Source organism: Rhodoferax sp. GW821-FHT07G04 (genome assembly GCF_059418585.1).
In genome coordinates, this window is record NZ_JBWKQD010000001.1 from 859,957 (window position 1) to 970,680 (window position 110,724).

General features: G+C 60.6%; 115 protein-coding genes, 2 tRNA genes and 2 pseudogenes (2 of these 119 cut by a window edge). 39 read left to right on the plus strand and 80 right to left on the minus strand.

The window, feature by feature from the left end:
- The 4 genes from AC07OO_RS03910 to AC07OO_RS03925 all read right to left on the minus strand — a co-directional run.
- Positions 1-1,062, minus strand: the 5' portion of a protein-coding gene (locus AC07OO_RS03910) for an arylsulfatase (RefSeq protein WP_495080743.1). Its footprint begins 666 nt before the window's first position; the window shows 1,062 of its 1,728 coding nt (coding positions 1-1,062); it begins with the start codon at positions 1,060-1,062; the stop codon falls past the left edge of the window.
- A 65-nt stretch (positions 1,063-1,127) separates the two neighbouring features.
- Positions 1,128-2,459, minus strand: coding sequence for a DsbA family protein (locus AC07OO_RS03915; protein ID WP_495080744.1), 1,332 nt, complete (start codon positions 2,457-2,459; stop codon positions 1,128-1,130).
- A 23-nt stretch (positions 2,460-2,482) separates the two neighbouring features.
- Positions 2,483-3,661, minus strand: coding sequence for a SphA family protein (locus tag AC07OO_RS03920; RefSeq protein ID WP_495080745.1), 1,179 nt, complete (start codon positions 3,659-3,661; stop codon positions 2,483-2,485).
- A 230-nt stretch (positions 3,662-3,891) separates the two neighbouring features.
- On the minus strand, positions 3,892-4,164 hold the full coding sequence (locus AC07OO_RS03925; RefSeq protein WP_495080746.1) for a hypothetical protein: 273 nt from the start codon (positions 4,162-4,164) through the stop codon (positions 3,892-3,894).
- 126 nt (positions 4,165-4,290) lie between these two features.
- Between AC07OO_RS03925 and hemA the strand changes: the two genes are divergently transcribed.
- The 5 genes from hemA to grxD all read left to right on the plus strand — a co-directional run bounded on the left by hemA (position 4,291) and on the right by grxD (position 8,434).
- Entirely contained in the window at positions 4,291-5,550 is a 1,260-nt protein-coding gene (hemA, locus tag AC07OO_RS03930; protein WP_495080747.1) for a glutamyl-tRNA reductase, read from the plus strand.
- Between the two features lie 75 nt (positions 5,551-5,625).
- Positions 5,626-6,735 (plus strand): peptide chain release factor 1, encoded by a 1,110-nt coding sequence (gene prfA / locus AC07OO_RS03935; protein WP_495080748.1) that lies wholly within the window; start codon positions 5,626-5,628, stop codon positions 6,733-6,735.
- Positions 6,736-6,793: 58 nt separating this feature from the next.
- Entirely contained in the window at positions 6,794-7,639 is an 846-nt protein-coding gene (gene prmC, locus AC07OO_RS03940) for a peptide chain release factor N(5)-glutamine methyltransferase (protein WP_495080749.1), read from the plus strand.
- Between the two features lie 100 nt (positions 7,640-7,739).
- Complete coding sequence (locus AC07OO_RS03945; protein ID WP_495080750.1) at positions 7,740-8,054, plus strand: hypothetical protein; 315 nt, start codon at positions 7,740-7,742, stop codon at positions 8,052-8,054.
- Positions 8,055-8,107: 53 nt separating this feature from the next.
- The gene (gene grxD / locus AC07OO_RS03950; protein WP_495080751.1) at positions 8,108-8,434 is read left to right on the plus strand and encodes a Grx4 family monothiol glutaredoxin; all 327 of its coding nucleotides are present in this window, start codon (positions 8,108-8,110) and stop codon (positions 8,432-8,434) included.
- A 320-nt stretch (positions 8,435-8,754) separates the two neighbouring features.
- On the opposite strand, the gene AC07OO_RS03955 is transcribed toward grxD, so the two are convergent.
- Both AC07OO_RS03955 and AC07OO_RS03960 read right to left on the minus strand, forming a co-directional pair.
- Positions 8,755-9,363: a lytic transglycosylase domain-containing protein gene (locus AC07OO_RS03955; protein WP_495080752.1), complete on the minus strand. Its 609-nt coding sequence runs from the start codon at positions 9,361-9,363 to the stop codon at positions 8,755-8,757.
- Positions 9,364-9,434: 71 nt separating this feature from the next.
- Positions 9,435-11,189 carry a proline--tRNA ligase gene (locus AC07OO_RS03960; protein ID WP_495080753.1) on the minus strand — a complete coding sequence of 585 codons (1,755 nt, stop codon included), beginning with the start codon at positions 11,187-11,189 and terminating at the stop codon, positions 9,435-9,437.
- Between the two features lie 91 nt (positions 11,190-11,280).
- Between AC07OO_RS03960 and AC07OO_RS03965 the strand changes: the two are divergent.
- Both AC07OO_RS03965 and AC07OO_RS03970 read left to right on the plus strand, forming a co-directional pair.
- Positions 11,281-11,835: pseudogene (locus AC07OO_RS03965) on the plus strand (RNA pyrophosphohydrolase); the annotation flags it as partial.
- A gap of 103 nt (positions 11,836-11,938) precedes the next feature.
- Entirely contained in the window at positions 11,939-12,442 is a 504-nt protein-coding gene (locus AC07OO_RS03970) for a CNP1-like family protein (RefSeq protein ID WP_495080754.1), read from the plus strand.
- Between the two features lie 48 nt (positions 12,443-12,490).
- On the opposite strand, the gene proB is transcribed toward AC07OO_RS03970, so the two are convergent.
- The 4 genes from proB to rplU form a co-directional block, all read right to left on the minus strand.
- Positions 12,491-13,618 (minus strand): glutamate 5-kinase, encoded by a 1,128-nt coding sequence (proB, locus tag AC07OO_RS03975; protein ID WP_495080755.1) that lies wholly within the window; start codon positions 13,616-13,618, stop codon positions 12,491-12,493.
- A gap of 65 nt (positions 13,619-13,683) precedes the next feature.
- Entirely contained in the window at positions 13,684-14,754 is a 1,071-nt protein-coding gene (gene cgtA / locus AC07OO_RS03980) for an Obg family GTPase CgtA (protein ID WP_495080756.1), read from the minus strand.
- A gap of 140 nt (positions 14,755-14,894) precedes the next feature.
- On the minus strand, positions 14,895-15,152 hold the full coding sequence (gene rpmA, locus AC07OO_RS03985) for a 50S ribosomal protein L27 (protein ID WP_495080757.1): 258 nt from the start codon (positions 15,150-15,152) through the stop codon (positions 14,895-14,897).
- A 12-nt stretch (positions 15,153-15,164) separates the two neighbouring features.
- Positions 15,165-15,476, minus strand: a complete 312-nt coding sequence (gene rplU, locus AC07OO_RS03990; protein ID WP_495080758.1) for a 50S ribosomal protein L21 — start codon at positions 15,474-15,476, stop codon at positions 15,165-15,167.
- A gap of 207 nt (positions 15,477-15,683) precedes the next feature.
- On the opposite strand from rplU, the gene AC07OO_RS03995 reads away from it, so the two are divergent.
- Together AC07OO_RS03995 and AC07OO_RS04000 are read left to right on the plus strand one after the other, a co-directional pair.
- Positions 15,684-16,613: a polyprenyl synthetase family protein gene (locus tag AC07OO_RS03995; protein ID WP_495081770.1), complete on the plus strand. Its 930-nt coding sequence runs from the start codon at positions 15,684-15,686 to the stop codon at positions 16,611-16,613.
- A gap of 27 nt (positions 16,614-16,640) precedes the next feature.
- A tRNA-Pro gene (locus AC07OO_RS04000) sits at positions 16,641-16,717 on the plus strand.
- Positions 16,718-16,881: 164 nt separating this feature from the next.
- On the opposite strand, the gene AC07OO_RS04005 is transcribed toward AC07OO_RS04000, so the two are convergent.
- Positions 16,882-18,324: a mannose-1-phosphate guanylyltransferase/mannose-6-phosphate isomerase gene (locus AC07OO_RS04005; RefSeq protein WP_495080759.1), complete on the minus strand. Its 1,443-nt coding sequence runs from the start codon at positions 18,322-18,324 to the stop codon at positions 16,882-16,884.
- 156 nt (positions 18,325-18,480) lie between these two features.
- Between AC07OO_RS04005 and pilB the strand changes: the two genes are divergently transcribed.
- The 6 genes from pilB to AC07OO_RS04035 are packed head-to-tail and all read left to right on the plus strand — an operon-like array spanning position 18,481 to position 23,951.
- A complete protein-coding gene (gene pilB, locus AC07OO_RS04010) occupies positions 18,481-20,214 on the plus strand; it encodes a type IV-A pilus assembly ATPase PilB (RefSeq protein ID WP_495080760.1) in 1,734 nt (577 codons plus the stop codon).
- 26 nt (positions 20,215-20,240) lie between these two features.
- Positions 20,241-21,458 (plus strand): type II secretion system F family protein, encoded by a 1,218-nt coding sequence (locus tag AC07OO_RS04015; protein WP_495080761.1) that lies wholly within the window; start codon positions 20,241-20,243, stop codon positions 21,456-21,458.
- The gene (locus tag AC07OO_RS04020; protein ID WP_495080762.1) at positions 21,458-22,306 is read left to right on the plus strand and encodes a prepilin peptidase; all 849 of its coding nucleotides are present in this window, start codon (positions 21,458-21,460) and stop codon (positions 22,304-22,306) included. The genes AC07OO_RS04015 and AC07OO_RS04020 overlap by 1 nt, the downstream gene beginning before the upstream one ends.
- Positions 22,307-22,329: 23 nt before the next feature.
- Positions 22,330-22,920 carry a dephospho-CoA kinase gene (gene coaE / locus AC07OO_RS04025; protein WP_495080763.1) on the plus strand — a complete coding sequence of 197 codons (591 nt, stop codon included), beginning with the start codon at positions 22,330-22,332 and terminating at the stop codon, positions 22,918-22,920.
- Positions 22,921-22,942: 22 nt separating this feature from the next.
- On the plus strand, positions 22,943-23,698 hold the full coding sequence (gene zapD / locus AC07OO_RS04030) for a cell division protein ZapD (protein WP_495080764.1): 756 nt from the start codon (positions 22,943-22,945) through the stop codon (positions 23,696-23,698).
- Between the two features lie 25 nt (positions 23,699-23,723).
- Complete coding sequence (locus tag AC07OO_RS04035; protein ID WP_495080765.1) at positions 23,724-23,951, plus strand: DNA gyrase inhibitor YacG; 228 nt, start codon at positions 23,724-23,726, stop codon at positions 23,949-23,951.
- Positions 23,952-23,995: 44 nt separating this feature from the next.
- On the opposite strand, the gene AC07OO_RS04040 is transcribed toward AC07OO_RS04035, so the two are convergent.
- The 5 genes from AC07OO_RS04040 to AC07OO_RS04060 all read right to left on the minus strand — a co-directional run bounded on the left by AC07OO_RS04040 (position 23,996) and on the right by AC07OO_RS04060 (position 30,533).
- Positions 23,996-24,496: an NUDIX domain-containing protein gene (locus tag AC07OO_RS04040; RefSeq protein WP_495080766.1), complete on the minus strand. Its 501-nt coding sequence runs from the start codon at positions 24,494-24,496 to the stop codon at positions 23,996-23,998.
- Positions 24,493-25,371 carry an ATP-binding protein gene (locus AC07OO_RS04045; RefSeq protein WP_495080767.1) on the minus strand — a complete coding sequence of 293 codons (879 nt, stop codon included), beginning with the start codon at positions 25,369-25,371 and terminating at the stop codon, positions 24,493-24,495. The genes AC07OO_RS04040 and AC07OO_RS04045 overlap by 4 nt, the downstream gene beginning before the upstream one ends.
- 3 nt (positions 25,372-25,374) lie before the next feature.
- Complete coding sequence (gene argJ, locus AC07OO_RS04050; protein WP_495080768.1) at positions 25,375-26,604, minus strand: bifunctional glutamate N-acetyltransferase/amino-acid acetyltransferase ArgJ; 1,230 nt, start codon at positions 26,602-26,604, stop codon at positions 25,375-25,377.
- A gap of 19 nt (positions 26,605-26,623) precedes the next feature.
- Positions 26,624-29,386: a preprotein translocase subunit SecA gene (gene secA / locus AC07OO_RS04055; RefSeq protein WP_495080769.1), complete on the minus strand. Its 2,763-nt coding sequence runs from the start codon at positions 29,384-29,386 to the stop codon at positions 26,624-26,626.
- Between the two features lie 142 nt (positions 29,387-29,528).
- Positions 29,529-30,533, minus strand: a complete 1,005-nt coding sequence (locus AC07OO_RS04060) for a M23 family metallopeptidase (RefSeq protein ID WP_495080770.1) — start codon at positions 30,531-30,533, stop codon at positions 29,529-29,531.
- 32 nt (positions 30,534-30,565) lie between these two features.
- On the opposite strand from AC07OO_RS04060, the gene AC07OO_RS04065 reads away from it, so the two are divergent.
- On the plus strand, positions 30,566-30,874 hold the full coding sequence (locus tag AC07OO_RS04065; protein ID WP_495080771.1) for a hypothetical protein: 309 nt from the start codon (positions 30,566-30,568) through the stop codon (positions 30,872-30,874).
- 31 nt (positions 30,875-30,905) lie between these two features.
- On the opposite strand, the gene AC07OO_RS04070 is transcribed toward AC07OO_RS04065, so the two are convergent.
- The 6 genes from AC07OO_RS04070 to petA form a co-directional block, all read right to left on the minus strand.
- Positions 30,906-30,981, minus strand: a tRNA-Thr gene (locus AC07OO_RS04070).
- A gap of 58 nt (positions 30,982-31,039) precedes the next feature.
- Positions 31,040-31,525, minus strand: coding sequence for a ClpXP protease specificity-enhancing factor (locus tag AC07OO_RS04075; protein WP_495080772.1), 486 nt, complete (start codon positions 31,523-31,525; stop codon positions 31,040-31,042).
- Positions 31,526-31,543: 18 nt separating this feature from the next.
- Complete coding sequence (locus AC07OO_RS04080) at positions 31,544-32,155, minus strand: glutathione S-transferase N-terminal domain-containing protein (RefSeq protein ID WP_209394657.1); 612 nt, start codon at positions 32,153-32,155, stop codon at positions 31,544-31,546.
- Between the two features lie 107 nt (positions 32,156-32,262).
- Positions 32,263-33,024, minus strand: a complete 762-nt coding sequence (locus AC07OO_RS04085) for a cytochrome c1 (protein WP_495080773.1) — start codon at positions 33,022-33,024, stop codon at positions 32,263-32,265.
- A 21-nt stretch (positions 33,025-33,045) separates the two neighbouring features.
- A complete protein-coding gene (locus AC07OO_RS04090; protein ID WP_495080774.1) occupies positions 33,046-34,449 on the minus strand; it encodes a cytochrome b in 1,404 nt (467 codons plus the stop codon).
- 11 nt (positions 34,450-34,460) lie between these two features.
- On the minus strand, positions 34,461-35,075 hold the full coding sequence (petA, locus tag AC07OO_RS04095) for a ubiquinol-cytochrome c reductase iron-sulfur subunit (RefSeq protein WP_495080775.1): 615 nt from the start codon (positions 35,073-35,075) through the stop codon (positions 34,461-34,463).
- A 155-nt stretch (positions 35,076-35,230) separates the two neighbouring features.
- Here petA and mscL point away from each other — a divergent pair, with 155 nt between their 5' ends.
- Positions 35,231-35,665: a large conductance mechanosensitive channel protein MscL gene (gene mscL / locus AC07OO_RS04100; RefSeq protein WP_495080776.1), complete on the plus strand. Its 435-nt coding sequence runs from the start codon at positions 35,231-35,233 to the stop codon at positions 35,663-35,665.
- Positions 35,666-35,776: 111 nt separating this feature from the next.
- Here mscL and pdxA read toward each other — a convergent pair whose 3' ends face one another.
- The 3 genes from pdxA to AC07OO_RS04115 are packed head-to-tail and all read right to left on the minus strand — an operon-like array spanning position 35,777 to position 38,050.
- Positions 35,777-36,832 (minus strand): 4-hydroxythreonine-4-phosphate dehydrogenase PdxA, encoded by a 1,056-nt coding sequence (gene pdxA, locus AC07OO_RS04105; protein ID WP_495080777.1) that lies wholly within the window; start codon positions 36,830-36,832, stop codon positions 35,777-35,779.
- Between the two features lie 12 nt (positions 36,833-36,844).
- Entirely contained in the window at positions 36,845-37,591 is a 747-nt protein-coding gene (locus AC07OO_RS04110) for a Nif3-like dinuclear metal center hexameric protein (protein WP_495080778.1), read from the minus strand.
- Between the two features lie 45 nt (positions 37,592-37,636).
- Positions 37,637-38,050, minus strand: coding sequence for a hypothetical protein (locus tag AC07OO_RS04115; RefSeq protein ID WP_495080779.1), 414 nt, complete (start codon positions 38,048-38,050; stop codon positions 37,637-37,639).
- A gap of 132 nt (positions 38,051-38,182) precedes the next feature.
- Here AC07OO_RS04115 and AC07OO_RS04120 point away from each other — a divergent pair, with 132 nt between their 5' ends.
- Positions 38,183-39,319 carry a trypsin-like peptidase domain-containing protein gene (locus tag AC07OO_RS04120; protein ID WP_495080780.1) on the plus strand — a complete coding sequence of 379 codons (1,137 nt, stop codon included), beginning with the start codon at positions 38,183-38,185 and terminating at the stop codon, positions 39,317-39,319.
- 72 nt (positions 39,320-39,391) lie between these two features.
- On the opposite strand, the gene tatC is transcribed toward AC07OO_RS04120, so the two are convergent.
- From tatC to AC07OO_RS04205, 17 genes are all read right to left on the minus strand, one after another.
- The gene (tatC, locus tag AC07OO_RS04125; RefSeq protein ID WP_495080781.1) at positions 39,392-40,195 is read right to left on the minus strand and encodes a twin-arginine translocase subunit TatC; all 804 of its coding nucleotides are present in this window, start codon (positions 40,193-40,195) and stop codon (positions 39,392-39,394) included.
- On the minus strand, positions 40,195-40,662 hold the full coding sequence (gene tatB / locus AC07OO_RS04130) for a Sec-independent protein translocase protein TatB (protein ID WP_495080782.1): 468 nt from the start codon (positions 40,660-40,662) through the stop codon (positions 40,195-40,197). The genes tatC and tatB overlap by 1 nt, the downstream gene beginning before the upstream one ends.
- Before the next feature lie 50 nt (positions 40,663-40,712).
- Positions 40,713-40,946, minus strand: a complete 234-nt coding sequence (tatA, locus tag AC07OO_RS04135; RefSeq protein ID WP_495080783.1) for a Sec-independent protein translocase subunit TatA — start codon at positions 40,944-40,946, stop codon at positions 40,713-40,715.
- A 92-nt stretch (positions 40,947-41,038) separates the two neighbouring features.
- Positions 41,039-41,413, minus strand: a complete 375-nt coding sequence (locus AC07OO_RS04140) for a histidine triad nucleotide-binding protein (protein ID WP_495080784.1) — start codon at positions 41,411-41,413, stop codon at positions 41,039-41,041.
- On the minus strand, positions 41,410-41,784 hold the full coding sequence (locus AC07OO_RS04145; protein ID WP_495080785.1) for a DUF4870 family protein: 375 nt from the start codon (positions 41,782-41,784) through the stop codon (positions 41,410-41,412). The genes AC07OO_RS04140 and AC07OO_RS04145 overlap by 4 nt, the downstream gene beginning before the upstream one ends.
- A complete protein-coding gene (locus AC07OO_RS04150) occupies positions 41,781-42,158 on the minus strand; it encodes a phosphoribosyl-ATP diphosphatase (protein ID WP_495080786.1) in 378 nt (125 codons plus the stop codon). The genes AC07OO_RS04145 and AC07OO_RS04150 overlap by 4 nt, the downstream gene beginning before the upstream one ends.
- 45 nt (positions 42,159-42,203) lie before the next feature.
- Positions 42,204-42,617 (minus strand): phosphoribosyl-AMP cyclohydrolase, encoded by a 414-nt coding sequence (gene hisI / locus AC07OO_RS04155; RefSeq protein WP_495080787.1) that lies wholly within the window; start codon positions 42,615-42,617, stop codon positions 42,204-42,206.
- 67 nt (positions 42,618-42,684) lie between these two features.
- Positions 42,685-43,464 (minus strand): imidazole glycerol phosphate synthase subunit HisF, encoded by a 780-nt coding sequence (gene hisF / locus AC07OO_RS04160; RefSeq protein WP_495080788.1) that lies wholly within the window; start codon positions 43,462-43,464, stop codon positions 42,685-42,687.
- A gap of 11 nt (positions 43,465-43,475) precedes the next feature.
- On the minus strand, positions 43,476-43,820 hold the full coding sequence (locus AC07OO_RS04165; RefSeq protein ID WP_495080789.1) for a carboxymuconolactone decarboxylase family protein: 345 nt from the start codon (positions 43,818-43,820) through the stop codon (positions 43,476-43,478).
- A 19-nt stretch (positions 43,821-43,839) separates the two neighbouring features.
- Positions 43,840-44,580, minus strand: coding sequence for a 1-(5-phosphoribosyl)-5-[(5-phosphoribosylamino)methylideneamino]imidazole-4-carboxamide isomerase (gene hisA, locus AC07OO_RS04170; RefSeq protein WP_495080790.1), 741 nt, complete (start codon positions 44,578-44,580; stop codon positions 43,840-43,842).
- A 60-nt stretch (positions 44,581-44,640) separates the two neighbouring features.
- Positions 44,641-45,303, minus strand: coding sequence for an imidazole glycerol phosphate synthase subunit HisH (gene hisH, locus AC07OO_RS04175; protein ID WP_495080791.1), 663 nt, complete (start codon positions 45,301-45,303; stop codon positions 44,641-44,643).
- Between the two features lie 65 nt (positions 45,304-45,368).
- A complete protein-coding gene (gene hisB, locus AC07OO_RS04180) occupies positions 45,369-45,998 on the minus strand; it encodes an imidazoleglycerol-phosphate dehydratase HisB (RefSeq protein ID WP_495080792.1) in 630 nt (209 codons plus the stop codon).
- Positions 45,995-47,137: a histidinol-phosphate transaminase gene (gene hisC, locus AC07OO_RS04185; RefSeq protein ID WP_495080793.1), complete on the minus strand. Its 1,143-nt coding sequence runs from the start codon at positions 47,135-47,137 to the stop codon at positions 45,995-45,997. The genes hisB and hisC overlap by 4 nt, the downstream gene beginning before the upstream one ends.
- A gap of 23 nt (positions 47,138-47,160) precedes the next feature.
- Complete coding sequence (locus AC07OO_RS04190) at positions 47,161-47,631, minus strand: PIN domain-containing protein (RefSeq protein WP_495080794.1); 471 nt, start codon at positions 47,629-47,631, stop codon at positions 47,161-47,163.
- The gene (locus AC07OO_RS04195; protein WP_495080795.1) at positions 47,621-47,848 is read right to left on the minus strand and encodes a CopG family transcriptional regulator; all 228 of its coding nucleotides are present in this window, start codon (positions 47,846-47,848) and stop codon (positions 47,621-47,623) included. Before AC07OO_RS04195 ends, AC07OO_RS04190 begins: the two co-directional genes overlap by 11 nt.
- 214 nt (positions 47,849-48,062) lie before the next feature.
- The gene (locus AC07OO_RS04200) at positions 48,063-49,580 is read right to left on the minus strand and encodes a J domain-containing protein (RefSeq protein ID WP_495080796.1); all 1,518 of its coding nucleotides are present in this window, start codon (positions 49,578-49,580) and stop codon (positions 48,063-48,065) included.
- Entirely contained in the window at positions 49,574-51,268 is a 1,695-nt protein-coding gene (locus tag AC07OO_RS04205) for an Hsp70 family protein (protein WP_495080797.1), read from the minus strand. The genes AC07OO_RS04200 and AC07OO_RS04205 overlap by 7 nt, the downstream gene beginning before the upstream one ends.
- Positions 51,269-51,782: 514 nt before the next feature.
- On the opposite strand from AC07OO_RS04205, the gene AC07OO_RS04210 reads away from it, so the two are divergent.
- Positions 51,783-52,058 carry a DUF2798 domain-containing protein gene (locus tag AC07OO_RS04210; RefSeq protein ID WP_495080798.1) on the plus strand — a complete coding sequence of 92 codons (276 nt, stop codon included), beginning with the start codon at positions 51,783-51,785 and terminating at the stop codon, positions 52,056-52,058.
- Positions 52,059-52,100: 42 nt separating this feature from the next.
- On the opposite strand, the gene AC07OO_RS04215 is transcribed toward AC07OO_RS04210, so the two are convergent.
- The 29 genes and pseudogenes from AC07OO_RS04215 to AC07OO_RS04355 all read right to left on the minus strand — a co-directional run bounded on the left by AC07OO_RS04215 (position 52,101) and on the right by AC07OO_RS04355 (position 82,053).
- Positions 52,101-52,475: a hypothetical protein gene (locus AC07OO_RS04215; RefSeq protein ID WP_495080799.1), complete on the minus strand. Its 375-nt coding sequence runs from the start codon at positions 52,473-52,475 to the stop codon at positions 52,101-52,103.
- Positions 52,476-52,534: 59 nt separating this feature from the next.
- Positions 52,535-53,860, minus strand: coding sequence for a histidinol dehydrogenase (gene hisD / locus AC07OO_RS04220; RefSeq protein WP_495080800.1), 1,326 nt, complete (start codon positions 53,858-53,860; stop codon positions 52,535-52,537).
- Positions 53,861-53,915: 55 nt separating this feature from the next.
- Positions 53,916-54,917, minus strand: coding sequence for a hypothetical protein (locus tag AC07OO_RS04225; RefSeq protein WP_495080801.1), 1,002 nt, complete (start codon positions 54,915-54,917; stop codon positions 53,916-53,918).
- Positions 54,918-55,105: 188 nt separating this feature from the next.
- Entirely contained in the window at positions 55,106-55,738 is a 633-nt protein-coding gene (gene hisG, locus AC07OO_RS04230; protein WP_495080802.1) for an ATP phosphoribosyltransferase, read from the minus strand.
- A complete protein-coding gene (gene murA / locus AC07OO_RS04235) occupies positions 55,735-57,000 on the minus strand; it encodes a UDP-N-acetylglucosamine 1-carboxyvinyltransferase (protein ID WP_495080803.1) in 1,266 nt (421 codons plus the stop codon). Before murA ends, hisG begins: the two co-directional genes overlap by 4 nt.
- 5 nt (positions 57,001-57,005) lie before the next feature.
- Positions 57,006-57,251, minus strand: a complete 246-nt coding sequence (locus tag AC07OO_RS04240) for a BolA family protein (RefSeq protein ID WP_495080804.1) — start codon at positions 57,249-57,251, stop codon at positions 57,006-57,008.
- A 23-nt stretch (positions 57,252-57,274) separates the two neighbouring features.
- Positions 57,275-58,030, minus strand: coding sequence for an ABC transporter permease (locus AC07OO_RS04245; RefSeq protein ID WP_495080805.1), 756 nt, complete (start codon positions 58,028-58,030; stop codon positions 57,275-57,277).
- Positions 58,030-59,064 (minus strand): ABC transporter ATP-binding protein, encoded by a 1,035-nt coding sequence (locus tag AC07OO_RS04250; protein WP_495080806.1) that lies wholly within the window; start codon positions 59,062-59,064, stop codon positions 58,030-58,032. Before AC07OO_RS04250 ends, AC07OO_RS04245 begins: the two co-directional genes overlap by 1 nt.
- A 44-nt stretch (positions 59,065-59,108) precedes the next feature.
- Positions 59,109-59,402 (minus strand): STAS domain-containing protein, encoded by a 294-nt coding sequence (locus tag AC07OO_RS04255; RefSeq protein ID WP_495080807.1) that lies wholly within the window; start codon positions 59,400-59,402, stop codon positions 59,109-59,111.
- Positions 59,380-60,000: an MlaC/ttg2D family ABC transporter substrate-binding protein gene (locus tag AC07OO_RS04260; protein ID WP_495081771.1), complete on the minus strand. Its 621-nt coding sequence runs from the start codon at positions 59,998-60,000 to the stop codon at positions 59,380-59,382. The genes AC07OO_RS04255 and AC07OO_RS04260 overlap by 23 nt, the downstream gene beginning before the upstream one ends.
- 109 nt (positions 60,001-60,109) lie before the next feature.
- Positions 60,110-60,793, minus strand: coding sequence for an MlaA family lipoprotein (locus AC07OO_RS04265; RefSeq protein WP_495080808.1), 684 nt, complete (start codon positions 60,791-60,793; stop codon positions 60,110-60,112).
- A 140-nt stretch (positions 60,794-60,933) separates the two neighbouring features.
- A complete protein-coding gene (gene mlaD / locus AC07OO_RS04270; RefSeq protein ID WP_495080809.1) occupies positions 60,934-61,416 on the minus strand; it encodes an outer membrane lipid asymmetry maintenance protein MlaD in 483 nt (160 codons plus the stop codon).
- A gap of 12 nt (positions 61,417-61,428) precedes the next feature.
- Entirely contained in the window at positions 61,429-62,211 is a 783-nt protein-coding gene (mlaE, locus tag AC07OO_RS04275; RefSeq protein WP_495080810.1) for a lipid asymmetry maintenance ABC transporter permease subunit MlaE, read from the minus strand.
- Complete coding sequence (locus AC07OO_RS04280) at positions 62,208-63,062, minus strand: ABC transporter ATP-binding protein (protein WP_495080811.1); 855 nt, start codon at positions 63,060-63,062, stop codon at positions 62,208-62,210. The genes mlaE and AC07OO_RS04280 overlap by 4 nt, the downstream gene beginning before the upstream one ends.
- Before the next feature lie 181 nt (positions 63,063-63,243).
- A complete protein-coding gene (locus AC07OO_RS04285) occupies positions 63,244-64,710 on the minus strand; it encodes a glutamate synthase subunit beta (RefSeq protein ID WP_495080812.1) in 1,467 nt (488 codons plus the stop codon).
- Positions 64,711-64,782: 72 nt separating this feature from the next.
- Positions 64,783-69,561 carry a glutamate synthase-related protein gene (locus AC07OO_RS04290; RefSeq protein ID WP_495080813.1) on the minus strand — a complete coding sequence of 1,593 codons (4,779 nt, stop codon included), beginning with the start codon at positions 69,559-69,561 and terminating at the stop codon, positions 64,783-64,785.
- A gap of 173 nt (positions 69,562-69,734) precedes the next feature.
- Positions 69,735-70,439, minus strand: a complete 705-nt coding sequence (locus AC07OO_RS04295) for an REP-associated tyrosine transposase (RefSeq protein WP_495080814.1) — start codon at positions 70,437-70,439, stop codon at positions 69,735-69,737.
- 50 nt (positions 70,440-70,489) lie between these two features.
- Positions 70,490-71,365, minus strand: coding sequence for a class I SAM-dependent methyltransferase (locus AC07OO_RS04300; protein ID WP_495080815.1), 876 nt, complete (start codon positions 71,363-71,365; stop codon positions 70,490-70,492).
- Between the two features lie 50 nt (positions 71,366-71,415).
- Positions 71,416-72,006, minus strand: coding sequence for a DUF1415 domain-containing protein (locus tag AC07OO_RS04305; RefSeq protein ID WP_495080816.1), 591 nt, complete (start codon positions 72,004-72,006; stop codon positions 71,416-71,418).
- Positions 72,003-72,650 carry a hypothetical protein gene (locus AC07OO_RS04310; protein WP_495080817.1) on the minus strand — a complete coding sequence of 216 codons (648 nt, stop codon included), beginning with the start codon at positions 72,648-72,650 and terminating at the stop codon, positions 72,003-72,005. The genes AC07OO_RS04305 and AC07OO_RS04310 overlap by 4 nt, the downstream gene beginning before the upstream one ends.
- A gap of 57 nt (positions 72,651-72,707) precedes the next feature.
- Positions 72,708-73,883 carry a deoxyguanosinetriphosphate triphosphohydrolase gene (locus AC07OO_RS04315; RefSeq protein ID WP_495080818.1) on the minus strand — a complete coding sequence of 392 codons (1,176 nt, stop codon included), beginning with the start codon at positions 73,881-73,883 and terminating at the stop codon, positions 72,708-72,710.
- A 64-nt stretch (positions 73,884-73,947) separates the two neighbouring features.
- Entirely contained in the window at positions 73,948-75,057 is a 1,110-nt protein-coding gene (gene aroB / locus AC07OO_RS04320; RefSeq protein WP_495080819.1) for a 3-dehydroquinate synthase, read from the minus strand.
- A gap of 89 nt (positions 75,058-75,146) precedes the next feature.
- Positions 75,147-75,674, minus strand: coding sequence for a shikimate kinase (locus AC07OO_RS04325; RefSeq protein ID WP_495080820.1), 528 nt, complete (start codon positions 75,672-75,674; stop codon positions 75,147-75,149).
- 24 nt (positions 75,675-75,698) lie between these two features.
- Positions 75,699-76,874 (minus strand): hypothetical protein, encoded by a 1,176-nt coding sequence (locus AC07OO_RS04330; RefSeq protein ID WP_495080821.1) that lies wholly within the window; start codon positions 76,872-76,874, stop codon positions 75,699-75,701.
- 32 nt (positions 76,875-76,906) lie between these two features.
- Entirely contained in the window at positions 76,907-79,048 is a 2,142-nt protein-coding gene (locus AC07OO_RS04335) for a type IV pilus secretin PilQ (RefSeq protein ID WP_495080822.1), read from the minus strand.
- Entirely contained in the window at positions 79,045-79,587 is a 543-nt protein-coding gene (locus tag AC07OO_RS04340; RefSeq protein WP_495080823.1) for a pilus assembly protein PilP, read from the minus strand. Before AC07OO_RS04340 ends, AC07OO_RS04335 begins: the two co-directional genes overlap by 4 nt.
- A complete protein-coding gene (locus AC07OO_RS04345; protein ID WP_495080824.1) occupies positions 79,584-80,252 on the minus strand; it encodes a type IV pilus inner membrane component PilO in 669 nt (222 codons plus the stop codon). The genes AC07OO_RS04340 and AC07OO_RS04345 overlap by 4 nt, the downstream gene beginning before the upstream one ends.
- A gap of 119 nt (positions 80,253-80,371) precedes the next feature.
- Positions 80,372-80,977, minus strand: a pseudogene (locus tag AC07OO_RS04350) (PilN domain-containing protein); the annotation flags it as partial.
- Positions 80,974-82,053: a pilus assembly protein PilM gene (locus AC07OO_RS04355; protein ID WP_495081772.1), complete on the minus strand. Its 1,080-nt coding sequence runs from the start codon at positions 82,051-82,053 to the stop codon at positions 80,974-80,976. The gene AC07OO_RS04355 and the pseudogene AC07OO_RS04350, both read right to left, overlap by 4 nt.
- Positions 82,054-82,319: 266 nt before the next feature.
- Here AC07OO_RS04355 and AC07OO_RS04360 point away from each other — a divergent pair, with 266 nt between their 5' ends.
- Positions 82,320-84,704: a penicillin-binding protein 1A gene (locus AC07OO_RS04360; protein WP_495080825.1), complete on the plus strand. Its 2,385-nt coding sequence runs from the start codon at positions 82,320-82,322 to the stop codon at positions 84,702-84,704.
- Positions 84,705-84,714: 10 nt separating this feature from the next.
- Here AC07OO_RS04360 and cyaY read toward each other — a convergent pair whose 3' ends face one another.
- Positions 84,715-85,044 carry an iron donor protein CyaY gene (cyaY, locus tag AC07OO_RS04365; protein ID WP_495080826.1) on the minus strand — a complete coding sequence of 110 codons (330 nt, stop codon included), beginning with the start codon at positions 85,042-85,044 and terminating at the stop codon, positions 84,715-84,717.
- A 12-nt stretch (positions 85,045-85,056) separates the two neighbouring features.
- On the opposite strand from cyaY, the gene lptM reads away from it, so the two are divergent.
- The gene (gene lptM / locus AC07OO_RS04370; RefSeq protein WP_495080827.1) at positions 85,057-85,236 is read left to right on the plus strand and encodes an LPS translocon maturation chaperone LptM; all 180 of its coding nucleotides are present in this window, start codon (positions 85,057-85,059) and stop codon (positions 85,234-85,236) included.
- Here the strand turns inward: lptM and msrQ are convergent.
- The 3 genes from msrQ to AC07OO_RS04385 all read right to left on the minus strand — a co-directional run bounded on the left by msrQ (position 85,227) and on the right by AC07OO_RS04385 (position 87,722).
- The gene (gene msrQ / locus AC07OO_RS04375; RefSeq protein ID WP_495081773.1) at positions 85,227-85,862 is read right to left on the minus strand and encodes a protein-methionine-sulfoxide reductase heme-binding subunit MsrQ; all 636 of its coding nucleotides are present in this window, start codon (positions 85,860-85,862) and stop codon (positions 85,227-85,229) included. The two genes, lptM and msrQ, sit on opposite strands and share 10 nt — an antisense overlap.
- A 26-nt stretch (positions 85,863-85,888) precedes the next feature.
- Complete coding sequence (gene msrP / locus AC07OO_RS04380) at positions 85,889-86,896, minus strand: protein-methionine-sulfoxide reductase catalytic subunit MsrP (RefSeq protein ID WP_495080828.1); 1,008 nt, start codon at positions 86,894-86,896, stop codon at positions 85,889-85,891.
- Positions 86,897-87,071: 175 nt separating this feature from the next.
- The gene (locus AC07OO_RS04385; RefSeq protein ID WP_495080829.1) at positions 87,072-87,722 is read right to left on the minus strand and encodes a c-type cytochrome; all 651 of its coding nucleotides are present in this window, start codon (positions 87,720-87,722) and stop codon (positions 87,072-87,074) included.
- A 72-nt stretch (positions 87,723-87,794) separates the two neighbouring features.
- On the opposite strand from AC07OO_RS04385, the gene yihA reads away from it, so the two are divergent.
- Both yihA and AC07OO_RS04395 read left to right on the plus strand, forming a co-directional pair.
- Positions 87,795-88,550: a ribosome biogenesis GTP-binding protein YihA/YsxC gene (gene yihA, locus AC07OO_RS04390; RefSeq protein WP_495080830.1), complete on the plus strand. Its 756-nt coding sequence runs from the start codon at positions 87,795-87,797 to the stop codon at positions 88,548-88,550.
- Positions 88,547-89,455 carry an alpha/beta fold hydrolase gene (locus tag AC07OO_RS04395; RefSeq protein WP_495080831.1) on the plus strand — a complete coding sequence of 303 codons (909 nt, stop codon included), beginning with the start codon at positions 88,547-88,549 and terminating at the stop codon, positions 89,453-89,455. The genes yihA and AC07OO_RS04395 overlap by 4 nt, the downstream gene beginning before the upstream one ends.
- Positions 89,456-89,521: 66 nt before the next feature.
- On the opposite strand, the gene AC07OO_RS04400 is transcribed toward AC07OO_RS04395, so the two are convergent.
- Complete coding sequence (locus tag AC07OO_RS04400; protein ID WP_495081774.1) at positions 89,522-90,388, minus strand: LpxL/LpxP family acyltransferase; 867 nt, start codon at positions 90,386-90,388, stop codon at positions 89,522-89,524.
- 260 nt (positions 90,389-90,648) lie between these two features.
- On the opposite strand from AC07OO_RS04400, the gene metK reads away from it, so the two are divergent.
- The 5 genes from metK (at position 90,649) to AC07OO_RS04425 (ending at position 96,366) form a co-directional block, all read left to right on the plus strand.
- Entirely contained in the window at positions 90,649-91,827 is a 1,179-nt protein-coding gene (metK, locus tag AC07OO_RS04405) for a methionine adenosyltransferase (RefSeq protein ID WP_495080832.1), read from the plus strand.
- 127 nt (positions 91,828-91,954) lie between these two features.
- Entirely contained in the window at positions 91,955-93,196 is a 1,242-nt protein-coding gene (locus tag AC07OO_RS04410; protein ID WP_495080833.1) for a glycosyltransferase family 9 protein, read from the plus strand.
- Positions 93,193-93,696 carry a GtrA family protein gene (locus tag AC07OO_RS04415; RefSeq protein WP_495080834.1) on the plus strand — a complete coding sequence of 168 codons (504 nt, stop codon included), beginning with the start codon at positions 93,193-93,195 and terminating at the stop codon, positions 93,694-93,696. Before AC07OO_RS04410 ends, AC07OO_RS04415 begins: the two co-directional genes overlap by 4 nt.
- A 62-nt stretch (positions 93,697-93,758) precedes the next feature.
- On the plus strand, positions 93,759-94,538 hold the full coding sequence (locus AC07OO_RS04420) for an SAM-dependent methyltransferase (RefSeq protein WP_495080835.1): 780 nt from the start codon (positions 93,759-93,761) through the stop codon (positions 94,536-94,538).
- A 52-nt stretch (positions 94,539-94,590) separates the two neighbouring features.
- On the plus strand, positions 94,591-96,366 hold the full coding sequence (locus tag AC07OO_RS04425) for an ArnT family glycosyltransferase (protein ID WP_495080836.1): 1,776 nt from the start codon (positions 94,591-94,593) through the stop codon (positions 96,364-96,366).
- Between the two features lie 7 nt (positions 96,367-96,373).
- On the opposite strand, the gene AC07OO_RS04430 is transcribed toward AC07OO_RS04425, so the two are convergent.
- On the minus strand, positions 96,374-97,291 hold the full coding sequence (locus tag AC07OO_RS04430) for a LytTR family DNA-binding domain-containing protein (protein ID WP_495080837.1): 918 nt from the start codon (positions 97,289-97,291) through the stop codon (positions 96,374-96,376).
- A gap of 160 nt (positions 97,292-97,451) precedes the next feature.
- On the opposite strand from AC07OO_RS04430, the gene AC07OO_RS04435 reads away from it, so the two are divergent.
- From AC07OO_RS04435 to AC07OO_RS04445, 3 genes are all read left to right on the plus strand, one after another.
- Entirely contained in the window at positions 97,452-98,627 is a 1,176-nt protein-coding gene (locus AC07OO_RS04435) for an acyltransferase family protein (RefSeq protein WP_495080838.1), read from the plus strand.
- A gap of 67 nt (positions 98,628-98,694) precedes the next feature.
- Entirely contained in the window at positions 98,695-99,042 is a 348-nt protein-coding gene (locus AC07OO_RS04440) for a YciI family protein (protein WP_495080839.1), read from the plus strand.
- Entirely contained in the window at positions 99,030-100,292 is a 1,263-nt protein-coding gene (locus AC07OO_RS04445) for an RNA polymerase sigma factor (protein ID WP_495080840.1), read from the plus strand. Before AC07OO_RS04440 ends, AC07OO_RS04445 begins: the two co-directional genes overlap by 13 nt.
- A gap of 61 nt (positions 100,293-100,353) precedes the next feature.
- On the opposite strand, the gene AC07OO_RS04450 is transcribed toward AC07OO_RS04445, so the two are convergent.
- Positions 100,354-101,100, minus strand: a complete 747-nt coding sequence (locus tag AC07OO_RS04450) for an MBL fold metallo-hydrolase (protein WP_495080841.1) — start codon at positions 101,098-101,100, stop codon at positions 100,354-100,356.
- A gap of 58 nt (positions 101,101-101,158) precedes the next feature.
- On the opposite strand from AC07OO_RS04450, the gene AC07OO_RS04455 reads away from it, so the two are divergent.
- The 8 genes from AC07OO_RS04455 to AC07OO_RS04490 all read left to right on the plus strand — a co-directional run bounded on the left by AC07OO_RS04455 (position 101,159) and on the right by AC07OO_RS04490 (position 107,492).
- Complete coding sequence (locus tag AC07OO_RS04455; RefSeq protein WP_495080842.1) at positions 101,159-102,184, plus strand: GlxA family transcriptional regulator; 1,026 nt, start codon at positions 101,159-101,161, stop codon at positions 102,182-102,184.
- Positions 102,185-102,240: 56 nt separating this feature from the next.
- Entirely contained in the window at positions 102,241-102,381 is a 141-nt protein-coding gene (locus AC07OO_RS04460) for a GNAT family N-acetyltransferase (RefSeq protein WP_495080843.1), read from the plus strand.
- A gap of 138 nt (positions 102,382-102,519) precedes the next feature.
- Positions 102,520-103,821 (plus strand): kynureninase, encoded by a 1,302-nt coding sequence (kynU, locus tag AC07OO_RS04465; protein ID WP_495080844.1) that lies wholly within the window; start codon positions 102,520-102,522, stop codon positions 103,819-103,821.
- 37 nt (positions 103,822-103,858) lie between these two features.
- A complete protein-coding gene (gene kynA, locus AC07OO_RS04470; RefSeq protein WP_495081775.1) occupies positions 103,859-104,713 on the plus strand; it encodes a tryptophan 2,3-dioxygenase in 855 nt (284 codons plus the stop codon).
- Between the two features lie 91 nt (positions 104,714-104,804).
- Positions 104,805-105,035, plus strand: coding sequence for a hypothetical protein (locus AC07OO_RS04475; RefSeq protein WP_495080845.1), 231 nt, complete (start codon positions 104,805-104,807; stop codon positions 105,033-105,035).
- A complete protein-coding gene (locus tag AC07OO_RS04480; protein WP_495080846.1) occupies positions 105,028-105,468 on the plus strand; it encodes a diguanylate cyclase domain-containing protein in 441 nt (146 codons plus the stop codon). The genes AC07OO_RS04475 and AC07OO_RS04480 overlap by 8 nt, the downstream gene beginning before the upstream one ends.
- Positions 105,469-105,547: 79 nt before the next feature.
- A complete protein-coding gene (locus tag AC07OO_RS04485) occupies positions 105,548-106,252 on the plus strand; it encodes a M15 family metallopeptidase (protein ID WP_495080847.1) in 705 nt (234 codons plus the stop codon).
- A gap of 13 nt (positions 106,253-106,265) precedes the next feature.
- Positions 106,266-107,492 carry a DUF1444 domain-containing protein gene (locus AC07OO_RS04490; protein ID WP_495080848.1) on the plus strand — a complete coding sequence of 409 codons (1,227 nt, stop codon included), beginning with the start codon at positions 106,266-106,268 and terminating at the stop codon, positions 107,490-107,492.
- A gap of 10 nt (positions 107,493-107,502) precedes the next feature.
- On the opposite strand, the gene AC07OO_RS04495 is transcribed toward AC07OO_RS04490, so the two are convergent.
- Together AC07OO_RS04495 and AC07OO_RS04500 are read right to left on the minus strand one after the other, a co-directional pair.
- The gene (locus AC07OO_RS04495) at positions 107,503-109,668 is read right to left on the minus strand and encodes an AAA family ATPase (protein ID WP_495080849.1); all 2,166 of its coding nucleotides are present in this window, start codon (positions 109,666-109,668) and stop codon (positions 107,503-107,505) included.
- A protein-coding gene (locus AC07OO_RS04500; protein WP_495080850.1) for a hypothetical protein crosses the window boundary here: on the minus strand, positions 109,653-110,724 show its 3' portion. Its footprint extends 158 nt past the window's final position; only the last 1,072 of its 1,230 coding nucleotides appear in the window; the start codon falls outside the window, past its right edge; its stop codon occupies positions 109,653-109,655. The genes AC07OO_RS04495 and AC07OO_RS04500 overlap by 16 nt, the downstream gene beginning before the upstream one ends.

The following is a 110,724-nucleotide window of genomic DNA, read 5'->3' on the forward strand; positions in this document are numbered from 1 at the left end:
GTCGTAGGCACCCTTGTCGCCCAGCTTGTCCATGTCATTGGTGTATTCGTGGGACAGCCACAGCCGGGCCGTCAGGATGGCATAGGGGTCAGAGGCCTCGGCACCGTTGTCGGACAAGAAGACAAACACCGTGTTGTCGTACTGGCCTGATGCCTTCAGGTAATCAATCAAGCGCCCGACGTGGAAGTCCATGGCCTCGGCCATGGCGGCATAGACCTCCATGCGGCGCGCCTCGTACTGCTGCTGCGCCGGCGTCATCGCGTCCCAGTCGGTGGTGGTGGGCATGGTCACCATGGGCGTGTTGGGCGGCACCAGGCCCAGCGCCGCCGCACGGTCGCGCCGCGCCTTGCGCAAGGCGGTCCAGCCGTCCTTGTAGACACCCTTGTATTTGTCGATGTAAGCGCGCGGGGCCTGCACCGGAATGTGGTTGGCCTGGAAGGCCAGGTAGGTGTAGAAGGGCCGGTCGGATTTTTCGTCGCGGCGCAGGTAGTCAATGGCCTTGTCGACATAGAAGGCCGACGAGTAATACTCCTGGGGCATGACCGCCTCTTTGCCGTCTTCAAACCAGTAGACCTTGTCAGACAGCGCCATATAGCGCTTGCCGGTCTCCCAGTTGTCCGAGCCGCTGTCGCCCTGGATCAGCGAGTGGTCAAAACCGCGGGCCGGCGGCAGGTTGTGTGCCTCCTTGCCCACGTGCCATTTGCCCACCGCATAGGTGCGGTAGCCACTGTCTTGCAGCAGCGTGCTGACGGTGACCACGTTCTGGTTCAGTACCGTCAAGTAGCCGGGCTTGCCCAGGTGCTCTCGCGGCACGCTCTCGCGCATGGCACCCACGCCGGTGCGGTGGCTGTCCACGCCGGTCATCAGCATGGCGCGGGTGGGAGAACATTCCGCCGCCACATGGAAGTTGGAGAAGCGCATGCCCCGGCGGGCCAGCGCGTCCAGATTGGGCGTGGCGATCTCGCTGCCAAAGGCGCCCACGTCGGTGAAGCCCCAATCGTCGGCGACGATGACCACCATGTTGGGACGCGGCTGCCCGGCGGCGAAGGCGGTGGGGGGCATGCTGACAAGCCCCCACAAGAGGACCGAGGCGGCTGCGTGTATCGCTCTGTGCATCGTCAAGAACTTCACAAATGGGCCTCGGTGTGGATGGCAGCGCCCAGCAGGGCATCTTGCACGGCCCACAACCGGTCCTGGCCCCAGACGGCGGTATGGCCCACGCGGAACGTCGGCACACCCCAGAGGCCCAGACCGAACATCTCCTGGCGATTGGCCTCGGCCCGTTCGCGCCAAGACGCATCCTGCAAGGCCTCTCGGGCCTGCGCCCAAGACAGCCCGCTGCGCTCCACAATCCTGCGCAGACCGCTGTCGCTGCCGGCGTTGATGCCCTCGGCCCACACGCCCTGCATGAACGAGAGTACAAACGCCTGGCCCTTGCCCGCGCGCTCGGCATAGGGGATCAGCGCCAAACCGCGCTCCGTGGGCCGGCCCACGGGATCGTTGATGCGGCCAAAGGCAATGCCGCGGGCGCGGGCCTCGCGGGCTGCGTCCAGCGCGATGTAGCCGCGCTTGGCCTTGGGCACCGGCAGGCCGCGCATGACCATGGGCAATAAAAACCGCAGCCGCACCTCGGCACCGGTCAAGCGGCCCAACTCAAAGATGCGAGGGGCCACAATGGCCGAATACGGGCTGCGCAAAGAGAAAAAGAAGTCGATGGGGGCTGGGCGCCCCAGTTGCACGGCCTGCGCCCAATCCTGCGAGGGCGGGTAGAGGCAGCCCACCGTGCCCGGCTTGCTGGCACCCAGGGCTTGCAAGCGCTGCTCCAGGTGGTAGAGCCTGTCTATGCCCCAGTACCACTCGCCGCCGTAGTAGAACGTGGCACCCAGGTAGTGGCCCAGTTTCTGGCGCAAGGCCTCGGCCGTCTGCTGGTGCGTGGCCACGGCCTCCAAGCTGGCCAAGGCTCGGCCCTGGGCCACGGTGTCGGCCCGCGTGCCGGCCGGGTTCTTCCACAACCAGGTGGAGACGGCGCTCAGCACATCTGCGGTTGGCTGCCCATCGCTGGAGGCTGCCGCAGCCACCAGCAAGCGGCGGGCCCATTCCACGGCGCGCTCCATAGGCTGCACGCCCGGGTCGGTGAAGGCCAGACCGTGGTGCTGGGCCAGCAATTGCGCGTCCTTGCGGCTGTAGGCGGTGAGCTTGTCCCGCTCGGGCGCGGCCGCTGCATCGGGCGGCCCCACGATGTGCAGCGCCAGCCGGACGTCATAGCGCGCCAGCAACGGAGCCAGGCTGTGGGCGGCCAGCGCGCTGTAGGGGTCGTCGACCTGGTGGAAGTAGTGCAGTACATGGCCCTGCCCCGCGCGCAGGCGCGTGCGCTCGGCGTGTGCGCGCTGCCGGTGCAGCCGCCGCTCCGACAGCAAACGCTGGCTGAGCATGGGCATCAACAGGGTCTTCAACGACATAGGGGCTGCCCTGCCAGTGGCAATTACCAGGCCTTGATGAAGCGGATCTGCAAAGACTCCGACACCAGCGCATTCTGGCTGCCAAAGTTGCGGCTGAAGTGCACATTGAAACCGGCATCCTTGCCCGGCAATTTATACGAGAGGAAGGGGCCGAAACCATAGTTTCTATACCGCCCCGCACCCACCGGCACACCCGTTCCCGAGTCATCGGTCACCTGCTGGATGGCCAGCAGATTGGCGCCAAAGGCCCAGTTGCCGCTGACCTTGACGATGCCCAGCTCGGTGTAGACGAAATCGCCGCTGCGGTAGTCGGTGTCCAAGTTGGTGCTGTTGGTGCCATAGGACAGGCGCCCGGCTATGGTCACCCCCGAATCCCAGGTGGGGTCGGTGTGCTTGGGGTTGAGCGCATAGGTCACGGCCACACCGGGGCGCAGCGTATAGAAGTTGCCAAAGCCGGGGTTGGGGCCACGGTTCTTGTCATAGGCCCCGGTGGGCACAAACAGGGAGACTCCGGCGGCGATCTTGAGCCGGTCTTCGGAGCGCACCCACACGGCCGAGAGTTCGGCATCGCCCAGGCCGGTGACGTTGACGTTCTCGCTGGTATTGCGCGCAATCAGGCCGGTCTGCACCGCGTAATTGGCCGCATTGGCCATCGTGGTGATGGCGCCCAGCACCTGGGGCGGCAGCGCCGCGGTGGCCGCTGGGGACACGGTGCCGCTGGGTTGCGTAGCAAAAAAGCTGCGGTTGATGGTGACCAAGGGCACATTGACGGCAAAGGCCAGGCGCCCGTCGCCATAGGTGCCCTCGGTCATATAGCCGGCCAGGATGTTGACCTGGGTCTGGGTCTGGTCGAACTTGATGGTGCCGGCCGGCACGCTCAGGCTGTAGGTGCCGTCGGGAATGGGCAGCCCGGCCTTGGAATTGGTCGGCAGCGGAATGACACGCGCCGCCACGCCCACGTCATTGCCGGCATCGTCGGCCACCTTGTAGATGTGGGTGTAGGTAGCAATGGCTGTGGCGAAGAGGCCGGGGTTGTCCACCATCGCGGCAATCTCGCCGCCAAAGGCGCCCACCGGGGCCTGGCGCAGCTTGTAGCCCTCGCTGGCCTGGGCGGCGGGGTGGAGTGACAAGGCAAAAGTCAGGCAGGCGGCCGTTTGCAGGGCGCGCGTCAGGGGCTTGGCAAGAGGGGCGGCGTTTCGCATGCAGGTAACTCCAAGAGGTGATGGGCAGGGCGCAAGGGTGAAAGTTAAGGCAATCGACGAACAATACACTAGTGCATGTTTTGCAGTTTAACCATTTCCATACACCACTGTCTTTCAGGGTTTACGCTAGGAATGGGATTCACCGGGCCGTGGCACCGCAGGCAACCCGAAAAAGGGTCGGTGTTGGCGAAGAAACGAGGAGGTAAGCCCGAGGCGGGGCCAGCCGGGCCTTAGCGGCGCAGGGAGAAGAGGCCCTGGCTCAGGCTGGCGCACACCAGCATGGCGGCGTAGCTGGCCATCTTGCCGTCACGGCCGAAAAACCAAAGACCCAGGCCCAGAGCCAGCACACCCGCTACGCAATTAATAGCAGTCTGCACAAGCAATCCGGGGGCTGAGGGGGTTTTTGGACCAAGCCAGGGGCCAACCAGGGCCAATACCGCACCCACTGCCAGAGCCGGGGCGCAGAAGTTGAACAGGTGCAGGAAGGTGTCCAGGGGGCCCATGGAAGGCGGCCATTGACGGCCGTCAAGAAAGAGAAGTGGTGGCGATTTTATAATCAGGCATTCTTCCCACCACCCCGCTCCGTTGGATACCGGCTTGCACCGCAAGCGGCTCCCTACCAAAACAATATGGCCGTCTGGACCCTAGGCATCAACCACACCACCGCCCCGCTGGATTTGCGTGGCCGGTTTGCGTTCGCCATGGACCAGATCGCCCCCCATCTGCACGGCCTGCGCCAAACGTTGCAGCGCATGCCGGAGGCGGCCATCGTCTCCACCTGCAACCGCACCGAGATCTATTGCGCCGGCGAACAATCCGAGCTGGAGCCCACGCTGGGCTGGCTGGCCCAGTCGGCCGGCATCTCGCCAGACGCGCTGCGCTCCCACACCTATAGCCTGCAAGACGGCCAGGCCGCACGCCATGCCTTCCGCGTAGCCAGCGGGCTGGACTCCATGGTGCTGGGCGAGCCGCAGATCCTGGGCCAGTTGAAAGACGCGGTGCGTGCCGCCGACGCGGCTGGCGCCCTGGGCACCACCCTCTCGCAGATGTTCCAGCGTTCGTTCGCCGTAGCCAAGGAGGTGCGCACCTCGACCGAGATCGGTGCCCACAGCATCAGCATGGCGGCAGCCGCCGTGCGCCTGGCCGGCAACCTATTTGAAGACCTGGGCAAAGTGCGCGTGCTGTTTGTCGGCGCGGGCGAGATGATCGAGCTGTGCGCCACGCACTTTGCGGCCAAATCGCCCAAGTCCATCGCCATTGCCAACCGCACGCTGGAGCGCGGCGAAAAGCTGGCCAGCCGCTTTGGCGGCGAGGTCATGCGCCTGGCCGACCTGCCCGACCGCCTGCACGAGTTTGACGCCGTCATCAGTTGCACCGCCAGCACGCTGCCCATCATCGGCCTGGGCGCCGTAGAGCGGGCACTGAAGAAGCGTCGCCGCCGCCCCATGTTCATGGTCGACTTGGCCGTGCCGCGCGACATCGAGGTCGAGGTCAAGGCACTCGAAGACGTCTACCTCTACACCGTGGACGACCTGGCCGGCGTGGTGCAGACTGCCCAGGCCAGCCGCCAAGCCGCCGTGGCCCAGGCCGAGGCGATTGTGGATGCCGGTGTGCAAAGCTTCATGCATTGGGTGGACCAGCGCGGATCGGTCCCGTTGATCCAGCAGCTCAACGCCCAGGCGGACGAGTGGCGTGCCCTGGAACTGGCCCGCGCCCGCAAGCTGCTGGCCAAGGGCGAGGACATCGACACCGTGCTCGAAGCATTGTCCAAGGGACTGACCCAAAAAATGCTGCACGGCGCGATGGCTGAACTGCATGCCGGTGATGCCGCCGCCCGCGAGCGTGCCAGCTCCGCCATTTCGCACTTTTTCCTGCGCAACACGCGTTAGCGACGCTGCCCCGCTGCAGCCCGCCCTTTGCCGACGACGCAAAGGACTACCCCGATTTCCTGTTTGAGTGATCCGATGAAACCCTTTCTCCGCCAACAATTAGCCCGCTACACCGACCGCCAGGGCGAGCTGGAATTCCTGCTGTCCCGCGAGGACATCATGAAAGACATGGAGCAGTTCCTCAAACTCTCGCGCGAGCACACCGACGTGGCGGCGGTGGCCAGCCGCTGGGCGCGCTACCAGCAGCGCGAGGCCGACCTGGCAAGCGCCGAAGAGATGAAGGCCGACCCCGACATGGCGGAAATGGCCGCGGAAGAAATCGCCAGCGCCACCGCCGAGATCGAGCAACTGGAAGCCGAACTGCAACGCATGCTGCTGCCCAAGGACCCCGACGACGCCCGCCCCGCCTTTGTCGAAATCCGCGCCGGCACTGGCGGCGATGAATCCGCGCTGTTCGCCGCCGATCTGGCCCGCATGTACACCCGCTACTGCGACAGCATTGGGCTCAAGACCGAGATCATGAGCGAGTCGCAGAGTGAGCTGGGCGGCTACAAGGAAGTGGTGCTGCGCATAGAAGGCAATGCCACCACCAGCGCCGGGTCGTGCGGCGCCTACGGCATGCTCAAGTTCGAGAGCGGCGGCCACCGCGTGCAGCGCGTGCCCGCCACCGAGACGCAGGGCCGCATCCACACCAGTGCTTGCACCATCGCCGTACTGGCCGAGCAGGACGAGGTCGAAGCCGCCAAGATCAACCCCTCGGACCTGCGCATCGACACCTACCGCGCCAGCGGCGCCGGCGGCCAGCACATCAACAAGACCGACTCGGCCGTGCGCATCACCCACATCCCCACCGGCATCGTGGCCGAATGCCAGGACGGCCGCAGCCAGCACAGCAACAAGGCCCAGGCCCTGAAGGTGCTGACCGCCCGCATCCACGAGAAAGAGCGCAGCGAGCGCGCCGCCAAGGACGCTGCCGAGCGCAAGAGCCTGGTGGGAAGTGGCGATAGAAGCGACCGCATCCGCACCTACAACTTCCCGCAGGGCCGCCTGACCGACCACCGCATCAACCTGACGCTGTACAAGCTGGACCGCGCCATGGAGGGCGACTTGGGCGACGTGGTGGAAGCCCTGCAAGCCTATGAAGCGGCCGAGCAACTGGCGGCGCTGGAAGTCGGACTCGTCTAAGAAAAAAGGCCTGTAGCCCCTGTCGAATCTCATCCATACGCTACCAAATCCATAGCACATGGGAACCCCGCAAACACCCACTACCGTGGCCGAGGCCCTGCGCTGGGCGCTGGCCCAGTCCCTGGACCGGCTGGATGCCCAGCTGCTGGTATTGCACGCACTGGGCCGTGACGACCAAGACCGCGCCTGGCTGCTGGCGCACGACACCGACGCCTTGCCCGAGGCCACCCATGCGGCCCTGCAGGCTGCCGTGCTGCGCCGCGCCGCTGGTGAGCCCTTGGCCTATATCACTGGGCACAAGGAGTTCTTCGGCCTGGATTTGCAGGTAGACGCCCGGGTGCTGGTGCCCCGGCCGGATACCGAGACCCTAGTCGAGTGGGCACTGGAGGTCTTGCCCGCTGCATCTGCCCGCGTCGTCGACCTGGGCACGGGCAGCGGCGCCATCGCGCTGGCGCTGCAACACAGCCGCCCCGGCTGGGACGTGCTGGCGGTGGACTACAGCGCGGACGCACTGGCCGTGGCCCAGGGCAATGCCCAGCGGCTGCAATTGCCCGTGCGGTTTTCCCAGGGCAGTTGGCTTAGCGGTTTGTCGGGTCAGCAGTTTGATTTGATCGTGTCCAACCCCCCCTATATCGCCAGCGCGGACCACCATTTGGCGGCCTTGAAGCACGAACCCCTGCAGGCCCTGGCCAGTGGGCCGGACGGCCTGGATGACATCCGCACCATCATCGCCCAAGCGGGTGCGCATTTGCTGCCCGGCGGCTGGTTGCTGCTGGAACACGGCTACGACCAGGCCGCCGCCGTGCGCGCCCTGTTGGCCGACGCGGGCCTGCAACATGCCCAGTCGCGCCGCGACCTGGCGGGCATAGAGCGCTGCAGCGGTGCCCAGTTGCTGCAGACCTGATACGGCCAAGTCGCTTTTAACAAACTGGGCCCTAGCCCTCGTAGAATATACCTAGGTCGCTAGCAAATACGTAGCAATTCATTTCAAGCCCATCGCCACCATGAATGCCAACAGCGCACACTGGTTCATCCTCGTTCTCGTCAACATCCCTGTTTATCTGGGGCTCGGCAAGCTGATATTCCGAGATTGGGGCACATTCCTGGAAGCGCTGCGCCTGTGGTCCAGCGCCGACTGGTGGTATTCGCTGGAAAAGCAATGGCGCGAGGACCGCTGGGGCACGGGGCAGTTGCCGCTGTTCCTGGCGCTGTGCGTGCTGCTGGTCGTCGTGGAGCACCTGATGTTCGGCAAGAGCACGCTGGTCAAGCCAGCATCCCAAATAGCCTGTCTGTGCAGAGGCGCAGTGGGTCTGGGATAATGCTTGGCTACGGCCAATCGGGCCATACAGACAGATTTTTTGGAGTGATAGCCATGAGCGACGTACATCAACGCATCGATGAACTGGTCAAGAACAACGACGTTCTGCTGTTCATGAAGGGCAGCGCCAGCTTCCCCCAGTGCGGTTTCTCGGGCCGCGCCATCCAGATCCTGAAGGCCTGCGGTGTGGACGCCAAGGCCATCAAGACGGTCAATGTGCTGGAGGACGACGAGATCCGCTCCGGCATCAAGGATTACAGCAACTGGCCCACCATTCCCCAGCTCTACGTCAAGGGCGAATTCATCGGCGGCTCGGACATCATGATGGAGATGTACGAAAACGGTGAATTGCAACAGGCTTTGGGTTCTACACCGGCCTGAGTTTTCTAGACACTTCTCTCTCGGAAACAGCAGACACCGCGCTCGCCCGCAACAGGCACTGCGCGGCTGTTCTGCTCCGTGTCCCCCGGCCTTCGGCCTCCTCCTTTACCTGCGCAGAACAGCCGCGCAGTGCCTGCCGCTAGAGTGATTGGCGTGAGGGGGCTGTGTCTTTGAATTTCCGTAAGCGCCGCGACACGCTGCCCAGATCAGTTGGGCTGTGCGTTTTGCGGAGGTAAAGGAGGAGGACCTGCTTGCAGGTCCGGGGGACACGTAGCAAAACGTGCAGCCCAACTGATCCCCCACCAAAGCAGCACCAAAAGCTACTTAGCAGGCACAAACTCCCACAATCGCTTATTGGCAAACACCGCGTCCGGGTACTGCGGTTTCCCCCGCGACCCGTTGTAGCGCCCCAGCGCCATGAACAAGTCGCCATTCTCACGGTCCAGATAGTGCCGCAGAATCACGCAGCCAAAACGCAAATTGGTTTGCATATGGAACAGCTTGCCCGCGTCGCCATCCCCCAACGCACGTGTCCAGAACGGCATCACCTGCATATAGCCCCGCGCACCGACCACCGACACCGCGTACTTGCGGAAATTGCTCTCCACCTGGATCAAGCCGAGCACCAAGGCCGTGTCCAGCCCCGCACGCTTGCTCTCGTACCAGACGGTTTGCAGGAATTCCTTGCGGGTCTCGAGGTCGGGCTTCTTTTTCTTCAGCCGCTCGCTCATCGCGACCAGCCAGCGCACATAGTGCAGCCGGGCTTCGGTGCTGTGGAACTCGGGGATAGGCGGCGCAGCATTCAACACCGCACTGGTCAAGGCGGTGCGCACCGAGTCGATCAGCGGCTCCTCAACCTGCCCACCTGCCCAGGATTGCTCCGAAATAGATAGCATCCCAAGCCCAACCAACGGGGGCAGAATGCACATTCGCCGAGAGACGTTGACATCCAACGGCGCTTGGAAGCCGGCAAGCCTGGTCGGGCGATTCACCCCATTCGTCATGCCACCAGTTTGGAGCGGATCAAGGCAGCCACCTCGCCCACGGCGACCTTGGTGGCCTCGCTGTCGCGGCGGTGCTGGTACTCGACCACACCTTCCTTCAGCGCGCGGTCGCCAATCGTGACGCGGTGCGGCACGCCGATCAGCTCCCAGTCGGCAAACATGGCGCCAGGGCGCTCATTGCGGTCGTCCAGCAGCACATCCACGCCAGCGGCCAGCAGCTCGGCATACAACGCATCGGCGGCCGTCTTGACCTCGGGGAAGCGGTCCGGGTTGATGGGGCACAGCACCACAGTAAAAGGCGCTAGCGCGTCGGGCCAGATGATGCCCTTGTCATCGTGGTTCTGCTCGATGGCGGCGGCGGGCAGACGGGTGATGCCGATGCCGTAGCAACCCATCTCCATCAGCTGGGGCTTGCCGTTCACATCCAGGAAGGTGGCGTTCATGGCCTTGCTGTACTTGGTGCCCAGGTAGAACACGTGGCCCACCTCGATACCGCGCTCAATGGCCAGCACGCCCTTGCCGTCCGGCGACAGGTCGCCAGCCACCACGTTGCGGATGTCGGCCACCAGGTCGGGCTCGGGCAGGTCGCGGCCCCAGTTGGCGCCGGTCATGTGGAAGTCTTCGGCATTGGCGCCGCAAATCCAGTCGGCCATGACGGCTACGTCGCGGTCGGCGACGATCTTCAAAGGCTTCTTCAGGCCCGAATTTTGGAATATCGGCCCCAGGTAGCCGGGCTTGCAACCAAAATACGCGTCAATTTCGTCCGTGGTGGCAAAGCGGAAGGCCTCCAGGCCCGGCAGTTTGCCAACCTTGATCTCATTCATCTCATGGTCACCCCGCAGCAGCAGCAGCCAGACCTGGGTTTTGGTAATAGCGCCTTTGTCGTCCAGGGTGTCCGTGGCCAGCACCAGGGATTTGACGGTGGTGGACAGCGGCACATTCAGCAGGGCCGCCACATCCTCGCAGGTGGCCTTGCCTGGCGTGGGGGTCTTGGTCAGTGCCTGGGTGGCCGCGCCGCGCGGCGCGGTGGGGGCCAGGGCCTCGGCCTTTTCGATATTGGCGGCGTAGTCGCTGGTGGGGCAGTAGATGATGGCGTCTTCACCGGTGGCTGCGATCACCTGGAATTCCTCGCTCAGGTCGCCACCAATCGCGCCACTGTCGGCCGCCACGGCGCGGTAGCGCAAGCCAAAGCGGTCAAAAATCTTGCGGTAGGCACCAGCCATGACTTGGTAGCTGGCCTTGGCCGAGTCCTGGTCGCGGTCGAAGCTGTAGGCATCCTTCATGATGAACTCACGGCCCCGCATCAGGCCAAAGCGGGGGCGGCGCTCGTCGCGGAACTTGGTCTGGATCTGGTACAGGTTCTTGGGCAACTGCTTGTAGCTCTTGATCTCCTGGCGTGCAATGTCAGTGATCACTTCTTCGCTGGTCGGCTGCACGACGAAATCGCGGTCGTGGCGGTCTTTGATACGCAGCAACTCCGGTCCATTGGTCGTGAAACGGCCGGTTTCCTGCCACAACTCAGCCGGCTGGATGACCGGCATGGTCAGTTCCACCGAGCCGGCGCGGTTCATTTCTTCCCGCACAATGGCCTCGACCTTGCGGATGACGCGCAGGCCCATGGGCATGTAGGTGTAGATGCCGGCTCCCAGTTTCTTGATCATGCCGGCGCGCATCATCAGCTTGTGGCTGGCGACTTCGGCGTCGGCAGGCGCCTCTTTGAGGGTGGAAATGAAAAATTGGGATGCTTTCATGGGGTGACTCGCAAAACTACCTAGACCCTCGCGCTTGATACACAGCGCTTGCTGTGCATAATGAACGAAGTTTAAAAATTGGGGTTTGATTATGCTTGACCGGGACGGCTTTCGGCCCAACGTCGGCATCGTCCTGCTCAACCAGAAAAATCAGGTATTTTGGGGCAAACGCATACGAACCCATTCGTGGCAGTTCCCGCAGGGTGGCATTGACCGGGGCGAAACCCCTGAGCAGGCCATGATGCGTGAATTGCATGAAGAAGTGGGGCTCCTGCCGGAGCACGTCAGCATTGTTGCCCGTACCCGAGACTGGTTGCGCTACGAGGTGCCGGACCGCTACATCCGCCGAGATGCGCGCGGCCACTACAAAGGCCAGAAACAAATCTGGTTTTTACTCAAACTACTAGGGCACGACTGGGATTTGAACCTGCGCGCCACCGACCATCCCGAGTTCGATGCTTGGCGTTGGAACGATTATTGGGTGCCGCTGGACGCGGTCGTCGAGTTCAAACGGGGGGTTTACGAGACCGCCCTGACGGAGCTCGCCCGTTATCTGCCGCGCACGGAGCCCCGCAACCGCTATTTGCGCCAAGGGCATAGGCCCCATGAGCCCAGTAGCAGCGAGGGCTCTGCAGGCGGACACCACCACCAGCCGGTTGCTGGCGGTAATGGCCCACGCCCTGACGTGGTACCTGTGGCTCCTACCTCCAATGACAGCAACCCCGACAACCCGCCGGACAAAGACAAGCATGGGATTTAGACAAACTGCAGGGCTTTTGTGTCTTGCGCTCGCGGCTTCTTCAAACGTTTGGAGCCAAACCCCGGTCGAGGTACCGGAATGGGCCGAAGAGGCCACTCCGCCGCCGCCCGCGTTCTCCACGGACAAGCTGATTCCCATCGCAATGCCGTCCTATGTGACGATGCAAATCGGCGTGGATCCCGAGACCCTGAGCGTGGGCGCCCGCGACGGCGTCGTGCGCTACGTGGTGGTTATGCGAAATGCCTCGGGCTCCACAAGTGCTGCTTACGAGGGAATTCTGTGCACCAATGGCGAGGTCAAGACCTATGCCCGGGCCGGCACCAATGGCCAGTGGGTTACTGTGCAGAAGCCGGAGTGGCGGGCCATGACCGACAACCTGCCATCCCGCCACGCCTATGCCATCGCCCGCCAAGGCGGCTGCGACGGCCGCACCGCCAGCAAGCGCGAAGACACGATACGGGCACTGAAACGGAAGCAGCAGCCCTACGATTGATACCCCTCCGGCGGCCCGTGCACTTGTGCAGGGCCAGCCTGACCAGGTTTATCGGGTCAGCACCAGGTTGTCCCGGTGCAGCATCTCGGGCTCGGCGGCGTAGCCCAGTAATTTTTCGATGTCGGCTGATGGCTTGCGGCACAGCAAACGCGCCTCGGAGCTGGAGTAATTAGCCAGTCCGCGGGCCAGTTCGGCGCCCGTGCCATCGCGCACGGCGATGACGTCACCACGGGAAAAGTCACCCTCCACTTGCACCATGCCGATGGGCAGCAGGCTCTTGCCTTCGGTGCGCACCTTGGCAGCCGCACCATCGTCCACCACCACGGCACCGCGCATTTGCAGATGGTCGGCCATCCACTGCTTGCGGGCCTGATTCTTTTGGGTTTGTGCCACCAGCAGCGTGCCAATGGCGTGGCCCTGGGTCAGGCGGATCAAAGCGTCGGGCTCCCGGCCCCAGGCGATGACGGTGGAAGCACCTGATCCGGCGGCGCGCTTGGCGGCCAGAATCTTGGTGATCATGCCGCCGCGGCCAATGCTCGACCCTGCGCCACCGGCCATGGCTTCCAATGCAGGATCGCCAGCGCGGGCTTCGTGCACAAACTCAGCGGCTGGGTCCTTGCGGGGGTCGGCGGTGAACAGGCCTTTTTGGTCGGTCAGGATCACCAGGGCATCGGCTTCCACCAGGTTGGCCACCAGGGCACCCAGCGTGTCGTTGTCGCCAAACTTGATTTCATCGTTGACGACGGTGTCGTTCTCGTTGATGACCGGCACCACACCCAGCTTGAGCAGCGTCAGCAGCGTGGAGCGGGCGTTGAGGTAACGCTCGCGGTCGGCCAGGTCGGCGTGGGTCAGCAGCACCTGGGCGCTGCCCAGTCCGTTGAGCTTGAGCTTGGTCTCGTACATCTGGGCCAGACCCATCTGTCCGACGGCGGCGGCGGCCTGCAATTCCTGGATGGCATGGGGCCGCACCGACCAGCCCAAGCGCTTCATGCCCTCGGCAATGGCGCCGCTGGAGACCATGATGACCTCGCGCCCATCGCGCATCAGATGGGCCATCTGGCGGCACCATTCGCCGATGGCGACTTCATCCAGACCCTGACCGTCATTGGTCACCAGACTGGAACCGACCTTGACCACTACGCGCTTGGCGTCACGCAACACCGCAGAACTAGACATGTTTAGCATTTAGGGCTGTAGCCCTCGTCCAAATTACGTGGGCCGCTATTATTTTGAGAGTAAGCTTAAGCGTCCGGGGTTTGTACAAAGCGCGGATCAATGACCTCGGGCGTTTGCTCCGCCACCTGTTCGGACTTGACGTGCTTGTAGATGGCTTTGATCAGCGGCTCGCAACCTTCGCGGGTCAAAGCCGAGATTTCAAACACCGGCCCCTTGAACTTGAAGCGCTTCACAAAATCCTTGATCAGCGCGGCGCGGGCGTCTACGTCCACCATGTCGAGCTTGTTCAGTACCAGCCAACGCGGTTTCTTGTACAGATCGGTGTCGTACTTCTTCAGCTCGTTGACGATGGCTTTGGCCTGCGCAACCGTGTCCACACCTTCGTCAAAGGGGGCCACGTCCACGATGTGCAGCAACAGGCGGGTACGGCTCAGGTGGCGCAGGAACAGATGGCCCAGGCCGGCGCCTTCAGACGCGCCTTCGATCAGGCCAGGCAGATCGGCCACGACGAAGCTCTGCTCCGGGCCGACACGCACCACACCCAGATTGGGGTGCAACGTGGTGAAGGGGTAATCCGCGATGCGGGGGCGCGCATTGGAAACGGCCGTAATGAAAGTCGATTTGCCGGCATTGGGCATGCCCAACAGGCCCACGTCGGCCAGCACCTTCAGTTCGAGCTTGAGGTTCTTCTTCTCGCCGGGCCAGCCGGGTGTCTTCTGGCGGGGTGCGCGGTTGATGGCGCTCTTGAAGCGCAGGTTGCCGAAACCGCCGTCGCCGCCCTTGGCGATGGTGATGACCTCGCCCGGCTTCAGCAGCTCGTACAGCACCTCGCCGGTCTCGGCGTCGGAGATGATGGTACCGACCGGCATCTTGAGCGTGATGTCATCGCCAGCAGCGCCGAACATGTCGGAGCCCATGCCGTGCTCACCGCGCTTGGCATCGTGGCGGCGCGAAAAACGGTAGTCGACCAGGGTGTTGAGGTTGGGGTCCGCCACCGCGAACACGTGGCCGCCACGGCCGCCGTCGCCGCCATTGGGGCCGCCAAACTCCTTGTATTTTTCATGCCGGAACGAGACGCAGCCCGCCCCGCCGTCTCCAGCAGAGATATCGATATAGGCTTCGTCGACGAACTTCATGGTGCTATTTTCGCAGATGACAACCCGCTTGCGGGTTGCGTTGCAGGCTAACTTCGCACAGCGAAGTTAAATGTAGTGGGCCGAAAACAAAAACCCCGCGCTGGTCGAGCGCAGGGTTTTCAGGGGAGGGTCACCGCAGATCAGGCTGCAGTCACGCTCACAGTGTGCTTGTTCAGTGCACCCTTGACGCCGAACGACACGTGGCCGTCAACCAGGGCAAACAGAGTGTGGTCCACGCCGATACCGACGTTGCTGCCGGGATGGAACTTGGTACCACGCTGGCGCACGATGATGGAGCCGGCTGTGATCAATTCACCGCCGAAAGCCTTCACGCCGAGCATCTTGGGCTTGGAATCGCGCCCGTTTCGCGTAGAGCCGCCGCCTTTTTTTTGTGCCATGACCTACGCTCCTTAAGCCTTGATCGCACCGATTTGCAGCTCGGTGAACTGCTGGCGGTGGCCTTGACGTTTCTGATAGTGCTTACGACGACGCATCTTGAAAATGCGCACTTTGTCGTGCTTGCCGTGGGACAGTACTGTGACTGTGACAGTCGCGCCGGACACCAAGGGTGTGCCAACCTTCAATTCAGCGCCGTTGCCGACTGCCAGAACCTGGTCGATCACAATCTCTTGGCCTACATCCGCAGCAATCTGTTCTACTTTAATTTTTTCGCCAGCAGCAACACGATATTGCTTACCGCCGGTTTTTATGACCGCGTACATATTGACCTCTTCAATGTGAGATTCTGCAAACGAATTTTCGCAGAGCCCATGAGTATACCATTGCTGGCCTAAATCGTCAAATCACCCGCATGCGCGACAAAGCGTCTGGCCGGCCTCTATACAATTAGACAACTAACAAACTGCCCTACTGCCTTGCAAGCCACTACCACCGGCGCATCCAACGGTCTATCCATCGTCGAGCAGGACATGCTCCAGGTCGACCAAGTGATCGCTCGCAGACTTGACTCCGGCGTGCCCCTGGTGGGCAGCGTCTCCCGCTACATCATCTCCGCCGGCGGCAAACGCTTGCGCCCGGCGCTACTGCTGCTGTGCTGCGGGGCTTTGGGCTTCAAGGGCGACCAGCGCTTCAATATGGCGGCCGTCGTGGAATTCATCCACACCGCCACATTGCTGCACGACGATGTGGTGGACGATTCCGCCTTGCGCCGCGGCAACCCCACGGCCAACGCCAAGTTCGGTAACCCGGCCAGCGTGCTGGTGGGCGATTTCTTGTATTCCCGCGCCTTTCAGATGATGGTGGATACGCAAAGCATGCGCATCATGGAAGTGCTGGCCGATGCCACCAACATCATCGCCGAAGGCGAAGTCATGCAGTTGATGAACATGCACAACGCCGGGCTGGATGAAGCCGGTTACTTGCAGGTCATACGCTCCAAAACCGCCAAGCTGTTTGAGGCCAGCGGTCGCGTCGGCGCCATTCTGGCCGGCGCGGATGCGTCTCAGGAGGAGGTCTGCGCCGCCTATGGACAGGCCTTGGGAACCGCCTTCCAGGTGATTGACGACGTGCTGGACTACACCGGTGACGCCGCCATCATGGGCAAAAACCTGGGGGATGACCTGCGTGAGGGCAAGGCAACCCTGCCGTTGATTGCAGCCATGCAACGTGGCACGCCCAGCCAACGCGAAACCATTCAGCAAGCCATAGAAACCGGCGATGTTGGTATGCTGGATGCAGTTGTCACCATCGTTAAACAGACCGGAGCCCTGGACATCGCACGCCGCGCCGCGCAGCAGGAAGCCCAGCGCGCCATTGATGCGGCGCAATGCCTGCCCGAGGGCCCGCACAAGGACTGTTTGGTACAATTGGCGTCGCAGTTGCTGGACCGAAACCACTGATTTTTCAGCTGGGCATCGGTATGCAAACGGGGTGTAGCTCAGCCTGGTGGAGCGCTACGTTCGGGACGTAGAGGCCGGAGGTTCGAATCCTCTCACCCCGACCAATTCCCTCTCTTTTTTGCCTCCCTTTCTTCCCCAAGCTTTGGCGATGCCTAGGGCTTGCGCCCGCACCAACACCGCAGAGATTCGACCAAATGTCGCCGTCAAGCAACACTTAGTCGAATGGATCAACGGCATCCGCTGCTATGAGTGCAGCAGCGGGTTTTGCCTATTTCGTGGGGACAACCGTTCTGCCGTAGGTGTCCTCCAAACGCACGATATCGTCTTCACCCAAATACGATCCAGACTGAACCTCAATAATCTCCAACGGCACCTTGCCGGGATTGGCCAAGCGGTGGACCTGACCCAGAGGGATATAGGTACTTTGGTTCTCACTCAGCAGCATGACCTTGTCGCCATTCGTGACCTCGGCTGTGCCGCTGACCACAACCCAGTGCTCCGCTCGATGGTGGTGCATCTGCAAGCTGAGTGAGGATCCCGGCTTCACGACGATGCGCTTGACTTGGAAGCGTTCCCCCGAATCCACGCTATCGTACATACCCCAGGGACGTGCCACATGGCGGTGGTGCAGCGCTTGCGGCACGCCCTTGGCCTCGAGTTGGGCGACCACGGTTTTGACCTGCTCGGCTTGGTCCACATGCGCGACCAAAACGGCGTCAGCCGTATCCACGATCAGCAGATTTTGCGTACCCAATGCCACCACGGGGCGGTGCGGGGCATGGATAAATGTGTCCCTGGAATCCACGACATGGCCTGATCCGTGGATGCGGTTGCCCTGCTCGTCTGGGGGCGTCAACTCCGCCACGGCGTTCCAGCTGCCCACGTCGCTCCAGGCTGCTGCAAAGGGCAGCACGGCCACGTTGCCGGCCTTTTCCATGACCGCGTAATCAATGCTGTCCGAGCGGCATGCGGCGAAAGCTGGCGCGTCCAGGCGTACAAATTCGCCGTCAAGAGTCTGCGTCGCAACGGCTTGCTTGCAAGCAGTCAAGATGTCGGGTGCGTGCATCTGCAATGCCGTCAGCAGGACGCTGGCTCGCACCAAAAAAATACCCGCATTCCAGAAGTGACCGCCTGCCAGCAACAATTCTTGTGCACGTGCGGCATTGGGCTTCTCAACAAAGCGCTGCACGGCATGCGCGCCACCTTGTCCCGCGAGGCCCCGACCTTGCTGGATATAGCCGTAAGCAGTACTGGGGAAACTAGGCTGCACGCCGAAGGTCACAATGGACCCAGCACTCGCCGCAGGTACACCGGCACGAATCGTGACAGCAAATGCAGCGGCATCGGGGATATGGTGATCTGCAGGTAAGAACAACAGCAAAGCATCGGCTGGCGCATTGAGTGCAGCGGCGGCCATGGCGGCCGCGGTATTGCGTGCGGTAGGCTCTAGCACGATGCGGCGACGCACACCTGCCGCATCGGCGCAATCCTGCACCAGGAACCGATGGTCCTCACTGGCCACGACGATCTGGTCGGCCGATAACAATGCGGCACGCTCCAGCGTCAATTGCAACAAACTCTTGCCTTGCACCAAAGGCACAAACTGCTTGGGTAAAGCTTTGCGCGATAGGGGCCACAGACGGGTGCCACTGCCTCCACACAGGATGACGGGAACGATGTTATCTGGCGTAGTACGCTCGGTTGAATTCATGCACGGCTTGCTCTAGGATAGATAGCGCAAAGGTTAGCACAGGCCAACAACGGCACGACATTCAGCAAGGTAACATTGTTCCTATTTGATTTACATTGGTCGTGCAATCAGCGATGATGCGCGAGCCCCTCCTGCAACGTCTATTCTTACCGGTTCATGGCCACTGTCGACCCCCTACAACGTGACAATCAAACCATAGCCCTTCCAGGTCTGGGACGGGCTCTGATCGCCGCGGGCAAGCTGGGCCAGAAGTCTGCAGAAGACATCTACCGCAAGGCCCTGTCCGGCAAAAACAGCTTCATTGCTGAATTGGTGGGATCCGGTGCCGTATCCGCATCCGATCTGGCCCACACCTTGTCGGCCGCCTTTGCGGCCCCCCTGTTGGATCTGGATGCCATAGACACCAACCGGCTCCCCAAGGGCCTACTGGATACCAAAATCTGCATTGCCTACCGGGTTGTGGTGCTCAGCAAGCGCAGCAACCGCCTGATTGTTGCAACGGCCGACCCTTCCGACCAGGCTGCGGCCGAGAAAATCAAGTTTTCAACCCAAATGGGGGTTGATTGGGTTATTGCCGAGTACGACAAGCTCTCCAAGTTGGTGGATGCCAACGCCACCACGGCCACGGAGGCCATGGAAGACATCATCGGCGGTGACTTCGAGTTTGATGAGGCTGCCGCCGAAGCGGTTATAGACAACGGCCAGGCCAACACTTCCGAAGTGGAAGACGCACCCGTGGTGCGCTTTTTGCACAAGATGCTGATGGATGCCTTCAGCATGCGAGCCTCGGACTTGCATTTTGAGCCTTACGAACATACCTACCGCGTGCGTTTCCGCATCGACGGGGAACTGCGTGAGATTGCGTCGCCACCCATTGCCATCAAGGAAAAATTGGCATCGCGTATCAAGGTGATCTCGCGCATGGATATCTCCGAGAAGCGCGTCCCCCAGGATGGTCGCATGAAACTCAAGGTCGGCCCGGACCGTGTCATCGACTTCCGCGTTAGCACCTTGCCGACGCTATTTGGCGAAAAAATCGTGATCCGTATTCTGGATCCCAGCAGTGCGAAGCTGGGTATCGATGCACTGGGTTATGACCCAGAAGAAAAGGAACGCCTGCTGACGGCCATTGGCCGACCCTACGGAATGATTCTGGTCACTGGGCCTACTGGCTCTGGTAAGACAGTTTCGCTGTATACCTGCCTGAATCTGCTGAATCAGGCAGGCGTCAACATTGCCACTGCCGAAGACCCCTCGGAAATCAACTTGCCCGGTGTCAACCAGGTCAACGTCAACGAGAAGGCGGGGCTGACGTTTGCGGCGGCTTTGAAGTCCTTTCTGCGCCAGGATCCCGACATCATCATGGTCGGTGAAATTCGTGACCTGGAAACAGCCGACATTTCCATCAAGGCCGCTCAGACAGGGCACCTAGTGCTGTCCACGCTGCATACCAACGATGCGCCAGCCACATTGACCCGTATGCGCAATATGGGCATCGCCGCGTTCAATATCGCGTCCAGCGTGATCCTGATTACAGCGCAGCGCCTGGCCCGGCGCCTGTGCGCTAATTGCAAGGCCCATGTCGATATACCGCGTGCTGCACTATTGGATGCAGGCTTCACCGAAGCCCAGTTGGACGGCAGTTGGAAGCCCTACAAGCCTGTGGGCTGCTCGGCCTGCAATAACGGTTACAAGGGGCGTGTCGGTATTTATCAAGTGATGCCCATCAGCGAAGAAATTCAGCGCATCATCTTGCGCGACGGCAGTTCGCTGGACATTGCCCGGCAATCCGAATTGGAGGGTGTGCGCTCCTTGCGACAATCGGGATTGAATAAAGTCAAACTGGGAATGACTTCACTGGAAGAAGTTCTCGGGGTCACCAACGAATAACAAGAAATCAAATCCAGAGGAATCCAATGGCAACAGCAAAGACCGATACCAGCAAAGAGGCTGTTTTTGAATGGGAAGGCAAAGACCGCAACGGTAAGCAGGTGCGTGGTGAGATTCGGGCCGCTGGTGAAAACCAGGTCAAGGCTTCACTGCGGCGGCAAGGGGTGACACCCACCAAGATCAAGAAACGCCGCATGAGTGCGGGCAAGTCGATCAAGCCCAAAGATTTAGCCATCTTCACCCGCCAGCTTGCGACGATGATGAAAGCTGGTGTCCCATTGCTTCAGGCCTTCGACATCGTTGGCCGCGGCAATCCCAACCCCAGGGTGACGAAATTGCTGAATGACATCCGCACGGATGTGGAAACCGGTACGTCGCTGAACGTGGCCTTCCGCAAGTTCCCGCTGTACTTTGATGCACTCTATTGCAACCTGGTGGAAGCCGGGGAATCGGCCGGTATCCTGGACCAGCTGCTGGACCGTCTGGCCGTCTATATGGAAAAGACCGAGGCCATCAAGTCCAAGATCAAGTCGGCCCTGATGTATCCCATTTCCGTGCTGATTGTGGCCTTCGTCGTGGTCTCCGTCATCATGATTTTCGTGATTCCATCGTTCAAGGAGGTCTTCAAATCCTTCGGTGGCGAATTGCCTGCACCTACGCTCATTGTGATTGCCATGAGTGAGTATTTCATCAAGTACTGGTACCTGATTTTTGGCGGTCTGGGCGGCGGCACCTACTTCTTCATGCAATCGTGGAAACGCAATAAAAAGATGCAGATGGTGATGGACAGGGTCATGCTGAAGTTGCCGATATTTGGTGTATTGGTTGAAAAGTCCTGCATCGCCCGGTGGACCCGCACGTTGTCCACGATGTTTGCAGCCGGCGTGCCTCTTGTCGAGGCTCTGGACTCCGTCGGTGGCGCTTCGGGCAATAGTGTTTTCGAATCCGGGACGATGAAAATCCAGCAAGAGGTGTCCACCGGCACGGCGCTGACCGTGGCCATGACCAACGCCAATCTGTTTCCGTCCATGGTGTTGCAAATGTGCGCCATTGGCGAGGAGTCCGGCTCCATTGACCACATGCTGGGCAAAGCGGCCGATTTCTATGAGGCCGAAGTTGATGACATGGTGGCCGGTATTTCCAGCCTGATGGAGCCCATCATCATCGTGATTCTGGGTTCTGTCATCGGCAGCATTGTGGTGGCCATGTACCTGCCTATCTTCAAACTGGGTCAGGTGGTTTGATGGTGGTTGTGGACCTGCAGTGGTTCGAGGCTTGCTTGGTAGCTCTGCTGGGTCTGTTAATTGGCAGCTTCTTGAATGTAGTCATTTACCGCCTGCCCAAAATGCTGGAGCGGCAGTGGGCGGCTGAGTGCGCGGAAATCTCCGGTACGCCCCCCCCGGCACAAGAAGCTTTCGATCTGGTTCAGCCCCGTTCGCGTTGCCCCCATTGCGGTCACGCCATTCGTTGGTATGAAAACATTCCCGTTTTCAGCTACCTGTTTTTGCGTGGCCGCTGCTCCGCCTGCAAAACACCGATCAGTCTGCGCTACCCGGTGGTTGAGATCACCTGCAGTGCATTGTTTTTTCTCTGTGCCTGGCGCTGGGGTGCGACTACTCAGGGCTTGGTATGGTGCACATACTCCGCTGTCCTATTGGCATTGGCGCTGATCGACTGGGATACCACTTTGCTGCCCGATGACCTGACACTGCCCCTGCTGTGGCTGGGTTTGATCGCTGCCGCCATGCGATGGACACCGGTGGGATTGAACGCGGCTCTATGGGGCGCTGTAGCGGGTTATCTGTCGCTGTGGTCGGTGTACTGGGCCTTCAAGCTGGTGACCGGCAAGGAAGGAATGGGCTATGGCGATTTCAAGCTCTTTGCGGCCCTTGGCGCGTGGTTTGGCTGGCAGGCTCTGATACCGATGATTTTGTTGGCATCGGTGATTGGTGCCGCCGTGGGTATCGCTATGAAGTTCACAACAGGGCTACGAGAGGGCGGCTATGTTCCCTTCGGCCCTTTCTTGGCCGGTGCGGGTTTCACCGCTCTGTTTCTCGGGACCCATACGCTGCGGCTTGCGGTTGGCCTCTAGCCGTGGGTGCAGTGGCATATCGCTTGGGCCTGACAGGTGGCATCGGCAGCGGAAAGAGCACGGTTGCGAGCCTGCTGGCAGAGATGGGGGCTACAGTCATTGATGCAGATGCAATTTCCAGGGCGACAACAGCATCGGGCGGATCGGCCATCCCGGCTTTGCAGTCAGCCTTTGGCGTCGGACTCATTGGTGCTGATGGCGCGCTAGACCGGGACCAAATGCGCCGCCTAATCTATTCGGATACAGGTGCGAAAGCAAAATTGGAAGCTATTGTTCACCCGCTGGTTGGGCAAGCCATCGCCGAACGCGCACGCCAAGCGGTGGCGACCGGGGTGCGCTGTATCGTGTTTGACATCCCGCTATTGGTCGAATCTTCACACTGGCGTACGCAACTCCACCGCATACTGGTTGTGGACTGCAGGACGGAGACACAAATAGCCCGTGTCATGACCCGCAACAACCTGCCAGAACAGGAAGTACGAACGATCATTGCCGCCCAGGCCTCCCGTACACAACGCCGCGCAGCCGCCGATATGCTGCTCTTCAACGATGGCATCTCCCTCGACAATCTTAGGCAGCTGACACGGGAAATTGGAAGCCAGTTCGGGCTATGATTCGGGCACCGGAAAAATCAGCGTGATCCTATACGAATACCCCTTCAACGAGCGCATTCGCACGTATCTGCGTTTGGAGCATCTATTCCTGCGTCTGTCTGAATTGATGTCCCGCGAGGACCCACTGGACCACCATTTCGCCATCGCAACCATGTTTGAAGTCATGGATGTTGGCGCCCGTGCAGATCTGAAGTCCGACGTACTCAAAGACCTGGACAAGCAGAAGCAAACATTGAACGCCTACCGCGGCAACCCCGCCATTGCCGAAGGCGTATTGGACGGCGTCATCCAGCAAATAGAGCGCTGCTTCAGCGCGCTCAATGTACAGCCCGGCAAAGCCGGCCAGGCTTTGACAGAGAACGACTGGCTGATGAGCATACGCAGCCGCGTGGGCATTCCCGGCGGGACCTGCGAGTTTGACTTGCCAGCCTACTACGCGTGGCAGCACCGGGACACAGCATCCCGGCAAGCCGATTTACAACGCTGGGCCGCAAGCTTGGCGCCGCTGGCAGAACCCATACACCTCTTGCTCAAATTACTGCGAGACTCGGGATCGCCACAGAAGGTAATCGCTGTGGGAGGCCAGTTCCAGCAAAACCTGCCCCAGGGCAGGACGTTCCAATTGCTACGCCTGTCGCTACAGGACGAATTGCGCCTGATCCCCGAAATCAGCGGAAACCGACTGATGGTATCCATTCGCCTGATGCGCCACGAAGCAGACGATAGGCTACATCTCTGCGGCGATGACCGCGCCTTTGAACTAACACTCTGTTCGTGAGCCACAAAGACTCGCGATAGGCAACATGGTATCCGGCGGAAACGACAAGACATCCGATGCAACGGCGCTGCGCATCGTGCGCTGCCCAGCTTGTGGTGGTGACAGCGTTTATGCGCCATCCAATCCGGCGCGACCCTTTTGCAGCGCACGCTGCAAGAATATGGACTTTGGGGCCTGGGCCAGTGAAAGTTTTCGCGTGGCGACGCATCCCAGTGCCGATGATCCAGATGTCGGCGACAACACTCTGCAGTAGCATGACCTACGCCAATCCACTTAAGCGGAATTGGCGCTAGCCCTCTAGTTTTCTATATAAGTAGCTACAAAATGTGTAGCACCCTCAAACTGCCGCTCGTCCGCCAGCCACTGCAACACAGGCACGGTCCCCGGTAGGACCGGTTGCATTTGAACCGGTAACCGCTCCCAGGAAAACGACTGTCCTTCCCGCATTTCCAGCGCACCAGACCAAGCAAACACTTTGCAGAAGTGCAGGCGCACCAAGGCATGGGGATAGTCCACCACTTCGACTTTCCATGGGGTGACCGCACCGATCTGGATGCCCAACTCTTCATACAGTTCCCGGCTCAAGGCCTGCTCAACCGTTTCTCCGACTTCCAATTTCCCCCCCGGGAACTCCCAATAGCCTGGGTAGGGTTTGCCTTCTGGCCGCGAGGTCAACAAAAACGCGCCATCGGGTTGGAACAACACGCCAACAGCCACGTCCACGTGCTTGCGGTCCGAAGCGCCCTGCCTCGCGGTCAGCGGATCGGCCACCAAAGGCTTTTTCTGTTGCTGCGTCATGGTGTTAAAGGATGGCGCCCGGCAAAGTCCCGCGCAAATTGCCAAGCCACACGACCGCTGCGCGAGCCACGCTCCAGCGCCCAGACCAGGGCTTCGGGGCGTGCTTGGGCAATACGCGAGGGCTCTACGCCCAGTGCAGACAGCCACTGCGCAACAATTTGCAAGTACTCTTCCTGGTTGAATGGGTAGAAACTCACCCACAAACCAAAGCGCTCGGACAAAGAAATTTTCTCTTCAACCACTTCCCCGGGATGGACTTCACCATCCGCCGTGTGGGTGTAGCTCAGGTTCTCCGCCATGTACTCGGGCAATAGATGGCGGCGGTTGCTGGTGGCGTAGACCAGCACATTCGGCGTTGCAGCGGCCACCGACCCATCCAGAACGGACTTCAACGCTTTGTAGCCGGGTTCGCCTTCATCAAAGCTCAGATCGTCACAAAAGACGATGAATTTTTCCGGACGGGTAGACACCAGTTCAACTATATCGGGCAAATCCACCAGCTCGGCCTTGTCCACTTCGATCAGGCGCAGGCCCTGGGCCGCATAGGCATGCAGGCAGGCCCGGATCAGCGAAGACTTGCCGGTGCCGCGAGAACCCGTCAACAACACATTGTTGGCCGGCAGGCCCCTGACAAACTGCTCCGTATTGCGTTGGATTTTTTCCTTCTGGGGATCGATTTCCTTAAGGTCAGCCAAGGCTATAGCACCAATGTGGCCAATAGGTGCGATCACACCCTGGCCCGTGCTTCGCCTGCGGTACCGGAAAGCAATGGACGCACTCCAGTCGGGCTGCTGCAAGCGATGGGGCAGAGCCGCCTCAATCCGCTCCATCAACTGCTCGGCGCGGGCTAGAAACGCGGTCAGCTGTGGCTCCATCGCCTAGGACCGGTAATCGGCGTTGATGGTGACGTAGTCGTGGCTGAAATCGCAGGTCCATACCGTCTGACTGGCCGCTCCACGCCCCAGGTCCACCCGGATGGTGATTTCACTTTGTCGCATGACACGCTGGCCATCTTCTTCGCGGTAGCTGGGATTGCGGCCACCTCGGGTCACCACGTGCACATCATCCAGGAACAGTTCGATACCGCCTTGGTCCAGGTCCGAAATACCGGCATAACCCACCGCTGCCAGAATGCGACCCAGATTGGGATCACTGGCAAAGAAAGCCGTCTTGACCAACGGTGAGTGGGCAATGGCATAGGCGGCCAAACGGCATTCTGCTTCGTCACGCCCACCATCCACTTGCACGGTGATGAACTTGGTGGCGCCCTCGCCGTCGCGCACAATGGCTTGGGCCAAATTTCGGGCCACATTCAGCATTGCCTGCTTGAGTGCCTGGCCATCCGCACTGGCCAACGAGTCGATCACCGCATGGCCTGCTTGGTTGGAAGCGATGACCACCAAAGAATCATTGGTCGATGTATCACCGTCCACCGTAACACGGTTGAATGAGCCCTCGGCCAACTCCAATGCGAGCTGCTGCATGACGCCCTGGCTCACACAGGCATCGGTGGCGATGAAACCCAGCATCGTTGCCATATTGGGGCGGATCATGCCCGCCCCCTTGCTGACGCCGGTGATGTGCACCGTCTTACCGCCCACGACAGCCTTGGCGCCAAATGCCTTGGGCGCAGTATCCGTGGTCATGATGCCTTCGGCAGCACGCAGCCAATTGCCCGGCTTGGCATCGGCAATGGCTGCCGCCAGCCCGGCCTCGATACGGTCATGGGGCAGCGGCTCCATGATGACGCCTGTAGAAAACGGCAGGATCTGCTCCGCCGCCACGCCCAAGTGCTGAGCCAGCGCGGCACAGGTGCTGTGCGCGCGGGCCAGGCCATCGGCGCCGGTGCCGGCGTTGGCATTGCCGGTGTTGATCAACATGGCCCGAATGCCCTGCGCCCCATCCAGATGCTGGCGGCAAATTTGAACCGGCGCCGCGCAGAAGCGGTTCGAAGTAAAGACGCCACCTACGGATGCACCATCGTCCAACAGCACCACGGTCAGGTCTTTGCGGCCCACTTTGCGGATTCCCGCTTCGGTGACGCCGATGCGAACGCCGGCGATAGGGAACAGTGTGTCAGGGTTCGGTGCGGGCAGATTGACGGGCATCGCTATCTTTCGGGTCGAATCAGGCTAGTTTTCCGTGGCACTGCTTGAATTTTTTACCACTGCCGCAAGGACAAGGATCGTTGCGCCCAACGCGCATCAAATCGATGCCCGCCATATCGGCTACACGCAAGGTACCGGGGTCCACCGTGGTGGCCACCTCCCCGGTTTCGGTGGGTGCGCTATAGGTCACATTGGCAATGCTTTCACCACGGGTTTCCATGGCGTCGGCGGCTTGCTCCAGTTGTTCGGAAGATTGCACCTTGACCGTCATCAAAATCTTCGTGACTTCGTTTTTAACGGAATCCAGCAACTGACCAAACAACTCAAACGCTTCGCGCTTGTACTCCTGCTTGGGCTGTTTTTGTGCATACCCGCGCAAATGGATACCCTGACGCAGATAGTCCAATGAACTCAGATGGTCGCGCCAGTGGGTGTCAATGCTTTGCAACAGCACCATGCGCTCGAACTGCGTGAAGTTCTCCGCCCCCACCTGCTCTACCTTGTCTTTGAACAAAGCATCCGCGGCTTGGGTCACGGTTGTGACCAAGTCTTCATCGACGATGGCCGTCGCATCCTGCACCTGCTTTTGCAGGTTCAAATGGATTTGCCATTCCTCGGCCAGCACCTTTTGAAGACCGGCGACATCCCATTGCTCTTCGACCGATTCTGCTGGGATGTATTGGCGCGACAAATCCTGGAAGCAGCCTTCACGCAGCGAAGCGATCTGCGCCGTCAAATCCTTGGCATCCAGGATGGCGTTGCGCTGCTGGTAGATGACCTTGCGCTGGTCGTTGGAGACATCATCGTATTCCAGCAGTTGCTTGCGCATGTCGAAGTTGCGGGCCTCAACCTTGCGCTGCGCGCTCTCGATACTGCGTGTGACGATACCGGCTTCGATGGCTTCACCGTCCGGCATCTTCAGGCGGTCCATGATGGCCTTGACGCGGTCACCGGCAAAAATGCGCATCAGCGCATCGTCCAGGCTCAGGTAGAAGCGCGAAGAGCCGGGGTCACCCTGGCGGCCCGAACGGCCACGCAGCTGGTTGTCGATACGGCGGGACTCATGGCGCTCTGTGGCAATGATGCGCAAGCCACCCAATGCCTTGACCTGCTCGTGGTCCACGGACCACTGCTTGCGCACGGCCTCAATTTGCTGCTGCTTTGCCGCTGCGTCGAGTGTCTCATCCGCTTCGATGGCCTCGACAGCCTTGCCGATGCTGCCACCCAATACGATGTCGGTACCTCGGCCAGCCATATTGGTGGCAATGGTGATCATCTTCGCCCGGCCCGCTTGCGCGACGATATCGGCTTCGCGGGCGTGCTGCTTGGCATTGAGCACCTGGTGCGGCAGCTTTTCCTTCTCTAGCAACTGCGCAATGATTTCGGAGTTTTCGATGGAGGTGGTACCCACCAGCACGGGCTGGCCGCGCTCATGGCACTCACGGATATCCTGGATGGCCGCCGCGTACTTTTCGCGCGTGGTCTTGTAGATGCGGTCCAGCTGGTCTTCGCGGCGGCTGACGCGGTTGGGCGGGATGATGACGGTTTCAAGGCCGTAGATTTCCTGGAACTCGTAGGCCTCGGTATCGGCCGTACCGGTCATGCCGGACAGCTTGGCGTACAGACGGAAATAGTTCTGGAAGGTGATGGATGCCAGTGTTTGGTTCTCGGCCTGGATGGCAACGCCTTCCTTGGCCTCGACCGCCTGGTGCAAACCATCACTCCAACGGCGACCGGTCATCAGGCGTCCGGTGAACTCGTCGACGATGATGATCTCGCCCTGCTGCACCACATAGTGCTGGTCGCGGTGGTACAGGTTGTTGGCCCGCAACGCCGCATACAGGTGGTGCATCAGCGTGATGTTGGCCGGGTCATACAGCGACGCACCGGCGGGTATCAATCCCATCTCGGCAAAAATGCGCTCGGCGCTCTCGTGCCCTTGCTCGGTCAGGAAGACCTGGTGGCTCTTCTCGTCCAGCGTGAAATCACCCGGCTTGGTGACACCCTCGCCTGTACGGGGGTCGGCTTCACCTTCCTGGCGCACCAGTTGTGGAGCGGCCTTGTTGATGGCCAAGTACATGTCGGTGTGGTCTTCGGCCTGTCCGCTGATGATCAGTGGTGTACGGGCTTCATCGATCAGGATGGAGTCCACCTCGTCAACAATGGCGTAGTTCAGGCCACGCTGAACGCGGTCCGCCACTTCGTAGACCATGTTGTCACGCAAGTAGTCAAAACCGTATTCGTTGTTCGTGCCGTACGTGATGTCGGCACGGTAGGCGGCCTGCTTTTCTTCGCGTGGCATTTGCGGCAGGTTGACACCTACGGTCAGCCCCAGGAAGTTGTACAGGCGTCCCATCCATTGCGCATCGCGGCTGGCGAGGTAGTCATTCACCGTCACCACGTGAACACCTTTGCCCGTCAGCGCATTCAGGTAGACCGGCAAGGTAGCGGTGAGCGTCTTGCCCTCGCCGGTTCCCATTTCGGAAATCTTCCCATAGTGCAAAGACATGCCACCCAATAGCTGCACATCGAAGTGCCGCATCTTCATCACCCGCTTGGAACCCTCTCGCACTACCGCAAAGGCTTCCGGCAGCAGATCGTCCAGCGTGGCGCCCTTCTGGATGCGCTCCTTGAACTCTTGCGTCTTGGCTTTGAGCGCATCGTCACTCAATTGCTCATACTGCGCCTCCAAGGCATTGATGCGCGCTACACCGGTGCGGTATTGCTTGAGCAAGCGGTCATTACGACTGCCGAAGATTTTGGTGAGAATATTGATGGCCATGAATGCAAGACTGGCCTGGACCCACTATGGGTTCGCAGCGCAGCACAGTCCTTTTTCTAATCTGGGTGAAGTGGGGATGTTCTGGCGAAATGCAACCGCTGACGCGGCGGAATGAACACCGTTGAAAATCAAACCGGCGATTTTAGCGCTGACTGGCGGGCGCCTCGGCCAAACTGCCCTTGGAGACCGATACGGCAGTAGTTGCCTGCCCATTCCCCCGGGCTACTGGCAGGGACGTGAGGTCGCGCCCGGCATTGAGGAATTTTTGGGGATCTTGCGGAATGCCCTGTACCAGGACCTCGAAATGCAAATGCGGTCCCGTCGAGCGGCCAGTATTGCCGACCTCGGCAATTTTCTGACCGCGCTTGATCAAATCACCCTTTTTGACATAGACCTTGGAAGTATGGGCATAGCGGGAAATCAGATCATTCCCGTGGTCGACCTCAATCATATTGCCGTATTCCGACTGAAACTCCTGTGTCACCACGACACCGCCGGCGGCGGCAAATATGGTAGTGCCAGGTGTCGCCGGAAAATCAAGTCCCGTATGCAAGGCAGAGCGACCCGTAATGGGGTCTATGCGCCAGCCAAACATCGACCCCAGATTGGCGTTGGGCACCGGTGTCTGCGTGGGGATCATCATTTTTTTGATCTTTTGCTCAAACAAGCGGGATTCGAGCACGGTCATCAGATCCGCCCGCTCACCGGCCACGTTGTCGAGCTCCTGCAAGGTGGCTTGCAACTCCAGCATGGACAGATCGCGCCCCGCAACCAGACGACCACCTTGGCCTGGTTTGATCTTGATGTCTGCAGGATTGACGCCCGCCAGGCCCGATACCCGCTCGCCCAGGGACTCCAATTGCAGCATCTTGGCCTGCATCTCGCCCAGCTTCTTGGCCATGACCTCGATGTTTTCGCGCATGAAGCGGTCTTGCTGCGCAACCTCGTCTTTGACCACCAAGCGAACCAGGGTCCCGATCACGGGCCAACCTTCGCGTGCACCCTTCAGAAACACCCAATGGTATAAGCCTGCCGAAACCAGCATCAGTGCCAACGCGGCTGCAACCACCGCCATCAGAAGTTTGGAGCCGCTGAGGTGAAAGGCGCGACTTTTAATGAGCCAGGCATCCGTGATAATCAATTGCATTCAGAATCCCTTCGCACTCTAAACTTAAGGCCATGAACCGTCGCAACCACACCTTCACGCTGCTGGAAGCAACGCAGGACTCACCTACCTTGGCGCGCTTGACGGGGCTTGCAATGGAATCGACAGCTCGGCTGAAAGCTGTTGAAGCGCTGATTCCTGCTGCTTTGCGTTCAGCCGTGCGGGCTGGTCCGATCGAGGGCACCGCTTGGTGCTTGATCCTGGACAACAACGCTATTGCCGCGAAAATTCGCCAATTGCTGCCTTCCCTGGAGTCGCATTTGCGCACAAAAGGTTGGGAGGTCAGCACTATCCGCTTAAAGGTTCAGGCGCCACGCACCTGAACACCTGAGAAGACCTAGCAATGTAAATAAATGGTGCCGATTATCGGATTCGAACTGATGACCTACCGCTTACAAGGCGGTTGCTCTACCAACTGAGCTAAATCGGCACGTCTTCTATTCTAACTCACCAAAAGGGCCAAAAAAGCCCCGGTGTGTATCGCAATGTTATTTAATGCGCGTCAGCGAGGGCTTTCCGCCACTCGGCGGACGGGGGGGCGTGCCAGCTCCCTCTTCTGCGGAAACGCTGGTCACACTGGTCAATACCGTAGTCGTCTTGGTCTCTGCGGCGGGCACAGCACTTTCGGGTGCCGGTGTGGCCGTGGACCGGGCCAGCATGGGGAATGCCATGCCCTGCCCATTTTCTCTGGCGTAGATGGCAACCACCCGGTCTACAGGTACAAAGATGTCGCGCGCCACACCACCGAAACGCCCTTTGAATTCGATGAACTCATTGCCCATGCTCAGTGCACTGGTGGCATCGAAACTGATATTCAGCACGATCTCACCATCCTTCACATACTCGTTGGGCACACGCACCGTTTCATCAACCAGAACGGCGATGAACGGTGTCAGCCCATTGTCCGTACACCATTCGTACAAAGCACGAATCAAATAGGGGCGTGTGGAGCTGGAGTCTGCTGCGTCTAGCATGGTGCAGGGCCAATCTTCTTATTTGCGCATCACTTTTTCAGAGGGCGTCAGTGCCTCGATGTAGGCCGGGCGCGAGAAAATGCGCTCAGCGTACTTCAGCAAAGGCGCCGCGTTCTTGCTCAAATCGATGCCATAGAAGTCCAGGCGCCACAACAGCGGAGCAATGGCTACGTCCAGCATGGAGAAGTTGTCGCCCAGCATGTACTTGTTCTTCAGGAACACGGGGGCCAATTGGGTCAGGCGGTCGCGGATGTGGGCGCGGGCCTTCTCCAAAGCTTTGTCATTGCCCTTGGAGCTACGGGCTTCCAAGGTCGACACGTGCACAAACAATTCCTTCTCGAAATTGAGCAAGAACAGACGGACGCGGGCGCGGTCAACCGGGTCGCCGGGCATCAGCTGGGGATGCGGAAAGCGCTCGTCGATGTATTCGTTGATGATGTTGGATTCGTACAGGATCAGGTCGCGCTCGACCAGAATCGGCACTTGCCCATAGGGGTTCATGACGCTGATGTCTTCGGGCTTGTTGTACAAGTCCACATCGCGGATTTCGAAGTCCATGCCCTTTTCGAACAACACGAAACGGCAACGGTGAGAAAAGGGGCAGGTTGTTCCTGAATACAGCACCATCATGGCAAAAGACTCCTAAAAATTAAAAAGAGTGGGTTGCCATTGCTAACCCACTCTGCAGCCATCGCCATGCGTCCGAAAGCGCTGGGCGATTGGCAAAAAAGACCGTATTACTTGACGTCTTTCCAATACGCGGCGTTCAGACGCCAGGCAAAGAAGGTCATGAACAACAGGAACAACATCACACCAAAGCCGACGCGAAACCGTGTGTTCTTGGCGGGTTCCGCCATCCACGACATATAGCTCACCAAGTCGCCGATCGCTTCGTCATACTGCTCGGGCGACAAGGTGCCGGGAGTCAATTGCTTCCAACCCTTGGCCACATGCACTTCGTGCCCATGCTCTTCAATCGTGGTGTACTCCGGCTCACGCTTACCTTGGAGTTCCCACAAAGCATGGGGCATACCCACATTGGGGAAAGCCAGGTTGTTCCAGCCCGTAGGCTTGGTTTCATCCACATAGTAGCTGCGCAGATAGGTGTACAGATAGTCTGCACCCGTACCCTTGCCCTGTGCCGAACGCGAACGTGCAATCACCGACAAGTCAGGAGGATTGCCACCAAACCATTCCTTGGCCTGGATTGGGTCGATGGCCGACTTCATTGTGTCGCCGACTTTCTCGGTCGTAAACAACAGGTTGTCTTTGATCTGCTGGTCGGTCAGACCGATGTCCTTCAGGCGGTTGAAACGCATGAAAGCTGCAGAGTGGCAGTTCAGGCAGTAATTGACAAACAGCTTGGCACCGTTTTGCAGAGCTGCCAAATCATTGGAGCGATCTGGCGCCTTGTCCCACTCGATGCCACCGGTGTTGGCCTGGGCGGTTCCCGCTACCAAGCCGAGTGCCGCGATCAACGTCAACAATAGTTTTTTCATTTTGCGTAATCTCCGGCTCGGTCAGTGGGCAGCGTAATTGACACGGGTTGGCACAGGCTTAGCCTCACCCAAACGACTCCACCACGGCATCAGCAGGAAAAAGCCGAAATAGAACAAGGTGCCCACCTGGGAAACGCGCTCACCGACTGGCGACGGTGGCTGGGTACCCAGATAAGCCAAGATCAGGAAATTGATCACAAAAACACCGTACAGGTACTTGTGCCAATCGGGGCGGTAGCGGACGGACTTGACAGGCGAATAGTCCAACCAGGGGAGGAAGAACAGAATCACCACGGCGCCGCCCATGGCGACCACGCCCCAGAACTTGGCGTCAATGGACAGCATCATGGCGACAACCACAGCCGCGGCGCCCAGGATCACACCCTTGAAGATCGTGGGCATCTTGAACTTGGTAATACCCAGCACGGCACCACCGACTACGCACAAGATCAGCACATAGACCATTTCGGTCGTGATGGCGCGCAGCATGGAGTAGAACGGTGTGAAGTACCAGACCGGTGCAATGTGCAACGGTGTCTTCAGTGGGTCGGCTGGAATGAAGTTGTTGTATTCCAGGAAATAGCCACCGAATTCGGGCGCAAAGAAGATCACGGCCGAGAACACCATCAGGAACATGCAGACGGCAAAAATGTCGTGTACGGTGTAGTAGGGGTGGAAGGGGATGCCATCCAGCGGGATGCCCTTGGCGTCCTTGGTTGCCTTGATTTCAATGCCATCAGGATTGTTGGAGCCCACATCGTGCAGCGCCATCAAGTGCGCAACCACCAGGCCCAGCAGCACCAGCGGTACGGCGATGACGTGGAAGCTGAAGAAGCGGTTCAGCGTAGCGTCGCCCACCACATAGTCGCCGCGGATCAGCAGCGCCAGATCAGGACCGACGAAAGGCACGGCAGCAAACAGGTTCACGATCACCTGGGCGCCCCAGTAGCTCATCTGACCCCAAGGCAGCAGGTAGCCCATGAAGGCTTCGGCCATCAGGCACAGGAAGATCGCGCAGCCGAAGACCCAAACCAGCTCACGGGGTTTGCGGTAGCTGCCGTACAGCAGACCGCGGAACATGTGCAGGTAGACGACGACGAAGAAAGCCGATGCACCAGTGGAGTGCATGTAGCGGATCAACCAACCCCATGGCACGTCGCGCATGATGTATTCAACCGAGCCAAACGCCAAAGCGGCATCGGGCTTGTAGTGCATCACCAGGAAAATGCCGGTCACGATCTGGATAACCAGCACCAGCATGGCCAGCGAGCCAAAGATGTACCAGAAGTTGAAGTTCTTCGGAGCGTAGTACTCCGACATGTGAACCTTGTAGGCGTCAAACGCGGTGGGCAGGCGGTTCTCGAACCAGTTGGTCAGCTTGGCACCTGCCGAGGCGTTGGGGGAAATTTCCTTGAAATCAGCCATGTCTCAATTCCTCAGGCTTTCTTGTCTTCACCGATCAACAGCTTGCTGTCGGAGAGGTACATGTGGGGAGGGATTTCAAGATTGTCCGGAGCCGGCTTATTCTTGAAAACACGGCCGGCCAGGTCGAATGTGGAGCCATGGCAGGGACACAGGAATCCGCCCTTCCAGTCGTCCGGCAGCGAGGCCTGGGGACCGGGTTGGAACTTTTCCGATGGCGAGCAGCCCAAATGGGTGCAAATGCCAACCGCCACAAAAATCTCGGGCTTGATGGAACGCGCTTCGTTGCGGGCGTATTGGGGCGTCAGTTCATCGGGCTTGCGGGCCGAAGTGGGGTCTGCCAATTGCCCGTTGATGGTCGGCAAGCTTGCCAATTGTTCGGGTGTGCGCCGAATGATCCAAACCGGCTTGCCGCGCCATTCGACGGTCTTTTTCTCGCCGGGCTTGATGTCGGCGATATCCACTTCGACAGCCGCACCGGCGGCTTTGGCGCGCTCGGAGGGTTGAAAAGTGCTGACAAATGGGACGGCGGCGGCGACAGCGCCTACGGCGCCAGCGCAGCTGGAGGTGATCAGCCAGGTTCGCTTACTGGAGTCGATCTGTTGGCTGCCGACAAGGGTTTCACTCATGAGTATCCTCAATGAACATGACTACTAGGGGGTAATCTCCGATTGTAGCTGACGCCCACCCCCCAAAATCCAGTGCCTGAGCCGGTCAAACCGTCCTTGACAGGGCCTGTTTATCAGCAATACTGGCGTTTTTGACGCACCGGGAGCTTGCAACAATGGGAATGGTTCAAGAATTCAAGGATTTCGCCATCAAGGGCAACGTCATCGACTTGGCCGTGGGCGTCATCATCGGCGGGGCTTTTGGCAAGATTGTCGACTCGGTCGTCGGTGACCTGATCATGCCGGTTGTCGGTGCCGCGTTCGGGAAATTGGACTTTTCCAACTTATTTGTGGTCTTGGGCGCCATTCCACCGGGCACTGCCAGCACGCTGGACGCGCTCAAAAAGGCGGGTGTACCGGTTTTTGCCTACGGCAGCTTCATCACGGTTGCGGTCAATTTCGCGATTTTGGCCTTCATCATCTTTTTGATGGTCAAACAAATCAACCGCCTGAAGCGCGAAGCCCCGGCGCCCGCTGTCGAGCCCACCCCGGCCGCAACACCCGAAGATGTGTTGCTTTTGCGCGAAATTCGTGACAGCCTAAAGAAGTAGAGCCCCCACGCTCCGCCGCTTTGCGGCTCGCTGCCCCCCGAGGGGGCTAAATCCGCTTGGGGCGGCCCGGCGCGGATTTGTTGCCCTCACGGTCCACCGCTGCGCGGGTCGCTACCTCGCCAGCGCCCGCGCCATCCGAACTGCTTCCACCAAGCTGGAGGCGTCCGCGCGACCCGTGCCGGCGATGTCGAACGCGGTGCCGTGGTCCGGGCTGGTGCGCACCAGCGGCAGACCCAGGGTCACATTGACGCCCTGCTCCACCCCCAAGTATTTGACCGGGATCAAGCCCTGGTCGTGGTACATGGCCACCACCACATCAAACTCACCGTCCGTGCCCGGGCGCTTGCGGGCCCGCATGAACACCGTGTCCGGTGCCCACGGGCCGCTGGCATCCAGCCCCTGAGCGCGGGCAGCGGCGATGGCGGGCTGTATCACCTCCAGTTCCTCGCGGCCAAACAAACCGCCCTCGCCCGCATGCGGATTGAGGCCAGCCACTGCGATACGCGGCGCGCGACCCAATATCGGCAGCAACGCAGCATGCGTGATCTGCAAGGTCTGCAACACGTTGTTGTAGGTGACAGCGGCGATGGCATCGCGCAGCGACACATGGATGCTGACCAGCACCGTGCGCAGTTCGTCGTTGGCCAGCATCATGCGCACCGGCACCTCGGACACCGATTTGCCCAGGAAACGTGCGGCGCGGTCCTGCAGCAGCTCGGTATGGCCAGGGAATGCATCAAAAGGCGCACCGGCCGCGGACAAGGCCTCCTTGTGCAGGGGCGCGGTCACCAGGGCGCTGACCTCGCCCCGCAGCGCGGCGTCAGCCGCCCACTCCACACAGCGCCCTGCCAGCCTGCCGGCCACAGCGCTCACTGCGCCCCAGGGCGCCGGTGGTTCCATCGGCGCGCCGATCTGCAACACGGGCATGCAGTGTGGTGGCACTTCGGCTACCTGATTGACGACCGTGATGGCGGCCACCGGCAAGACCGGACGGCCGCCAGACGCCATCAACTGGTTGGCGCGCCGCATCGTCGCCAGGTCACCCACGACGAAGCTGTGCTGCACCAGCGCAGGCTGGTCACGCCAGGTCTTGGCGATGATCTCCGGCCCAATGCCGGCGGCGTCGCCCATCGTGATGGCCAGTGGCTTGGAGACTCTATTTGCCATGTGCACGCCACCTCAGGCAGGGTTATCAATGTCAATGAACTGGTGCTCCAAGCCCAACTGGGCCGCGATGTGCCCCGCCACCGCCGGCGCGCCATAGCGTTCGGTGGCGTGGTGGCCACAGGCCAAGTAAGCCACGCCGGTTTCTCGCGCCAGATGGGTCTGGGGCTCCGATATTTCCCCCGTGATGAAGGCATCGGCCCCGGCAGCGATGGCAGCCTCAAAATAGTTTTGAGCACCGCCCGTACACCAGGCAATGCGCCGCAAGGGACCACCACGCCCTGGTACCAGTGTGGTCGGCCGCCCCAGCACCGATTCCACCCGGTGGGCCAAGGCCTGGGCATTGGCAAATTCGGCCGTGGCCAGGCACCCCAGTTGCTGCTCACCAAACCGGGCGGCGGCTTCCAACCCCAGTTTCACACCGAGCTGCGCGTTATTGCCCAGCTCCGGCAAAGCATCCAGCGGTAGGTGGTAGGCAAAGAGGTTGATGTTGTGCTCCAACAAGCGACCCAGGCGTTGGCGCATCCAGCCCGTTACGCGCCCGTCCTGGCCTCTCCAAAACAGCCCGTGGTGCACCAGCAGTGTGTCGGCGCCCTGGGCGATGGCCGCTTCGATGAAAGCCAGACTGGCGGTCACCCCGGACACGATTTTGCGCACGGTCTGCGCGCCCTCCACCTGCAGTCCATTTGGGCAGTAGTCTTTGAAACGCTCTGGCTGCAGCAAGCTGTCCAGCGTGGTTTGAAGTTCGTGGCGATCGGTCATCGTGAAGGGGCTGCACACGGGTGCGCCTAGCTTGATTTGGAAGTATCAATCGGATGCGGGCATTGTCGTTGATGCGGCATGCCCGTCAGTTGGCTGCCCTGCTACCTTGGCAATTGCCGCCATCTCCAGATCGCTATCGCAGCCCCGACCCGCTGCGATCCAGCGCCGCGCCAAACGTCGCAATGGCGGGGCCAACACCGGTGACAACCACCGCAGGCCGTGGGGCAGGGACTGGTCCAAGACTTCGTGCGGTGCAATCACCGCGCCACACCGGTACTGGGCCAAAGCCTCATCCCAGCGCAGCGCACTGCAAGCGCCACTGCGGCGGTGTGACAACACCATGCCCAAGGGACAAGGCGCATAGAGACAACATATGCCACAGCCATTGCAGGGAGCGCCCACAGGCACCTTGGCCGGGGCCAGGGGCTGAATGTAGATGGTGTGCTCGGTGTGCGCCATGTCAGACCTGCAATGTACTGCGCCCCGACCTTGAATGTGCGATAGGTCACGCCGGAGCCTGGCCCTCGCTCTACAATTTGGCAGCACGCGGCCTGCCCTTTGATGTCCCTACAACGGCCCTGGAACCACCCCATGAAACGACTCTGGCTTCTTTTTGCGCAAACCACCACGATTCTGCTGGCGGCGTATTTCGTCGTGGCCACGCTCAAGCCCCAATGGATTGGCCGCGGCGCAGGCACCGTGGCCATGCTGGAAGCCTCGCCATCGCTCTCGGGCGCGGCACCGTCCGGCAGCTTCCGCGGAGCAGCACAAAAGGCCTCGGCCGCCGTAGTCAGCATCAACACCAGCAAGGCCGCGCGCAAGAACCCCAATGCCAATGACCCCTGGTTCCGATTCTTCTATGGCGACCAGGGCAATGAAGCCCAAACCGGGCTGGGCAGCGGCGTCATCGTCAGCGCCAGCGGCTACATCCTGACCAACAACCACGTCGTCGAAGGCGCGGACGAAATCGAAGTGGTGCTCAATGACAGCCGCAGCGCCCGCGCCAAGGTGGTCGGCACCGACCCCGAGACCGATCTGGCCATTCTGAAGATCGAACTCGACAAGCTGCCCGTCATCGTGCTGGGCAACTCCGACAGCGCCCAGGTGGGCGACCAGGTGCTGGCCATTGGCAACCCCTTTGGCGTAGGCCAGACCGTGACCAGCGGCATCGTCAGTGCACTGGGCCGCAACCAATTGGGCATCAACACCTTTGAGAATTTCATCCAGACCGATGCCGCCATCAACCCCGGCAACTCCGGCGGCGCGCTGGTGGACACCAACGGCAATCTGCTGGGCATCAACACCGCCATCTACTCCCGCTCCGGCGGCAATATGGGCATTGGCTTTGCGATACCCGTGTCCACCGCCAAGCAAGTGCTCGAAGGCATCGTCAAGGATGGCCAGATCACCCGCGGCTGGATCGGCGTGGAGCCCAACGACCTGTCGCCCGAGCTGGCCGAGACCTTTGACGTCAAGACCCGCCAAGGCGTCATCATCACCGGTGTGCTGCAAAACGGACCAGCCGCCAAAGCCGGCATCCGACCCGGTGACGTGATTGTGAAGATTGCGGATGCGCCGGTGGTAGACGTGGCCCACCTGCTGTCTGCGGTGGCATCCCTGAAACCCGGCAGCGCGGCCCGCTTTGCGATCGAGCGCAAAAACCAGCCGCTGGAGTTGGAAGTGACGCCGGGCGTGCGGCCCAAGCCCAAGGCCACCGATCGCCAATAGCGCTATGGATTTGCTAGCGGCTCGCGCATATCCGGCGAGGGCTAGCGTCTAGTTTCTGTTGAGCAACTGGGCTCAGGGGGTGGTAGCCGCCGTGTTGTCATCGTCTGGCGCCTGTGTGTGCTTGATGAACAGCTTGGCGGCCCAGATGCCGACCTCGTACAGAATGCACATGGGGCCCAACAGTGCCAACATGGACACGGGGTCGGGTGGCGTCGCGATGGCCGCCACCGCAGCCGCACCCACAACGAAGTAGGCCCGAAACGACTTGAGCTGCTCCACCGTGACCACGCCCAGGCGTGCCAGGATGATGACGGCAATAGGCACCTCAAAGGCCACACCAAAGGCGATGAACATGGTGATCACAAAGTCCAGATAGGCTTCGATGTCCGGGCTCACCGCCACCGACACCGGCGCCATTTTCTGGATGGCCGGGAATGCCTGCCCAAAGACGACGAAATAGCAAAAGGCCGCGCCGCTATAGAACAGCAAGGTGCTGGCCACCACCAGGGGCATCACCAAGCGCTTCTCGTGCTTGTAGAGACCGGGGGCTACAAATGCCCACACCTGATACAGAACCCAAGGGAGTGATAGGCCGAACGCCGCCAGCACCGTCACCTTGATCGGAACCAGAAAGGGCGACACCACGCCGGTGGCGATCATGCGCGCGCCCTCCGGTAGGGTCTTGACAAGGGGCATGGCCAATAGGTCATACAGGGCTGAAGGGCCAGGATAGACGAACGCCAGCACGAGGAAGATCACGCCCACGCCATACACGCTGTATAGCAACCGGTCGCGCAGCTCCATCAAATGCTGCACAAAAGGCTGCTCGGTCCCGGCCAACTCGTCATCCGGGGGTGGGGTCTTGTTGTCAGCCATCAGGAAGAAATCTTGGGGGGACGAAAGCGTGCAACCCGGGCCGCGCCCGACAGCGCCTTGGTGCGCACGCCGGTTTGGGCCTTGTACCAGGTCGGCGTGGCACCGCGTTTCAGGCGCCACTGTTTCTTGGGGTGGCGATACTGGGGCGGTTCGGCGCTTGCATCATCCAGCGTAGAGGGGGACGCGGCCGCCGTGGCCTCGGCCCAGCTTTTTTCGAAATCGCTGGCGTTGGTCTGTATGGTTTGCTCGACCTCGCGGGCCGCGCTTTCCACGGTGTCCTTCATCTTGCGCAACTCGTCCAGCTCCATGGAGCGGTTGACCTCGGCCTTGACCTCGGCCATGTAGTTGCGCGCGCGGCCCAGCAGGTTACCGGCCATGCGGGCCACACCAGGCAGGCGCTCGGGCCCTATCACCACCAGTGCGATCGCTCCAATGATGGCGACCTTGGTTACGCCAATATCAAACATGGGACCTAGCCTTCAAGCCAGACCCCGCGCAGCGCACGCCAGCATCGTCTTCAGCTCTTGATCTTGGCTTCGACATCGATCGTGGGCTTGGCCTCGGTCTTGTCAGTGGCTGCCAGCGTAGCTGGGGGTGGGTCGGCAGGTTTCTCGTTGCTGTCCTTCATGCCGTCCTTGAAGCCCTTGACCGCGCCGCCCAGGTCCGAGCCGATGTTGCGCAGCTTCTTGGTGCCGAAGATGACGATGATGATGACCAGAAAAATAATCAGATGTGTAGTAGACAAGCCCATGGCTTACTCCTTGGTGTTTACGGTATTTTAGGCTTTCGCTGTTGCCAACCCGTGACGGTGCCGCTAAACCCTTCCCCGGTATCAGGCCCCTGTCAGCCGCGCAACCAGGGGCGCGCGCCCCCCATCACGTGGAAGTGCAGGTGGTGCACCTCCTGGCCGCCCTCGGCGCCGGTGTTGGTCAGTACGCGAAAGCCGCCATCCGGGTAAGGGTTGCAGCCCTCCTGCTGGGCGAGTTGGGGGATCAGGGCCATCATGCGCCCCATCATGCCCGCGTGGTCCGCGCCGATGTGGGCCATGGATGCGATGTGCTGCTTGGGGATCAGCAAAAAGTGCACCGGCGCCCAGGGGTGGATATCGTGAAAGGCATAGAACTCATCGTCTTCATAGACCATGCGCGACGGGATCTGGCGCGCCACAATCTTGCAAAACAAGCAGTTCGGGTCGTGCCCGGCGGTCTCGGTCGTCATGTACCCATCTCCATGGCTTGGCCTTTGTTCATCGCAACAAAACCGGTTGCAATACGGTAGAGAAACCAGAGCGATACGCACAGCCAGGCAATCCAGCCCGGCACAATGAACAGCAGCCACAAGGGCGCGGTCACCAAGTATGCCAACCCGGCAATGACCACGGTGCGGATGCGCCAGCGGAAATGCGAGGCATGCCAGGTGCCCTCGGCATCACCGCGCTTGACGGTGTCCAGCAGCAGCGCCAGCAGCAACAGCAGCGGCCCGAACTGGCCACCAGGCACCAGGGCTCCGATGGCCACAATCAGGTGCAGCACATAGCTGATCGTGCCCACCGTGTTGAGCGATTGCATGCGTTCCAGGTCGGTACTCATTTTTGCGCCTCCTCACGCGCTTGGACTTTGCGCAGGGCTTTTTCTTCGATGCCGCTGGTGCCTTCGCGGCGCTCCAGTTCGGCCAACACGTCGGCAGGCTGCAGCTCGTAGTGCGCCAGCGCCACCATGCAATGGAACCACAGATCGGCTACCTCACCCACCAGCTTGGCCTTGTCGCCGCCGTGGTCCACATCCTTGGCGGCCATGACCACCTCGGTGGCCTCTTCGCCAATCTTCTTCAGGAAGGCGTCCGGGCCTTTGGACAGCAGGCGGGCCACATAGCTGGCAGCAGGGTCGCCCCCATTGCGGGGCTTGCGCGATTCCATGACGGCGGCCAGGCGCGCCAGGGAGTCGGTAGAGTTGGAAGTGGTCATGGTATGCATTTGGAGACAGCGCCGAAGGCCAGCCCCGCAATGGAATTATTTATAGATGCTTTCGGGGTCTTTCAAGACCGGATCGACACTTTTCCACTCGCCGTCCTGCAAAACGCTGAAAAAACAGCTGTGGCGGCCAGTGTGGCAGGCAATGCCGGGCTCGTGGCCCAGTTGGGTGACCTTGAGCAGGATCACGTCGTTGTCACAGTCCATGCGGATCTCGTGCACCTTTTGTACGTGGCCAGACTCTTCGCCTTTGTACCAGAGCTTGTTGCGCGAGCGGCTGAAATACACCGCCTGCCCCAACTCGGCCGTCTTTTGCAAGGCCTCGCGGTTCATCCACGCGAACATCAGCACGTCGCCCGATCCCTGCTCCTGCGCGATCACCGGCACCAAGCCTTTGGAATCCCAGCGGATGTGTTTGATCCAGCTTACGGGGGTGGGGTCTGTACTTGCCATATGCTATCCAATTTATAGCTGCTCATGCAGATTTTACGAGGGCTAGCGCCCTAAAAGCCTTAGAGACTTATAGCCGGACCGGAATGCCACGCTCGGCCATGCGGGCCTTGGCCTGGGCCACGGTGTACTCGCCGTAATGGAAAATGCTGGCGGCCAGCACCGCGTCCGCCCCGCCCTGCTGCACGCCATCCGCCAGGTGGTCCAGGTTGCCGACGCCGCCAGACGCGATCACCGGCACGCTGATGGCGTCGGCCACGGCGCGGGTCAGCGCCAGGTCGAAGCCGCTCTTGGTGCCGTCACGGTCCATGCTGGTCAGCAAAATTTCGCCCGCGCCGCGGCGCGCCATCTCGGTCGCCCAGGCCACAGCGTCCAGGCCGGTGTTCTTGCGACCACCGTGGCTGTAGACGTCCCAACCGGCGCCGCGGGTGGCCGCGTCTTCTTCGCTACGGCGTTTGGCGTCAATGGCCACAACGATGGCCTGCGCACCAAACTTGGCGGACGCGTCTTCGATAACCTGGGGGTTGGAAATGGCCGCCGAGTTGAAGCTGATCTTGTCGGCACCGGCATTGAGCAAGCGGCGCACGTCTTCCACGACACGCACACCGCCACCCACCGTCAGCGGGATGAACACCTGCGAGGCCACGGCCTCAATGATGTGCAGGATCAGGTCGCGCCCATCGCTGGTCGCGGTGATATCGAGAAACGTGAGTTCGTCAGCGCCCTGGTCGTTATAGCGGGCAGCGATTTCCACCGGGTCACCGGCGTCGCGCAGCTCTACGAAGTTGACACCTTTGACGACGCGACCGCCGGTCACATCGAGGCAAGGGATGATGCGTTTAGCGAGCATGTTCGGTAGACCTAAGCGTTCTCTGGAGCATAGACTTTTTGCGCGATGGTGAGTGCCGTAGCAGCGCAAGGCCACCCCGCGTAAAAGGCCAAATGGCTAATGGCCTCAATCACCTCGGCCTCCGACAATCCGTTTTCTACCGCGCGCTTGAAATGGAGCGGCAACTCGTTCTGGCGGTACAGCGATACCAAAGCTGCAACCGTGATCAGGCTTCTGTCGCGTTTGGAGAGGCCGGGACGCTCCCACATATCCCCAAACAAAACATTGGCGGTGACTTCGCCAAACTTCGGTGCGTATTCCGTGATCGGAACCTGTACAGCCGATGCGGGCGCTGCACCCTGTTTTTCAGAAGCCATATGCAGAGCTCACCACGCGTCAGCCGTTCAACTCATCGGCGCGGTCCTGGGCCTTCTCGAAATCCAGGTCACCACTGTAGATCGCGCGCCCACAGATCACACCCTCCACGCCGTCATCCTCGACCGCGCACAGGGCTTCGATGTCGGCCATGTTCGACAGGCCGCCGGATGCGATCACGGGGATGGTCAGGGCCTGCGCCAGCTTGACGGTGGCATCGATGTTGATGCCCGACAGCATGCCGTCGCGGCCGATGTCGGTGTAGATGATGCCTTCGACGCCGTAGTCTTCGAATTTCTTGCCCAGGTCGATGACGTCGTGGCGGGTGAGCTTGCTCCAGCCATCGGTGGCCACCTTGCCGTCGCGTGCGTCCAGGCCCACGATGATGTGGCCACCGAATGCGGTGCAGGCGTCTTGCAGGAAGCCGGGGTTCTTAACCGCAGCGGTGCCGATGATGACGTAGCGCAGGCCAGCGTCGAGGTAGCGTTCGATGGTGTCCAGGTCGCGAATGCCGCCGCCCAGTTGCACATCGATCTCGTTGCCCACTTCCTTCAGGATCTTGCGGATAGCCTGTTCGTTCTTGGGATGACCGGCAAACGCGCCATTCAGGTCGACCAAATGCAGGCGCCGTGCGCCCTTGTCCACCCAGCTGCGGGCCATGACCGCGGGGTCTTCGCCGAAGGTGGTGGATTGGTCCATGTCGCCCTGTTTGAGGCGAACGCAGTGGCCGTCTTTGAGATCAATCGCAGGAATTAAAAGCATGATGCTTCAGTTGGAGGGAAGAGGAGGAAGTGCAGTAAGGCTCAGACGCAGCAGACGAACTCAGGGGTTCCAATGCAGGAAGTTGCGGTACAGGGACAGTCCGTGGTCGGCACTTTTTTCTGGGTGGAATTGGGTTGCAAAAATATTATCGCGTGCAATTGCAGCAGAAAAGCGTTGGCCGTAGTCGGTCTCGCCCACGCTGTGGCGCGCATCCGACGGTTTGGCGTAGTAGCTGTGCACAAAGTAGAAGTAGCTGCCATCCGGCACATCACCCCACACGGGATGGCGCGTAGCACCGCCGTGCGCGGTTTGCCAGACCTGATTCCAGCCCATCTGCGGCACCTTGTAGCGGCTGCCGTCGGGTTGGATCTGGCCGGCCAGATCGAATTTGACCACCTGGCCCGGGATCAGGCCCAGGCTGGCCGTATTCTGCTCGTCGCTGTGGTCCAGCAGCATCTGCATGCCCACGCACACGCCCATCAGCGGCTTGTGCGCGGCGGCGTGCATGACCGCGTCATACATGCCGCTCTCGTGCAACTCGCGCATGCAGTCGCGCATGGCGCCCTGGCCGGGCAGGACCACACGCTCGGCGGCCAGCACCTCGGCGGCCGTGCGCGCCCATACGACATCGATACCGGCACCTGCTGCCACATGAACCACGGCCTGCGTCACCGAGCGCAGATTGCCCATACCGTAGTCGACCACCGCAATCGTTTTTGCCATGCTACTTAAATGATAGCTGCTTGCGCAGCTTGGACGAGGGCTGGCGCCCTACTAGATTTGATAGGTTACAGCGAACCCTTGGTAGAAGGGATCATACCCGCAGCCCGGGGGTCACGTTCCAATGCGGCCCGCAGCGCGCGCGCAAAGGCCTTGAACACGGTCTCGGCCTGGTGGTGGGCGTTGTCACCCTTGAGGTTGTCGATGTGCAGCGTCACAAAGGCGTGGTTCACAAAACCCTGGAAGAACTCATGTGTCAGCTGTGTGTCGAATGCGCCGATCATGCCGCTCTTGAACGGTACGTCCATCGTCAGCCCGGGGCGGCCCGAGAAGTCAACCACCACGCGCGACAGCGCCTCGTCCAGTGGCACATAGGCGTGGCCGTAGCGGCGTATGCCCTTCTTGTCGCCCACGGCCTGGTTGAAGGCCTGGCCCAGCGTGATGCCCACGTCTTCCACCGTGTGGTGGCCGTCGATGTGCAGGTCGCCATCGGCCTCGATGTCCAGGTCGATCATGCCGTGGCGGGCGATCTGGTCCAGCATGTGGTCGAAGAAGCCGATACCGGTGGACAGGCGGCTCACGCCCGTGCCGTCTAGGTTGATGCGCACGCGGATTTTTGTCTCGGCGGTGTTGCGCGTGACCTCGGCGATGCGGTCCGGGTTGGGGGTTTGCGGGATTTCGATCAGTGAGGAGTTCATAGGGATTCTTCGAGTGCGGACAAAAGGCGGGTGTTCTCGTCGGCAGTGCCGACGGTGAGACGCAAACATTGGGCCAGCAATGGGTGCATTTTAGAAACGTTCTTGACCAGCACGCCCTGGGCTTTCAGGCCGTCAAAAGTCTTTTGCGCATCGGACACGCGGACCAGGATCATGTTGGCATCACTGTCCCAGGCCTTGACCTGGGGCATGGCACGCAAGGCTGCCAATAAACGGGTGCGCTGGGCACGCAGATCGGCGGCTTGCTGGGCGAACACATCGGCATGCTCCAGCGCGAACAGCGCGCATTCGTAATTCAGCACACTGATGTTGTAGGGCGGGCGCACCTTGTCGACCTGGGCGATCAATGCCTTGGGGCCGACCATATAGCCCAGGCGCACGCCGGCCAGGCCAAACTTGCTCAGCGTGCGCATCAACAGCACGTGGGCATGGGCTTCGGGATTGGCGCGTAGGGTGTCCAGGTAGGTACGGCTGGAAAACGGCTGGTAAGCCTCGTCCAACACCACCAGGCTGCCCGCGGCACCGGCGGCGGCCACCACGCGGGCCATGGCATCGGCATCCCACAGATTGGCCGTGGGGTTGTTGGGGTAGGCCAGGTAGACGATGGCGGGCTGGTGTTCGGCAATCGCGGCCAGCATGGCGTCGGCGTCCAGCTCAAAGTCTGCCGTCAGCGGCACGCCGACAAAATCCAGCCCCTGCAACTGGGCACTCACCGCGTACATCACAAAACCCGGCAATGGGGCCAAGACCACCGGCTTCTTACCTGTTGTGGGGTCGGCAGGCACATCGCAGGCCATGGTCAACAGCGAGATCAACTCGTCCGAGCCATTGCCCAGCATGATGTCAAAGCCCTCGGGCATGCCAGCATAGGTGGCCAGGGCCTTGCGCAGGTCGTTGACGCGGCCGTCCGGGTAGCGGTTCAGCGCCAGGGCCCCCAGGCGCTTGCCCAGGGCCTCTTGCAAGCCCGCGGGCAGACGGTGCGGGTTCTCCATGGCATCGAGCTTGACCATGCCCACCGAATCCTGGACAGCGTAAGCGTGCATGGACTGCACGTCTTGGCGGATGCGGCGCTGGATGAGAGCGTCCAGGGCGGGGGCTGTGGTGTTGGCTGCTGCGGTCATGCGTGGGGGTTTCCTTCAGTGAATCAGTCGCTCAGGCCCAATTCGGCCGGTGTCGTCAAAAACGGGTTCAGGATGGTGACGCCGTCAATGTGCTGCTGGTGCGTCAGGCTGGGCGTTAGCACATGGTTGGCACCCGACTGCGCGGCCGAGGCCACCATCAGCGCGTCCCAGTAGTGCAGGCCAAAGCGGGCCTCCACGCCCCAGGCTGTCTCCACCGTGCGGTGGTCGATCTGCCAGGGCTGCCAGAGCTGAAAGCGGCGCAGCTTGGCGCGGGCGTCGCCGGCGGGCATCGCAAAGCTGTGGGTGACGGTGACGTAGTAGTCGTTCAGCACCTGGGTGCTGACCCGCCCTGCCCGGTGCAGCCACAGGGCCTGCAACCAGGCGCGGGCCTGGGCTTGCTTGGCGGTGTCGAAGGCATCGTCTGCGCTGAGCAGCACGTGGGTGTCTACGAAGACGACGGGCTTGTTGCTGCTACCGCTGGGATTATTGGCCACGCACAGCCTCCCGATCCGGGTAGGGCATGCCGCCCGAGCTGAACGACGAGGTGTCGGCCACCCACTCGCGCTGGGCGCGGGCGTAGGCGTCGTCAAACTGCATCTTGTCCGTCAGCATCTCACCCACCAGGCGCGACACGCTGGTATTGCGCTTGGCCGCCTCGATGCGCACCCATTCCAGCGTGGCGTCTTCGACGGTGATGGTGACGTTCTTCATGGGCTCAATAGTACACGAATTTCGTGTAACACGAAATTCGTGTGATTTGTTGGGCCGGATTTTGTGGTTTTGGGCGGTAGTACCGCGCAATGGCGGTACGTGGTTTTTTTGGACCCTCAAAAACCCCAAATTAGGTTTATTGGATAGGTCGACATGAAAAAATCACCTCTAGCCCTCGCCGAATATGAATATGCAGCTAGCAATTTAATAGCAACTACGATCGCTTGGCGATATTGAACACCACCATCAGCACCACCCAGATCCACCACCAGTTGGCACTGAGCCCACTGGAGGACGAGTAGGTCGCGGGCTTGGGCGGTGCGGCCTTTTCCCTCTCGCGCTTGGCCGCCTTCTCGCGCTTGCGATGCTGCCACTCCAGCTTCAGCGCCTGGGGCAGCTTTTGCATGCGCTGGGTCAGACTGGGCGTCGCCCAGGCCGCGGCATCTGACCGCAACAGGTCTGTGAAAGCCAGCGAGTCGGAGGCCCTTTGTGCGGCGACTAAAGGCCTTGCAGCCACCAACTCGATGAACTGGAAGAGCTTCCACATGCCAAAACCAATGGCTGCACCACACAGACCACCCAATGTCCCCAACAGGACCAGACCCGCAGCTGAAACCGTCGTATTCGACACATTGACCAACACCGTCGACACGATGAAGGCAATGACCCAATAGAAAACGGCGGACTGCGCCGATGTAATGCCGACCTTGGCGAACAACGCCTTGGCTTTGCCAGGCCAGGCGCTTGCATGGGCTTTGCGCACCAGCAGCGGACTCAAAATGCAAACCAAGGCTACCAAGACTACAGCGCCCAGCGCCAGGGCCGAGCTCGCCGGGTTCTTACCCGCACTTTCCAGAGCAAGCCAGGCCACAAAGGCCCAGAAAACACCGGCAAACACATCCGTAGACAGCAGGGCCCTCGCATTCAGGTGGGTCAGCACGGATCGGTCTTGCAGGGCTTCCAACTCGGGCAATTGCAAGGCCCCACAGATCTGGCCCCAGAACTGCGTGAATCCCTTGATCCGTTGCACCTGAAAGCTCCAGGCCCAGTGGGGCAGACTCTGCGCCGAGTCAGCAAACAGCCTGCGCATCCACGGGTTGCTCGAAAAACGCCCGGCAAACACCCATTCACTGGCCGCGTCCATCAACACCGACAAGCGCCGCGCGCCGCCATCGCCAAACACCTTGGCGATCTCTCCCAAGCGGCTGCGCCAGGCCATCATGCGCCCGGCCTCGAACACCACACCCAGCGCCGGCCTGTCTGCACTGAGCAGCCAATGCACGAGGTGGGCCTCAAAGGCCAGCTTGTCGTCCACGGTGCCATTGGCGGCATCGGAAATCTGCTGGCGCACCAGCGCCACGGCCCGGGCGTCACCGGAGTCGATGAAGGTTTGGACCAGCTCCTGCACCCGCGCGCGGGCGAGGTCTTCCGAGGTCGGCGCCGCGGTTTCGGTCGTTGCGACAGTTTCTACGGTGACCACCTGAGCGCTTGCGCCCTGCTGGGTGGAGCCATCGTCTGCGGCCGGTTGCGCTACAGGCTCCGCCTCTACCTGGCGCGCATGGCGGGCCCAGGCCAGCACGCCTTCGTAGGCCTCGCGCACTTCGGCGAACTCGGTGGGATGGGTCTCGGGCTTGTACTGGCGGACCTTGGTGGCATAGGCACGGCGGATGGCACCCTCATCGTGCGTGGGCTCAACACCCAGCAGCTCCCACGCACGCTCCAGGCTCACCACACCTCACCCCGCTCCAGGCTGTCGAGCACTTCGGAAAAAGCTTTGCGTTCGGCCGTGATGGTGCGCGGGTCTTGCCGTTGCAGCGTGCCTTCAAACTGGTTCAGCCACCGGCCCAATTGCTCGCGCTGTTCACCCAGCAACTGCTGGTACAAGCGGTTGGCGCGCTCGATCAGGTGCCGGTTGGGCTCCTGCTCACGCGGGTGCACCTTGAGGGCGGCCAATTCGGCCCGGCGCCGGGCGATATCTTCATCCGATACGTCACCGGCCAGCTTCTTGATGACCAGGTTGTGGCTGATGTTTTCGTTCTCGACGTCCACATCGATATCCAGAATCCCATTCACGTCGTAGGTGTAGCGGATATTGGCGGACACGGCGCCCGCTTTGCGCGCGGGGATAGTCAGCTCCATGCTGCCCAAGTGCACGTTGTCCGCGCACTGGTGGGATTCGCCCTGGTACACATCGATGGTCAAGGCCGACTGGTTGTCGCGCACGGTGCAGACGCTCTTCACACGGCTGGCCGGCACGATGGTGTTGCGCTCGATGATGGGCAGGAACACGTCGCCCACATAGCCGCCGCGCCCATCGTCCTGAACCACTTTCGTGCCCAGGGTGTGCGGGCACACATCGGTCAGCACCATTTCCTCGAAGGACTGGTCCTGGTCCACCAGCGCCGCACACACCGCTGCGCCCAGGGCAATGGTTTGGTCGGGATCGGGGTGCCGGGCCGGCAGGCGGCCAAACAACTGGGCCGTCAACCGCCGCACCATGCCCATGCGCATGGCGCCGCCCACCAAGACGATTTCGTCCAGATCGGCCGCCCGCATGCGGGCGTCGCGCAGGGCGCTCTCCACCGGCGCGCGCAAGCGATCCAGCAAGGGCTGGCAGGCTTTTTCAAACTCCTCCAGCGTGACCGTGACAGGGGGATGCTCCAGGGCTGTGGGCAGCGCCACCTCGACCTGGTTGGCCTGCGCCAAGCTGCGCTTGGCAGACTCGGCCGCAAAGCGCAGGCCATCGATGGCCTTGTCCCGCTTGCGGTCCGAAAGTTGGGCCTTGCGCACCAGGAGTTGCAGCATGGCTTCGGTGAAATCGTCACCCCCCAGGAAGCTATCGCCCCCAGTCGCCCGCACCTCCATAATGCCGCTGAAGTAATCCAGGATGGACACGTCAAAGGTGCCGCCACCCAGGTCGAAGACCAGGAATTTGCTGTCCTTCTGGCGGTCGTGGATGCCGTGCAGCAGCGCCGCCGCAGTCGGCTCGTTCACCAGTCTGCGCACGTTCAGCCCCGCCAGCTCACCCGCAAGCCGCGTGGCCTTGCGCTGCTGGTCATTGAAGTAGGCGGGGACCGAGATCACCACATCGGAAACCTCCACACCCAGCGCGGCCTGTGCGTCGGCCTTCAGCGCGCGCAGCACCAGGGCCGAGAGTTCTTCTGGGCGGAATTCCTTGCCCGCCAGGCGAATGGGCTCCCGTGCGCCCATGCGGCGCTTGAAGGATGCTGCCGTGCGGTCTGGCTGCGTCAACAGGCGTTCGCGGGCGGTCTGCCCCACCAGGATGGTTCCATCCGCATCGATGGACACCACCGAGGGCGTCAAGAACTGGCCCAAGGCATTGGGAATGGCTTTGGGGGTGCCGTTGTCTATGTAGGCAATCAGACTGTTGGTTGTGCCCAGATCAATGCCGAAAATCACTCCATCCCTCCCTGTGTGGTTGCGCGGCAGGCCTGCCATTCGCTTAGGCCTTGCACGGGTGAACTATCGCATAGCCCTTGGTGGAATCTTCTGGAGCCAGGGTCTTTTTGCGGGCTGCCGATTTTATCTAGCACCCTCTCCCCGGCTGTGCTCCGGTATGGGCAGCGCGCTGGCTGCGGGGTGGGTATCCTGATTCAGCGGTCTAAAACCCCAATTTGGGTATTTCAATAAAGCATCATACGAAAAACTGCCACTAGCCCTCGTGGAATATCACTATTTAGCTATCGATTTCATAGTACTCATGGATACCAACCTGCAAAACACATGCGCTTTTCAAGATAGGCCGCTCACCATCGGCTATGATTGCCGCCGCAATTCCCAATTCATGGCTTGCCGTAAGCGTTTACGTCAATCAACGCGCCAACCACCGCCGGCTCTGCCGGGGTTGTAGCCTTTTGCGCTAGAGTGCAGCACGAGGTGGCGCCTTGATATCCGGCTTATGGAGTTTCAATCTATGAATCATTCTCTCTCCCCCAAAAAGACCACCCTCTTCGGTCTGCCCAAACTTCCGGCGCGCGCAGCCACCTGGGTCATGCCCTTTCTGCTGTCGATCTTGATGACCTTCATCGTCTCGATGATCAGCACACTGCGCAGCGTGGGGCTCAGCCCCGACATGCCCCGTCTGTGGCTAGGCTCCTGGGGCTTGTCGTGGGTCGTGGCCTTCCCTACCCTGCTCTTGGTGCTGCCGCTGGTCCGCAAGGCCACGGCTGCCATCGTGGACATGGGCTAGCGGCAGGCGCGCTGTCTACACCACCGCCAGACTGCTATCGCTTCAGCAGGGGTAGACCGTGGTCAGCGCGTTGGCCATGACCAGTTGCACCGGCATATCGGCCTCGTAGACATCGGCATTGCGCTTGCGCTCGGTGTCGTACAGGTTCTTGGCCATGCTGGGCTCCAGGCGGCGGCCGTTGAGGCAGATGCTGGGCTGGGCGCCGTTGCGCACGGCTTGGTTGTGGGCCTCAACGACGCCCTCCATGACGCCGACCAGGTAGTAGTTTGCGTAGAAGATGCCGTTCTTGCCGGATTTCTCCAAGCCGCGCAGTTCGCGGATGGACATGGCAGCCGCGGGCGCCGCGATGCTGAGGCTGGTGATGGCCAGCAGGGCAACGCGAGCCCAGCGTGAGGTGGTGGAATGTGTTGGGTGCATGGCAGGTAGTCGTGGGGTGTGGCCTATTCTTACACCGCGGCCAACATCCGACCCGATGCTCAGACGGGTTTCTTGAGCCGCATTTCGGCCGCGCGGGCATGACCTTGCAGGCCTTCGCCATAGGCCAGCTCGGCGGCAATAGGGCCCAACACCTGGGAACCGGCTTCGCTGACCTCAATCAGGCTGGAGCGCTTCTGGAAATCGTAGACGCCCAGCGGGCTGGAGAAGCGTGCCGTGCCACTGGTGGGCAACACGTGGTTGGGTCCGGCGCAGTAGTCACCCAGGCTTTCGGACGTGAACGCACCCAGGAAGATGGCGCCAGCGTGTGTCAGCAGTGGCTCCCAGCGGTGCGGGTCGCTGCTGGACACTTCCAAGTGTTCAGGCGCGATGCGGTTGCTGATGGCGCAGGCCTCTTCCATGCTGCGGGTGTGGATCAGCGCGCCACGGTCGTTCAGCGACTTGGCGATGATCTCAGCGCGGGGCATTTCGGGCAGCAGGCGGTCGATGGCGGCCTGCACGGCGTCTATGTACGCAGCGTCTGGGCACAACAGAATGCTTTGTGCGAGCTCGTCGTGCTCGGCCTGGCTGAATAAATCCATGGCCACCCAGTCGGGCGGCGTGCTGCCATCGGCCAGCACCAGAATTTCAGATGGACCAGCGATCATGTCGATGCCCACCTTGCCAAACACGCTGCGCTTGGCCGCGGCCACATAGGCATTGCCGGGGCCGGTGATCTTGTGCACGGCGGGGATGGTGGCCGTGCCATAGGCCAGGGCCGCCACGGCCTGCGCGCCACCGATGGTGAACGCGCGGGTGACACCAGCCACATAGGCGGCGGCCAGCACCATGGCGTTTTTCTCGCCGCGCGGAGTGGGCACGACCATGATGATTTCAGCCACACCCGCCACGTGGGCCGGGATGGCGTTCATCAGCACGGACGATGGGTAGGTGGCCTTACCACCGGGCACGTAGATGCCCACGCGGTCCAGCGGGGTGACCTTTTGGCCCAGCAGGCTGCCGTCGGCATCGCGGTAGCTCCAGCTTTCGCCGCAGGCTTTTTTCTGGGCTTCGTGGTAGCTTCGCACGCGCTGTGCAGCCGCTTGCAAGGCTTCGCGCTGCTTGGCGGGAATGCTGTCGAAGGCGGCCTTCAGCTCGGCCTGGGTCAGCTCCAGCTCGGCCACGCTGGCGGCCTGCACATGGTCCCAGCGGGCCGTGTACTCCAGCACGGCGGCATCGCCACGCTGCTGCACATCGCGCAGGATGGCGGCCACGCTGGTCTCGATGGCGGTATCGGTATCCGCAGACCAGTGCAGGCGTGCCTCTAGTTGAGCATCAAACTGGCTATCAACAGTGGAAAAACGTGAGGGCTTGGCTGCAAAAGTCATGGAAACAAGTGTGTAAGTGATTTCAATATCGCTTGCAAGCGCGAATGAGCAGTGGTCAATAGTGTGTCATTGTCCAACTGCCGGACGATTGACCGGATCCGTTACTCCAAGTGCCAGACCCTGCCACTGGCGTCAGACTTCCAGAAACGGTCGCGGCAGACTTAAGAGTCGCCGTCACTCGCCCACTGTCGTCCACCGTACCAGACACCACATTTGACTGGAAGTTTAGGCTGAGCCACTTGCCTTGTTTGTCAATAAATACTGCCTGACAGTTCTGGGCATGACACCACTGCCATGGACCAGCAAATCGCGCAAGAGTAGGGCGACTTGCAGAGAAAGTGGCCACATTAAAACCAATTAGCCTTTGGACTTTGCGAGACACGGGTGATAACTTTTTTTGCACGGGATCGTATGTAATGACGTCAATGTCACACGACAAGGTCACATTGGAAGTGACATCTCGCCAGCAGTTAAATCCGTTGGAACTGCCATCCGCAAACGATTCCGTATAAACCACGTTATACGCACTGAATGTCCCAACAGCCGTTGCAACCGGTGCCATGCCGACTACTTCACCGTTAGATCTTGCTATGCCCGAAAAACCCCCACAGGCTCTGGTGTAAGAAAGATTCCATTTTTTGCCCACACTCAATGGCTTACCCACTGTATTTACCTGTGGGCTATTTACACAGGGCCCATTTGCTACGGTGAACCATCCGGTTTCTTGAAAGTCAGCATTTGTCTGATATTCAGTGCGCGCCCCATATTCAGATGTGCCATTAGTGTTGGTAGCTTTTGTAGCACCGTCTCCGGCAACTTCGGAGAAGTACGTCGTCTCGATCCATGAATCTAGCCCGTTCGGAAAGGCGGGCGCCACGGAGAAGGAATATGTAAACGAGTCGCCTGAGGAAATAGTAAAAGAAGTTGCACTCGGAATAGGAGCGGACGGGTTGGTTGGAGTAGCCGTTGCGCTCGGTGAACTGCCGCCGCCTCCACCGCCGCAGGCGGATAAAAGAGCTGAAACTCCTAGGCCCAAAAAGAATAAACGTGCTTTCATTACTTCACTTCGTAATTTATGGTCACCACACTGCAGCCTATGTGGTTGAACTGATTTCTGGAGGCTTGGAAGCCTTTCGGGATATTGGTTTCAAGAAATTTTGTGGATGCTTCCGATTCAAATTTCCAGTTTGAGCAAATCTCCCATCAACATTGCCTAGAGGCCGATGACACCAATAAGGGGCACCACTACAACGCCCCCGCAAACGCATCAATGATGGCGCGAATGGGTTCGCGCTTGAGCTTGAGCGCGGCCTGGTTGACGACCAGGCGGGAGCTGATGTCCATGATCTGCTCCACTTCGACCAGATTGTTGGCACGCAGCGTGTTGCCGGTGGACACCAGGTCGACGATGGCATCGGCCATGCCCACCAGCGGCGCCAGCTCCATGCTGCCATAGAGCTTGATCAGGTCCACGTGCACGCCCTTGGTCGCAAAAAAGTCGCGGGCAATGGCCACGTACTTGGTAGCGACCTTCAGGCGCGCACCTTGGCGCACGGCGCTGGCGTAGTCGAAATCGGCACGGGCGGCGACGCTGATGCGGCACTTGGCAATTTGCAAATCCAGCGGCTGGTACAGGCCCTGGCTGCCATGCTCCAGCAGCGTGTCCTTGCCGGTGATGCCCATGTCGGCACCGCCGTATTGCACATACGTGGGCACGTCGGTAGCGCGCACGACCAGCACGCGCACGTCGGGCAGGTTGGTGTCGAGGATGAGCTTGCGGGATTTTTCGGGGTCGTCCAGCACCTCAATCCCTGCGGCCTTCAAGAGCGGCAGGGTTTCTTCGAAGATGCGGCCTTTGGATAGCGCGAGAGTAATCATTTCAGTCTTTCGATATCCGCGCCAATGCCGCGCAGTTTGGCTTCCATCTGGTCATAGCCGCGGTCCAGGTGGTAGATGCGGTCCACCACGGTTTCCCCATCGGCCACCAGACCGGCAATCACCAGACTGGCAGAGGCGCGCAGGTCGGTGGCCATGACGGTGGCGCCGGACAATTGGTGTACGCCCTCGATGACCGCCACCTTGCCGTCGATATGGATGTTGGCCCCCAGCCGGACCAACTCATTGACGTGCATGAAGCGGTTTTCGAAAATTGTCTCGGTGACCATGCTGTGGCCGTCGGCAATGGCGTTGAGCGCCATGAACTGGGCCTGCATGTCGGTGGGGAAGCCGGGGTATTCGGTGGTGCGAAAGCTCTGCGCCTTGAGCCGGCCTTGGGATTGCACGCGGATGCCGCCATCCACGGCCGTTACCGTGGCGCCTGCTTCCTGCAATTTCTCTACGACCGCTTCCAGATGGTCCATGCGTCCGTGCTTGAGCACCACGTCACCACCCGCCGCAGCCACCGCACACAGAAAGGTGCCGGTCTCGATACGGTCCGCCACCACCTGGTGGGTGCAGCCGCGCAAGGCCTCTACGCCCTGGATGCGGATCCGGCTGCTGCCATGGCCTTCGATCTGGGCGCCCATCTGGATCAGCATCTCGGCCAGGTCAGGAATCTCGGGCTCCTGGGCCGCGTTCTCCAGAATGGTTTCGCCTTCGGCCAGGGCCGCGGCCATCAAAAAGTTCTCGGTGCCGGTGACGGTCACCATGTCGGTGCTGATGCGCGCACCATGCAAGCGCTTGCGGCCCTTGGGCAGCTTGGCGATCATGTAGCCGTGCTCAACAACGATCTCGGCACCCATGGCGGTCAGGCCCTTGATGTGCTGGTCCACCGGACGCGAGCCGATGGCGCAACCACCGGGCAGCGACACGGTAGCTTCGCCAAACCGTGCCAGCAAGGGCCCCAGTGCCAACACCGACGCACGCATGGTCTTGACCAGCTCGTAGGGGGCTTCGGGGGTGCTCAAGCTGCTGGCGTCCACGCGCACCGCGCCATCGGCGGCCTGATCCACTTGCACACCCATGTTGCGGATCAGCGTGAGCATCGTGGACACGTCTTGCAAACGCGGCACATTGCGCAGGGTGACGGGTTCGGCCGTCAGCAGCGTGGCGCACAGCTCGGGCAAGGCGGCGTTCTTGGCGCCGGAGATCAGCACCTCGCCCTGCAGGGTGCGCCCACCCCGTATCAGCAGCTTATCCATTGCACTTACCCATTACTTTGCGCTGCCCACTCGGCCGGCGTATAGGTTTTCATGGACAGCGCATGCACTTCGTCCGTCTTGAGCCGCGTGCCCATGGCCGCATAGACCTGCTGGTGGCGCGCGATCAGGCGCTTGCCTTCGAACGCGGACGACACCACCGTGGCGTACCAATGGCGACCATCGCCCTCTACTTGGCAGACCTCGCAGGCCATGCTGTTGGCGATCAGGGTTTGGATTTCGTCGGCGGTCATGTCGGTCTCAAAAAAAGGGGGGGCTAGCTACGGATCTTGTAACCCGTGCGCAGCAGGTGGATGGCCAGCACGCTGACCACCGCCAAGGCGCCACCCACAATGCTCAGGCTCAACCAGGGCGAGGCATCACTGACACCGAAGAAGCCATAGCGAAAACCGTCAATCATGTAGAAGAAGGGATTGAGGTGGCTGGCGTTTTGCCAGAAGCCGGGCAGGGAATGGATGGAATAGAACACGCCGCTCAAGAAGGTCATCGGCATGATGATGAAGTTCTGGAAAGCCGCGAGCTGGTCAAACTTTTCGGCCCACAGACCGGCGATCAAACCCAGCGCGCCCATCAGCGCCGCGCCCAGCACGGCAAAGACCATGATCCACAGCGGCGCTGCAAAACCCAGCGGCGCAAACCAGAAGGCAGCCAGCAGCACGCCAGCCCCCACGACGATGCCGCGCACGATGGACGAGCCCACATAGGCCACGAACCAGCTCCAGTGCGACAAGGGCGTCAGCAGCAGAAACACGAGGTTGCCCATGATCTTGCTTTGGATCAGCGAGGACGAGCTATTGGCAAAGGCGTTTTGCAGCACGCTCATCATCACCAGGCCTGGCACCAGAAAGGCGGTGTAGCGGATGCTATCGTAGACCTTGACGTGGTCTTCCAGCACATGGCCGAAGATCAGCAGGTACAGCAGTGCGGTCAGCACCGGGGCCGCCACGGTCTGAAAGCCGACTTTCCAGAAGCGCAGCACTTCTTTGTACAGCAGGGTACGCCATCCGGTCATCATGCGGCTCCCACGTTGCTGGTTTCGGGGACAGACTTGTCTGGTGCGGGCAAGGCCTCGTCTTCCGGTACCGCATGAACGGCAGGAGCTGCAGGCAGCGGTTGGGCCGACTGCGCGGCACCGGCCTTGGACATGATGTCAATGAACACGTCTTCCAGATCGGCCTTGCGCATCTCCACGTCTTCGACGACCAGGCCGGACTCGCGCACGGCGGCCAGGTATTGTTCGATCTCCAGCGCATTGTGGGCTGGCAGTTGCACCACGGTGCCGGTCACGCGGGCGCGCGCCGCCAGGGCGGGTGGCAACACGCCCTCCGTCTTGAAGCGCAGCACATTGCCCGACGCGGCCTTCAGCAAGGCACTGGTGCGGTCCAGGGCCACGATGCGCCCGGTCTTGAGCATGGCAACACGGCCACACAGGGCCTCGGCTTCTTCCAGGTAGTGGGTGGTCAACAGCACGGTGTGGCCCTGCTTGTTGAGCTTGGATACGAAATGCCACAGGGTCTGGCGCAATTCCACATCCACACCGGCGGTGGGTTCGTCCAGCACGATGACGGGCGGCTTGTGCACCAAGGCCTGCGCCACCAGCATGCGACGCTTCATGCCGCCCGAAAGCTGGCGCATATTGGCACCGGCCTTGTCGGCCAGACCCAGGCTGTCCAACAGCTCATCAATCCAGGCTTCGTTTTTGGTGATGCCGAAATAGCCGGACTGGAAGCGCAGCGCTTCGCGGACATTGAAAAAGGGGTCAAACACCAACTCTTGCGGCACGATGCCCAGCTTGCGGCGGGCTTGGGCGTAGTCGCCGTGCACGTCGCTGCCCAACACGGTGACGCGACCGCTGGTGGCGCGGGTCAGCCCGGCCAGGATGCTGATCATGGTCGTCTTGCCGGCGCCATTGGGGCCTAGCAGACCGAAGAACTCGCCCTCTTCGATATCGAGTTGCACACTATCCAGCGCCATGAAGCTGGCGCCCGCAGGCCCGCGCGGGGACGGGTAGCGTTTGGAAACAGACTGGAAGGAAATGGCAGACATGGAAGACCCGCCATTTTAGTCGGCGGCCTGGGCTAGGGAGAGGATCAGGTGGAAGGCAGCAGGCCTTCGATGCCGTACAGCGTGGCCAGGTCGCTCAAATGCTGGGGCAGGCCTTGCACCACCATGGACTTGCCTGCGCGCTGGCAGACGCGGCGCAGTTCGAGCAAGACGGCCAGTGCGGACGAGTCAAAACGCCCCAGGGCTTTGGCATCCACCACCACCGATGTACTGGCTTCCGCCCCCACACCCGCAGTGAGCTGGGCCAGGCAGGCCTTGGCCTGGCCGTGGGTCAATTCAACCGGCAGACTCAGCACATCAGGCCTTTTTGCCGTTGACATTGGCCTTGTTGCGCTCAGCCAATGCGGCGATCAGACCGTCAATACCCTTGGCATTGATTTCCGATGCGAACTGGCTGCGGTAGGTTTCCACCAGCCACACGCCCAGCACGTTCAGGTTGTAGATGCGCCAGCCTGCGCCCTGGCCAGGGGTTTTCTCGAGGCGGTAGTCCAGTTGAATGGACTCGCCGCTGCCCTTGATTTCGGAGCGCACCAGCACTTCTTTGTCTTCGGGCGCAATGCGCAGCGGCTTCATCGTGATGGTCTGGTCCGACACCTGAGCCAGTGCGCCGGCATAGGTGCGCACCAACAGGGTCTTGAACTCTTCCTGCAAACGCTTTTGCTGATCGGGCGTGGCCTGGCGCCAAGCGGGGCCCACGGCGGACGCCGTCATGCGCTGGAAGTTGACGTTGGGCATGATGCGCGAATCGACCAGGGCCACGACCTTGGCCATATCGCCGGCGCGGATGGCCTTGTCATTCTTGATGGTTTCCAACACATCGGTGGACAGGCGCTTGATCATGGCATCGGGTGCCTCGTCTTCGGCGTGTGCGGCCGGAACGACCAGGGCTGTGGCCAGGAGAACAGAGGCTGCCAACATCTGACGCAAAAAAGCTCGTTTCATAGTGTTTCCCACATCCTGTCAATAAATGGAATGCATTATCCCGTGTGTCGCTTCAACGCGCTTGGCCCGCCCCTGGCCTACACAACTACTGGGCGGCAGAGGCTGGTGCAGTGGGGGCGGCCGGCGCAGCAGGTGCCGCGGCGGGTTCCGATTCCCACGAGGTGGTGTCCTCATCGGGCGGATTGCCGTCGTACACCTGGTTGCGCCTGCGCTGCAGGAAGGCATCCCGCGTGAAGCTGTACTTGTCCAAAGCCGCACCATCCACCACTTCGCCTGCCTTCAAGTACGTAGCGCGCGTGTCGATGACGTTCACAACGGTCAAGACGTCGCGGGTGGGCACGTCTTGCACGGAGTTCACCAGATTGCCCTTGATGTCCACCGACAAGGCCAAGGTATCCCGCAGCGTGGACGAGCCCCACAGCGGCAGCACAACGAATGGCCCAGGGCCTACACCCCAACGGCCCAAGGTCAAGCCAAAGTTGGCGGAGTGGCGCTCCATGCCCATTTCACTGGCCACATCCAGCAGGCCGCCCAGGCCCATGGTGCTGTTGACAATCACGCGGCCAAAGCTGTCGGCCGTGTCCTGCCCACGCAACTGCAAGGCGTTGTTGACCATGGACCAGATGTCGTCCAGGTTGGTGAAGAAGTTGTTGATGCCGGTGCGTATCCAGTTGGGTGTGACGCGGGCATAGGCCGTGGCAACCGGCTTGACCACAGCGCGGTCTACCGAATCATTGAAGGCAAACACGCTGCGGTTCCAAGACTCCATCGGGTCCCGTGGATCCTTATTGGGTACGGCAGCACAGGCTTGCAAGGCCAGCAGCGCTGCGACTGCGCCCCAGCGGACGAGCCGGCCTCGCCACGGACTGGAAGGCCCCGAGCTTGCGGATTGCGTCAACACGTCTGGCCTCATTTTTTCTCCGCTGCCGAATTGCTGCCATCTGCCGCTTTGCTGTACAGGAACTGGCTGATCAGGTTTTCCAGCACCACGGCGGATTGGGTGGCCCCAATGACATCACCCTGGGCCAGATTCTTGTCCGACGCGCCGGCCTCAATGCCAATGTACTGCTCGCCGAGCAGGCCGCTGGTCAAAATTTTCAGCGAACTATCTTTAGGAAAAGCGTAACGGCTTTCCAAAGCCAGCGTCACGCGGGCCTGGAAGGATTTGTCGTCAAATGTCAATGTCTCGACACGGCCCACGACCACACCGCCGCTACGCACCGCAGCCTTGGGCTTGAGCCCGCCCACATTGTCAAACTTGGCGCTGACGTGGTAGGTGGATTGGAAGTTCAGGGACAGCAGATTGGCCGACTGGAGGGCCAAAAACAAAATGGCCACGGCACCGATCATCACAAACAAACCCACCCAGACATCATTCTTAGAACGCTGCATAAATTCTTTCTTTTATATCGTAAACATCATCGCGGTGAGGATGAAATCCAGCCCCAGTACCGCCAGAGAAGCCATCACCACCGTGCGCGTCGTCGCGCTCGCCACGCCTTCAGGTGTGGCCTGGGCCTCAAAACCCTGGAACACAGCAATGAAGGTCACCGTCAAACCAAACACAAAACTCTTGAGGACGCCATTGCCCACGTCTTTCCAGACATCAACGCCACCTTGGATCTGGCTCCAGAATGAGCCGGCGTCCACACCGATCATGACGACGCCCACGGCCCAACCGCCGATCACGCCCATGGCGCTGAACACCGCGGCCAGCAAGGGCATGGCTACGACACCAGCCCAGAAGCGCGGCGCCAGCACGCGCTGAATCGGGTCCACAGCCATCATTTCCATGACGCTGATCTGCTCACCGGCCTTCATCAGGCCGATCTCGGCGGTCAGCGAAGTACCGGCCCGGCCGGCAAACAACAAGGCTGTCACCACCGGACCCAATTCACGCACCAGGCTCAAAGTCACCAGCAGCCCCAGGGCCTCGGACGAACCATATCGCTGCAGCGTGTAATAGCCCTGCAGACCAAACACGAATCCCACGAACAGGCCGGACACCGCGATGATGGCCATCGAGTAGTTGCCAAGGAAATGGATCTGGTCGCGCACCAGGCCGAAACGGCGAAAGGTCGGAACCACCGAGAACAGCAGCTTGAAGAACAGCCGCGCGGCATAGCCCATGTCCGCCAATTTGCTGCGGGTGGCAAAGCCTACATCGGCGGGTTTGTACCAACTCATCGCGTCACTCCGACCTGTTTTTGTTGTAGTTGTGCTGCCCCTGGATCGACACCAAAGTCGTCCTCCACGCTGAGCGCCGGGTAGTGGAAACGCACCGGCCCTTCGGACAAAGCGTTCACATATTGGTAGACCAGAGGATCGGTGCTGTTCAGCACATCTTGTGGCGTGCCCTGCGACGCCACCCGGCCATTTGCCAGAATGATGACGTGGTCGGCGATGGTGAAGGTCTGCTCCAGCTCGTGCGACACAAAAATGCTGGTCAGCCCCATGGAATCGTTCAACTGCCGCAGCAGGCGGGCCGAGGTGCCTACCGAAATGGGGTCGATGCCGGTAAAGGGCTCGTCGTACATGACCAATTCGGGGTCCAGCGCGATGGCACGGGCCAGCGCCACCCGGCGCGCCATGCCACCCGACAGCGCCGAGGGCATCATCTCGCGCGCATTGCGCAGACCCACGGCGTTGAGCTTCATCAGCACGATGTCGTGGACCATCTCCTCAGAGAGGTCAGTGTGCTCACGCAGCGGAAAAGCCACGTTGTCATACACGCTGAGGTCGGCAAACAGCGCGCCGAACTGGTAGAGCATCCCCATGCGGCGTCGCGCGGCATAGAGTTGCTCGCGGCCCATGACGGTGACATCCTGGCCGTCAAATAGCATCTGCCCTTTTTGCGCCCGGTTCTGGCCGCCAATCAGGCGCAGGATTGTTGTCTTGCCGCCACCCGACGCGCCCATCAATGCCGTGACCTTGCCCCGCGGGACGGTCAGCGACACGTCATTCAATATGACACGCTCCCCATAGCCAAAGCTCAGGTTACGCAACTCAACGAGCGGGGTAGAAGGGTTGGAGGCCATAAAAAAACAAAAGCCGGGCAGTTTCCGGCTCTTGGATGATAAGGGATTCGCGTAAACCCTTGTATCGGACGTGTATCAACTGAGTACGCGCAACAACACCCTACGAAAGCAAACATCCGCACAGGGCACGCCCGCGCAGATTTGCTTTCTTTCCATGGCGGGCAAGTGCTATCCGGATGGATCAGCGTGGCAAGTCGCTGGCTCCCATCAAGAACTCGTCCACAGACCGCGCAGCCTGGCGGCCTTCGCGGATGGCCCAGACGACCAGGCTCTGGCCGCGGCGCACGTCTCCGGCGGCAAAAACCTTGGACACATTGGTTGCGTAACCGCCGATGAAGTCGGTGCTTGCTTTGGCGTTGCCGCGCGCGTCCTTGTCCACACCAAAGGACTCCAGCATCGTGGCCACCGGAGACACAAAGCCCATGGCCAGCAGCACCAGATCGGCCTTGAGAACCTGCTCGGAGCCAGCCACTTCGACCATCTTGCCGTCTTTCCACTCCACACGCACGGTCTTCAGGCCGGTGACCTTGCCTTTTTCACCGATGAATTCCTTGGTGGAAATGGCGAATTCGCGCTCGCAACCCTCTTCGTGGCTGGAGCTGGTGCGCAGCTTGATCGGCCAGTAGGGCCAGGTCATGGGCCGGTTTTCTTCCTCCGGCGGCTGGGGCATCAATTCGAACTGGGTGACGCTGACCGCGCCATGGCGGTTGCTGGTGCCCACGCAGTCGGAGCCGGTGTCGCCACCGCCGATGACAATGACGTGTTTGCCGTCCGCGCGCAACTGGCCCTTGAGCTTGTCGCCAGCGTTGACCTTGTTCTGTTGGGGCAAGAACTCCATCGCGAAATGGATGCCGTTCAGATCGCGGCCGGGCACGGGCAGGTCGCGCGACTGTTCGGCACCGCCGGTCAGCAGCACAGCGTCGAAGTCCTGCTGCAACTGGGCAGCAGAAATAGTCTCTTTGGCCCAATTCGTGACCTTAGAGTCCTTGGGCATGTCACCGACCAGCACGCCGGTGCGGATGGTGACGCCTTCCTTGACCATCTGGTCGACGCGGCGGTCGATGTGCGACTTTTCCATCTTGAAATCTGGGATGCCATAGCGCAGCAGTCCGCCCACACGGTCATTCTTCTCGAAGAGCGTCACCGAATGGCCGGCACGGGCCAGTTGCTGGGCTGCGGCCATGCCGGCGGGACCGGAACCCACCACCGCAACCGTTTTGCCGGTCTTGAGTTTGGGTGGCTGTGCCAATACCCAGCCCTCGGCCCAAGCGCGGTCGATGATGGCGTGCTCAATGGACTTGATGCCCACGGCCTCATCATTCACGTTCAGCGTACAGGCCGCTTCGCACGGTGCCGGGCAGATGCGGCCGGTGAACTCCGGGAAGTTGTTGGTGCTGTGCAGCGTGTCGATCGCGGCTTTCCAGTCGTCGCGGTACACCATGTCGTTGAAATCCGGGATGATGTTGTTGACCGGGCAACCGCTATTGCAAAACGGCGTGCCGCAATCCATGCAGCGCGCGGCCTGCTTATTGGCCTGCGCGTCGTCCAGACCGATGACGAACTCTTTGTAGTGCTTCACGCGCTCGGCAACGGGCTTGTAGCCCTCTTCGATGCGCTCGTATTCCATGAAGCCAGTCACTTTTCCCATGATGATTCCTAGTCAGTTGGGGACAAGCCCGGCGTGCACTGCAAACCGCGGCCTGTCCTGCAAAGTTATTTCTTATTTGGCAGCAACCGCTTCATTTTTGATAGCGGCCTGCGCAGGTTTGGCGAGGGCTACAGCCTGTTTTTTCGCATGGATCTCACCCAGCGCACGTTTGTACTCGTTGGGGAAGACCTTGACGAACTTGGCGCGGGCCGTGTCCCAGTTGTCCAGCAGATCGCGCGCACGCTTGCTACCGGTCCAGCGGTTGTGCTCTTCCAGCAGGCGACGCAGTTGCACTTCGTCGGCCAAGCCGCGGTGCCAGATGGCCTTGGGCACCGAAGCCTCTTGCTCGGACGCGGGCAGCACTTTCTCCATGGAGACCATGGCGGTGTTGCAGCGCTTGGCGAACTGGCCGTCTTCGTCGTACACGTACGCAATACCGCCGCTCATGCCGGCCGCGAAGTTGCGTCCGGTCTTGCCCAGCACGGCAACCGTGCCGCCGGTCATGTATTCGCAGCCGTGGTCACCGGTGCCTTCGACCACCGCCGTGGCGCCGGACAGGCGAACGGCAAAGCGTTCGCCGCCGACGCCACTGAAGAAAGCCTCGCCCGATGTGGCGCCGTACATCACGGTATTGCCGACGATGGTGTTGTTGACCGCCACGCCGCGGAAGTCAATGCTGGGGCGCACCACGACGCGGCCGCCAGACAAGCCCTTGCCGGTGTAGTCGTTGGCGTCGCCAATCAGGTACAGCGTGATGCCGTTGGTCAGAAAGGCGCCAAAGGACTGGCCGCCCGTACCTTCGAGCTGGATATGAATGGTATTGTCGGGCAAGCCCTGGGGGTGCACCTTGGTCACCGCGCCGGACAGCATGGCGCCGACCGAGCGGTTGACGTTGCGGGCGGCTTCCATGAACTGCACCCGTTCACCCTTGTCGATGGCGGCGCGACACTTGGCGATCAGCACATTGTCCAAGGCCTTTTCCAGGCCGTGATCCTGCTCGAGTGTTTGGAAACGGGGCACATCGGCCGGCACCTGGGGTTGGGCAAACAAGCGACCGAAATCCAGGCCCTGGGCCTTCCAGTGCTCAATACCTTTGCGCATGTCGAGCAAGTCGGAACGGCCAATCAGGTCGTCGAACTTGCGGATGCCCAACTGGGCCATGATCTGGCGCACCTCTTCGGCGATGAAGAAGAAGTAGTTGACGACATGCTCGGGCTTGCCGGAAAACTTCTTGCGCAACGCGGGGTCTTGCGTGGCCACGCCCACCGGGCAGGTGTTCAGGTGGCACTTGCGCATCATGATGCAGCCTTCCACCACCAGCGGTGCGGTCGCAAAGCCGAACTCGTCCGCACCCAACAGCGCGCCGATGGCCACGTCACGACCGGTCTTCATCTGGCCGTCGGCCTGCACGCGGATACGGCTGCGCAAGCGGTTCAGCACCAGGGTTTGCTGCGTCTCGGCCAGGCCGATTTCCCATGGGCTGCCGGCATGCTTGATGGACGACCAGGGTGACGCACCCGTGCCGCCATCGTGCCCGGCGATCACCACATGGTCGCTCTTGCACTTGGCCACACCGGCGGCAATGGTGCCGACGCCGATTTCCGACACTAGCTTGACGCTGATGGAGCTGTGCGGCGCCACGTTCTTCAGGTCGTGAATCAGTTGGGCCAAGTCTTCGATCGAATAGATGTCGTGGTGCGGAGGGGGCGAAATCAAGCCCACGCCTGGCACCGAGTGGCGCAGGCGGCCGATATAGTCACTTACCTTGCCGCCGGGCAGCTGACCGCCCTCGCCCGGCTTGGCACCCTGGGCCATCTTGATCTGGATCTGGTCGGCGCTGTGCAGGTATTCGGCGGTGACACCAAAGCGGCCAGACGCAACCTGTTTGATGCGCGAGCGCAGGCTGTCACCGGCGTTCATGGGGATATCGACCTCCACCACGTCCTTGCCGATGATGTCAGCCATGGTCTGGCCCTGGGTGATCGGAATGCCCTTGAGTTCGTTGCGGTAACGCGCAGGGTCTTCACCGCCCTCACCCGTGTTGCTCTTGCCACCGATGCGGTTCATCGCAATGGCCAGCGTGGCATGAGCCTCGGTGGAGATGGACCCCAGCGACATGGCGCCGGTGGCGAAGCGCTTCACGATCTCCTTGGCAGGCTCGACCTCGTCCACAGGGATGGCTTTGGCGGGATCAAACTTGAACTCGAACAGGCCACGCAGTGTCAGGTGGCGCTTGCTCTGGTCGTTGATGATCTGCGCGTATTCCTTGTAGGTGTTCCAGTTGTTGGCGCGTGTGCTGTGCTGCAGCTTGGCGATGGCATCGGGCGTCCACATATGGTCTTCGCCGCGGGTGCGCCAGGCATATTCACCACCGGCGTCCAGCGCATTGGCCAGCACCGGGTCGGTGCCGAACGCAGCTTTGTGCATGCGGATGGCTTCTTCGGCGATCTCGAAAACGCCTATGCCTTCGACACGGCTGGGCGTGCCGGTGAAATACTTGGCCACCGTGGCGCTGGACAGGCCAATCGCCTCGAACAGCTGCGCGCCGCAGTAGCTCATATAGGTGGACACGCCCATCTTGGACATGATCTTGGACAGGCCCTTGCCGATCGCTTTGACGTAGTTGTAAATGGCCTTGTCGGCCGACAAATCGCCAGGCAGGCCCTGGTGGATGCTGACCAGGGTCTCCATCGCCAGGTAGGGGTGGACGGCTTCTGCACCGTAGCCGGCCAGCACTGCAAAGTGGTGCACCTCGCGTGCGGTGCCGGTCTCGACTACCAAACCGGCGGTGGTGCGCAGCCCTTCATGCACCAGATGCTGGTGAATGGCGGAGAGCGCCAACAGTGCAGGAATGGCCACCTGGGTTGCGCTCACGCCGCGGTCGCTGATGATCAGAATGTTCTTGTCGCTCTTGATCGCATCCACCGCCTCAGCGCACAGCGATGCCAGCTTGGCTTCCACACCTTCGTGGCCCCAGGCCAACGGGTAGGTGATGTCCAGCGTGTAGCTGCGGAATTTGCCTTGGGTATGCGTGTCAATGTCGTGCAGCTTGGCCATGTCAGCGAAATCCAGGACGGGCTGGCTGACCTCCAGGCGCATGGGAGGGTTCACATGGTTGATGTCCAGCAGGTTGGGCTTGGGCCCGATGAAGGACACCAGGCTCATCACAATCGCTTCGCGAATCGGGTCGATCGGCGGGTTGGTCACCTGGGCGAACAACTGCTTGAAATAGTTGTACAGCGGCTTGTTCTTGTCCGACAACACGGCCAGCGGACTGTCGTTGCCCATGGAGCCAATGGCTTCCTCGCCATTCGCGGCCATGGGGCTCATGAGGAACTTGATATCTTCCTGCGTGTAGCCAAAGGCCTGTTGGCGGTCCAGCAGTTCGGGCGGCACAGCGGCTATGCCCGAGGCTTGCGGCTCGGTCGCGCTGACCGGTTGCTCTTGCGCCGACTCACCAGCCACCGGGGTCTCCACGTCGTCCAGCCGAATGCGCAGGTTCTCAATCCACTGTTTGTAGGGCTTGCTGTTGGCGAGGTTGGACTTGAGCTCCTCGTCGTCGATCATGCGGCCTTGTTCCAGGTCGATCAGGAACATCTTGCCGGGTTGCAGGCGCCATTTGCGCACGATCTTGTTCTCAGGCACCGGCAGTACACCGGACTCGGAGCCCATGATGACCAGGTCGTCATCGGTGATGCAGTAGCGGGAAGGACGCAGGCCGTTGCGGTCCAGCGTGGCGCCGATCTGGCGGCCATCGGTAAACACGATGGAGGCCGGGCCGTCCCATGGCTCCAGCATGGCGGCGTGGTATTCGTAGAAGGCCTTGCGGCGGCCATCCATCGTGGTGTGCTGTTCCCAGGGCTCGGGGATCATCATCATCACCGCTTGACTGATGGGGTAGCCGGCCATGGTCAGCAGTTCCAGGCAGTTGTCGAAGGTGGCGGTGTCGGACTGGCTGGCAAAGCTGATGGGGTAAAGCTTTTGCAGATCGGCACCCAGCACCGGGGACGACATCACGCCTTCGCGCGCTTTCATCCAGTTGTAGTTGCCCTTGACGGTGTTGATTTCACCGTTGTGTGCGACATAGCGGTAGGGGTGGGCCAGCGGCCACTCGGGGAAGGTGTTGGTGGAGAAACGCTGATGCACCAGGCCCAGCGCGGAAACGCAGCGTGTGTCTTCCAGGTCCTTGAAATACACGCCCACCTGGTCTGCGAGCAATAGGCCCTTGTAGACCACGGTCCGGCTGCTCATGCTGGGCACGTAGTACTCTTTGCTGTGCTTGAGTTTGAGGTTTTGGATGTGGGCGCTGGCGGTCTTGCGGATCACGTACAACTTGCGTTCCAGTGCGTCCTGCACGATGACGTCCTGACCGCGGCCGATGAATACCTGGCGCTGAATAGGCTCTTTCTCGCGCACGGTCGGCGACATCGGCATATCGCGGTTGACAGGCACATCGCGCCAGCCCAGCAACACTTGGCCTTCGGCCTTGATGGCACGCTCCATCTCCTGCTCACAAGCCAGGCGGGATGCGTGTTCCTTGGGCAAAAAGATCATGCCGACGCCATATTCACCGGGCGGTGGCAGCGTCACGCCCTGGGCTGCCATTTCTTCGCGGTACAGCGCGTCGGGCAGCTGGATCAGGATGCCGGCGCCGTCACCCATCAGCTTGTCCGCACCGACCGCACCCCGGTGGTCCAGGTTTTCCAGGATCTTCAGCGCGTTCTTGACGATGTCATGCGACTTGGTGCCTTTGATATGCGCCACAAAGCCGACGCCGCAGGCATCGTGCTCGTTTGCCGTGGAATACAAACCGTTGTTCTGAAGATGTTGGATCTCGGCTGCCGTAGTCATGGCGTTCCTCTGAAAATTGCAATAGAAGCGAAGAATACTGCAATGCAACAAGGGTGCCAAGCAGAATAATTAGGGTCAGATTCTAATTATTCAATCAAACACTTCACACCTATATAATTAGGGACACATCAAATTAGATAGCACTAAGCCCAATGTGGATGAGGGCAATGCCGTTATTTCTCTATTGGAATTTTGCTGGAGATCGGCCGTCCGGCGACACCTTTTGACACCCTGCGTGTCGTCTTTTTTTGCAGACTTTCCACAAAATCCGCTTCTCCCAAGGCCCAGCCACGCAGGGCCGAGTCGGTCAGCGCCTGCTGCTGCCCGGTGCTGATGCCTGTTTGCACCAATTCGGCATAGGCTGCCTCGCGGGCAAATGGCGTATTTCCCAAAGCCCAAACCAGGGCGTGGGGTGTCAGCAGTTTGTCGTGCCGCAGACCGACGTAATGGGCATGGCTGGACCAGGGGAAGTCCTTGGCCTGCGCCACCATGCCCGCCCGCACGGGATTGAGGTCGATATAAGCCATGCAGGCCAGCAAGTAGCGCTCCGTCTGAATCAGCGTGGACCGGTAGCGCCCTTCCCAGAGGGTGCCGGTGCGTTTCTGGCTGTCGTTGAAATAGCGCACATAGCGCCGCCCCACCGCCTGCATCATTTGCGGCAAACCATCGGCGGTTTGTGGTGTGGCCAACAGATGAAAGTGGTTGCCCATCAACACATACGCATGGATGGCCACCTGGTATTTGCGCGCATTTTCATCCAGCAAATCCAGCATGGTCTGGTAGTCCGCCGCGGTCACAAAAATAGACTGGCGGTTGTTGCCCCGCTGGATCACATGGTGGGGCTGGCCCGGCAATGTCAGGCGCGGCAGGCGAGCCATGGGATGAACGATGAAGGCATCATCGGTATTTTATTGGAATCTGACCCCAATTATTGCAACGATCTTTCAGGCAAGGCAAAGCGCGTTGACAGAAGCTCCGTCAGACCAAATTCCTTCAGCAAGGCCTCCAAGCGTTGGGCAGCCGCCCGGTTGGGTTTGTTGCCGCGCTTGGCGATGATGAGTTCGTTCTTCATGCTGTGCTCCCAGCCCACCAATTCGGTAACGGTGACCTGGTAGCCGCAGGCCTCCAGGTACAGGCAACGCAGCACATTGGTGAGTTGGCTACCCATCTCACGCGTGTGCAATGGATGGCGCCACAGTTCTGCCAAGGGCGTGCGGTTCAGCGACAGCGCCTTGCCGGCGTTAAGTTTGCGCGCGATTTCCGCCTGGCAGCAGGGCACCAGCACCAGGCAGCGCGCCTGCTTCTGCAAGCCAAAGGCTATGGCGTCATCGGTCGCGGTGTCGCAGGCGTGCAGCGCAGTGACCACGTCGATGCGATCGGGCATGGCCTCTGAATCGGTCGACTCGGCAACGCTGAGGTTGAGAAACGACATGCGGTCGAACCCAAGACGCCCAGCCAGCTCGCGCGACTTTTGCACCAGCTCCGTACGGAACTCGACGCCGTAGATATGGCCGCCTTTCAGCGCTTTGAAGAACAGGTCATAGACGATGAAGCCCAGATAGGACTTGCCGGCGCCGTGGTCCGCCAGCGTGGCGCCCTCCCCCGCAGACGGCAACTCGCGCAGCAACTTTTCTATGAATTGGTAGAGGTGGTAGACCTGCTTGAGCTTGCGCCGCGAATCCTGGTTGAGCTTGCCCTCACGGGTCAGGATATGCAGTTCCTTGAGCAATTCAACGCTCTGACCGGGTCGTAGCTCGGACTCCAACGGGTTGGCGGCTACCGCGTGTTTGGCTTGCCGCTGCATTACTTGTTGGGATGCGGTTGCCCCGTCCCGGGAGTTTTGATTTTGTTTCTTCATACGCCGTTGCCCATCTTGCCATGCGGGCTGGCACCCACGCCCAATGCATCCCAACCCGCAGGCCCCAGACGCTCCAGGGTTTCGATATTGGCCTCGAAGATGGCTTCAGGATGGGGAAAGGCCTTCACGGCACGGTCTATGCTGTCTTCGCGCAGCAGGTGCAGCGTGGGATAGGGTGCACGGTTGGTGTAGTTGGCAATGGCGTCCGGCTCCGCGTCGGCAAACACGTAATGGGGGTGGAAGCTGGCAATCTGAAACTCCCCCTCAAAGCCCAGCTTGGCCAGCAGGCGATCGGCTTGGTGCAGGAAGTCGTTGAATTCCAAAAAGTCGGTCAGGGCGTCCGGCGCTATCAAAAGCGTAGTGTCTCGTGTAAGTACGTCGAGGGCTGCCAAGCTTTTTAGCTCTTGCCCCAAGTCCGCCAGCAGATCCTTGAAACCGACGGAACGGCTCACTGCATAGTGAACCAGGTCCTTGGTTTCCACCGCCTTCGCAAAGGGGCACAGGTTCAGGCCGATAACGGCGCGTTGCAACCAGCGCCGGGTGTCGTCTACTACGATCGCGTCATCAGGGTCTTGGTCGCCGCTCACAAGAAGCGGCTCGGTTGGGCAACGACCATCTTGGCCAACTCGTCCATCAGGCTATGGTCAATTTTGGCGGCGGCCCAGGTGCTGGTCACAACACCAAATCCATCTGCGTTGGCCAAGCGGAAGATCAACTGACCGTTGTCATGGTCTGCCGCGACAGTGACATTGCCACGGGCTTTGGTGACGTACTCAAAGCAGATGGCTTGCAAGGTGTTCTTCTCGGGGTGGCGTATGTTCTTTTGCTCGTGTTCGACGTGGCCATAGGCCAAGCGCTTCTGCACGCGCTCCAGATCCGGCGGAAAGTTGACGCTGACCGAGCCCGGGATCGGCGCCCCGATCTTGGGAACAATATCCCAGCCCATGGCAATGTAGTCGTAGACGTCTTTGTCGCGCAGCTTCTTCTTGCGGGAGTCTGTCCGGAAATCGGCGAGCTTCATCGCGGGCCAAGCTGTCTTGCCATCCAATGAGAAGCGGGGGGCGTCAGGGGTGATGACGTTGAGTTGGCGGGCCAAGTCCTGCAGGTATTTCCATACAGTCTGACACGCCCACTCCGTGGCGGCTGCATTCTCTTCCAAATTCTGCAGCTGCTCACTTTGCTGGTTTTGAAGCGCATTGGCTTGCTGCTTCAACTGGTTAAGAAAACTCACTGATCCTCCAGGCTTGCTTTTGTTATTTTCTCCATTTTAGCGAGCGTTAACAATTGCTTACGTTGTAACTTGCGTGAACAGGTGCTGACCGGTAAGACGCTGATGCTCGCGGTTTGCAAACCGGTCGGTCATACCCGCTATGTAGTCGGCAACGGTGCGGGCCAGCTGCACCGGCGTAGCTTCGCGCCAATCACTTGGCGCGAAGTCAGCGGGCAGTTCCTGTGGTGTGGCGAAGTAAGCCTGGAACAACTCCTGCACGATGCGCTTGGCCACACCCGTCGTCTGCACCACCTGTGGGTGGCGGTACAGGTTGTGAAACAAAAACTGCTTGAGTTGCTTGGACTGCGCACGCGCTTCGACGCTGAACGCCAGCAGACCGCCCCTGCTGCGCGCGTCGTCCGGGCTGCAGGGCGCTTCTGACGCCAAGGCTGCTCCGCTGACGTCGATCAGGTCGTAGACCTGGGCACTCAACATGCGGCGAATGGTTTCAAACAGCAGGCGGCGCTGGTTGTGGTTGGCCCCAAGATCGGGAAAGCCCTGCAACGCTTGGCTACGGTGCTGCTCGAACAATGGCACTTCGGACAATTGTTCCAAGCTGACCAGCCCTGAGCGCACGCCATCGTCAATATCGTGGGCGTTGTAGGCAATTTCATCCGCCAGATTGCACAGCTGCGCTTCCAAGCTGGGGTAGCTTCCATCCAAGAACCGCCGCCCGACACCGCCGGGCTCCTGGGCTTCCAGCGACATCGCATTGGTACGCGAGCAGTGCTTGAGAATCCCTTCGCGCGTTTCAAAGGTCAGATTGATACCATCGAACTGGGGGTAGCTTTGCTCCAATTGGTCGACCACGCGCAAGCTCTGCAGGTTGTGTTCGAAGCCACCGTGCTCGCGCATGCAATCATTCAGCGCATCCTGGCCCGCATGCCCGAACGGTGTGTGGCCTAAATCATGGGCCAGGGAGATGGCTTCTACCAAGTCCTCATTCAGGTGCAAGGCGCGTGCAATCGAGCGCCCCAGCTGCGCGACCTCCAGCGAATGGGTCATGCGGGTGCGAAACAGATCGCCCTCGTGGTTCAGGAATACCTGCGTCTTGTAGACCAGCCGCCGAAACGCTGTGGAATGGACGATGCGGTCGCGGTCGCGCTGGTAGGCCGTGCGGGTGGGCGCATCAGGTTCTGCAAACCGCCGGCCACGGGACTGGGCGGGGTCGCATGCGTAAGGAGCCAGAATCATATATTCAAAATAAGCCGCCAGCCCTCGTTCGAATTGAATGTGCCGCTAGTAAATGTATAGCAATCTACGCGCAACAGGCATCCACCACCTGGCGTACCAGAGCGTCGGGCGCGGCCCTCAGTACTGCGCGCGATGGTCCATCGATCACGACAAACCGGATCTCGCCGCCCTCCGCCTTTTTATCGACACGCATCAGTTCCAGATAGCGGCCCGCATTATCGGCGGCGGACAAGCGGGGGCCGATCACCGGCAGGCCGGCTCGTTGCACCAAGTCACGCAACCTTTTGACGAAGGCCGCTTCAACCAGCCCCAAGGCCCGCGATAGCTCTGCCGCCATGACCATGCCACAACCGACGGCCTCGCCATGCAGCCAGGTTCCGTATCCCATACCGGCCTCTATAGCGTGGCCAAAGGTATGGCCAAAGTTCAAGATGGCACGCAGGCCGGACTCCCGCTCGTCCTGGCCCACGACCCAGGCCTTGATTTCGCAGCTGCGCCGAACTGCATGGGTTAGCGCGTCGACATCGCGTGCCAGAAGTCTGTCCAGATTGGCCTCGATCCAATCCAGAAAGGCGAGATCCGCAATCGGACCGTACTTGATGACCTCGGCCAAGCCAGCACTCAGCTCGCGTGACGGCAAGGTATTGAGTGTGCTGAGGTCGCACACAACCTGCAGCGGTTGGTAAAAGGCCCCAATCATGTTTTTGCCCATGGGGTGGTTGATGCCGGTCTTTCCACCCACCGAGGAGTCCACTTGGGCCAACAAGGTTGTGGGCACCTGCACAAATGGAACACCGCGCATATAACTTGCGGCGGCGTAGCCTGTCATGTCACCGACAACACCACCACCGAGTGCAAACAGGACGGTCTTTCGGTCGCAAGCATTGCGCAGCAAGGCATCGAAAATCAGATTGAGCGTTTCCCAGTTCTTATACACCTCGCCGTCGGGTAAGGTCAGCAGATGAACTGCTTTATAGCGTTGCTGCAAGCTTGTTTGTAAGCGCTGCGCGTACAGCGGACCAACCGTGGCATTGGTCACTATCAGGGCCGAATCACCGCTCGGCAAAGACGCGAAAGTACTGGGGTCGTCTAGCAGGGCTGGCGCGATCAGGATGTTGTAGCTGCGGTCGCCCAAATCGATAGGGACGTGCGGTGTCGGGGTCGGTGCTTGCATAGCACGCTAGTTTAGAGGATGAAGTGCGTCGAGCAGGTACGAGGCAGTTTCAACTCAAAGGCCCGCAAAGGACATATATGTCCCTCGCGCTAGGTATTGTGCAGAACACCCGCGAGTTCCAACTGCATCACGATCATATTGACCAGCGTTCCGACAGAGGGTCGACCGGTCTCCACGACAAAATGCGCCGTTTCGCGGTACAGCGGATCACGGCTTGCATGCAGATCGCGCAGACGCGACAAAGGGTCATCCACTTGCAACAGTGGCCGACTCGCATCGTGGCGAAGCCGTCTGTGGATATCGTCCGGATTGGATTTCAAATACACGACCTGACCGCGTTCCCGCAGGCGTTGGCGGGTAGATGGCCTGAGCACCGCTCCGCCGCCGGTTGAAATGACAGCGCGCGGTAGGGCCGTCAACTCATCCAGTACCGCTTCTTCTAGGTCTCGAAAAACACCCTCGCCATCGCGCTCAAAGGCTACACGGATGGAGCAACCCAGCCGTTCCTCGATGACGTGATCGGAGTCGAAAAAAGGAAGCTGGAGCCGTCGGGCGAGTTGCCGCCCGACGGTGGATTTGCCGGAGCCTGGGAGGCCAACTAGGGCGATCACAGCCACCGCCCCGACCTCTGACCATCCGTTCTAGCAGCCAGCAATGCCGTTGGTGTCCTTGATGGTATATGTGCCTGTGCCAATACGCCCAGTGGAATCGATGACCGTAATCGTTACAGTGCGATCACCACCAGTCGCAGGGGGGCCAACAGCAACGGTCAGGGAGCAGGTGTTTCCACCAGTCAAGGCAATCGTATAAATTCCATCACCATTGCTGACCGGTGTCTGTGGCGCCAGCACGGCTGTATTGGTGGAGAACACTTGTATCGTGCCGCTATTGGCGCCATAGAGCAGAAGCGACAAAGTAGGTGTATTGGTACTCTCAGGAATCGTGAACGCACTGGGCACCAATTGCAAACCTGACGATCCCGCATTAATAGTAACGTTGAAATTAACCGATTGATTGTTCGCGTCAACAATAGTCAGCGCAGATCCTGTACATGGCTTGTTACCCTTGGCCTCCACGATATTTCCCTGGACAATTTTGACATCGGTAAGGCAGTTGTCCAGAACAAGGGCTCTGTACGGAGGGGTGCCCCCGGTAATCACAGACCGGAAGACACTACCAGTAGCAATAGTGGGATCGGTAGGATTAACTGCCAAGGCAATCGTCCCCAAGGTAACCACCGAAGCGAAAGACCCAGGCGGAGAAGAAGAGTCAGTCATTGTGACGGTCGCAGTCCCTGGGACTTGCAACGCGGTGAACGTCACGTCTGTACCGTTGACGACCACAGACAACAACGATGGATTGCTGCTGACGGCTTTATACGGAGGAGTACCACCACCAAACTTGAAGGTTTGTGCCGCTATCGGCCCTGGAGCAATGGTTAACGCAGTTGGTGCAGTGGTAAAAAATGCGGTGCTCGAACCGGCGGTGATGATGATGTCAAATTTCGTTCCTTTTGCATCTTGCACAGAAACGGTTGCCGTACCTGCGGCGGCTGTACCAACGGCGAAGATATCCTCACCAATTAACCAACCAACTGCTACAGCGGGGTTGGCGCTAAAGACCGTGTAAGGCTTTACACCACCCTTGATAAAGTACTGTTGCGTAAGACCGACCTGTAAGGTCAGTGTGCTTGGTGCAGCAACCGAGAATGTTTGAACAGACCCTGATGGAACCCCCGGCGATCCACCTCCACCACCACAAGCAGAAAGAACAGCAGCGATCAGAAGCGTCGCAAATAGTGTGAATAAGCGCATCATGATGTAGTCGTATGTATTGTCAGATGGGTTAATTATCGCGTAGCGCCACGGTCAGAGATCATCTTGGGTGTAATGAAAACCAAGAGTTCCGTCTTATTTGAGGAACGTACTTTCGTTTTGAACAGATTGCCCAGAACAGGTAGATCTCCCAGCAAAGGTACACGAGTCTCATCGTCTTTGGTCGTTTCGGCATATATACCACCTATCACGACCGTACCACCATTCTCAACGAGAACGGAAGTGTTGACGTGTTTAGTGTCGATGGCAAAGCCGGCGGTAGTCAATCGACCAACGGTATCTTTGGTTACATCCAGTTTAAGAATAATGCTGCCTTCTGGAGTAATCTGAGGTGTAACTTCCAGTTTCAAATTGGCTTTTCTGAACGCAATGGAGGTTGCACCACTTGCCGAAGCAACTTGATAAGGCAATTCCTCCCCTTGCTCAATGGTGGCAGTCACTTGATCTGCTGTGACGACGCGGGGGCTCGACACAACCTTGCCTTTTCCATCCGCCTCCAATGCCGAAATCTCTAAGTTCAGGAAACGGTTGGCCGCAGAGTTAAAAATGGAAACCGCGAAGGCTGCAGGAGAAGACAGGGCTGGGTAATTGACCACCGCCGGCATCGTCAAGAACTGTGCATTGGCGTCCAACTTGCCTTCTACACGGTTGGATGTCGTGTACTGGAGATTGGAATAATTCGCACCAAATGCAACCCGGTTATCCCCGTTGACTTGGTAACCACCATCCCCGCCGCTGGCCGCCCGAGCATCGACACCACCCAACTTGACGCCCAGCGATTTACCGAAGGTATCGGTTGCTTCAACGATACGTGCTTCGATCAACACCTGCCTGACTGCGATGTCCAGCTTGGTAATCAGCGACTGAACTTGTTCGAGCTTGCTAGGAATGTCCGTCACAAAAAGCTGATTGGTCCGCTTCTCCGCAATGACGCTACCACGCGAACTCAGAATGCGGGCAGACCCTTTCTCGCCTCCACCATCAGCCTTCAAATACGCGGCGATTTCCTCCGCCTTGGCATAGTTGATTTGGAACGACTGTGTCCGCAATGGCTCCAGTCCCTGGACCGCCACGGCCGACTCCAAATCCAGCTTTTCTTTGGCTGTAATCTCATCCTTGGGAGCAACCCAGAGCACATTACCGCTCTTTCGCAGTCCCAAGCCCTTCGCCTGCAAAATGATGTCCAGCGCTTGGTCCCACGGCACGTCCTGCAAGCGCAAAGTTACGGCGCCCGCCACCGAATCCGAGGTCACGATATTGAAATTCGTGAAGTCAGCGATGACCTGCAATAGCGACCGAACTTCGATATTCTGGAAGTTGAGCGATAGCTTTTGCCCTGTGTAACCGACGCCCGGTGTCAGCTTCTTCGGGTCAACCTTGATCTCCTTGACCTCAATCACAAACTGCTCATCGCTTTGGTACGCACTGTGCTCCCATTGCCCCGTAGGTTCAATGACCATTCGCACCTTATCACCGGTTTGCGTGGTGGTTACCGATTTGATCGGGGTGCCGAAGTCAGCAACGTCCAACCGCCTACGCAACCCCTCTGGTAGCGTGGATTTCATGAAATCCACCACCAAAGACTGCCCCTGCTGACGTATATCCACGCCCACTTGATTGTTGGGCAAGGTAACAACTACACGACCAGCGCCATCGGTGGTCCTGCGGAAATCTAAGTCTTTCAGAGGCGCAGAATCACGGCTCCGGCTTTCGGCAAACGTTGTGGTTACTGCAGTAGCCGCAGTGCTCGGTGTAGTCGACGCCAATGCAACCAGCAGGGATTTACCCTGAATTTCCGCGGTGTAGGCCGCTGGATACTTCAAGTTGAGCACCACCCGCGTGCGTTCACCCGCTTGTACAACGCTGACCGACTTCAAATTACCCTGATTCAACTCCACATTGGAGCGGCCCAACGCGCTGGTTACTCCAGGGAAATCCAAGGCAATCCGAGCAGGTGACTGAATTGCAAACCCAGACGGAATGGCTGTCAGCTCTTTGCTGAGATCAATACGCACCACCTCGGTGCCACCTTGTATGGAACCTGTTACGGATTCAATTGCAGTTTGAGCTTGTGCCCCAAACCCCACCAAAAGTGCCAAGGAAAATGCAAGACCGTGCCACATGCGCAAACCTATTCGCTGATTCTGATTTTTCATTTAGACCTCTCTTGCAACTGCAATGTCGCAACGCGTTCAATCCATTCACCTACTGCATCCTGCACGATCTCACGCAGTGTTACCTCGGTCTCACTGATCTTCATCACTCGACCATAGTTTTGCCCGAGATAATTGCCTTGTTTCACTTGGTATAACAAGTTATCCACCTTCACCAAAGCGACAGGCTGTCCCTCCTTGAGGATGCTCCCCACTAAGCCCATCGAGTCCAATGGGAAGGCTTCCAAAGGTTCTTTTCGCCTCGCAAGCTCAGGCGCCACAAGGGCTCCATTCGAAACAACCTGTGATGCGTCGCGCTTCAGGGCTTGGGTCAATTTTTCCTTACTAAACGGCTCGGTAGTAGCCGCATTGGTATATGACTCGGGTTTGAATTGTTTGGGCGCAGGTATGGGGTCTACCTTGGGTCGCGTCTGGTTACGCTCTTCTGCCATCCATTGGCGTATGTCGTCATCGCGGGACGAACCACAACCACACAGGAGCACAGCCAACCAAGCAACGGCCAAGAGGCTAACGCGGGTCATTTCTTCGCTCCCTTGGAGGCACTACTTTGCGCAGCAATTTCATCCTTATCCAGATACCGAAAAGTTTTCGCCGTGGACTCCAAAATCAGCGCGCCATTGGCTCCGGGAGCAATAGTCAGATTATTCAGCGTAACAATGCGAGATAGGTTGGCGATATCAGAGGCAAATGCGCCAATATCGTGGTACCGGCCGCTCACCTTGATGGCAATGGGCAGCTCGGCGTAATAGTCCTTCACCGCGATATTGCCAGGCCGGAACAAATCAAATTGCAAGCTACGCCCCAAACCTGCCTGGTTGATGTCAGACAGCAGCGCATCCATTTCTGCCTTGCTGGGCAATTGCTTCTCTAATTGCGTGACATATTGCAAAACCTGCTCTCGTTGCTTCTTGAGCACGTCCAGATTGACCGCTTTCGTCAATTTGGTTTTGTAGTCGGCCCGGAGCTTTTCCTCAGTAGCCTTCTCCTGAATCAGGATATCGTCTTCACCACTTAACCAGACAAACCACAACGCTACGACGATCACCACGGACAACGCAACGAACAAAACATAGCGGGGAATCGCTGGCCACGAAGCGGGATCCCTGGGATCCAAGCCACTGAACTGGGCAACCAGCTTTTGCTGAAGCTGGGCGAAATCAATTGAACCTAAAGTATTGGTAGCCATTTAGATTCCTACATATTCTTCTGGGCAGGGGCCGACGCTGGCGGCACAGGCGCGGACACCGCAGTCTGCGGCGCGGATGCGCCTGCTGATGACGCAGACGTTCCTGCAGTCGGTGCCGAGGATGCCGCCGCGCTACGTGCGGCTACTGCAGCCTTCTCCGCTTCGCTAGCACGAACCAGTTTGACACGGATCACAAAATTGGCTACCCGCCGCTGGTCACGCGAGGTCAGGGCCACATTGCCCGCCACGATCTCGACTAGTTCCGGCTTGGTAAACCAGGGCGTATTGTTGGCAAGATTACGCAGCAATTCCGAAACACGTTCGTTAGACTGCGCCACACCGTTGATGAGTACTGACTGATCGGCTTGGGCCATTCTGCTGATGTAAACACCATCCGGAAGTTGGTTGACCATTTCCGTCAGCAGATGTACCGGCAAATTGCGATCCGATTGCAAATCTTCCACCGCCTGCTGGCGAGCACGCAATGCCGCGATTTCTGCCTCCAGGCCACTGATGTCCTTGATCTGGCTTTCCAACTTCTTGATTTCGGTTTGCAACACTTGATTGGTATCTCGCTGCTCCGATATCGCAGCCTCGTACCACAAAAACACTGCACCAGCAATCAGACCGCCAAACAGCGCAGAAGCGCCCAGCGAAATATTGAACACATCGCGGCGCCGCTTGCGCGCGGCCTCGCGGTGCGGTAAGAGGTTGATCAGAATCACTGCGCAAACCTCCGCAAGGCCAGACCGCAAGACGTCAGATAGGACGGAGCCTCACGGGTCATTTTCTTCAGACGAACACCGCTCCCAATCTCCATCCCATCGAAAGGATTGAGCAAGCTGCAAGGGAAAGTCGTGTGCTGTGTGACTGCAGCGGTCAGACCAGGCAGAGCGGCCGATCCGCCTGCCAGCATGATGTAGTCGACCTTGTTGTGCGGCGTGCTGGTAAAGAAGAACTGCAACGCACGGCCCAACTCCTGAACCATGGTTTCAATGAATGGCTTCAGTACCGCGGCCTCATAGTCTTCGGGCAACTCGCCGCTGCGCTTCTTGCTTTCGGCCTCTTCCTGTGAAAAGCCATATTGGCGCACGATCAACTGTGTCAGTTGCGCACCACCAAATGCCTGGTCCCGGTCGTACAAGACCTCATCGTCGCGCATCACCTGCATGCTGGTTGTCAGCGCACCAACTTCAAACAAGGCAACGATCAACCCTGCGCCTTTATTGGGCAGATTCTCGATCAACCGTCCCGCAGCGAGACGCGAAGCGTAGGACTCGACGTCAACCACCAAAGGTGTCAACCCTGCAGCCTCTGCCAAACCCTGAATATCTTGGACTTTTTCCTTGCGCGAAGCGGCGATCAGCACTTCGATATCACCCGCCGACGTGGCACTGGGACCAATCACGCAAAAATCCAGGCTGACTTCATCCAATGGAAATGGAATGTACTGATTGGCTTCGTTTTCGACCTGTTGTTCCAATTCTTGGTCCGACATGCCGCCAGGCAGCACAATTTTTTTGGTAATCACCGCCGATGGCGGCAAGGCCATGGCTACATTTTTGGTCTTGGTTCCGCTCTTCTTGACCAAGCGCTTCAAGGCGTTGGCAACTTCCTCGAATTTCTCGATATTGCCGTCCGTGATCCACCCTCGCTCCAGTGGCTCAATAGCACAACACTCCAAGACCAGACTGCCGGCCTTGTCACGACCCAACTCCACCAGCTTTACACTGGAGGAACTGATATCCAACCCGAACATGGATGCCGGTTGGCGGCTGAATAACGACCCCAATGAGATCAAAACGGTCCCCTGAAACATACCGGTCAAGCACCGGTCAGACTTAAGAAATCACTTCAATGCTATCAGTAAGCACATTGTCCCGCAAAGGTTTTTTCTGTTTTAAGCTGTTTCAAGCGTTGCCAAAAGCAGACGGTTTTTAAGCATTTGCGAAATCTGGGGACAGATTTCTCCACGCCGGCAAGAACCGGCAACAATGCTTGCTGCCGCGCCAGGGAAGTGCCCGTCCGCTGATTTTTATAATGCCGTGGTCACCCCAGCCCACCTCTATGCCATCCAGCCCAACCCTATCTGATAAAGACACGCCCCCTTCGCGCAAGCCGAAGGAAAAAACTTCCATGCATTGGCTGCTGCGTTCGGTGTTGTGGGCCGGTGGGGCGCTATTGGCGGGCGCCTTGTCCGTGCTGATCGTGGTGGCCATTGCATTGGCCGTCGCCTACCCCAACCTGCCCGATATTTCTGAACTGTCGGACTACCGCCCCAAGCTGCCGCTACGCGTTTTTTCCGCGGAAGGCGATTTGATCGGTGAATTTGGTGAAGAGCGGCGCAACCTGACGCCCATTGCCGAAATCCCCAAGGTCATGACCAATGCCGTATTGGCGATTGAAGACGCACGTTTCTACCAGCACGGTGGCGTGGACTACCTTGGCGTGATGCGGGCGGGTCTGGCCAATGTGGGCAAAGCCAAGAGCCAGGGCGCATCCACCATCACGATGCAGGTGGCTCGCAACGTTTACCTGTCGTCGGAAAAGACTTTCACCCGCAAGATTTACGAAATCCTGCTGACCTTCAAGCTGGAGCACCTGCTTAGCAAAGACCAGATCCTTGAGATCTATATGAACCAGATTTTCCTGGGCAATCGGGCGTATGGCTTTGCCGCAGCTTCCGAGGCCTATTTTGGCAAGCCGCTAAAGGACATCACGGTCGCCGAAGCGGCCATGCTGGCTGGTCTGCCCAAGGCGCCGTCCGCTTACAACCCCATCAGCAACCCGCAAAGGGCACGGGTGCGCCAGCGCCACATCATTGACCGCATGCTGGAAAACGGCTTTATCAGCGAAAAGGAAGCCGAAACGGCCAAGGCCCAGGAACTCAAGGTCAAGTCCGGCGCCGTCAACACCCAGGTGCATGCCGACTACATTGCCGAAATGGTGCGCCAACTGATGTATTCCCAGTACGGCGACGAAACCTATACGCGCGGCCTGGACGTCCGGACCACGGTGCGCACCTCCGACCAGAACGTGGCTTACAAGGCCTTGCGGCGAGGCATCATGGATTTCGAGCGCCGCCAGATCTACCGCGGCCCCGAGAAATTCATTGTGCTGCCTACCGCAGCTAGCGAAGTGGAAGACGCCGTCGACGATGCACTGGAAGACCACCCCGACAACGGTGACGTCATGTCCGCCGTGGTGCTAGAGGCGGAGCCCAAGAAGATCAAGGCCATGCGCACCGGCGGTGTGTTGGTCGAGATCATCGGCGACGGACTCAAGCCCGCCCAGTCCGGCTTGTCGGACAAGGCCCCGCCCAATATCAAGATACGCCGCGGCGCCGTGATACGGGTTGCCAAGACGGTCAAAGACACCTGGGAAATCACCCAATTGCCTGAAGTGGAAGGCGCCTTTGTCGCCATCGACCCACGTGACGGGTCCATCAAGGCCTTGGTCGGTGGCTTTGACTTTGGGAAGAACAAGTTCAACCACGTGACACAGGCCTGGCGCCAGCCGGGCTCCAGCTTCAAACCTTTCATCTATTCGGCCGCGCTGGAAAAAGGCTTCACGCCAGCCACCGTCATCAATGACGCGCCGCTGTTCTTTGACGCAGGCGTCACCGGCGGCCAGCCTTGGGAGCCCAAAAACTACGACGGCACCTTTGAAGGCCCCATGACGCTGCGCCGCGGCCTGGCCAAGTCCAAGAACATGATCTCCATCCAGATCTTGCGCTCCATTGGCACCCAATACGCCCAGGAGTGGATCACGCGATTTGGCTTTGAGGCGGAAAAACATCCCGCCTACCTGACCATGGCCTTGGGCGCGGGCTCCGTCACGCCCATGCAGATGGTCGTGGGCTACTCCACCTTTGCCAATGGCGGCTACCGGGTCAACCCCTGGCTGATTTCCAAGGTCAGCGAACAGCGCGGCAAGGTGCTGGTCGAGACCAAGCCGCCCGTGTTGGCCGACACCGAGCGCGTCATCGACGCCCGCAATGCCTTCATGATGACCAGCCTGTTGCAAGAGGTCACCCGTTCGGGCACGGCGGCCCGCGCACAGGCTACGCTCAAGCGCCCCGACGTGTACGGCAAGACCGGCACCACCAACGACTCCATGGACGCCTGGTTTGCCGGCTACAACCCCACGCTGACCGCAGTCACCTGGATTGGTTACGACACGCCACGCAAACTCGGTGACCGCGAAACCGGTGGCGGCCTGAGCCTGCCGGTCTGGATCAGCTTCATGGAGAGTGCACTCAAAGGCGTGCCGGTCAACGAACCGCCTGCGCCCGAAGGCGTGGTGCATGTGGGTGGAGAATGGTTCTACGAAGAATACGCCAAGAGCGCTGGCGTGTCGGGCGTCGGCATGGAAGAGAAGCCAGAGGCTTTGACCGTTCCGCTGCCACCCGCTGAGGAAAAGAAGAAGATCCTGGATCTGTTCCGCAACTGACGGTCGAAGATCAGGCCGTGAAGCGCAGCGCCTGGCCAGACTGGGCGCTGGCGTTCTCGGTCAGTGCCGTGAAAAACTCCCCCTGGCCCTTGGTATCTTGCCACTGGCCATCCACCCAACGGTAATGGAAGCCACCGGCCTTGGCGGCCATCCAGATTTCGTGCAGCGGCTTTTGCTGGTTAATGACGATCTGGCTGCGGTTGGCGAAGACGATGGTGACCATGCCCCCCACCCGCTGGTTGTCCACATCGGCATCGGTCTCGTCGTTGATGCGGTCACAGCTTGCTTCCACCGCTTGCAGCAAAGTTTCGGCACGGTCCAGGTATTCGGAGTCAGTCATTACAATTTCATGATGTTGAACGCAAAGCAAATTCTAGTCAGTGCGCTTGTCCTTGCTGCCTGCATGGCGGCGCTGAGCGGCTGCGGCCAGACGGGCTCGCTGTACCTACCACCGGCGGCCACCACGCCGGCCAAGCCTGCAGCCAGTGCTCCGCAAGCGGCGGTTCATCAAAGCTATAATTTTTATAGCTGACTACGCAACACTGACGAGGGCTGCAAAGCCCTTTTCCTTACGGCCTGCACCACCCGCCAGCCCAGCAGGCTACCCAGGATCAGGGCGTACACAGCCACCTCGGCAAAGTTGTGCTTGCCCGCCCGCATCCAGAAGAAGTGCACCACCGCCAACACCGCAACGGCATAGACCAGCCGGTGCAGCATCTGCCAGCGCTTGCCGCCCAGGGCCTTGATGGCACGGTTGAAGGAGGTCAGTGCCAAGGGCGTCAGCAGCACAATGGCTGTAAAGCCCACCAAGATGAAGGGACGCTTGGGGATGTCCTTGGCGATATCCACCAGATCAAAGCCCATGTCGAACCAGCTGTACGCCAGCAGGTGCAAGACCGCGTAAAAGTAGACGAACAAACCTGCCATACGCCGAAAGCGTGCCAAAGGCGGCAGCCCGGCGATGGTGCGCAGTGGCGTTATCGCCAGCACTACGCACAGCATGCGCAGCGCCCAATCCCCGGTGGAACGCTCCAAGGCTTCGGCCGGGTTCGCACCCAGCCAGTCAAATACCGCCGCCAGCACCAGCCACCCAAAAGGCAGCAAGGCCATCACGAACGCAATCGGCTTGGCAAACCGGCTCAGCAGGTACTGGTTGATGCGGGCACGCACGGACGAGGCCACTCTCAGTAAAACCGTTTCAGGTCCATGCCGGCATAGAGCTGCCCCACCTGGGCTTCGTAGCCGTTGAACATCAGCGTCTTGCGCTTCTTGGCAAACAGGCCATCCTCACCAATGCGGCGCTCGGTCGCCTGGCTCCAGCGGGGGTGGTCCACATTGGGATTGACGTTGGAGTAGAAGCCATACTCATTGGCCGCCGCCTTGTTCCAGGCCGTGCCTGGTTGCTTATCGGTGAAGCGGATCTTGACAATGCTTTTGCCACTCTTAAAGCCATACTTCCATGGCACTACGATGCGCACCGGTGCGCCGCTCTGGTTGGGCAGCACCTCGCCATACATGCCAAAGGTCAGCAGGGTCAGCGGGTGCATGGCTTCATCCAGGCGCAAGCCCTCCACATAGGGCCAATCCAGCACGCGCGAGCCGACATAGGGCATGGTCTTGGGGTCGGCCAGCGTCACAAACTCCACATACTTGGCACTGCCCAGCGGTTCGACGTGCTTGATGAGATCGGCCAGCGAGTAGCCCACCCAGGGTATGACCATGGACCAGCCCTCCACACAGCGCAAACGGTACAGGCGCTCCTCCATGGGGCTAAGCTTGAGCAAATCTTCCAGCGCCATGCGGCCCGGCTTCTTCACCAGCCCCTCGATGTCCACCGACCAGGGAGTGGTCTTGAGCGTGTGGGCATTGGCCGCGGGATCGGATTTGTCGGTGCCGAATTCGTAGAAATTGTTGTAGCTGCTGGCGTCCTTGTAGGCGGTGGGCTTTTCCATGGTCGTGGCGCCCGACACCAACGAGGGCCGCGCCGCCAAGGCGGCCAGCTTGCCGGGGCGTGGCACAGGCGTGTCGCCCTGCGCGAAAGCCTGGCGCGTAGCCCAGCTCGCCATGGCGCCACCTGCCAGCCCCGATGCCATCAGCCGCAGGATATGGCGGCGGTTTTCGTAGTGGGCGCGGTCGGTGATTTCGCTGGCAATGCCGTGGTTGAAGCCGTTGCCTTGGGTTTTGATCAGCATGGGAGAGGTCCTCGTTGTATAGAGCTTGGTCGGCCACCGGCCCCACTTCTTACATGCAACCAGTGCAAAAGCAAAAGGGGCAGACCCATCTTGCGATGCATCTGCCCCTTAGGGACGCTTGCTGGCGTTTGGTTCCGCAAAGAGAACCTTACGCAGCGATCAACGATTTGTCGCTTTAACGCAGGCCGGCAATGTAGTCCGACACGGCCTTGATTTCGCGGTCGTTCAGCTTGGCAGCGATCTGTGTCATTTGCGGGCTGTTCTTGCGGCCACCGTCACGGAAGGCTGTCAACTGGGCTGCAGCGTAATCGGCGTGCTGGCCGCTAACACGGGGAAACTGGGCGGGAATGCCAGCGCCATTGGGGCTGTGGCAACCAGCACAGGCGGGCACCTGGCGGTCGGCAATGCCACCGCGGTAAATGCGCTCACCCATTTGCACCAAAGCCTTGTCGGTGGAGAAACCGGGCTTGGCTTTCTTGCTGCCCACCCAGTAGGCGATGTTCTTCATGTCTTCATCCGACAGCGCCGATGCAAAACCCTTCATGATGGGGTTGGCACGCTTGTCGCTCTTGAACTCTTGCAACTGCTTGACGATGTATTCGGGGTGCTGTTGGGCCAGCTTGGGGTTGGCAGGGGTGCCGGAATTGCCATCCGCACCGTGGCAAGCCGCGCAGACCGCGCCAAAACTTGCTTCACCCTTGGCCAGATCCGGCTTCACCACCTTGGCAGCCGCATGTTCGGCGGGAGCAGCGGCTTCAGACGCGAAGGCGAAAAGGGGCGAGGCTGCCGCTGTGGCGGCGATGAGCAATTGGGCGATCAACTTCATGGTGCTGCTGTAAGTCTAGTGGGCAAAACAGGGGGCATTCTACAATGCGGGCAGGGTCTTTCGCCTTATTCAATGACTACCAAGACAAACTCCAACAGCTTTACCCCCCCAGCCCCCAAGGCCGGAGAAGGTGAAAAGACCCCCGCGGCCATCGCGCTGGGCTGGCTCCACACAGCCCGATTCCTGACCACGGCCCCCGAGCTGCGCTTTCTGCCGCCGCTGGACGTGCCGGAGATTGCCTTCGTCGGCCGCTCCAATGCTGGCAAATCCACGTGCATCAACACGCTGACGCAGCAAAAGCAACTGGCCTTTGCGTCTAAAAAACCGGGGCGCACCCAGCACATCAACCTGTTTGCCCTGGGCAAGCAAGGCGTGACCGACGCCATCCTGACCGACTTGCCGGGCTACGGCTACGCAGCCGTGCCCAAGCAGGACAAGATCCGTTGGCAGCAGGTCATGGCCAATTACCTGGTCACGCGCGAGAACCTGACTGGCATCGTGCTGATGTGCGATCCGCGCCACGGCCTGACCGAGCTGGATGAAATCCTGCTCGACGTCATTCGCCCCCGGGTTCAAGAAGGCCTGAAGTTTCTGATCATCCTGACCAAGTCCGACAAGCTGACCCGCAGCGAGGCCACGAAAATTTTGTCCATCACCAAGCTGCAGGCCGGCGGTGGCGAAGTCATGCTGTTCTCGGCCACCAAGCGCAAAGGCATAGACGATGTCGCCAAATTGTTGTGGAAGTGGGCGCACCCGCAGGCCAACAAGACATCTGCCGTCAAGGCGGAGGCCGACGCACCTGAAGAGCCCGCTGCCAGCGACGAATGATTGAAACCTACCAGCAGCCCCTGCCCCACGGCATCACACTGAGCTGCCGGGCAGCCGGTACGCGGGGGCGGCCGGTACTGGTCTTTTTGCATGGTTTCCCGGAAGGCGCCTTTGTCTGGGACGCACTGCTGGAACACTTCTCCCAGCCACAGAACGGCGGCTACCGCTGCGTGGCACCCAATCTACGGGGCTTCGAGAAATCCTCAGCACCGACCGAAATCAGCGCCTACCGGCCCAAGCACCTGGTGCAGGACATTGCTGCCCTGGTTGCCATCGAAACCGGCGGCACAGAGCCGCTGGCCTGCCTGGTCGCCCACGACTGGGGCGGTGCCGTGGCCTGGAACTTTGCCAATCAGTTGCCGCAGCTGACCCACAAGCTGGCCATCGTCAATTCGCCCCACCCTGGCACCTTTCTGCGCGAGCTCAAGGCGAACCCGGCCCAGCAGCAGGCCAGCGCCTACATGAACTTCCTGGTGCGCGACGACGCCGAAAAGTTGCTGACCGACAACGACTTTGCCCGCCTGTTCGCCTTCCTGACCCACGAGTTTGCGGGCGCGCGCCCCACGCCGTGGCTGACCGAGGCCGTCAAGGACCAGTACCGCGCGATCTGGTCCCTGGGCCTGCGCGGCGGTTGCAACTACTACCGCGCCTCCCCGCTGCGCCCACCCCGCCCCGAAGATCCGGCCGCGGCCTCAGTGGACTTGCCCGCCAGCATGCTGACCGTGACGCTGCCCACGCTGGTGATCTGGGGCATGGACGACGCGGCCCTGCCGCCAGTCTTGATCGACGGTTTGCAAGACTATGTGCCCCATTTGAAGCTGCGCCGGGTGCCAGGCGCCACGCACTGGATCATCCACGAGCAGCCTGCCCTGGTCATCCAGCACCTTGGCGATTTTCTGCGCTAGCCCTCGTACTACTTACGTAATGCGCTACTCATTTAGTAGCAACCGCTTGCAACGCCCCATCGCCGATCAATAGGGCGGTTTTTCGCCGTTGGGCCTATCCTTGAAGCGCTTGTGCACCCAGTAATACTGGCTGGGATCAGCCGCGATATAGCGCTCCAGCTCCTGGTTCATGCGCGTGGTGTCCAGCTCCAGGTCGCCAGTGGGAAAGTCCGCCCAGGCGTCCAGCACCCGCACGCGGTAGCCCTGCGGCGTCATTTGCGTCACGATGGGCACAACCTTGGCCCGCCCCAACTTTGCAAAGCGCGATAGCGAGGGGATGGTGCAGGCATCCACGCCAAAGAAAGGTACAAAGAGTGACTCGGAAGGGTCGAAATTCATGTCGGGCAGCAGATACAACGGCTCCCCTGCACGCACCGCCGCCACAATGGGCTTGACGCCATCCAGCCGCGCCACCATTTCAGGTTGGCCAAAGCGCTGGCGGCCAGCATAGATCCAGGCGTCGGCATCGGTGTTCATCTGCGGCGAATAAATGGTGGCAAACCGCCGCGGCACCTGCTGGGTCAGCGCCGTCCACGCGGCGTCCAGGCCCATGAAGTGGGGCGCAAACAAGATGGTGGGCTCGTCGCCGTCCAATTCGTGCAGGCTGCCTTCCAGCGCCAGGCGCCGGCGCAAAACCGCATCGGACCCATGCCACAGCCAACCCCGGTCCAGCCAGCTCTGCGCAAACCGCACAAAGACCCGCCGCGTCTGGCGGCGCAACTCCTGGGTCGACCATTGCGGAAAGCACAGACTCAGGTTGATCAGCACCACCCGGCGCCGCGAAGCCACCAGGGCATACAGCAGCCACCCCAGCAAAGCACCTTGCGCACGCAGCACTGGCAGCGGAAGCCAGGCCAAACCCGCCATGCACTTGAGCAACAGCCGCGTCAGCATGGGCACCCACCCACCGGCGGTGCAGTCGGCACCCATGCTGGCAAAAGGGATGTCAGTTCTTGCAATTGGCGAACCCTGTCTGAGATAAAATACACGCTGTCGCTGAGTTACAGAACTACTTGCAGGGCGACGCGCATAGGGGTGGTGTCGAAAGGCCTGCCATTGTGCCTTGTCAATACTGACAAATCTGCTAAAGCGTTCGCTGCAAGCTCCAACAAGGCCCAAGCAACGCGACTTGATGTTTTTTTGGAGTACATACCATGGCGAACGATTTTCTCTTTACGTCCGAGTCTGTGTCTGAAGGCCACCCCGACAAGGTCGCCGACCAGATTTCCGACGCCATCCTGGACGCGATCTTCAAGCAAGACCCCAAGTCCCGCGTGGCCGCCGAAACCCTGACCAATACCGGCCTGGTCGTGCTGGCCGGTGAGATTACCACCAACGCCCATGTGGATTACATCCAGGTGGCGCGCGACACCATCAAGCGCATCGGCTACGACAACACCGAATACGGCATCGACTACAAGGGCTGCGCCGTGCTGGTCGCCTACGACAAGCAATCCAACGACATCGCCCAGGGCGTGGACCATGCCAGCGACGACCACCTGAACACCGGCGCCGGTGACCAGGGCCTGATGTTTGGCTACGCCTGCGACGAAACACCCGAGCTGATGCCAGCTCCCATCTACTACTCCCACCGTCTGGTCGAGCGCCAGGCGCAACTGCGCAAGGACGGCCGTCTGCCCTTCCTGCGTCCCGACGCCAAGAGCCAGGTCACGATGCGTTATGTGGACGGCAAGCCCCACAGCATCGACACTGTGGTGCTGTCCAGCCAGCACAGCCCCGAGATGAGCCTGGGCGACAAGATGAAGCCAGAGTTCTACGAGGCTGTCATCGAAGAAATCATCAAGCCCGTGCTGCCCAAGGCCTGGCTGCAAGACACCAAGTACCTGGTCAACCCCACCGGCCGTTTTGTCATCGGTGGCCCGCAAGGTGATTGCGGCCTGACCGGACGCAAGATCATTGTGGACACCTACGGCGGTGCCTGCCCGCACGGCGGCGGTGCCTTCTCCGGCAAGGACCCTTCCAAGGTGGACCGTTCGGCTGCTTACGCTGCACGCTATGTGGCCAAGAATATCGTGGCCGCTGGCCTGGCGCGCCAGTGCCAGATCCAGGTGGCCTACGCCATCGGCGTGGCCCGCCCCATGAACGTGACCGTCTACACCGAAGGCACCGGCGTCATCCCCGACGACCAGATCGCCAAGCTGGTCAACGAGCACTTCGACCTGCGTCCCAAGGGCATCATCCAGATGCTGGACCTGCTGCGCCCCATCTACGAGAAGACGGCAGCCTATGGCCACTTCGGCCGCGAAGAGCCCGAGTTCACATGGGAACGTACTGACAAGGCCGCAGCGCTGCGTGCAGCGGCCGGGCTGTAAGCCCGGCGTTTGTGCAGCAAACCTGCGGCCTTGCGGCGAAGGCTCATATCGCGTAGCGATGTGAAGGCGCTCTGGCGCCGTGCCGCAGCCACAATGCCGTGAACCAAAAGCCGGTAACAATACGCCCATGAAAATCCAGACACAACGCTTCATCGATCGCTGGGTAGGCCAGCTTCTGTGCAGCGCCGTGTCGGCCTGGGTGCGCTTCACCGGCCTATTCCGCGGGCCGGCGCAACTGAGCATCGCACCGAAAAATATTTTGGTGATACTGCTGTCCGAGATGGGCAGCATCGTGCTGGCCGGCCCCATGTTTGCGCAACTGCGCAGGCTGTACCCAGGTGCTGCCATCCACATCCTGCAGTTGAAGAAAAACCAGGAAGTCTCCAAGCTGCTGCAACTCACGGCTCCGGAGTACATGCACAGCCTGGACGACAGCTCCGGCGGATCGCTGGTGCGTGACATTCTCAATGTCAGCATCGCCATGCGCCGCCTGGGCCTGGACGCCGTCATCGACTGCGAACTGTTCTCGCGTGTCAGCGCCCTGCTGTCCTTCAGCACCGGCGCGCCGGTGCGCGTGGGCTTCACACCCCACACCCAAGAAGGCCTCTACCGCGGCAGCTTCATCAACCACGCCATTCCCTACAACCCCTACCAGCACATCAGCAAGCAATTCCTGTCGCTGGTGGACGCGCTCGATTCCGTCGGCAGTGTGCCGCGCAACAAGGTGGCGCCCATTCGCCGCATGCCGGTGGACACTGAACTATCGGTGGCCTTCACCCAGGACGAACTGGCGGCCTACGCCACCAAGCTAGTTGCCGACCACCCGGTGCGCGCGGGCAAAAAGCTGGTGCTGATGTATGCCGGTGGCGGCATCCTGCCCGAGCGCGCCTGGCCGCCTGAGCACTACGCCCGCGTGGCCCAGGGCCTGTGCGCCGCGGGCTTCGCCGTGGGCCTGATTGGCCTGAAGGACGACGCGCAATTGGCCAAAGAGCTGATTGCAAAGATTCAGAATAAGGCATGCATCGACCTCACCGGCTACACCCGCAGCATCCGCGAGCTGCTGATGCTGTTCCACGCCGCTGACCTGCTGATCACCAATGATGGCGGCCCCGGTCACTTCGCCACCTTGACCCCCATACAAACCATGGTGTTCTTCGGCCCCGAGACCGGCAAGCTGTACGGCCCGTTGGGCACGCGCAATGTGGTGCTGGAAAGCGGCATCGCCTGCTCACCCTGCCTCTCCGCCTACAACCACCGCTTGACCTTTTGCGATGGCGACAACCAGTGCCTGAAGCGCATTGCGCCCGACCCGGTACTGGACCAAGCCTTGACCTTTTTGCGCAACCAACCGGCTGCTGCCGCCGCATGAGCAGCGCGGGCCATACAACAGCGCTGCAACGCGCGGTGCTGTGGGCACTGGGCCTGCTGGAGCGCTACCGCTACATCAAGTTCGGCATCGTTGGCGCCAGCGGCACCGTGGTCAATCTGACCATGCTGCATGTGGGCCATGAGTACGTCTTCAACCACATCGAAGCCACATACAACAAGCCCTACCTGTCCCTGGCAGTGGCCATTGCGCTGGCCACCCTCAACAACTTCACCTGGAACCGCCTGTGGACCTGGTCCGACCGGGTCAAGACGCTGGAGCAGGAAGAAAGCCCTGGCCCGGTGAGCCTGCGCCTACTGGCCACCGAGTTCAGCCAGTATGCCACGGCATCCGCCTTTGGCAGCGGCTTGCAATATGTGCTGACGCTGTTACTGTCCAGCACCATGGACTACCGCGTGGCCAATATCATCGCCATTCTGGCCGCTAGCGTAAGCAACTTTTTGGCCAACGATCGTTGGACCTTCAAGCGCGATAGAGAATAAATCGCAGCAAACGAAATCACTCCCTGAGATCATTCGCATCAAGGCGATTGTTAGGAAACTCAATGACAGATCACAAGCATTTCACATTCCCACTGAACGTATACGCGCAGTGTTTGCAAATAGAGTTCGGTGGCTTTGAATACTTGCACTATGGCTTGTTCGATTCCGACGCCGAGCCTATCGTGAACGCTCAAAAGAAAGCGAGCAATTTCCTGCTCAGCCATATCGCGGCCGAGCCGACGCAGCGCATCTTGGAAGTTGGCATTGGCATCGGCACCACGCTCGCTGAGCTGGGACGCAAAGGCTACGACATATTGGGTATCACTCCCGACGCCAATCAAATCAATTACGCAAAGAAACGCTACGGGGACGCGCTACCCGCAATTTGCTCACGGTTGGAAGACTTCACCCATACAGAAAAGTTTGATTTGTTGCTCTTCCAAGAAAGCGCACAGTACATCCCGACACAAACGTTGTTTGAAAAGGCGGATGAGTTGCTGGGTGATGGTGGCAGCATTCTCATCATGGATGAAGTCACTCTAACCCAGAAGTCTTCTATCGGGGATGGGCTGCCCTCGCTTGAGGAATACGAGCGTTTTGGCCTGGACGCGGGTTTTGCTCGCAGCACGCTTGTCGACTTGAGCGCGCAGGCAACCACAACCAACAATGTCATTCTCGAATCTGTCCGCCGCAATCGCCAGCAGTTGATTGAAGACCTCGACCTGACCTCGGCTGCAATTGATCAGCTCATTCAGTCCGCCGAAGCCTACCTCCACAATTATTCGACCGGAAAGTACGGGTACGCGCTGATGAAGTTCGATCGCGCCAACGGATTGAAATAGTCACCAAAAGCAAGGGCTGCGTGCTGAAACAAGTGCTTCGAGACCATACAAAATGCAACGGAGGCTGAGAGAAGACAGTGTCTCGGCCCCGCCCTGGGGTTGGGTTGCCATCGTTGCAGCGTGCGCACTGCTGTACTTCTACGGCCTGAACAGCCCCTACGCCCCGACCAATGGCGACGAGATGGTCTACATCCACATCGCGCGCATGACGGCGGAGTCTGGCCACTGGCTGCCACTGCAGTCCGAGATCATCGACACCCGCAACACCAAGCCACCGCTGCTCTTCTGGCAAGCCATCGCGGCCGGTGACTGGGGACGCAACTGGAACCTGTTTATCCTGCGCCTGCCCAGCGTGCTCTACACCTTTGCGACGGCCGCGCTGCTGGCTTTCTTTGCGCACCGCATCAGCGGCGGCAAGCTGCGCACGGCCTGCATCGCTGCGGCGCTGTACCTGCTGTTTTTCTCCACCTTCCGCTACGGCCGCGCCTACCTGACCTCCGCCCCCGAGACCTTCTGGCTGGCCCTGCCGATGTGGTGGGTGCTGTGGCTGCGGGTACGCGGCCCGGCCAGCGCAAGCGACAAATCCGACGGCATGGACTGGCGCATGTTCACGCTGATGGGCATTGCCATGGGCCTGGGCTCGGCCTACAAGTCGTTCGCGCTCATCGCACCGGCCGCCGCGGCCGTGTGGTGCGCTTGGCTGGCCAGCGCGCCGCGCCTGGGTTGGCCGCTGGTGGTCCGCGCCACGGTGGGCCTGGCCTGGAGCACGCTGCTGGCGCTGGGTATCTTCGCACTGTGGTTTGCGCTGGACCCAGACCCGGCCTCGGTGTGGCAGGAATTCGTCGTGGCCGAAAACGCAGGCAAGATGTCCAATACCCAGGGCTACTGGCATGCCGCGCTGTTTGGCGCCTACCCGATGTGGACGCAGTTGCTGGCCTACCCGGTCAACGCCGGCTTGCTGTTTCTCCCCGTGCTGGGCCTGGGATGGACCGCATTCAAAGTGGCCTTCCAACGCCAGATCTATGTGCAACTGTCCCCAGCGCTGCGCGTGTTGCTGGCCTGGGTGGTGGTGTGGCTGGTGGTGTTCACAATCCCCAGCCAACGCTCCGAGCGCTACCTGATCCCCGCCATGCCTGCCATCGCCATCGCCATGGCACTCGCCTGGGACCGCATTGCCAAGGCCTGGTTCTGGATCACGCTGGCGCTTTTGGTACCGGCGCTGGTGATGCTGGCCCGTGTGGCCTGGGTCATGGGTGAGTTGCAGATCGCCAGTGGTCCGCAAGTTGCTATTACTCTGATAGCTGTAGTGCTAGGTTTTACGGGGGCTTGCGCCGGATTTTTCATAAACCGTTTGGCCAAGACAGCCACGCTGGCCGTGGTGCTGGCCATATATGCAGCCTTTGGCCTGATGGTGCAGCCGCTCAGCACCCCGGCTGCTGGCTACAGCCCAGTCGTGCAGGGACAACTGCAAGGCAAACGCGTGGCGGTGCCCAATGGCTTTACTGGCCAGTTCGAGCGCTTCCGCTTCATCCTGCCCGGTGCGCGCATCACGCCTTACGACGCAGAAGGCCGCAACACCGGCGCCTACCAACCCGACCGGCCGCCCACGGAGCGCCTGGCTTTCTTGCTGGACCAGTTTGACGCCGTCGTCTGGTTGCAAGACAGCCTGGACGAACCCGCCCCCAGTTGCCTTCCAAACTGCACATTGCTGGGCACGCGCTGGCATGTGAAGAGCCGGCACAAGACAGGTGAGGTCACGCTGGACAACCTGTGGCACCCAGAGCAATGGCTGTTCCGCCGCGAGTGGTTGGTGGCACCAAAATCCTGAGCTATCGCTAAGCCCCACTGCCGGCAGACGCCAGCTTGCGTATCCCCTCGCGGTAGCGCCGACTCACCGGCACCTCACCACCATCGCGCATGCGGGCACGGGCGTCGCCCGAGTCCAACGGCTCGATCTGCAGCACGTAGTCCAGATTGATGATGTAGCTGCGATGCACCCGTACAAAACGGGCCGGGTCCAGCCGGGCTTCGATGGACGCCATCGTCGCGCGCAGCGGGTAATCGTGGGCGCGCACACGCAGGTTCACGTAATTGCCCCGGGCCTGCAGCCACTCGACCTCGGCCGCGGGCAGCAAATATTCTTTACCCAGCTTGCGCACCAAGAAGCGCTCCGGCCGCTCGACCGGCTCCACCGCCGGGCCGTCGTCCGGTGCGTCCAGCAAGCTGGCCTCGCCCTGCAAACGCAACAGCAACAAGCGGTACAGCGCCACCATCAGCAAGATGGCAGCGTAGCTGCGAAAGTCTTTCAGGTATTCGTAGGCCAGTTCCAACGGCCAGTTGCCAAAGCCGTATTCCTCGCCCTGGCTGGCATAGGCCAGTTTGCGCAGGCCCACCATGCCCAGCACGTGCGCGAAGCTGAACACCACGCTGGCCAGCACATGCCAGCGCAGGTTCGCCCGCCAAGTGGCCCACTGCAAACCAAGCCGCCGCTCGAATGCGATGACAGCGGGAACCAGCGCCAGCAGCACCAGGTTGCTGCTCCATTCCCACACCACCGGCTCCCAACGCGCAAAGCCCAGGCCGGTGCGCGCAATGTCCAGCCACACGGTGATGCTGTTGAGCAGGGCTTGGCCGCAGAAGAAGATGATCCACAGCGCTGGCTCCACCACGGGCTGCCAGGGCCGGTAACGCGCCAGCCAAGCCTGGGCATCCGGCGGCACGGCAGCGATTGCGGGGGCGTTGTTATTTTCCATGCCGGCGATGGTAGCGACGCCGGGCAGCACGCCCCCCGAATTTCGTCCCCAAACGCCACCGCTGGTCCCTTTCTGTACCCAATCCGTCCCTTTTTACCCACCAAAAGCCCCGGTCCACCTAATCTGGCGGCCGTTTTCAACTTCCACCCAACCGCCATCCATGAACCGCCGCCACGATATCGACGCCCTGCGCGCCCTGGCTTTTGGCCTGCTGATCCTGTACCACCTGGGCATGCTGTATGTCACCGAATGGGGTTGGCATGTCAAAAGCAGCTACCTGTCCGAGGCGCTGCAGATACCGATGCTGATGCTCAACCGCTGGCGCATGGACCTGATCTTTCTGGTCTCCGGCATCTCCACGGCGTTCATGCTGCGAAACACCCGCCTCGGCAGCTTTTTGCGCCAGCGCAACTGGCGCCTGCTGCTTCCGCTGGCCTTTGGCATCGTGGTCATCGTTCCCATCCAGCCCTATGCCGAGGGCGTGACCCATGGGGTGGTGCAGCCTGGTTTTGTGAATTTCTTGGCGCGCTACTACACCGCGGCCGCCTGGCCCGAGCACGCATTTGCCGGCTGGCAACACGGCTACACCTGGAACCACCTGTGGTACCTGGCCTACCTGCTGTGCTACACGTGGGTGCTGGTTACGCTGCAACCGCTGTTCAGCACGCGCCCGGGCCAGCGCCTGCTGGCCGCCTTCACTGGCCTACGCGGCGCCCGCCTGCTGGTGCTGCCCGCGCTCCCGTTGATGCTCTACACCGTACTGCTGCAGGAGCGTTTCCCCGGCACCAACGACCTCATCCACGACTGGTACCTGCACCCCGTGTACTTCACGGTCTTTGTCTACGGCTGGTGCCTGGCCCGGTCCGACGCGCTGTGGGCCGAACTACTGCGCCTGCGCAAAATTGCATTGGGTCTGGCCCTGGCCTGCGGTGCCGCCTACCTAGCTTCGGTTCTGTCGTTCAAGGCCAAGGAGGAGATTTCCACCGTCATGCAATGGCTGATCTGGACGCTGCGCAATATCTATGTCTGGGCCACGCTGTGCGCGATCCTGGGCTGGGGCCATGCCCTGCTGAACCGACCATTTAGCTGGCTGCCGTGGGCCACCGAGTCCGTCTATCCCTGGTACATCCTGCACCAAAGCCTCATCGTGCTGCTGGCCTACTGGCTGGTGCCGCTGCAACTGGGGCCGATGGCCGAGCCACTGCTTATCGGAACCGGGACCGTGCTCGGCTGCTGGGCGCTGACATCGGGCCTGGTAATGCGCGTGGGCTGGTTGCGGCCGCTATTTGGGCTGAAGCCGAAAATATTTTTGCCCCATTTGTCGAAATCTGCATGACTCAAACGTCATGGTGTAGATGCAGCGTTTGCCACATCACAACACCCTGAAACCAAGGAGTCTTTCCATGCAATACCTGTTGATGATCTACGCCAGTGAAGCCGCCGAGAATGCCATGCCCCCCGCCGAAATGGGCACCATCATGCAGGCCTACGGCGCCTACACCGAGGCCCTGGTCAAGGCTGGCGTCATGCGCGGCGGCGAGCGCCTGCGCCCCACGACGGACGCCACATCCGTGCGCGTGCGCAATGGCAAATCCGAAGTGCTGAACGGCCCCTATGCCGACACGCAGGAGCAACTGGGCGGCTACTACGTCATCGACGTGCCCGACCTGGACGCTGCGCTGCAATGGGCCGCGCGCTGCCCCAGCTCGGTTTACGGCACGATCGAGGTGCGGCCGATTTGGGCGATGTAGCACCCACCAGCCTGGACGCGGCGCAGCGCGCGGCCGAAGCCGCGGCCCGCCATAGCTACGGCAAGCTGGTCGCGTTTCTAAGCCGGCGCACCCACGATGTAGCGGCGGCGCAGGACGCGTTGTCTGCCGCGTTCGAGGCCGCACTGCAGCAATGGCCGGTGCAAGGCGTGCCCGCCAGCCCCGAGGCCTGGCTGATGGCCGTAGCCAAACGCCAGGCTATTGACGTCCAGCGCCGCACCGCCACCAGCGACGCGGCCACCGACGACCTGCTGCTGCTCTCCCCGGTATCCACCGAAGACAAGGACGACGCAGAGGACCGCGAGATCCCAGACGACCGCCTGGCCCTGCTGTTCGCCTGCGCCCACCCCGCCATCGAGCGCGGCGTGCGCGCACCGCTGATGCTGCAAACCGTGCTGGGCCTGGATGCCGCAGCGATTGCTTCCGCCTTCCTCGTGCCGCCCACCACCATGGGCCAACGCCTATCGCGTGCCAAGACCAAGATCAAACAGGCCGGCATTCCGTTCAAACTGCCCGAGCGTGAGGACCTGCCCGAGCGCCTGGACACCGTGCTGGAGGCCATCTACGCGGCCTTCACCCAAGGGTGGTCCGACCCCGCCGGCCTGGACCCGCGCCACCACAACCTCAGCGACGAGGGCATCTGGCTCGGCCAGCTCGTCGCAGCGCTACTCCCCCATGAACCCGAAGCCATAGGCATGTTGGCGCTGATGCTGCATGCCCACGCAAGGCGCGGCGCGCGGCGCGATGCCCGCACTGGCGCCTACATCCCGCTGGCGCAACAAGACCCCAAGCTGTGGGACACGGCCCTCATCGACGAGGCCGAACGCCTGCTGCACCAAGCCAGCGCACTGCGTGCCATCGGCCGCTTCCAGCTGGAGGCTGCTGTGCAGTCCGCCCATGTGATACGCCGCCACACCGGCCACACCGACTGGCCCGCCATTGCCCAACTCTATGGCGCGCTGGCCGAGCTGACCGGCTCACCGGTGGTGGAGATCAACCGCGCCGTGGCGGTGGCCGAGTGCGAGGGTGCAGCCAAGGGCCTGGAGATTCTGGACGGCGTGGCCGAGGACCCGCACCTGGCCAGCTACCAACCCTACTGGGCCGCACGTGCCCACCTGCTGGCGCGCAGCGGCGCACGGGATGCGGCCGATGCGGCCTACGCGCAGGCGATTGGATTGGAGCTGGACCCTGCGGTGCGGCGCTATTTGCAACAACAGCGAAATGGGCTGTAGCCCTCGTGGGACGGTCCTAAGCAGCTACCAAAGCAATAGCAATATTTAGTCTTTTGGCAGACTAGCAGCAGGTCTCCACGCCCTGCCGCACCGGCAGCCTGCGCAGCGCATGCACGTGGCGCGCGACCTCTTGCGCTGGTAGCGGCCCGCCGTGGCCCATGTAAAAGCGCTGCGTGCCGGCGTCCACCATAGCCTGCAGCACATCGGCCACCGCATGCGGGTCATCCTCGAATGGCGGGCGCATGGCCTGACCCGTGCGCACGATGCCGCCCAGCAGGATGCCCGAGGCCAGCAGGTCACCCACCATGGCATCACCACCGGCCAGCTGCACGGATAGAGACCCGGCCGTGTGGCCCGGCGTGTGCCGCATCGAGCCCTGCAATCCATACGGCGACAGGTCCAGCGCTTCATCGGTTTGCAATAACAAGTCTGGCGTGAACGGCGTGTAGGGCTGCAGTATCAAACCCATGCGCAGGAACAGGCGGCCAAACCAGCCGGTGGCGCAAAACCGCATCGGCTTTTTCTGCTGGTAGTAGTCCAGATCGCCCGCGTGCGCGACGATGGGTGCGCCGCTCAGTTCGCGCAGGCGGGCGGCGCTGCCCGCGTGGTCCACATGGGCGTGGGTGATGACGATAAGCCGGATGTCGCTCCATCCCAGGCCCTGCTGCTTGAGGGCGCGCGCTATCTTGTGTTCCGAGCCGGGCAGGCCTGCGTCGACCAGCACGCAGCCGTGCGCGCCCGTAAGCAAGTGACAGTTGACCATGCCAAAGGGCAGGATGGAAATACGGGTGATGTGGGGTGTTTGCATAGTGCAGGAATTGTTGACCTCACGCGCCAAACGCTACCATGCTGATATCCGCTGATTTATGGTCAATATCATCAAATCCACTTCGTCCAAAACCAAGGTCCAGCGCCGCCCGCTGCGCATCGCCCTACTGGCCTATGCCGGTTGCATGGGCACACAGGTGTTCGGCCTGGCGGAGGTGTTGCGACTGGCCGCCGATATCGCCAGCACGCAGTTGGGCACCCACACAGCAACTCCTTTTGACATCCAGGTTATCGGTCTGCGCCAGCGCCTGGTCACCATCGCCGGCGGCAACACCATCGCCACGCACAAGCCTGCCGGCCACTTCGACCTGCTCATCGTGCCGGGCCTGGAGATCAGCCGCCACGTGGATTGGGATGCGGCGCTGGCTCCGTTGAAACCTGAACTGGCCTTCATCCGCAGAACCTTTGCCGCCGGCACGCCCGTGGCGGCGGTGTGTGTGGGCGCATTCCTGCTGGGTGAAGCGGGACTGCTGGACGGCCGCAAGGCCACGACGGCCTGGTTGTTTGCACCAACGCTAGCCCAGCGCTACCCGGCGATGGCATTGGACGCCGCATCGGTGTTGCGGGAAGACGCCGGCATCACCACGACCGGCGCGGTCAGCTCCGCCTTTGATCTTGCCATCCACCTCGTCAAGCGCACACTGGGCGCTGCGGTTGCCACAGCCACCGCACGCGTCTGCCTGTTGCCAGACCAGCGCGCGAGCCAGTCCCCTTTTCTCGACGCAGATTTGATGGACCCAAAGCTAACCCCGTTCGCGCAGCAGGTGGCGCAGTGGCTGGATGCGCGGTTGGCTAAACCCTTCCACTTGGCGCAGATGGCCCAGGCCTTTTGCATCAGCAGCAGCACGCTGATGCGGCGTGTCAAAGCCGACACCGGCCACACGCCGCTGGCCCTGCTCCAAAAGGCGCGTGTGGAGAAAGCCAAACAACTACTGCACACCACACGCTGGAGTCTGGCGCGCATCATTGAAGCGGTGGGTTATGCCGACACGGCCTCCTTCAGCCGCCTGTTTGTGCGCTGGGTGGGCGAATCCCCGGCACGCTACCGTCGCCGCGGGGGCTAGCATGCCCCGCTGCAAGCCGATTTCGCCCACCAACTCTGCGCCGCACTGCATATTCCGTGGCCACGGTGACGGTGGGCAACACCGCATCCACCCGGGTGCTCGAAAAAGCCGGCTTTGTGTTCAACCGCATCATTCCCGGCAACGACACGATCCGCGGCGTGCCGGTCGATAACGCGGAGTTTGTCCGCAGCGCATGACCGCGCCTGGACAAATCAATGGTTTAGGTCTAAAGTATTTTTTGTGCTGTTGGAAATAACCGACACCACGACTTTTTGCCCGGTGTTAACTTTGCGCATCCCTTGCAAACCAGAGCTAAATCAGAGCTGAGAAACACCATGACTATCACCCTGCACGACTGCCAGCAACGCGACGCGGCCGACCCCTTGCGCGGCCTGCGCGACTTGTTCACCATCCCGCCCGGCGTCATCTACCTGGACGGAAATTCACTGGGCGTGATGCCCAAAGCCGCCACGGCCCGCGCCGCCGAAGTGGTAGCCAACGAATGGGGTCAGGGCCTGATCCGCTCGTGGAACACCGCCGGCTGGGTCAACCTGCCGCACAAGCTGGGCAACAAGATCGCCCACCTGATTGGTGCAGGTGACGGCGAAGTGGTCGTCACCGACACCACCTCCATCAACCTCTACAAGGCGCTGAGCGCCGCGCTGAACATCTCCACCACCGACGCACCCCAGCGCCGCGTGGTGGTCAGCGAGCGCAGCAATTTCCCCACCGACCTGTACATCGCGCAAAGCCTGTGCAAACAATACAACTGCACGCTGAAACTGGTGGAGCCCGACGAGATCGCCGCCCACATCAACAGCGACCTGGCCGTGCTGATGCTGACCCATGTGAACTACCGCACCGGCGCCATGCACGACATGCCCGCCGTCACCGCCGCCGCCCACAAAGCCGGTGCGCTGATGTTGTGGGACCTGTGCCACAGCGTGGGCGCAGTGCCGGTCGCGCTGAAGGCCGCGGATGCCGACTTCGCGGTGGGCTGCAGCTACAAATACCTCAACGGAGGCCCCGGCGCGCCGGCCTTTGTGTGGGTGCACCCACGCCACACCGACCGTTGCTGGCAGCCGCTGTCTGGCTGGTTCGGCCATGCCGCGCCGTTTGCATTCACGCCGGACTACCAGCCCGCTGGCGGCATCACGCGTTACCTGTGCGGCACACAACCTGTTGTCAGCCTGTCGCTGCTGGAATGCGGGCTGGATGGCTTTGCCGCAGCCGAACCGCATGGCGGCATGGCGGCACTGCGCGCCAAGTCACTGGCGCTGACCGATTTGTATATCCAGCTGGTGGAAGAGCGTTGCCAGGGCTATGGCATTGGCCTGGCCACGCCGCGGGAGCACAACAAGCGCGGATCCCAGGTTTGCCTGACCCGTGAACACGACGCCGGTGGCGCACTGGGCTCGGGCGCCTTCGCCATCGTGCAAGCCTTGATCGCACGTGGTGTGATTGGTGACTTCCGCGCCGGTGATGGTGGCATCCACAAGGACATCCTGCGCTTTGGTTTCACGCCGCTGTATGTGGGGTACGAAGACGTGTGGAACGCGGTCGAGCATCTGCGCCAGGTGCTGGAAACCGACGAGTGGAAGAAGCCCGAGTTCAACCAGAAGCATGCGGTAACCTGACATGAGCAATACCAACAACCCACCTTCCGGCTGCCCCATGCACGCAGCCACGCCCTCTGCCGGCGAGGCCATCGTTGCCGAAGAAAAAGCCCAGCTCGACTTCAGCAAAAGCATGAGCTATGGCGACTACCTGAACATCGACACCATCCTGTCGGCGCAGAAGCCGCTGTCGCCTACCCACGATGAGATGCTGTTCATCATCCAGCACCAGACCAGCGAGCTGTGGATGAAGCTGATGCTGCACGAGCTGACCGCCGCCATCCGCCACATCGCACAGGACGACCTGCCGCCTGCCTTCAAGATGCTGGCCCGCGTCAGCAAGATCATGGAGCAACTGGTCCACGCCTGGGATGTGCTGGGCACGATGACGCCGCCCGAATACAGCGCCATGCGCCCCTACCTGGGCCAGAGCAGCGGCTTCCAGAGCTTTCAGTACCGCTGCATCGAATTCGCGATGGGCAACAAGAACGCCGCCATGCTCAAGCCCCACGCCCATGCGCCCGAGCGCCTGGCCCTGGTGCAGGCTGCCTACGTGGCGCCTTCGCTGTACGACGAGGCCCTGCGCCTGATGGCCCGCCGCGGCCTGGCCGTGCCCGCGTCGCACACACAGCGCGACTGGTCGCAGCCCTATGTGGCCAGCAAAGCGGTGGAAGAAGCCTGGCTGCAGGTCTACCGCAAGCCCGAAGCCAATTGGGACCTGTACCAGTTGGGCGAGGAGTTGACGGATCTGGAAGACGCCTTCCGCCTGTGGCGCTTCCGCCATGTGACGACCGTGGAACGTGTCATCGGCTTCAAGCGCGGCACCGGCGGCACCGGCGGTGTGAGTTATCTGCGCAAGATGCTGGACGTGGTACTGTTCCCAGAAATCTGGTCGCTGCGGACAGAGCTATAGAGAAAACGACCCCCCTAGCGGCTTGAGCGCGGCGCCTTGTCTTTGTAAAAGAGTGTTCCGACGGTAGAAAACGCAACACGCTGAGCCCAGAATGCTTGCACACCATGCAGCATTTCTCCTCACCTTATTTCTTTGCGGCACTGTCTTTGTTATTGGCGCTGCTTGCCCTGTATTTGGGCTTGCAACTGCGGCGAATCATGGCAAAGAATACCAAGCTGAAGAAATATCTATTCAAATTGAAGGATGCCGAACGCGCCCTGAGGAAAAGTGCTTTCCTAGATCCCTTGACTGGGCTGGCAAATCGGCTCCTGCTGATGGATAGGTTCGAGGTAGCCATGCGCCACGCGCGGCGCAACAAAAAGAAGTTTGCCGTGCTGATGCTGGACCTGAACAAGTTCAAATCCATCAACGACACCTACGGCCACGCAGCGGGCGACAAGGTCCTGATCACCGTGGGTCAGCGCTTGGTGTCTATCGTCCGCGAGTCGGACACTGTGGCGCGGCTGGGTGGAGACGAGTTCGCTTTGATCGTAGAGTCCATCACCGAGCGCGCGCAACTGGAGGCACTGGGCCACAAACTGGTGGACGTGGTATCGCAGAACCTGGTGTTGGACTCCGGTGACACCGTGGCCGTAGGCGCGAGTGTGGGCTATGCTTGGTACCCCAAAGACGGCGACAACTTGGGTGACATTCTGGAAGTGGCGGACCAGGCCATGTACACCTGCAAGACGTCGGGCTTGATGCCGCTGGCTTAGAGCCTGGCGCTTGGACGAGCCGCCTTACCCCTTTCGCGAGAGTGTTTCCGAGTCATTTTGCTTGCACCAACTGCCGATCATGCTCAACGAATTCGAAGTAACCGGCCGCTCCAGGACGCATGTTGTCCAAATTCTGACACCCCGATTTGCCGCCCAACCCGAGGTGGCACATGCCTTTCTCGCGATGCGTGCTGCTGCGACCCTGGATGGATTTGATCTCCAACCCTTCAGCACCTATCGCGACTATGAAACCCAACTGCGGATCTGGAACCTGAAGTTCACTGGAAAGAAGCCGCTGTACGACCTGGATGGAAACGTCCGGGACTTCAACGCACTCACCGCGCGCGAGATTGTTGAAGGCATCCTGCATTGGTCTGCACTGCCGGGTGGCAGCCGGCACCAATGGGGGACCGAGATTGACGTGGTCGAAGGCAACGTGGTCGCCGCAGGTTACACCCCCAAGCTTCTGCCCGAAGAGACAGCAATCGGTGGAGTCTTCAGGGATCTGCACCTTTGGCTCGACCAGAACATCGCGAGATTCGGGTTCTTCAGGCCCTACAACTATTTTGTGGGCGGGATGTATCCAGAGCCCTGGCATCTCAGCTACGCGGCCGCGTCGATGGAAGCCATCAAGTCGGTCTCGGTCGACCTCCTCACCCAAGTGACCAGGGCCGCAGATATCTGCGCGAAGGACATCGCTCTGGAATTGATCCCTTCCATTTACGAAAAACATATCCTCAACTATGTGAGCCCGGACGCGCAACGGCCCATCGTTGCCCCCTGAGAGAATGTGCGCCATGAAACTCCCTGACTTCATCACCGGACACGTCTCCAAGGACGCATTTGCGGCTCGCATCGTGAAGGCATTCAAAGACCGGGGCTTTCCCAGCCCCCGCTATGACGCGCAGCAATTTGCCATTGACCTGGGGCCGCAGGACGGAGGGGGATTTATGTTTTTATCCCACTTCTATGCAGACTACTGCCGCGCACCCCGGTTCAGCCGCGGCGCCCTGCCACGCGAAATGGTGGACATGCGCATCAAAGGCGTTGAGGCGCAGAGCGCCAAGGTTGAAAATACCGACACGCTACTACCAGTCATACGCGACCGCTCCAACCCCTGGTTTGCCAAAGTGCAGATCGAGAGCAATTTCAAGGATGCCAAGTACGAGGTCAGCAGCCGCAAGATGGGCGACGACCATATCGCCCTGATCGTGCTCGACAGTCCCAAGCAGACACAGCAGGCCACCGACCAGATTCTGCAGTCCTTGAATATTGGTTTTGAGGACGCCTTTGCCAAGGCCCTGCAGAACCTGCGCGATATCTCTCCCGACAAGTGGCAGGCCATTGGGCCCGACACATTCATGGGCGCGTGGAACGACTCGTTCGATTGCTCCCGTATCTTGCTGCCCGACCTCATCTACCGGCTCAACCTGCCGGCCAATCCGGTGGTGTTGATACCGGCACGGGGTGTCCTGCTGGTCACCAGCTCCAACAGTCTGGTTGGGCAAATGCTGGTATTTGTGGCCGCCAAAGACCTGATGGCGAAGAATTCACGCTGGACCTCGGCCCATATGCTGGAGCTGCAAGACGGCAAGTGGCTCCCTTACACACCCACTGCGCCCGAAGTCTTGGCCCGGCAGAAGGACATGCACACGCGCATACAGATCGGCAGCTACGAGCAGCAAAAGGGATACCTGGAGAGCCGCCTCAAAGCAGAGGGGCGTGACATCTTCGTTGCGTCCTTTCTCGCCTACGAGAGGGACGGTTTCGCTTTTTCTGCGGCGAGCTGGACCGAGGGTGTAGAGGCGTGGATTCCTGAGGCGCAATACATCGTGTTTACCAAGCTCGGTCCGGGCGACACGCACGACACCTTCATCGTGCCCTGGAAGATCGCCGCCGAGCACATGGCCCCGTGGATGACTGAAGTGCCAGGCGTACTGCCTGTGCGCTACCACGTCAAAGGCTTTCCCGATGCGCAAATGCTCGAAGTGTTGCGGTCACACCAGACCAGCTTGGGTGCCTGAGGGGCGTCCATCAAGCTGGCGCAGCCAGTAATTCTTGGCGCAGCAACAGCCTGGTTTCTTCGGGTTCGAATTGCTTGGCAAACAACGGGATGGCAAACACATAGATCGCCTGCTCCCGTTTGAGTACATAGGCCAGTTGCAGACGGTCGAACGCGCGGCGCAGTGCGTCGGGCTGCGGGGCGCCGCCATGGTCCTCCAGCAGGCTTGCCAGATTGGCTAGGCTGGTAGCCCCGTGCAATGCCGTGTGGTAGACCACGATGCGGTCCAGGCGGCAGGCTGCTGCGTCGTGGCTCAGCCGCCCCCAGCCCGCCAATGCGTCTTGCACGGCCTGCGACACAAGGGCTTGCGCCAGGTGGCGCGACTCAATCGCCCGTTCACCAGGCTGCAAAGCCTCCAGGCACTCGTGGCACAGGATCGCCACTAGGTTGGCACGCCGACCGCTGGCCTCCACCACCTGATCCACCAGACGGTTGCTGGCAAAGCCCAAGCGCAGGCGCGACAGCGGCACCGTGGCCAGCTCGGTACAGGCAGTCGCTTCCAGTCCACCAATCGTCAGCACTTCGCCAAAATTACGCAGTGGCGACTGGTAATCCAGCACGGCCGTGGCGTACAAATCCCAGAACCCTGCCAGCATGAACCAGCAGCGCCCTTCTTCACTCAAGGCGCGTAGTGCGGACAGTTGGTGGTAGCCGTGCTGAGACTCGTCGCGGAAGAACAAGTCCGCCTCGTCAATCAGCAGAAAGAGGCGCTTGCCAACATAGCTAGCCTGCAGGTGGCTGATGATGGCGTCCAGCGGCATGCCGGCATCCAGACCGAATTGCAGCGCCAAGCGCGGGGCCAAACGGTGGTCGCGCAGAGACACATAGTGGCAGATGACATGGGGATGGCCCTCCAGACGGCGCTGTACGGCCTTGAGCAGGCTGCTCTTGCCCAACTGGCGCCCGCCCACCACCAGGTAGTTGGCGGGTTCTCGATTGACAACGCGTGCCAGCAACTGGTCGCGGCCGAAGAACACTCCGGCTCGTGTAACCCCTCCGCGGGTCTGGTAGGGCGATATGCGGGTCACACGCAACTGCGCAGCGAGCAGGCGCAAGAACACCGAGACAGGCTGGCTGCTGAGCAACCACTCGGCTTGGCTGGCGGCGTCGACCATCACGGTCAGATTGGAGCGGTCTTCGCAATAGGCCTGCAACAAAGACTGGGGCGTGTCGGGCGTATGCGTGCTCAGCACCAGCATCACATCTGCACCGGTTTGCGTGACCCGCAGATGGTGCAGCAAAGAGGCTTCGTCCAATTCGGGCGCAGGTGCATAGACCAGGCACCGGTCCAACGACACCGGCATGTCTACCGGAAACAACCACTCAAACACCGCGCCGGGCATCGCCCAATCGCTACTGGGCTTGCTGCGCGCCACCACTTGGCCGGCCATCATAGAGACGCGCTCGGCGTCGCTGGCATCGGCAAACCGCACCGCACGCAGCCAATTCACCAGGGAGACTTCGGCCGCCTGCAACGTCGATTGGCGTCTGCCCGTCAGACGCAACAACCGATCGAGTCGGGGGATTCTGGCAATGGGTGTGCGCCGCAGGCGCTCCGGGCGCAGTTGCGCCGGGCTCAACAGAGGGTGGCGCCACAGTACCAATGCCGCGGCCCCGACAAAGACCACCGCACACACCAGGTACAGCTTGCGCAGCCAGCCAAAGGGCTCTTCGTCGGGCTTGGTGCTGCTGTTGTCTGTGCATTGCATGGGCAATAGACCAGGGGGAAACGGTGGCCTGCCCGCACTGCAAGTCCAGGCGTAATTGACGGGATTGAAGTCGAACACCACCTGGGTGCCCGCTATTGACCCCAGCTCCGGCTGGCTGGCAACGCTAGCCAGCAGGCGATAGGGCTGGGGCGACGTGACGGTGAGGAAACTGACCGCACTGTGCGGTGCGTACTTGCCGATGTCCCGCGGCCAACCGTCTTCCTGGTCACGCGCCTGGATCAGCGCAACCCGCCACTTGGTCATCTCGCCCCACACCTGCCAGGCGTTCTCTCGGCCCTGCAATGATCCTCGCGTCACAGGGTTGAGCCTGGGCGTCAGCAAGGCGCTGCCAACGAACAGAGTCACCAGCGCGATGAGTACCGCGCGCACGACCCGGTTGGAAAACAGTGGTCTTAGTTGCTGGAGCATGAATCCAGCACCATGAGGCCTGCATTGCGAATGGTGTCACAACGCCAGTGCAGGCGCGCCTGATCACCGGCGCCGCGAACATGGACCAGGTTGCCCCAGAAAAGGCGGCGCAGGTGCTCGTCTTGCAGGTAGGGGCGCGCCCTGCCTAGGTCATCGGCTTGCAAATATTCCCGCAGCTTGCCTTGTGTTGCAGCGTCTTGGGTCAGCGGGAGGAAGGTTTGCCACAGACGGGCACTGCCGGCCAAGTGCGCGCGCAACGCAACCGCCTGAGCATCCGGGCCAGCACCCGGCGCATCGTTTTCAACCAGCCACTGCATGGCCTCTTCGAACAAGGCGGGGTGCCCACCGCAGTGGGCCAGCACCTCGCTCAATTGCTGCGCAGACCAGTCCGTTTCGGGCCAGCGCTGCTGGGCGAGGATCGCCATGTCTGCCACCGTCAGCTCGGGCCAGTGGTTGACCTGCGCGATATTGAGCAAAGACAAATCACCGCTGCGGTATTTGAGGTCGGCCAGCGCCTCGCCACCGCACAGCAGCAAGTGCAAGCGGCCGCTGTGCATTTCGCTCAAACTGCGCAAGATGCCTGCCAGGGTTTCGCGCAGTGCGGGCGTGCCCTGCTCGAATCGGCTCACCAGGCAAAACAGGCGCGAGCCGGACAGGAGCTTCTTTTCCAGCGCGGCTTCAAATTCGTAGTCCGAGCACACATCGGCAAAGCCGCATTGGCGCGCGATAGCGGCGAAGTATTCACCGCTATCGGCGGTCACGCTGTAAGGCGGCTGGATGTGCAATACCGATGCATCACCGTATTGCGCGCGGGCGCGCTGCAACAGCGCCTCGCGAAACGGCGGCTGCCCCCAGTGCGCCTGCGACAACAACAGACTGATCGGATAGGGCATGGCCTGGGCCAGTTGCGCAAAAATCGACTCAATGAAGCCGGCAAACGGCTTGTCGCCAGCGGCCTCCGCTTGCAGCGGATATTCGGGCGCAAAGTCCGCCGCGGCCAGCAGGCGGTTGGTTTCGACTTCGGTCAGCCGCAGATAGCGTGTGCATGACAGCAGC

What these genes read in the sequence shown, in the direction of transcription:
- AC07OO_RS03915 (WP_495080744.1), bottom strand. Translation starts at nt 2,459, where the DNA reads ATGTCGTTGAAGACCCTGTTGATGCCCATGCTCAGCCAGCGTTTGCTG.
- AC07OO_RS03920 (WP_495080745.1), bottom strand. Translation starts at nt 3,661, where the DNA reads ATGCGAAACGCCGCCCCTCTTGCCAAGCCCCTGACGCGCGCCCTGCAA.
- AC07OO_RS03925 (WP_495080746.1), bottom strand. Translation starts at nt 4,164, where the DNA reads ATGGGCCCCCTGGACACCTTCCTGCACCTGTTCAACTTCTGCGCCCCG.
- hemA (WP_495080747.1), top strand. Translation starts at nt 4,291, where the DNA reads ATGGCCGTCTGGACCCTAGGCATCAACCACACCACCGCCCCGCTGGAT.
- prfA (WP_495080748.1), top strand. Translation starts at nt 5,626, where the DNA reads ATGAAACCCTTTCTCCGCCAACAATTAGCCCGCTACACCGACCGCCAG.
- prmC (WP_495080749.1), top strand. Translation starts at nt 6,794, where the DNA reads ATGGGAACCCCGCAAACACCCACTACCGTGGCCGAGGCCCTGCGCTGG.
- AC07OO_RS03945 (WP_495080750.1), top strand. Translation starts at nt 7,740, where the DNA reads ATGAATGCCAACAGCGCACACTGGTTCATCCTCGTTCTCGTCAACATC.
- grxD (WP_495080751.1), top strand. Translation starts at nt 8,108, where the DNA reads ATGAGCGACGTACATCAACGCATCGATGAACTGGTCAAGAACAACGAC.
- AC07OO_RS03955 (WP_495080752.1), bottom strand. Translation starts at nt 9,363, where the DNA reads ATGTGCATTCTGCCCCCGTTGGTTGGGCTTGGGATGCTATCTATTTCG.
- AC07OO_RS03960 (WP_495080753.1), bottom strand. Translation starts at nt 11,189, where the DNA reads ATGAAAGCATCCCAATTTTTCATTTCCACCCTCAAAGAGGCGCCTGCC.
- AC07OO_RS03970 (WP_495080754.1), top strand. Translation starts at nt 11,939, where the DNA reads ATGGGATTTAGACAAACTGCAGGGCTTTTGTGTCTTGCGCTCGCGGCT.
- proB (WP_495080755.1), bottom strand. Translation starts at nt 13,618, where the DNA reads ATGTCTAGTTCTGCGGTGTTGCGTGACGCCAAGCGCGTAGTGGTCAAG.
- cgtA (WP_495080756.1), bottom strand. Translation starts at nt 14,754, where the DNA reads ATGAAGTTCGTCGACGAAGCCTATATCGATATCTCTGCTGGAGACGGC.
- rpmA (WP_495080757.1), bottom strand. Translation starts at nt 15,152, where the DNA reads ATGGCACAAAAAAAAGGCGGCGGCTCTACGCGAAACGGGCGCGATTCC.
- rplU (WP_495080758.1), bottom strand. Translation starts at nt 15,476, where the DNA reads ATGTACGCGGTCATAAAAACCGGCGGTAAGCAATATCGTGTTGCTGCT.
- AC07OO_RS03995 (WP_495081770.1), top strand. Translation starts at nt 15,684, where the DNA reads ATGCTCCAGGTCGACCAAGTGATCGCTCGCAGACTTGACTCCGGCGTG.
- AC07OO_RS04005 (WP_495080759.1), bottom strand. Translation starts at nt 18,324, where the DNA reads ATGAATTCAACCGAGCGTACTACGCCAGATAACATCGTTCCCGTCATC.
- pilB (WP_495080760.1), top strand. Translation starts at nt 18,481, where the DNA reads ATGGCCACTGTCGACCCCCTACAACGTGACAATCAAACCATAGCCCTT.
- AC07OO_RS04015 (WP_495080761.1), top strand. Translation starts at nt 20,241, where the DNA reads ATGGCAACAGCAAAGACCGATACCAGCAAAGAGGCTGTTTTTGAATGG.
- AC07OO_RS04020 (WP_495080762.1), top strand. Translation starts at nt 21,458, where the DNA reads ATGGTGGTTGTGGACCTGCAGTGGTTCGAGGCTTGCTTGGTAGCTCTG.
- AC07OO_RS04035 (WP_495080765.1), top strand. Translation starts at nt 23,724, where the DNA reads ATGGTATCCGGCGGAAACGACAAGACATCCGATGCAACGGCGCTGCGC.
- AC07OO_RS04040 (WP_495080766.1), bottom strand. Translation starts at nt 24,496, where the DNA reads ATGACGCAGCAACAGAAAAAGCCTTTGGTGGCCGATCCGCTGACCGCG.
- AC07OO_RS04045 (WP_495080767.1), bottom strand. Translation starts at nt 25,371, where the DNA reads ATGGAGCCACAGCTGACCGCGTTTCTAGCCCGCGCCGAGCAGTTGATG.
- argJ (WP_495080768.1), bottom strand. Translation starts at nt 26,604, where the DNA reads ATGCCCGTCAATCTGCCCGCACCGAACCCTGACACACTGTTCCCTATC.
- secA (WP_495080769.1), bottom strand. Translation starts at nt 29,386, where the DNA reads ATGGCCATCAATATTCTCACCAAAATCTTCGGCAGTCGTAATGACCGC.
- AC07OO_RS04060 (WP_495080770.1), bottom strand. Translation starts at nt 30,533, where the DNA reads ATGCAATTGATTATCACGGATGCCTGGCTCATTAAAAGTCGCGCCTTT.
- AC07OO_RS04065 (WP_495080771.1), top strand. Translation starts at nt 30,566, where the DNA reads ATGAACCGTCGCAACCACACCTTCACGCTGCTGGAAGCAACGCAGGAC.
- AC07OO_RS04075 (WP_495080772.1), bottom strand. Translation starts at nt 31,525, where the DNA reads ATGCTAGACGCAGCAGACTCCAGCTCCACACGCCCCTATTTGATTCGT.
- AC07OO_RS04080 (WP_209394657.1), bottom strand. Translation starts at nt 32,155, where the DNA reads ATGATGGTGCTGTATTCAGGAACAACCTGCCCCTTTTCTCACCGTTGC.
- AC07OO_RS04085 (WP_495080773.1), bottom strand. Translation starts at nt 33,024, where the DNA reads ATGAAAAAACTATTGTTGACGTTGATCGCGGCACTCGGCTTGGTAGCG.
- AC07OO_RS04090 (WP_495080774.1), bottom strand. Translation starts at nt 34,449, where the DNA reads ATGGCTGATTTCAAGGAAATTTCCCCCAACGCCTCGGCAGGTGCCAAG.
- petA (WP_495080775.1), bottom strand. Translation starts at nt 35,075, where the DNA reads ATGAGTGAAACCCTTGTCGGCAGCCAACAGATCGACTCCAGTAAGCGA.
- mscL (WP_495080776.1), top strand. Translation starts at nt 35,231, where the DNA reads ATGGGAATGGTTCAAGAATTCAAGGATTTCGCCATCAAGGGCAACGTC.
- pdxA (WP_495080777.1), bottom strand. Translation starts at nt 36,832, where the DNA reads ATGGCAAATAGAGTCTCCAAGCCACTGGCCATCACGATGGGCGACGCC.
- AC07OO_RS04110 (WP_495080778.1), bottom strand. Translation starts at nt 37,591, where the DNA reads ATGACCGATCGCCACGAACTTCAAACCACGCTGGACAGCTTGCTGCAG.
- AC07OO_RS04115 (WP_495080779.1), bottom strand. Translation starts at nt 38,050, where the DNA reads ATGGCGCACACCGAGCACACCATCTACATTCAGCCCCTGGCCCCGGCC.
- AC07OO_RS04120 (WP_495080780.1), top strand. Translation starts at nt 38,183, where the DNA reads ATGAAACGACTCTGGCTTCTTTTTGCGCAAACCACCACGATTCTGCTG.
- tatC (WP_495080781.1), bottom strand. Translation starts at nt 40,195, where the DNA reads ATGGCTGACAACAAGACCCCACCCCCGGATGACGAGTTGGCCGGGACC.
- tatB (WP_495080782.1), bottom strand. Translation starts at nt 40,662, where the DNA reads ATGTTTGATATTGGCGTAACCAAGGTCGCCATCATTGGAGCGATCGCA.
- tatA (WP_495080783.1), bottom strand. Translation starts at nt 40,946, where the DNA reads ATGGGCTTGTCTACTACACATCTGATTATTTTTCTGGTCATCATCATC.
- AC07OO_RS04140 (WP_495080784.1), bottom strand. Translation starts at nt 41,413, where the DNA reads ATGACGACCGAGACCGCCGGGCACGACCCGAACTGCTTGTTTTGCAAG.
- AC07OO_RS04145 (WP_495080785.1), bottom strand. Translation starts at nt 41,784, where the DNA reads ATGAGTACCGACCTGGAACGCATGCAATCGCTCAACACGGTGGGCACG.
- AC07OO_RS04150 (WP_495080786.1), bottom strand. Translation starts at nt 42,158, where the DNA reads ATGACCACTTCCAACTCTACCGACTCCCTGGCGCGCCTGGCCGCCGTC.
- hisI (WP_495080787.1), bottom strand. Translation starts at nt 42,617, where the DNA reads ATGGCAAGTACAGACCCCACCCCCGTAAGCTGGATCAAACACATCCGC.
- hisF (WP_495080788.1), bottom strand. Translation starts at nt 43,464, where the DNA reads ATGCTCGCTAAACGCATCATCCCTTGCCTCGATGTGACCGGCGGTCGC.
- AC07OO_RS04165 (WP_495080789.1), bottom strand. Translation starts at nt 43,820, where the DNA reads ATGGCTTCTGAAAAACAGGGTGCAGCGCCCGCATCGGCTGTACAGGTT.
- hisA (WP_495080790.1), bottom strand. Translation starts at nt 44,580, where the DNA reads ATGCTTTTAATTCCTGCGATTGATCTCAAAGACGGCCACTGCGTTCGC.
- hisH (WP_495080791.1), bottom strand. Translation starts at nt 45,303, where the DNA reads ATGGCAAAAACGATTGCGGTGGTCGACTACGGTATGGGCAATCTGCGC.
- hisB (WP_495080792.1), bottom strand. Translation starts at nt 45,998, where the DNA reads ATGAACTCCTCACTGATCGAAATCCCGCAAACCCCCAACCCGGACCGC.
- hisC (WP_495080793.1), bottom strand. Translation starts at nt 47,137, where the DNA reads ATGACCGCAGCAGCCAACACCACAGCCCCCGCCCTGGACGCTCTCATC.
- AC07OO_RS04195 (WP_495080795.1), bottom strand. Translation starts at nt 47,848, where the DNA reads ATGAAGAACGTCACCATCACCGTCGAAGACGCCACGCTGGAATGGGTG.
- AC07OO_RS04210 (WP_495080798.1), top strand. Translation starts at nt 51,783, where the DNA reads ATGAATCATTCTCTCTCCCCCAAAAAGACCACCCTCTTCGGTCTGCCC.
- AC07OO_RS04215 (WP_495080799.1), bottom strand. Translation starts at nt 52,475, where the DNA reads ATGCACCCAACACATTCCACCACCTCACGCTGGGCTCGCGTTGCCCTG.
- hisD (WP_495080800.1), bottom strand. Translation starts at nt 53,860, where the DNA reads ATGACTTTTGCAGCCAAGCCCTCACGTTTTTCCACTGTTGATAGCCAG.
- AC07OO_RS04225 (WP_495080801.1), bottom strand. Translation starts at nt 54,917, where the DNA reads ATGAAAGCACGTTTATTCTTTTTGGGCCTAGGAGTTTCAGCTCTTTTA.
- hisG (WP_495080802.1), bottom strand. Translation starts at nt 55,738, where the DNA reads ATGATTACTCTCGCGCTATCCAAAGGCCGCATCTTCGAAGAAACCCTG.
- murA (WP_495080803.1), bottom strand. Translation starts at nt 57,000, where the DNA reads ATGGATAAGCTGCTGATACGGGGTGGGCGCACCCTGCAGGGCGAGGTG.
- AC07OO_RS04240 (WP_495080804.1), bottom strand. Translation starts at nt 57,251, where the DNA reads ATGACCGCCGACGAAATCCAAACCCTGATCGCCAACAGCATGGCCTGC.
- AC07OO_RS04245 (WP_495080805.1), bottom strand. Translation starts at nt 58,030, where the DNA reads ATGACCGGATGGCGTACCCTGCTGTACAAAGAAGTGCTGCGCTTCTGG.
- AC07OO_RS04250 (WP_495080806.1), bottom strand. Translation starts at nt 59,064, where the DNA reads ATGTCTGCCATTTCCTTCCAGTCTGTTTCCAAACGCTACCCGTCCCCG.
- AC07OO_RS04255 (WP_495080807.1), bottom strand. Translation starts at nt 59,402, where the DNA reads ATGTCAACGGCAAAAAGGCCTGATGTGCTGAGTCTGCCGGTTGAATTG.
- AC07OO_RS04260 (WP_495081771.1), bottom strand. Translation starts at nt 60,000, where the DNA reads ATGTTGGCAGCCTCTGTTCTCCTGGCCACAGCCCTGGTCGTTCCGGCC.
- AC07OO_RS04265 (WP_495080808.1), bottom strand. Translation starts at nt 60,793, where the DNA reads ATGGAGTCTTGGAACCGCAGCGTGTTTGCCTTCAATGATTCGGTAGAC.
- mlaD (WP_495080809.1), bottom strand. Translation starts at nt 61,416, where the DNA reads ATGCAGCGTTCTAAGAATGATGTCTGGGTGGGTTTGTTTGTGATGATC.
- mlaE (WP_495080810.1), bottom strand. Translation starts at nt 62,211, where the DNA reads ATGAGTTGGTACAAACCCGCCGATGTAGGCTTTGCCACCCGCAGCAAA.
- AC07OO_RS04280 (WP_495080811.1), bottom strand. Translation starts at nt 63,062, where the DNA reads ATGGCCTCCAACCCTTCTACCCCGCTCGTTGAGTTGCGTAACCTGAGC.
- AC07OO_RS04285 (WP_495080812.1), bottom strand. Translation starts at nt 64,710, where the DNA reads ATGGGAAAAGTGACTGGCTTCATGGAATACGAGCGCATCGAAGAGGGC.
- AC07OO_RS04290 (WP_495080813.1), bottom strand. Translation starts at nt 69,561, where the DNA reads ATGACTACGGCAGCCGAGATCCAACATCTTCAGAACAACGGTTTGTAT.
- AC07OO_RS04295 (WP_495080814.1), bottom strand. Translation starts at nt 70,439, where the DNA reads ATGGCTCGCCTGCCGCGCCTGACATTGCCGGGCCAGCCCCACCATGTG.
- AC07OO_RS04300 (WP_495080815.1), bottom strand. Translation starts at nt 71,365, where the DNA reads ATGCAGCGGCAAGCCAAACACGCGGTAGCCGCCAACCCGTTGGAGTCC.
- AC07OO_RS04315 (WP_495080818.1), bottom strand. Translation starts at nt 73,883, where the DNA reads ATGATTCTGGCTCCTTACGCATGCGACCCCGCCCAGTCCCGTGGCCGG.
- aroB (WP_495080819.1), bottom strand. Translation starts at nt 75,057, where the DNA reads ATGCAAGCACCGACCCCGACACCGCACGTCCCTATCGATTTGGGCGAC.
- AC07OO_RS04330 (WP_495080821.1), bottom strand. Translation starts at nt 76,874, where the DNA reads ATGATGCGCTTATTCACACTATTTGCGACGCTTCTGATCGCTGCTGTT.
- AC07OO_RS04335 (WP_495080822.1), bottom strand. Translation starts at nt 79,048, where the DNA reads ATGAAAAATCAGAATCAGCGAATAGGTTTGCGCATGTGGCACGGTCTT.
- AC07OO_RS04340 (WP_495080823.1), bottom strand. Translation starts at nt 79,587, where the DNA reads ATGACCCGCGTTAGCCTCTTGGCCGTTGCTTGGTTGGCTGTGCTCCTG.
- AC07OO_RS04345 (WP_495080824.1), bottom strand. Translation starts at nt 80,252, where the DNA reads ATGGCTACCAATACTTTAGGTTCAATTGATTTCGCCCAGCTTCAGCAA.
- AC07OO_RS04360 (WP_495080825.1), top strand. Translation starts at nt 82,320, where the DNA reads ATGCCATCCAGCCCAACCCTATCTGATAAAGACACGCCCCCTTCGCGC.
- cyaY (WP_495080826.1), bottom strand. Translation starts at nt 85,044, where the DNA reads ATGACTGACTCCGAATACCTGGACCGTGCCGAAACTTTGCTGCAAGCG.
- lptM (WP_495080827.1), top strand. Translation starts at nt 85,057, where the DNA reads ATGTTGAACGCAAAGCAAATTCTAGTCAGTGCGCTTGTCCTTGCTGCC.
- msrP (WP_495080828.1), bottom strand. Translation starts at nt 86,896, where the DNA reads ATGCTGATCAAAACCCAAGGCAACGGCTTCAACCACGGCATTGCCAGC.
- AC07OO_RS04385 (WP_495080829.1), bottom strand. Translation starts at nt 87,722, where the DNA reads ATGAAGTTGATCGCCCAATTGCTCATCGCCGCCACAGCGGCAGCCTCG.
- yihA (WP_495080830.1), top strand. Translation starts at nt 87,795, where the DNA reads ATGACTACCAAGACAAACTCCAACAGCTTTACCCCCCCAGCCCCCAAG.
- AC07OO_RS04395 (WP_495080831.1), top strand. Translation starts at nt 88,547, where the DNA reads ATGATTGAAACCTACCAGCAGCCCCTGCCCCACGGCATCACACTGAGC.
- AC07OO_RS04400 (WP_495081774.1), bottom strand. Translation starts at nt 90,388, where the DNA reads ATGCTGACGCGGCTGTTGCTCAAGTGCATGGCGGGTTTGGCCTGGCTT.
- metK (WP_495080832.1), top strand. Translation starts at nt 90,649, where the DNA reads ATGGCGAACGATTTTCTCTTTACGTCCGAGTCTGTGTCTGAAGGCCAC.
- AC07OO_RS04410 (WP_495080833.1), top strand. Translation starts at nt 91,955, where the DNA reads ATGAAAATCCAGACACAACGCTTCATCGATCGCTGGGTAGGCCAGCTT.
- AC07OO_RS04415 (WP_495080834.1), top strand. Translation starts at nt 93,193, where the DNA reads ATGAGCAGCGCGGGCCATACAACAGCGCTGCAACGCGCGGTGCTGTGG.
- AC07OO_RS04420 (WP_495080835.1), top strand. Translation starts at nt 93,759, where the DNA reads ATGACAGATCACAAGCATTTCACATTCCCACTGAACGTATACGCGCAG.
- AC07OO_RS04425 (WP_495080836.1), top strand. Translation starts at nt 94,591, where the DNA reads ATGCAACGGAGGCTGAGAGAAGACAGTGTCTCGGCCCCGCCCTGGGGT.
- AC07OO_RS04430 (WP_495080837.1), bottom strand. Translation starts at nt 97,291, where the DNA reads ATGGAAAATAACAACGCCCCCGCAATCGCTGCCGTGCCGCCGGATGCC.
- AC07OO_RS04435 (WP_495080838.1), top strand. Translation starts at nt 97,452, where the DNA reads ATGAACCGCCGCCACGATATCGACGCCCTGCGCGCCCTGGCTTTTGGC.
- AC07OO_RS04440 (WP_495080839.1), top strand. Translation starts at nt 98,695, where the DNA reads ATGCAATACCTGTTGATGATCTACGCCAGTGAAGCCGCCGAGAATGCC.
- AC07OO_RS04450 (WP_495080841.1), bottom strand. Translation starts at nt 101,100, where the DNA reads ATGCAAACACCCCACATCACCCGTATTTCCATCCTGCCCTTTGGCATG.
- AC07OO_RS04455 (WP_495080842.1), top strand. Translation starts at nt 101,159, where the DNA reads ATGGTCAATATCATCAAATCCACTTCGTCCAAAACCAAGGTCCAGCGC.
- kynU (WP_495080844.1), top strand. Translation starts at nt 102,520, where the DNA reads ATGACTATCACCCTGCACGACTGCCAGCAACGCGACGCGGCCGACCCC.
- kynA (WP_495081775.1), top strand. Translation starts at nt 103,859, where the DNA reads ATGCACGCAGCCACGCCCTCTGCCGGCGAGGCCATCGTTGCCGAAGAA.
- AC07OO_RS04475 (WP_495080845.1), top strand. Translation starts at nt 104,805, where the DNA reads ATGCTTGCACACCATGCAGCATTTCTCCTCACCTTATTTCTTTGCGGC.
- AC07OO_RS04480 (WP_495080846.1), top strand. Translation starts at nt 105,028, where the DNA reads ATGGATAGGTTCGAGGTAGCCATGCGCCACGCGCGGCGCAACAAAAAG.
- AC07OO_RS04485 (WP_495080847.1), top strand. Translation starts at nt 105,548, where the DNA reads ATGCTCAACGAATTCGAAGTAACCGGCCGCTCCAGGACGCATGTTGTC.
- AC07OO_RS04490 (WP_495080848.1), top strand. Translation starts at nt 106,266, where the DNA reads ATGAAACTCCCTGACTTCATCACCGGACACGTCTCCAAGGACGCATTT.
- AC07OO_RS04495 (WP_495080849.1), bottom strand. Translation starts at nt 109,668, where the DNA reads ATGCTCCAGCAACTAAGACCACTGTTTTCCAACCGGGTCGTGCGCGCG.